Here is a 115,343-nt window from a genome sequence, read left to right as displayed (position 1 = left end):
AATCGATGAGCCCCACGCGGGCGCCCTGCCCCACGAACGCTTCCACGATCGCCGAACCGATACCACCCACTGCGCCGGTGACCACCACCGTCTGGCCTGCAAACGACGCATTCATCAGCGCACCTTCAACACGATCTTGCCGATGTGCGTGCTGCTTTCCATCAGCGCATGCGCTTTGGACGCCTCAGCCAACGGAAACTCGGCGTGGATCACCGGCCGGCATTTGCCTTGTTCAAGCAAGGGAATCACTTCATCGACCAGCGCCTGGGCGATCTTGCCTTTGTCCTCATCCGAACGTGGCCGCAATGTGGATCCGGTGAAGGTCAGCCGTTTGGTCATGATGGGCATGGCATCGATACTGGCCTTGCTGCCCTGCAAGAAGGCGATCTGCACCATGCGGCCATCGATGGCCAGGCTGCGGATGTTCTTGTTGATGTAGTCGCCGCCGACCATATCGAGAATCACATTCACGCCGCGGCCTTCCGTGGCCGACTTCACCACCGCTTCAAAATCTTCGTCCTTGTACAGAATCGTGCGCGTGGCGCCCGCTTGCTTGCAAGCCTCGGCCTTGTCGGCGTTGCCGACTGTGGTCCACACTTCAGCGCCGAATGCCGCCGCCAGTTGAATCGCCGTAAGTCCGATGCCGCTCGATCCGCCGTGCACCAGGAGTTTCTCGCCCGCCTTCAATGCACCGCGCTCGAACACATTGGTCCACACAGTGAAGTAGTTTTCGGGGATGCACGCGGCCGATTGCATGTCCACGCCTGCGGGCACGGGCAAACAATGACGTTCGTCGGCCAGACAATACTCGGCATAGCCGCCGCCCGGCGTGAGCGCGCAAACGGCGTCGCCCACTTTGCGGTTTTTCACCTCGGGGCCGACCGCCACGATGGTGCCCGACACTTCCAGGCCCAGATAAGGCGATGCGCCCGGTGGCGGTGCGTACGACCCGGCGCGCTGGAGCACTTCCGGACGATTGACGCCCGCGTACGCCACTTCGATTTCGACCTGGCGGCCGGTGGGCGCCGTGCGTTCGCGTTCGGCGATATGCAGGACTTCGGGTCCGCCACCTTCGCCATGATCGATGAATTTAAATGTTGCTGCCATCTGATAATCCTTCGAGACTGGGCTCAATGCCCGAGGTAAGCGCGCTTGACGTGGGGGTCGTTGAGCAATTCCTGACCCGTGCCGCTGCGCACGATGGCCCCATTCTCCAGCACATAGCCGCGATCGGCCAAACGCAAGGTACGAAACACGTTCTGCTCCACGAGCAGCACCGTCACACCATGCGACGTCACATTACGAATCACGTCGAACATCTGCTGCACCAGCAGTGGCGACAGCCCCAGCGACGGCTCATCGAACACCAGCATTTTCGGATTCGACATCATGCCGCGCGCGATCGCCACCATTTGCTGCTCGCCGCCCGACAATGAGCCGGCAAACTGGGTCAGCCGCTCCTTCACACGGGGGAAAATATGCAGTACTTCGTCGAGCTTCTGCTTGACGATCGGGCGCGCCGCCCGCTTGTACGAGCCCATCAGCAGATTGTCCTTCACCGTGAAACTCGGAAAGAGCTGCCGGCCCTCAGGAATCATCGTGATGCCCGCATCCACAATATCGGCAGCGCTGCGATTGGTGAGGTCCTGGCCTTCGAACTCCACGCGGCCTTGCGTGGCGGCGATCACCCCGCACAGGGCCTTGAGCGTGGTGGTTTTGCCTGCACCGTTGGCGCCGATCAGCGTGACGATCTCGCCGGCGTTGACTTCAAAATCCAGGCCGTTGAGCACCTGGGTCTTGCCATAGCCCGACACTAGTTTGGATACTTTAAGCATCGTTGTACTCCTTGCCCAAGTACGCTTCGATCACGGCCGGATTCTCGACCACTTCCTGCGGCAGGCCACTGACCAGTACCGCCCCTTCGTTGATGACGATGATGCGATCGGAAAGCGCCATGGTGGCCTGCATCATGTGTTCGATAAGCAGGATCGATACGCCCGAATCGCGAATGCGGCGGATCATCTGGATTGCCTTCTCGACATCGGTGGGGTTGAGCCCCGCCATCACTTCATCCAGCAGCAGCACCTTTGGTCCGGTGGCCAGCGCACGCGCGATCTCCAGCCGTTTCATGCCGCCCACGGTCAGGTTGCGCGCTTCGGTGTTCAGATACTTGACCAGATCCGTCTGCTCCGCCACCCGCAACGCGATGCGTTCGGCTTCATCGCGCTTGGACGTATCGATAAATGCGCCGAGCATGATGTTTTCCAACACCGTCAACCCGGTAAAGGGGCGCGCGATCTGGAAGGTACGGCCCATGCCCTTATGCGCCAGATCGTCGGGCGTGGTGCACTTCACCCACGTGCCATGGCGATCCAGCAGCGTGATGTTGCCCTTGTCCGGCGAGAGAAAGCCCGACAGCAGGTTGAACACTGTGGTCTTGCCGGCGCCGTTGGGCCCGATCATGCCCAGGATCTCGTTGCGATAGAGCGTGAGCGACACGTCGTTGGTGGCGCGCAAGCCGCCGAAGTTCTTGAACAGATGCTCGGCCTTGAGCACGGGCGACTCGCGGTCGATCACGTGCTTCTCAGTCGACGCCGGAGCGGCCGCCTGCTTGACCGGCCGGGTGCCAAGATACGGCAGGCGGTCGAGCAGGCGTTCGATCATCGGGCCGAAGGCGCCAGCCAGACCGCGTGGGATGGTGAGCACCACCGCGACCAGAATCACGCCGTACACCACGCCGTGCATGCCGTTGCCTAAAGCGCTCAACCAGCCGCGCGCCAGTTCCGCGATCGGCAGCACCAGGAACGTGCCGGCGATGGGACCGGCGACCGTACCCAACCCGCCGATCAACGCGAACATCGCGATCTGGATCGACAACTCGAGCGAAAACGCCGAGCCCGGATCGACGAACGTCAGATACGTGATGTGGAACGTGCCGATCACACTGGTCAGCATGGCCGAGACCACGGCAGCCAGGATCTTCATGTTGACGGTGTGAACGCCCACGGCGCGCGCCGCATCTTCGCGCTCGCGAATCGCGATCAGGTAATGCCCGGTGCGCGATTTGCGAATGAACCACGATGCCCACAACACCAGCAGGAAGATCACGAACGCGATGATCACGTAGTTGATCTTGTCCCGGAAGACGATCCAGGTCCAGCCGATATTCAGCGGCAGACTGATGCCGCTGGAGCCGCCGGTCCAGCTTTCTTCGTGAATGACCAGCAGACGCACCACTTCCAGGATCGCAATCGTGGAAAGCGCGAAAAACGGGCCCTTCAGGCGCAACGTGGGATAACTGATCACCACGGCCACCACGCCCGAAATCAAGGCGCCGGCAATCATGCCGATCCAGGGCGTGATGCCGAAGTTGGCCGTAAGCAAAGTGGCGGTATAGCCGCCGATCCCGTAAAACACAGCGTGGCCGAGCGAGAGTTGCCCCGCGTAGCCGCCCACGATATTCCAGGCGGTGGTCAGCGCGGCGAAAACGAACAGCAGAACGAAAAGGTTGGTCCAGAAGGCGGTGCCCATGACGACGGGCACGATGAACATGACGGCCAGCAGAATGAGGCTGACATAGGCTTTGGGGCTGCGAAAATCGGGAAACACGTCTCTCTCCTTATTATTCTGTGCTGGTGCCGAACAGACCGTTCGGACGCAAGACGAGGATCAGCAGAAAGATCCCGAAGTAGACGACTTCCTTCAAGTCGGGCGCGATGTAGTAACCCGCCAGGGTGTCGACGACGCCGATGATGAGCGAACCCGCCACCGCGCCATACAGACTGCCCATGCCGCCGAGCACCACGATGACGAACGCGGTCAGCACGAAGTAGGTGCCCACGGTGGGGAACACCGGATACTGCGGGGCCAGGAGGCCGGCCGCGATCCCCACGAAGGCCGTGCCCAGACCGAACGCGATGCAGTACACCGTGTTCACATTCACGCCCATGAGGAGCGCCGCATAACGATGCTGGGCCACGGCGCGCAATGCGCGACCGAGATAGGTGCGATGCATGAACACATGCAGCAGCACGGCAAGCACGATGGCGATGATGAAGGTGATGAGCTGCCCGGTCACGACCGTAAAGGTGCCGACCATGACGGCATGGGTGCCGAGATCTGCGGGCGCACGCAACACGTTTGCGCCGAAGACCACGAGCGCCAGGTTGAGCAGAATCGTCGAGACGCCCACCGTGGCGAAGATCTGGATATGTTCATCCGCGTTGAGCAACGGCTGGATGATGCACTTTTGCGTGAGCGCGCCCAACGCAAACAGGATCACGGCAACGGGAATCAACCCGAGGTAAGGATGTACGCCGAATTGCGTGGCGATCAGATAGACCAGATACATGCCCACCATCAGAAATTCGCCGTGCGCAAAGTTGACGACACGGACGACGCCGAAAATGAGCGTGAGCCCCAAACTGATGATGATGTAGGCGCCACCCAGCAACAGTCCGTTGATGAGCAACTGAATGAAGATATCCATTTATGCGACCTCGCGACCACGGCTCATCCGAGCGCCCGCGACTGGCGCCCGGATGGCCTTTCAGTGTCGTTGTTATTTATTGAAGACCGGCTTGCCCAGCGCGAGGTCTTTGGGTGCGATCGTCACGAGCTTGTTGTCCTGCCATTGCATGACATAGAACGTGGAGGCCTTGTTCTGGCCATCCTCACCGAAGTCGAACCCCCAACCGTTGGCGGTCTGGCCACCCGGCTTCTTGTAGGCCAGTACCGCGGCGCGAATTTTGTCCGCGTCGGTGGATTTGGCTTGGGCCATCGCTTCGAAGAAGGCCTTGGCGCCCACGTAGTTGGTCAGGCTGTGGCCCGATTGCGGGTCGCTCTTGTACGTGCTTTTGTAGGCTTCCAGGAACTTGTCCAGACCCGGTGCACCGGCCGGATTGATCGACGACTGCGGGAAGTCGAGATCGAACACGCCGTTCATGCCGGGACCTACTGCCTTGGCGGTATCGGCCAGCGAGTAGCCGCCGCCGGCGCCGATCACGACCTTGGGCGTGAAGCCCGCCGACTTGGCCTGGTTGAAGTACAGGATGGCGTCGTTCTGATACGCCGTCTGCAGCACCACGTTCACGCCGGCACCTTTCAGGCGCAGGATGAGCGAAGACAGATCCACCGTTTTCGCGGAGTACGGCAGCACCTCGGCAACGGTGTAGCCCAGTTCGGCCGCGCGTTGCTTCTCGGTCGCCGCCACATCGGTGCCGTAAGGGCCATCCTCGTGGATGATGCCGATCTTGATATCTTTGGGGCTCAGCCCCATGCCCGGCGCAATCATCTCATGCAAGGCATTCACCACCGATACGCCATAGAGCGCGGTGTTAGGGTTGCTGCGGAACAGGTATTTGTAGTTGCGTGTGGTGATCTTGTGTGCCGTGGCGCCGAGTTCGAAGTACGGCACGCCGGCCAGTTCGGTGACCGGGGTGGCCGCATACGAAATGCCGGACGCGTAGCTGCCGAATACGGCCGCCACATTGGACGAGGTCAACCGCTTCGTTTCCGATACGGCCTGTGTGGGATCGACGGCGTCCGCCTTGATGATCTGAATCTTCTCGCCATTCAAGCCGCCGGCGGCATTGATCTCATTGACCGCCAGCTCGAGGCCGCGATAGCTCTCCTGGCCCAGCAGCGCAAGCGCACCGCTGAACGGAAACAAGGCGCCAACTTTGACGTCCGCCCACGCCACGCTGCTGGCGAGCACGCCGCAAGCGCCCAGCACCACCGCCAATTTCTTGATTTTGAACATTGTCTCGCTCCTGTCTATACGAATAGAAAACCAGCCTAAACCCTTGGAACCTAAGGCTTTTTAGAATATATGATATATGTTATATGAGGCCAGATTGAAAGCCGCTCCAGTCTAGTAGACGCGCAGGGTTTAAGAATCGGGGATTTCCCTAGGACATCCATTTGGCTCATAACAAAATACGCACCGGGTGCTCGATCAGCTGTTTGAAGGCCGCCAGCCAGCGCGCGGCGACGGCGCCATCGATGGCACGATGATCGGCCGATAGCGTGACGGTCATCACGGTCGCCACAGCGACTGCGCCGGCGTCGTCCACGACCGCCCGCTTTTCCGCCGCACCCACCGCCAGGATGGCAGCCTGCGGCGGATTGATGATGGCGGCGAACTGGGCAACGCCATACATCCCCAGGTTGCTGACCGTCATCGATCCGCCGGTGTACTCCTGCGGCTTCAAACGTTGCGCCCGGCCGCGCGATGCAAGCTCGGCAATCTCGGTTGCGACCTGCCGCAATGTTTTGGTGTGTGCATGGCGCACGATGGGCGTCACCAGCCCCCCTTCGGTCGCTACCGCTACGGCGATGTCAGCCGAGTCGTGCTGGACCAGGGCATCGTCCTCCCACGCCACGTTGACTTCCGGCACGGCGACCAGTGCCAGTGCGGTTGCTCGAACGATGAAGTCGTTGACTGAAATACGCGCGTGGCCGTCGTCGCCAATCTGCCGGCGCAAGGCCAGCAGCGCATCCATGCGGCAATCGAGCGTGAGATAGAAATGGGGAATCGTGGTCTTGCTTTCGGTCAGGCGCCGGGCGATCGCGCGCCGCATCGTCGAGTGCGGCGTCCGGCTGGCGCCGCTCGATGCTGCAGCTGAATCGGGTTTGTGGTCGCCAGCGTTTGCTACGCCAGCAGCCGCGGGGGGTACCAGTGGCGCAGGCCGCATCGATGCGGCGTCACCGGCCCCTTGCCGGGCCTGTGACGCCGCCGATGCTTGTGCAGCTCGCGCCACATCCTGCTTCAGGATGCGCCCGTGCGGCCCGCTTCCCACGATTTGTCGTAGATCGATCTGATGATCCGCTGCGATGCGGCGCGCGGCCGGGCTGGAAAAAAGACGTTGCGTCGGGCCTGGCGTGGCGTCGCCGCGGCGCTCCGCATCATCCGTAGATTGCCCAGTCGGCGCAGGCGCAGGGCCATTGACGCCTTCGGCAGCCAGCGCACGGTCGACGGCATCGGCACCTTCACCGTCGGCAGTCAACACCGCCAAGACGGCGTTTACCGGCAGTTGTGCATCGCCCGCTGCTGCGACGATACGGGCCAGCACACCGGCATGCTCGGCGGCGATCTCGACGATCGCCTTATCGGTTTCGATCTCGGCGATCGCATCGCCCACCGCCACGCGATCGCCCTCTTTCTTCAACCACTGCGCGATCGACCCGGTGGCGCTATCGGCCGCAACGGCCGGCATCTTGATGAGTTGGGCCATTACGATGCCTCTCCCAGATCGGCCAGCACATCGCGCAAGCCGTCCATCACCTCTTCCACGCCGGCAAACGCGGCGCGCTCGAGCACCTTCGAAATGCTGGGCGAGGCTTCGCCGCCCGTGACGCGCTTGACCGGCTGATCCAGCCAATCAAACAAACGGCGCTGAATCTCGTCGGACAGCATCGCGCCGTACGAGGTGCCGCGCGCGCCTTGCTCCACGATCAGCACGTTGTTCGTCTTGCGCACGCTCGCGCCGATCGTGTCCCAATCCAGGCTGGCGCGATCCAGCGTGCGCAGGTCGATCACTTCGGCATCGACGCCCAGCGCCTCGACCGCCTGCAGCGTTTTGTCGACCATGGCGAGGTAGGTGAGCACGGTCACTTTGCTGCCTGCGCGGCGCACGCAGGCGCTGCCGAACGGAATGAAGTAATCGAGATCGTCTGCCGGAATCTCGCCGGATGAAGCGTAGAGATCCACATGTTCGATCACCAACACCGGGTCGCGCGACAGAAGCGCGGTGTTCATCAAGCCGATGTAGTCGTACGGCGTGGACGGCGCCACGATGCGCCAGCCGGGTGAGGTGGCCACGATGCCGGCCGGATCCATCGAGTGCTGCGAGCCATAGCCGGTGCCCATGGCCACTTTCGTGCGCAGCACGAGCGGCACATCGATATCGCCGCCGAACATATGACGCGCCTTGCCGATCTGATTGAAGATCTGGTCGGCCGCCACCCACATGAAGTCGGGGTACATGAACTCGACGATGGGCCTGTAACGTCCGTCCATGGCCAGTCCGCCGCCGAGGCCTGCAAATGCATTCTCGGAGATCGGCGTGCCGAGCACCCGATCGGGAAAACGGTCTTTCAACCCGCGTGTGGCGCCATTGGTGCCGCCTTTGAGACGATGCACGTCTTCGCCCATCACCACGATGCTCGCGTCGGTTTCCATGCGGCGCGTGACCACGTCGGCCACGGCATCCACAAGCTTGCGCGTCACCGTGGTGCCCGCATAGTCGGCGGCCTCTTGCACCCGCATGCCCACGAATTCCTGTTGATCGCTGCGCAATCCCACGTCGCGAAAATCTGCGCGCGGCCAGAGATCGACGCGCACTTGGCGCTTGGCACCCTCGCCCGCTTCGGTCAGGCGCTCGGCGATCTCCTGCATGGTCGCCTTGCAGCGCGCGCGCAGGCTATCGATTTCGTCGGCGGTGATGAGCTCGCGCGCAACCATTTCGGTGGCCACGCGCAACAGCGGATCGCGGGCTCGCCACGTGGCTTCCTCTTCCTTGGTGCGATAGCCGAACGCGCTTCCCGGGAACGGCCCATTCTGGTGAAAGAAGCGATACACATCGGCTTCGATGATCGTCGGCCCATGACCCGCCCGCATATGCGCGACCGCCTCGGCCATGGCCGTGTGGACGGCCAACGGATCCATGCCGTCGACCTTCCACGCGGGAATATTGAAGGCCTGACCGCGGGCAGACAGCCGCGGCTCAGCCGTGGCTTCTTCCACCGTGGTGGAGACGGCATAGCGATTGTTCTCCACGAAGAAGCACAGCGGCGTTTTCCACGCTGCGGTGAGATTCATCGTTTCGAGCACCGAACCGATATTGATCGCGCCGTCGCCGAAGTAGGTCACGGCCACGCGATCGGTACCCGCATGGCGATGCGCCCAGGCCGCGCCCGCTGCCAACGGCACACCGCCGCCCACGATGGCATTGGTGCCCAAGGCGCCCGCTTCCAGCCAGCGCAAGTGCATCGAACCGCCTCGCCCGCGGCAGAACCCTTGCGCCAGACCCATGATTTCGGCGAGCGTTTTCTGCAGCACGGCATCGATGGCGGCACCGTGAGCCGCGCGCGGATCGAGTCCGTCGGGCGCCACATGCTGCAAGGCCTTGGCCAGAAACTGATGGTGGCCGCGATGCGACCCGTTGATTTGATCGCCGGCACCCAACGCCAGTATCGACGCTACCGCGCCACCTTCCTGCCCGATCGAGGAATGGGCTGGCCCGTGCACCAGACCGGCTGCCGCCAGGTCGAGCACCGTTTCTTCAAAGGCGCGAATCCAGTGCAGTTGGGTCAGCATCGTGGCCAAAAGCGTCGGCGGCGCGGTGTGCCAATCTTGGGCGGTGACATGAACGGCGCGCCAGGGCGCCGTGGAAGTCAGCGTGTCATAAGTGGTCATCGGACGTGCTCCAGATACCGCATTGCAAATTAGAGATAGGCATAGCGGCTCCAGCCGCCATCCGCCACCAAGGTATGGCCGGTCATGAATGCCGACTGTGCACCGGCGAGAAACACCGCCATCGCAGCGACTTCGTCGGCCGTGCCAAGCCGACGCAACGGCGTGCGCGCCACCAGCCGGTCGATGCTCAAGCGGCCCCGGGCCTGCAGATCGCGCAACAGGTCGGTGTCGATATAGCCCGGCGCCAGCGCGTTGACGCGCACGTTGTGCGGGCCCCACTCCACCGCCAGCGATTCGGTGAGCATCACCACGCCGCCCTTGGTGGCGCAGTACGCTGCCCGGTCTGGCGCCGCCACCACGCCATACATCGAAGACAGATTGACGATGCTGCCCGCGCCGGCCGCGACCATGCGCCGCCCGGCGGCTTGCGCGCAATAGAACACGCCGTTCAGATTGATATCCACCGCGCGGCGCCATTCGTCAGGCGTGACGTCCAGCGTGGGCTTGTTGGCTGACACGCCTGCGTTATTGATCAGCACGTCCACCCGCCCATACGCCGCATCGATCGCCGAGAACGCGTGCGCTACCGCCGTCGCGTCCGTGACCGACGCTTGCACGGGCAGGCATGTCGCTCCCAGCGCTCGCACGGTGGCGCACGCTGCGTCGAGCGCGTCCAAATCGATATCGAGCAGCGCCAGGCGTGCACCTTCGCGCGCGAAGGCTTGCGCGCAGGCCAGACCGATACCGCGGGCGCCGCCCGTGATCACTACTGTTTGCCCGCGCAGGCCGGTTTCAGGCCCCGATGGGTGCATCACGCTTGTCTCCTGCCGCAATACTCCACTGGCTGCATCGCGATTCAGCAGGCTTGGCGCCTGCCGCCGGTGCGGCTCTTTCTGGAGGTTTTGCTACTTGTCTGATAAATTATCGTTGTTGTCTGACAAATTAAAATCGTCGGGCAAATAGTAGAGAGACGCCGATGGCATGTCAACCCTCTTCTCGATGGGCCGCACATCGCGCACAACGGCCGCTCTCACCAACAAGATGCCTGCACGAGCGGGTGCCGCAGAGGAGACTGCAGTGATTTCATTCGAACGAAAAGTGGCGTTGATTACCGGTGCCGGTACCGGCATTGGATTGGCGACTGCCGCGATGATGGCGGCGCATGGTGCGTCGGTCGTGCTGGTCGACATCGACCGGGCTGCGCTGGGGCGCGCCGTTGAGGTGATCGGTGTGCCGGCAGATCGCGTACTGAGTATCCCGGCCGATGTGTCCGACGCCGACGCGTGCGAACGCGCCCTGGCGGTCACGGCGGAGCGCTTCGGCGGGCTGGATTTTCTCGTGCATTGCGCCGGCATTTATCCCGAGGCCACCATCGCGAACACTACCGATGACGCGTGGCGGCGACTGATGAACATCAATCTGGACGGCACGTTTTTCTTGTGTCGCGCGGCGCAATCGCGGCTGCGCGAGGGTGGCGCGGTGGTGTTGCTGGCGTCGCTGGCGGCGCACCGCGGCAGTTATGCGCACGCCGCCTATGCGGCCACCAAAGGCGCCATCTTGTCGTTTTCGCGCAGCCTGGCTCTGGAACTGGCGCCTCGCGTGCGCGTAAACACCGTATCGCCCGGAATCATCGAGACGGCGATGACGCGCGACCTGATCGGCCAGAAAGGCGAACAACTGCTGGCCAGCACGCCATTGGGCCGCTACGGCACCGCGGAAGACATTGCCGGTACCATTGCATTTCTGTGTTCGCCGCTTGCGGCTTTCGTCACCGGCGAAACGCTGCAGGTCAACGGCGGGCTGTACCTTTCATGAGCGCCGGCCCGCCGAGCGGCGCCACTTTTCATTTTTGCGCATGACGACATTGCCGTCCTCCTCAGAATCGACAGCCACCGCCGCGGCCCGGCCGTCCCTGCCCGCCGATCTGGCGGCGTTGTTGGCCGAACAGATCCATCAAGGCGTGCTGGCGCCAGGCGCGCGCTTGCCGACTGAAAAGGTGCTGGTCGAAACGCATGGCGTAAGCCGCGCGGTGGTGCGCGAGGCGATCGCACGCTTGAAGTCTGAAGGTTTGGTGACGTCGCAACAAGGCAGCGGCGCGTTCGTGGATCCCAACGTGCGCAAGAACGCGTTTCGCATTGGCGCGATTACGGCGCAGGACAGCCAGGATCTCGAACACATCCTCGAATTGATGCTGTCGATCGAGGGCACGGCAGCACGCCTCGCCGCGGCCCGCCGTACGAGCGACGATCTGAAACGCATCCGTCAGGGTTTGGTGGGCATGGAGTACGCGATTCTGAATGATCAGTTGGGCGACGAAGAAGACTACGCGTTTCACCTGGCGATCGTGCAAGCCACGCACAATCCGCATCTGGTGTCGCTCAGCGAATATCTCGAAGCCAATGTGCGCCACGTGATTCGCAGCGCCCGGCGCAATACGGCGCGCCTTTACGCGCAGCGGATGGTGGCCGTGCAGGCCGAGCATCAGGCCATTTTCCAGGCGATCGAAGCCGGCGATCCCCAAGCCGCCGGTGCGGCTGCCGAGCAGCATCTGCGTCAGGCGGCGGAACGGTTGCGCTTGTATGCCGCCGATCCGCCGCTTGCGGCGACCGACGCCTCGGGTGCGGCGGATCCATAAGGGATGCGAACTTCAGAGGCGATGCTGGATCGATAAACGGCGCCACTTCCCGAAGGTGCGCCGAGACGATCAGCTGCGCCAAACGAGGCATCGGCGGCGATCTGCCCTCGACACTCGCGCATAATGCCAGGATCGTGGCCGCGTGCCACCCGCTCAGAAAGCCCAGGAGTATTCGATGTCGCGTGTTGTGCCCGATGGTTGGGAAACGCTGGAACACAGTGGCCCCCAGCAACGCGAGATCCAGACGCTCGCCGTGCTGGCTGCGGGTTTGCCCGACGACTACACCGTGTATCACGCCGTGCATTGGACCAACGTCGACCATGCGCATGCGATCTACGGCGAAATCGATTTCGTCATCGTCAATCGCGCTGGCCAACTGCTCATCATCGAGCAGAAAAGCGGGCTGCTGACCGAGACCGAAGACGGCCTGGCGAAGGTGCAAGGCAATACCCATCGCCTCGTGCAGGCGCAGATGGCGCGAACGGTGGATGGCTTGAGCGCGAAGTTGTCACGCAGCCTGAACCATCAGACGGTGACGATCGAGTATTTGCTGTATTGCCCCGATCACATCGTGCGCCATCCGCTTACCGCCGGCATTTCACCCGAGCGCATCGTCGACGGCAGCCGACGCGCCCAACTCGTGCCGATGATCGAGGCCCTGCTGGGGCCTGGCGAACCCGCTGCGATTGCGCCGCGCGTGCACCGTTTCCTGCAGGACATCATCCAGCTGGAAACCGACGTGAGCGCCCTGCTCGGCGAGGCGCGCACGTTGGTCACGCGCGTGGCCGGTGGGCTGGCGCACTGGGCGCGGCAACTGGACATGACGCCTTATCGATTGCGGGTCACGGGCACCGCCGGCTCCGGCAAAACGCAACTGGCGCTGGCCGAGTACCGCGATGCAGTAGAGGCCGGCAAACGGCCGCTGTACGTGTGCTACAACCGTCCGCTGGCAGATCATTTCGCCCGCATCGCACCCGCTGGCGGGCTGGTGTGCACGTTTCACATGCTGTGCGACATGGCGCTCCAGGACGCGGGGCACACCACTGATTTTGCCCAACCCGGCGCGTTCGACAAACTGATCGTGGATGCCGCCGCCACGCCCGTTTCGGAAGCGATGTCGTTCGACACCGTCATCGTGGACGAAGGCCAGGACTTCGCGCCCGCATGGCGCGATCTGGTGCTGCGCCATGCCAAACCCGGTGCGCGACAGTTGTGGCTCGAAGACCCGATGCAAAACCTGTACGGTCACCCGCCCGCCGAGCTGCCGGATTGGGTGCGGCTGCGGGCCAAGAGCAACTACCGTAGTCCGCGTCCGGTCGTGCGCTGGCTGCAGCCCCTGCTGCCCGCGGACCTGCGCATCGAAGCGGCCGCACCGATCGCCGGCAGCGATGTCGAACTGATCACCTATGCCGACGAGGCCAGCCTGCTCTTGGCCGTGAAGGAAGCCGTGCGCCGTTGCTACGCTGTGGGTTTTCGCGAGCATGACGTCGCCGTGCTGAGCTATCGCGGCCGCGAGCAGTCGCGGTTGCTGCATCTGGATCGCCTGGGGCCGCATGCCTTGCGCTCATTCACCGGCGAATACGATCTGCTGGGGCAGCCGGTGTACACCCCCGGCACGGTGCTGATGGAATCGGTGTATCGGTTCAAAGGACAATCGGCGGCGGCCGTGGTGTTTGCCGAGATCGACTTCGAGGCGTTGGATGAGCGCACCGTACGCAAGCTCTTCGTGGGCGCCACGCGCGCCACAATGAAACTGGTATTGGTCGTATCCGAACGGTCGGCTGCCCTGATCGAGGCCCAGTTGGCGCCCTGATTGACGCGGCGGCCCGCTGTGCGTGCGCTCATAGTGTGGCCATGAACGCCTTCACTTGCGCGGCGATCGTATTTGCCGGCTCGATACTGGGCAAGTGAGCCACGCCGTTCAAGGCCTGAAAGCGGGCGTTGGGCATGGCGGCGGCGATGTGACGGGCGCGGTCCTGAATGTGCGGAAAGTCGAGGTCGCCCGCCAGCACGAGGCTTGGTACGGCGATCTCGCCCAACCGGTCGTAGGCCGGTGCCGTATCGACGTTTCTGCCTACGGGTGGCGACCGCAGCGCGATGCCGTTCATGTCGAGAAACAACTGACGTGCCGCGCCGCTCACCCGGCCCTCCGCGCTACGTGGTCCATCCAGATAAAGATGTGCCTTGATGGCGTTGATCCGATCTTTGTCATCTGCTGCTTCCGCTTCCTGAAGCCGCGTCATCAACGGCGCGATGTCCACGGGATACACGGCCTCGGGCATGCCGGACACGGATGCCGATATCAGCACCAGGCCGCGCACGCGTTCGGGATGAGCGAGGGCAGCATCGAGCGCCACGCGGCCGCCTTGCGAACACCCGACCAGAACGGCCGGCTGCCCGGGCACCAGCCCATCGAGCACAGCGTTCAGGTCGGCGACGCACGAAAAGGTGTCTTCGCTCGCCAGGGTGTCGCCAAAGCCCCTGCGGTCGTACGCCATGGCCATATTGTGTTGCGCCAACGGTGCGAGTTGGCCGCGCCACATGCGCCGATCGCACACTGCCGCATGCAGGAACACGATCGGGCTGCCCTCGCCCTGCACATCCACGGCAAGCGTCGCGCGGCCGGAGGCGATCCGATGAGTGGTGTGCATGAGCCCGGTTCTCAGGTATGGAGGATGGCCGATAGTAGCAACCTCGCCCGCCGCATGTCGCGTCCGCTCGCTGACGACCTCATCCAAGGGTAAATCATGATAATGAATAGATCGGCATCCCCCTATGATCGCTCATCCGCCACATGAGGGGCCAAGCCGATGCCCCTGCGCGTTGTGTTGTTCTTGAAAGGGGTCACCATGTACGGCAATACACTTATTGCGCGTCTGAGCATCGCTACGGTGCTGGCGTGGTCATCGATGACGGCGTACGCGCAAGCGCCCGCATCGGCCGCACCGCAAGCGCCGGATGCGACAAGCGCGGCGCCGATCGCGCTGAAGATGAGCCACTTCCTGGGGCCCAAAAGCTTCTTCCAGGTCGATCTGGTCGAGCCTTGGGCGCGGGAACTCGAGCGTCGCAGCAACGGCAAGGTGGTGGTCGAGGTGTTGAACGGCAGTTCGCCATTGGGCAATGTGCGCAACCAGGGCACCCAGGTCAAGGACGGTGCGGTAGACATTGCGCTGGGCCTGCGCGGCGCCGAAGGCGATCGATTCATGCGCAGTTCGATCGTCGAACTGCCGTTCGTCGTATCCGACGCAAGACGCGGATCGCAGGCGCTGTGGTCGCTGTACAAAACCGGCGTCATTGCCGACGAATACCGCGATTTCAAGGTGCTGGCGCTCTTCGTGCAAAACCCTGGGCTGGTGCACACCAAGCAAACGCGCGTGGTCGAGCTGGACGATCTGAAAGGCCTGCGCTTGAGAGTGCCCAACGCCACCGTGGCTACCGCGCTGGAATCCGTGGGTGCCGTGCCGAAGCTGCTGCAACCTGACGAAATCATGCCGGCGCTGCGCGCCAATCAACTCGACGGGATCGTCACGAACTGGGGCACGCCGATTCCGGGTTTCAACGACGAGATGAAGCAGCACACGGCCGTGCCCTTCTATGCGTCGGCGTTTTTCATCGTGATGAACAAGGCCCGTTACGAGGGGCTGCCCGCTGAGATTCGCGATGTGATCGACAGCATGAGCGGCGATATGCTGGTGGCCCAGTTCGGGCCACTCTGGGACAAATGGGACAAGCCCTTTTTCGACGGCGCGCACGGCCCCGGGCAAGAAATCGTGCGCCCCGACGCTGCCACGCTGCAACGATGGAAATCGGGACTGCAGCCGGTGTCCGATGCCTACGTGAAGAGGCTGCAATCACAAGGGTTTACCGATGCGCGCGCGGTATACGACGGCCTGATCGCGGCATCGACGGCGCCGTAAACGAGCCATCAGCGAACCGCATCGGGCACAGGATCAACGCACCGGGTCCGCCGCCACGTAGTCTTCACTGGCCATGCGGTCCAGGGGATAGACCGGACGCACGGCGCGCTCAAACGGAAACAGCGCATAGTCCGAGCTGGTGACGCCCGGGCTGTCGCACTCCACCAGCGCCGCCGTGATCGGCACGAATACCGGGCGGCAGTACATCCGTGATTTGGCGAGGATGAAGCGCGCCTGCCGGGGGTCGATGCCCACGCTTTCGAACACCCCCAGATCCCAAGGCTCATGCGTGCGCTCGGTCACCACCAGCAATGCCGCGCCAATATCGAGCACTGCGGTGCGTCCCATGCACGCCGTCTGACCCGTGTAGGTGGGGCCCGAAATCACATACTCGCCATTCGTTACCGCGCGCACCGTGCCCGTGAGCGTAACCGGCGGCGTGTGCCGGCCGATCTGGGGAATCGGACGCTTGTTGCCCACCGGTAACGTGACAGTGGCGCCCTCGCCCGCTTGCGCCATGACGGCAACGGCTTGCGGGTCGCAGAACAAACCGGCCACGATCCCGGTCAGCCCGGCATCCACGGCTGCGGTCAGCACATCCATCGTGTCGCACGTGCCGCCCGACATGCAGTTATCGCCATGATCGAGCAGCAGAATGGGCTTGTCCGCCGTAGCCGCCAACGTATCGGCGCGCGCCAGCGACTGCGCCAGGGGCTCGCTGGCATAGAAGAAGCCATCGCGGTCGTTCCACATCCTGTCTGCGATCCGCGCCGCCACGGCATCGGCTGCATCCTGGTCGCCGTCCGCCACCACGATCACGGTCAAACACGGATGCGGAATATCGGCCAGGCCGAATCCTGCCAGGATCGATACGCCCAGCATGCCCGCGTCCTCCGCGTCACGCGCAGCCTGCACCGCATCGCGCATGGCGCCTTCGGCCGTATTGCTGCGCAGCGTATGCGTGATCAGCGGCAACCGCCGCCAAGCCATCACCGGTCGGGATTTGCCATCGAACGCATCGAAGAGCAAGCGCCCTGCATGCTCGCCGGTTTCATACATATCGATGTGCGGATACGTCTTGAAGCTGACGATCACGTCGGCGTTGGCCATGATGGCCGGCGTCACGTTGCCGTGCAGATCCAGCGCCACGCCGATCGGCGTGCCGGGCGCCGCCGCGCGCACGCGCGCCAGCAGATCGCCTTCCCCATCATCGGTCGATTCCACCGCCATCGCCCCATGCAGATCGAGCAGGATCGCGTCACAACCCGGGGCCGCCGCCACGATGCGATCGCAGATGTCGGCATAGGCACTTGCCGCCACGCGTCCGCTTGGATACGCCATAGCCGATACCGGCGTCACGATCTCGGCGCCGCGCGCATTCGCGAGATCGATGAAGGCGGACATGGCCGTGCGTTTGCCGACGTTGTCGTCATAGGCCGCCTGATCGTAGGCCGGGCCATCGTTGCCGAAGGCGGACAGCGGCGTGGGCACCGGCGAAAACGTATTCGTTTCGTGATTCATGCGCGCGATCAGGACTTTCATGCGGCGGCCTTGGCGGAGGCGGTTTCGACGCGGCCGCAACAGCGCAGCATCGCGTGCAGCAGCACATTGCACCCGGCCTCGAGGTGACCCGGCTGGGCATCCTCGATTTCGTTGTGGCTGATGCCGTCCTTGCAAGGCACGAAGATCATCGCGGTGGGCGTGACGCGGGCCATGTAGACGGCGTCGTGGCCGGCGCCGCTCACCACGGGCATGGTGTGTTCGCCCAGCGCCTGGGCGCCGTCGCGGATCGATTGAATCAAGGTGGCGTCGAACGGTTGCGGCGGAAAATACACAACCTGCTCCGATGTGACCGCCAGCCCGCCTTTCTGCCGCAGTTCGTCGCACGCCTGGGCAAACGCCTGCGTCATGCGGTCGAGTGTGGCGTCGTCGGCGGCACGCAGATCGACCGTAATTTTCACCTGGCCCGGAATCACATTGCGTGAATCAGGAAAAACCTCGACGCAGCCCACCGTGCCGCGCGCGTGCGGCGCGTGATCGAGCGCGATGCGGTTGACCGCACGAATCAGATCGGTCGCGCCGAGCAGCGCGTCGCGGCGCAGCGCCATCGGCGTCGGGCCGGCATGCGCTTCCTGCCCGGTCACCACCACGTCGAACCAGCGCTGGCCCAGAGCGCCTTCGACCACGCCGATCACAATATCGTTGGCTTCGAGAATCGGGCCCTGCTCGATATGCGCTTCGAAATAAGCACGCGCGGGACGCCCGCCGACGGGATCGGCGCCGTCATAGCCGATGCTCTTGAGCGCTTCGCCCACCGAAATGCCGTCGCGGTCGCATTGCGCCAGCGCATGTTCCAGCGTGAACGCACCGGCGAACACGCCCGACCCCATCATCACCGGCACAAAGCGCGAACCCTCTTCATTGGTCCACGCCACCACTTCCAGCGGCGCCTCGGTAATCAGGTTGTGGTCCTGCAAGGTACGCAGCACTTCCAGCCCGGCGAGCACGCCGTAGTTGCCGTCGAACTTGCCGCCGGTGGGTTGCGTATCGATGTGGCTGCCGGCCATCACCGGCGGCAGATCGTCGCGCAGGCCCGCGCGACGCATGAACATATTGCCGATCGCATCCACGCGCACGGTACAACCCAGCTCCGCGGCCCAGTCGGCCACCAGGTCGCGGCCTTGACGGTCCAGATCGGTCAGGGCAAGGCGGCACACGCCGCCCTTGGGCGTGCCCCCGATCTTGGCGAGCGTCATGATCGATTGCCAGAGGCGTGCGCCGTCGATGCGCAGCGCGGTCGGAACTTCAGATTCGGAAACGTGCATGATGTACTCCTTGTTCGGGGCCAGGCTCATACGCCCACGCCCAGATAACGGTCCTTGACGCCGTCGTCGGCCAGAAATTCGGCATTGCTGCCTTCGAAAACGACGCGCCCCTGTTCGATGACGATGTGCCGGTCGGCAAGTTGCGTGCACACCTCGAGATTTTGCTCCACCAGCACAATGGCCACGCCCGATTGCTTGATGAGCTTGAGCTGGGCCACGATCTCTTCCACGATCACCGGTGCCAGTCCTTCGACCGGCTCGTCGAGCATCAGCAGTCGCGGATGATTCATCAACGCCCGGCCGATCGCCAGCATCTGCTGCTCCCCGCCCGATAACTGGCCGCCGCCGTTGCGGCGCCGCTCTTTCAGGCGCGGAAAGATCCGGTAGATATCGTCCAACTGCCAAGGCGAGGCGCGCCGCAGTCCGAGCTTCAGGTTCTCTTCCACCGTGAGCAGCTTGAAAATGCCCCGGTGTTCGGGCACGAGGCACACACCCATGGCCGCGATACGGTGCGCCGGGAGACCGGCGATGTGCTGGCCATTGAAGCAAATGCTGCCGCTGCGCGGCGCGATCACACCGGCAATGGTTTTGAGCGTGGTCGATTTGCCGGCGCCGTTGCGTCCCAGCACCGTCACCAGCGCGCCATCGGCCACCTGAAGCTCGAGCCCCTGCAGAATGTGGCTCTTGCCGTAATAGCTGTGAATGCCGTCCACGTCCAGGATCATGCGCGGCCTCCGGTAATCATATTGCCGAGATAGGCGCGGCGCACGCGTTCGTCGTTGCGCACCGCGTCGGGTGTGCCTTCGACGAGCACCCGCCCAAGCTGCATCACGGTCACGGTGTCCGAGATATCCATCACGATATTCATGTTGTGTTCGATCAACACGACGGTGTAGTCATCGCGCAAGCCGCGGATCATGCGCTTCATCTCGTCCAGATCGTCCACGCCCATGCCAGAGGTGGGCTCGTCGAGAAAAATGGCGAGCGGTTGCGCGGCCAACGCCATGCCTACTTCCAGACGACGTTGCTGGCCATGCGAGAGTACGCCGGCCGTCTGGTTGGCAAAGCGCGTGAGCGCCATGCGTTCGAGCACGCCATCGACCACATCGTTGTGCGCGCGCGCGCCGCTGGGCGGGTGCCAGAGGTCGAAAGCGCCCGCCCGCTTCACGCCTTGCGCGGCCAAGCGCAGGTTTTCGCGCACCGATAGATTGGCAAACAGGCTCGTCACTTGAAACGAACGCGCAATACCCCGCTGCACGCGTTGATGATCGGCCTCGGCCGTGACGTCGTGGCCATTGAAGACGACGGTGCCCCCGCTCACGCCGGTGGTGCCGGTCAGGGTGTGGAAGAGCGTCGTCTTGCCCGCACCGTTTGGGCCGATCACCGAATGCACGGTGCGCGGCTGCACGGTGAGGTCCACGCCATGCAATGCCACGAACTTGCCGTAGCGTTTCACGACACCGTGCGCCTCGAGCAGTGGTGTGCCGGGATGCGCCAGGTGTGACGTGTGGGGCACCGGGTGTTGCGGGTTGAACGGAAGCGAAGCGTTATCGGCATGCGCAGTCATGGGCGGGACTCCCTGGCGGATGGTGCATCGATATCGCCGGCCGGCGGTTTGCGCCGCACCGCCAACCACAGGCGTTCGCCCAAGCCCCACAGGCCGCGTTGCATGAACAGACTTACGGCGATCAGCAGCATCCCCAACAACAGCAGCCAGCGCGGCCACAAGGTCGATAGCCAATCCGAGAACAGCACGTAAAATGCAGCACCCAGCACCGAGGCAAAAAGATTGCCGGTGCCGCCGATGACCGTCATCACCAGAATCATTTCGCTGGTGTGGTACTCGATGCTCGACAGCGGCGCGATGCCGGTCATGATGGCCAGAAAGGCACCCGCCAATCCCGTGACCGCACCGGAAATCGCGAACGCGGCAAGCTTGAACAGCCGCACGTTGTATCCCACGGCAGCGGCGCGCTCTTCGTTGTCGCGGATCGCCAGCAAGGTGCGGCCGAACACCGAGCGCGTCACGCGCAGCAGCAGCCAGAACACGATCACGAAGCACACCGCCACCAACGTATAGAACTGCCACGGTGTTTTCAATGCCATGAGTTCGAACCCGCCCACGGAAATCGGCGGGCGCGGCACATCCAGCAAGCCGTTGTCGCCGCCTGTGAGGGTGGGCAGGCTGTACGCCAGAAAGTAGAACATCTGCGCAAACGCCAGCGTGAGCATCACGAAATACGTGCCGCGTTGCCGGATGGCGAACCAGCCGACGAGCGTCGCGGCGAGTGCACCCACCACCACCGCCGCCAGCAAGGCAAGCGGCAGCGGCAGAGCCAATCGGGTGAGCAGAATGCCCGCCGTATAACTGCCCAACCCGAAGAAAATACCCTGCCCGAACGACAGCAAACCGGTAAATCCCAGCAGCAGGTTGCAGCCCGCGACCGCGATCGCGTAGATCAGTACTTCGGTCGCCAGCGATCCAGAGCGAATCACCAGCGGCAGGATGAGCGCCACGGCGATCACCAGCAGCAATTGAAAATGGGTACCGAGCCGCGTCATCATCCTCTCCCCAGCAAACCGTGAGGACGCAGCAGCAACACGGCGGCCATGGCCACATAGATCATCAGGCGTGCGCCCTCCGGCCACAGCGTGCTCATCACACTCTGCACGATACCGATCAGCAGGCCGCCAACCAACGCACCCGCGAAACTGCCCATGCCGCCCACCACCACGATCACGAACGCGATGCCCAACGCCTCGATGCCCATGAACGGTTCCACGCCGCGTATGGGTGCGGCAAGCACGCCTGCCAGCGCAGCGGTGCCGGCGCCCAACGCAAAGACGAGACTGAAAATGCGGAAGACGTTGATCCCCAGAAGCGAGACCATTTCGGTGGACTCGCTACCGGCGCGCACGGCGCTGCCCAGGCGCGTGCCTTCGAGCACCCACCACAACGCCAACGCAAACACGGCGGTAAAGCCGATGACGAACAGGCGGTACTTCGGATAGATGAAGTTGCCCCACATGACCACGCCTTGCAGCGCCTCCGGCGTGGCCACGTTGTCGCCCAACGGACCCCAGATCAGAATGACACCCTCCTGCAGCACCAGCGCGAGGCCCACGGTGACGAGAATATGAAACTCGTGTGCCTGGGCATATACATGCCGCAGCAGCACTTTCTCGACCACCCAGGCGCAGAAGGCCACCAGCAAGGGCACCACCACGAGTGCCAGCCAGAAGTTCATGCCCCACTGCATCGCCTGGAAGCAGAAGTAGGCCCCCAGCAGATAGAAGGCGCCGTGCGCGAAATTGACGAACCGCAAGAGCCCGAAGATGATGGACAGGCCGACCGCCAGAAGGAAGTACAGCATGCCGATCCCGATGCCATTGACGACCTGCAGCAGGTAGACATTCATGGGGAGGCGCGGTTTACAGCTTGCAGCCGGTCTGGGCGAGCGGCAGGAACGACTGGCCCGAACTCACGATGTCGGCGTAATCGTCCTTGTCTTTCATCTTCGACTTCGGCTTGCCTTTCAAGAGGTAGTAGTTCTTGAGCACCTGATGATCGCCCGCCCGGATTTCTTCGGCACCCGTGAGCCCGTCGTACTTCATGCCTTCCATCGCGGCCACAACCGCTTTCGGATCGGCACTGCCGCTTTTGATGATCGCGTCCAGCATGATCTTGGTGCAGATATAAGACCCGGCCAGGCTGTAATTGGGATTGACCTTCAATGTCTCCTGGCAGCGCTTGACGAGATCCTTGTTGAGCGGCGAATCGATCCCGTGCCAGTACTGGGCACCGAAGTACACATCCGCGCACAGATCGGCGCCCAACGCTTCGAACTGCTCCAGACCCGAGGCCCACGCCACCAGGATCGTCACGTTCTGCTTCATGCCGAAGCTCACTGCCTGGCGCAGCGTATCGGACGACTGCGAGCCGAAATTCAAGATCAGCAATGCATCGGGTTTGGCGGCCAGCGCGTTGGTCAGATAGCCGCTGAACTCTTTCTCGGTGAGCGAGTGATAGCTGTTGCCCACGTGCTCGAGGCCCTTCTCGGCGAAGATGTTTTTCGCCGCACTCAACAAACCATCGCCGAACACATACTGCGGCGTGATCGTGTACCAGCGTTTCGCCTTGGGCACGGCCTCGATCAAGGGCCGCACGGTTTGCTCGATGGCGCCGAAAGTGGGCACCGACCAGCGGAACGTGGCCTTGTTGCAATCCTTGCCGGTGATCTCGTCGGCACCGGCCGTGGTGATGAATACGCCGCCGCCCTTCTCCACTTCCTTGCCCATCGCCAACGACTCGGACGACAAAATTCCGCCGGCGAAGAACCGGGTGCCTTGCTCGGATTGCTCCTGCACCTTGCGCACGGCGGTCGCCGGTTTGCCTTCCGTATCGAGCACGGTATAGGCGAGCGGGCGACCGAGCGCGGTGCCGTATTGCTGGATGGCGAGCTTCATGCCGATATCGGCATACTTGCCATTGGCCGCAAACGCGCCCGACATCGGGACCGGACACCCGAAGCGAATCGCGTCGCTCTGCGCCAATGCCGAGCGTGCGGCCCACAACGAACCCGGCACGGCCGACAGTGCGGCCATCTTCAAAAGGTTACGGCGATTCAAGGTGCTCTCCCTGCCGCAGGTGTGGCCTGCGGCGAAAACGAATAAGGCCGGCGCCGGGGTGGCGCCAAGCGTAATGTTGGGTGCAAAAACTTGGAAAACGCGATGCCTATTTATGCGTATAAATAGGATGGTTATCATCATGGTGGCGCGACAAAATCATGTCAATATGCCAACCATCGGGTAAAACCCGCAGTGCCGATGAGGATCAGAACAGGTTATGGAATTCGATCGCGACGCGCGTGTGCCTTCCGCGCAAACCGCCCAGCCCAAGCGCAGCGACCTCATCGCCGAAGAGGTCAAGCGCCTCATCACGTCGAAGAATCTTCTGCCCGGCGACAAATTGCCGCGCGAAATCGAATTGCAGGAGATGTTCAGCGTCAGCAAAAGCACGATTCGCGAAGCATTGAAATCGCTCGAAGTGCAGGGGCTGATCAAGGTGAGTACGGGCCCGGGCGGTGGCGGCATGGTGGTGGAAGTCCCGCTGGATCGCACGTTTCAACTGATGCAGAACTACCTCTTTTTCAAGGAGGTGTCGATCGAGGATATTTATCAGATCCGGCATCTGCTCGAGCCGGAACTGGCCGCCAGCGCCGTGCCGTTTTTAACCGACGCGCAGTTCGATGCGCTCGAACACAACATCCACTGCTGTGATCCGCGCGCCGAAGATATGGAACAGTCGCTTGCGCAACGGCAGGAGGAAATGACCTTTCACGACATCTTCGCATCGGCCTGCCCCAATCCGTTCTTGCGCTTCAGTTGCGAAATGATCAATCAGATGATCCGTGCACTGACCGTGTACGACAACGACATGCCGCTCGCGGCGCAGCAACGCTTTGGCGCCACCAATACGAAGTACCACGAGAAGATTCTGACGGCGGCGCGGGCGCGCGATGCCGAAAAGGTGCGCGCCCTGATGACCGCGCACATGAACGACGCCATGAAATCGGTCAAGCGCATGCACGGCAGGCTCAAGGGCCGTCTGATCCTGGACTCGGAAATGTCACGTCGCCCGATCCCACGCAAAATGCGCCGACCGGGTTCGAGCAAGGCGTAGCGATAACGCCGCACGAACCGGGCGTGGCATCCCAACGCGATCTGGACTGCGCCAAGCATGAAGGCACCGAGATGCCTGGGATGCCTGAGCTGCTTGAGATGCCTGAGGGGTTTGGGACGCGTTGGATGCCTGGGATGGCCTAGAGACTCGCCGCGCCTTGCGCGTCCAGCCGGCAAATCGTCTCGAACAGCACGCGCGCCCCTGCCGCCGCCTGCTCCGGCTCCAGCCACTCCTCAGGGGTATGACTGCGTCCATCCAGACACGGCACGAAGATCATGCCGAACGGGCCGGCATGCGACGCAAACATGCCGTCGTGACCGGCGCCACTGGGCAGATGGCATTGCGTGAATCCCAGATCGGTGGCCGCCGCCGAGATCGTGTCTTGAATTGCCGCCGTGCACGGCGTGGCCGGCACATGGCTGATCACCTGGCGCTGGATCTCGAGTCCCATCGCGGTCAGTTCGGCGCTCAACCGCGCAAAAAGATCGTCGAACAAACCGATCACCTTTGCCTCATCCAGGCAACGGCATTCCATGATCAGTTCGGCCTGGCCCGGCACCGCATTGGCCGCATTGGGCTTGACGTTGCCGATATGCCCCACGGTGGCCACCAGCGGGCAGGCTGGCGTCGTACCGGCCAGGGCATCGCGATAGGCGCCGTCGATAATGCGTGCCGCACCGACGAGCGCATCGGCGCGCTCGCCCATGGGTGTCTGGCCGGCATGATCGGCACGGCCGATCACGGTGATACGCTCGCGCCGGATGGCCGCAATGCCGGTTACCACACCAATATCCAGTGCGTTCGATTCGAGAATACGCGCCTGCTCGATGTGCAGCTCCACATAGGCCGCAATGCTGCCCGGCGCGCGGTAGGCGCTGGCGAGCCGATCGGGATCGGCACCCACGTACTGCAAGCCTTCCCGCAGCGTCATGCCATCCGGCCGCGTGGTGGCCAGCATCGTGGCATCGAGCTTGCCCGCCCACGATCGGCTGCCCACGCAGGAGAGACCGAATTCGCTGGGTTCTTCGGCCAGGAAGTCGACCACCTCGACATCATGGGCCAACACCCGTCCCTGCTCGCGCAGCGACTGGGCAACTTCCAGAGCCGCGATCACGCCCAGCATGCCGTCGTAGCGCCCACCCGAGGGCACGCTGTCCGAGTGCGAACCCGTCACCAGCGGCGGCAAGTCGGGGTTGCTGCCTGCCAACCGACCGATCAAATTGCCACCGGCGTCCAACCTGACGTCGAGGCCGGCCGCCGCAAACTCGGCGGCCAGCCATGCGCGGCCGGCGAGGAAACGTCGTGTGAACGACCGCCGTGTCCAGGGCCGGTCGGGTTCGGTGATCTCGGCTAGCGCGTCGAGGCGCTGCCACAGGCGCTGGGCATCGATCGTCATGCTTAGAAGCCGACCGCTTGCCCATCGCGACGGGCATCCGATGCGGCGAAATAGCCGTCATCCATTTTGTAGATCAGCTGAGCCGAACCGAATTCCAGGCTGTCGGCCGGGGCCACCGCCACATCGTGACCTCGGCTGCGCAACGCATCCACCACGGCTTGCGGCAGATGCGCCTCGACGTTGACGACCGGGCCGTTTTCGACGCGGAAACGCGGCGCATCGCTCATGTCCTGCGGGTTCTGTCCGAACGCGGCCAGGCGCGCCACCATTTGCATGTGGCCCTGCGCCTGCATCGAGCCGCCCATCACGCCAAACGACATGACCGGCTGACCATTGCGGGTGACGAAACCCGGAATGATGGTGTGCATCGGCTTCTTGCCCGGCGCGACCTGATTGGCGTGACCGGGGGTGAGCACGAAATTGAGCCCGCGATTGTGCAGGCCGATGCCGGTATCCGGCACGACCACGCCCGAACCGAAGCCGTGATAATTGGACTGGATGAACGACACCATCGTGCCGTGCGCATCTGCCGCCGTGAGATACACCGTGCCGCCTACTGCCGGCGTACCCGCCACCGGCACGCTCGCCTGGTCCATCTTGATGAGCTTGGCGCGCGCAGCCAGATAGGCGGGATCGAGCAACGCTTCGGCGCTGGTCGTCATGTGCTTCGGATCGGCCACGTGATGATGCAAGTCGGCAAACGCCAGCTTCATCGCTTCGATCGACACATGGTAATAATCGGCGCTGTCGCGGCCCATCGTCTCGATATCGAAGTGCTCGAGAATGCCGAGCGCGATCAACGCGGCAATGCCCTGCCCGTTGGGCGGGATCTCATGCAGATCGTAGCCCTTGAACGATTGCGAAATCGGCTTGACCCATTCCACCTCGTGCGCGGCCAGATCTTCCATCGTCAATGCGCCACCGGTTGCGCGAGCGAAATCCGTGATCTTGCGCGCGAGGTCACCGCGATAGAAGCTCTCACCGCCGCTTTGGGCAATCGCCTCGAGCGTGCGTGCCTGGGCTTCAAAACGCCAGATTTCGCCGGCTTCAGGTGCGCGTCCCTCAGGCAGGAAGGCCTCTTTGAATCCAGGTTCGTGGGCCAGCTTGGGGCCTTGGGTGGCCCACTGACGCGCGATCGTCGGCGACACCGGGAAGCCATTGCGCGCATAGTCGATGGCAGGCTCGAAGAGCTTGGCGAAAGGCAGCTTGCCGAATTTGTCGGACAGTGCCTTCCAGCCGGCGATCTGACCCGGCACCGTAACGGTACCCCACCCTGACGGCGGCATGGTGGCTTGACCGGCAAAGAACTCAGGCGTCCACGCGGCGGGCGCGCGGCCACAGGCGTTCAATCCATACAGCTCGCCCTCATGCCAGATCAATGCAAAGAGATCCCCGCCAATGCCGTTCATGGTGGGTTCGACCACCGTCAACGTGATGGCGGTCGCCAGCGCGGCGTCGACCGCGTTGCCGCCGGCGAGCATCATGCGCAAGCCCGCCTGTGCGGCCAGCGGTTGGCTGGTGGCCACGGCGTTGCGCGCCAAAACGGGCATTTTGCGGGCGGGGTAATTCAGGGACCAGTTCGTAGGCATCGTCATGGGAGTTGAGCTTATCGTTATGAATTCTGGGAGCGACTATAGCCGAGCGCGCGACGGCCAGGGGCCGCCGCGCGCTCGGGGAAAGCAGATTACTGCGCCGTGATACCGGCTTGTTCGACCAGTTTTTGCGTACGCGGAATTTCGCTCTTGATGAATGCGGCAAATTCAGCGCGGCTGCCGCCACGCGGCTCCGCGCCGGCTTCGGCCAGCTTGTCGCGCAGGTCTTTGTCCTGCAGTACCTTGTTGATCGCGACGTTGAGCTTGTCGAGGATCGGCTCCGGCGTGCCGCCCGGCGCCACGATGCCGTACCACGGCGCGATGTCGTAACCGGCAAAGCCCTGCTCGGCAATCGTGGGAATTTCCGGGGCGAGATCCGAACGCTTGGCGTTGGACATGCCCAGCGGCACCAGCTTGCCCGCCTTCACTTGCGGCAGACCCGTCATGATCGTGTCGAAGTACATCGACACCTGACCGCTCAGCAAGGCGGGAATGGCTTCGCCAGCGCCCTTGAACGGAATATGCAGAATATCGATGCCGGCCACGTTCTTGAGCATTTCACCTGCCATGTGCGAGGTGGTGCCCGTGCCGAACGACGCATAGGTCAGCTTGCCGGGATTGGCTTTGGCATACGCCACCATCTCGGGAAGGTTCTTGAACGGCTGCGAGGGATTGGCGAGCAGGATGTTGGGCGTATAGGCCACCATCGAGACCAGGCCGAACTTGTCGGGGTCGTAGCTCAGATTCTTGTTCAGGAAGCGGTTGGTGACGTTGGCCGCCGGGCCGCCCATCAACAACGTGTAGCCATCGGGCTCGGCGCGGGCCACCATCGAGCTGCCGATTGCGGCAGCGGCCCCCGGCCGCGCTTCGATGATGAAGGGCTGGCCCAGTTCCTTGGCCAGCGCATTGCCGAGCTGACGCGAGATCAGGTCGGTGGCCGAACCGGCCTGGAACGGCACCACGATGCGCACTGGGCGCTCGGGCCAGGCATCCGCCGATTGTGCGGTCGCGCCTGCGGCAAAGGCCATCGCACTCGCCGCCAGTACCGTCTTGAGCATGTTTGCTTTCACTGCTTTTTCCCCTATGCAATTTTCAGAACATTCGTTGTAGACGCTAAAAGAGCGTATCATTTTTATGGATCTCTGGCTACGTGGATCCAGTCTTACAGCGATTATGATGCGTGTTGCATCAAGGAGAGCATCGATGGATGGCGCTGCGGTTTCCAATTTCGCCCTCACCGCCGAGGACGAGGCGTATCGCTATATACACCGGCAGATCCGCCTGGGCGCCTTCGGTGCGGGCGAGCGGCTCGTGCCGGATGTCATTGCGGCAGGGATCGGGACGAGCCGCATGCCGGTGCGCGGTGCGCTGCGCCGCCTGGCGTCCGAGGGGCTGGTCGACATTCGCGCCAATCGCGGCGCGGTCGTGCGCGGCCTCAATCGTCAGGAGATGCAGGAAGTGTTCGACATGCGTTCCGTGCTGGAAGGCCTGGCCATGCGCAATGCGGTGCAGAACATGAATGCCGAGCACCTGCGCCGGCTTACCAGCATGCTCGACCAGATCGAACTGGGCACGGGCGATTATCTCGACTGGACGACCTCGCACCGCGAGTTTCACGAGTATCTATGCGGTTTCTGCCGGCAACCGCGGCTGCTGCGCCAGATTGCAGATCTGCATTCGGTGGTCGAGCCGTACATGCGCATGTGGGCAAGCCAGCCCGGGCGCGTCTTTCGCATGCGGGAGGCGCATCAGGAGTTGGTCGCAGCGCTGCACACAAAAGATCCGGACGTGTGCGAGACGGCCATGCGGCAGCACGTGATGAATACCGTGACTGCGCTGCATCCCTATCTGGCGGACAAGGCGTAGCGGCTTACCGCCCCACCCGGCTCATGCATCAGTCCCACCATCGCTCAGACCCGCCATCGACAGGCGCGCGTGCAGAATTGCCGATGTCGCGCCGCTCGCTGAGCATTTGCATGAAGAGCGTTATGCTCACTCCCGGGCTCAGCCCATGTGGACGCCGCCATTCACCGGATAATCCGCGCCGGTGATGAATGCTGCGTCGTCCGACGCCAGCCACGCACACACGGCGGCCACTTCTTCAGGGCGCCCCAGCCGTTTGACCGGAATCGCCGTGCATAGACGATCCAGTCGATCGGGTGGAAACGAGCCCATCGCCGGGCTTTCGATATAGCCGGGCGATACGGTGTTGACCGTGACGCCACGGGCCGCGACTTCCAACGCCAGCGAACGCGAAAAGCCGAGCATCGCGCCCTTGGCGGTGGCGTAATTGAGTTGGCCGATCTGGCCTTTGCTCGCGCTCACCGAGGCGATGTTCACGATGCGGCCCCATCCGCGCGTGCTCATGCGTTCGACCACTTGCTTGGTCACGTTGTAGAGCACATCGAGATTGCCGTGCACGATCGCGGTCCAATCGTCGCGCGTCATATTGCGAAAGAGCACGTCGCGCGCGCCGCCGGCATTGTTGACGAGCACATCGATGTCGCCCATCTCACGGCGCACCTGCGCGAATGCCGCTTCGGTCGAGGCCCAGTCGCGCGCATCCCCTTCGGACGCCACGAAGTCGAAGCCCAGCGATTGCTGGTACTTGAGCCAGGCGGCCCGCCGCGGCGATGCGGGCCCGCACCCCGCCACCACACGATGGCCGCTGCGGGCCAGCGCCTGGCACACCGCGGTACCGATGCTGCCCATGCCGCCGGTCACGTAGGCAATGCGCAATGTCATGCCGCCTCCCTGTCGATAACGTTAACGGCGACCCCTGGCACCTCAGGGCGTACCGGTCACCGGAAACAGGCCCAGCGCCAACGCTGCAAGCATCAGCACCATGCAGATGAGCACGGCCCACTTGAGCGTGAAGCGCTGGTGATCGCCGAAATCGACGTGCGCCATGCCCACCAGCAGGTACGTCGACGGCACGAGCGGGCTCAGCAGGTGAACCGGTTGACCGATCAGCGACGCGCGCGCCATTTCAACGGCAGAGATGCCGTAGCCTTGCGCGGCCTCGCCCAGGATCGGCAGTACGCCGAAATAGAAAGCATCGTTGGACATGAAGAACGTGAACGGCATGCTGACGATCGCGGTGATCACGGCCAGATACGGGCCCATCGAATCGGGGATCACCGCCAACAAGCTGCGCGACATCGCTTCGACCATGCCGGTGCCACCCAGAATGCCGGTGAAGATACCTGCGGCGAAAATCAGCGAGACCACCGACAGCACGTTGCCGGCATAGTGATTGACGCGGCGGCGCTGCTCGGCGAGATTGGGGTAGTTGATCACCATCGCAATCGCGAAGCCGATCATGAACAACACCGACATCGGCAACAGGCCCATCACCAGCGTCACCATCAAGGCCAACGTCAACGCGGCGTTCACCCACAACAGTTTCGGACGGCGCAGGTCTTCATCATTCTCGACGTTTGGCGGATTTTGACCGCCGTCGTTCTGATCGTCGATATCGAAGGTGTCCACGTTGGGGCCCAGCGCTGCGCCGGCGCCCGGCAACGACAGCGTTCCCAGGCGGCGGCGCTCACGCAATCCCAGATAGAACGACAACCCCAGCAGTGCCACGATCGCCACGGCCATGGCGGGGATCATCGGGATGAACACCTCACCCGGATCCACGTGCAAGGCACTGGCGGCGCGCGCCGTGGGACCGCCCCAGGGCGTAAGGTTCATCAAGCCGCTCGCCAGCATCGCCAGACAGGTCATGTTGAGCGCGTTCATTTTCAGGCGTCGATACAGCGGCAGCATCGACGCCACCGTGATCATGTAGGTGGTGGAGCCATCGCCATCCAGCGAAATCAGCAAGGCGAGCACGGTGGTGCCCACCACGATCTTCAACGGGTCGCCTTTGACGATCTTGAGAATGCGGCCGACGATGGGGTCGAACAGCCCCGCGTCGATCATGATGCCGAAATACAGGATGGCGAACATCAGCATCACCCCCGTCGGCGCAATCTTGCGGATGCCGTCGAGCATCATCTCGCCCATGCCGGGTGCAAAGCCGCCGATCAATGCGAAGACGATGGGAACGAGGATCAGGGCAACGAGCGGCGATAGGCGTTTCATCATGATCAACGTCATGAACGTGATCACCATGCCAAAGCCGAGCAGTGTTAGAACCATGCTTGTTGTCTCCTGATCGTTATCTGATGCACCCCTCTGATTGGGGGAAGGCGCAGCGTAGGAGGAAAAGCTGTCGGCCACCTGTCATCCTGCAGAAAGTCCAAACGTGCCGCCATGTGCGACAATTTTCGACATGCGCATCCTGGTAATCGAAGACGATGACGATCTGGCCGACGCCCTGGTGCGTCGGTTGCGGCGTGTCGGCCATGCGGTGGACTGGCAAAGCGATGGCCTCACCGCGAGTGGCGTGCTCGAATATGAGCACTTCGATCTGATCGTGCTCGACGTGGGCCTGCCGCGCCTGAGCGGCCTCGACATCCTGATGCGCCTGCGCGAACGCGGCGACAAAACACCGGTATTGATGCTGACGGCGCGCGCCGATATCGAAGATCGCGTCAATGCGCTGGATGTGGGCGCCGACGATTACCTGGGCAAGCCATTCGACTTTCGTGAGCTCGAAGCGCGGTGTCGCGCCCTGCTGCGCCGGCCCACGGGCCACGCGTCGGAAATCACGCGTTTTGGCGGCCTCACCATCGATGGCGCGGCGCGCCAGGTCACCTTCGGCGAAGTGCGGCTCGATCTGCCCAAGCGGGAATACAGTCTGCTGGAAATCCTGCTGCGTGGCCTGGGTCGCGTGGTCAGCAAGGAAGAGATCTCGCACAAGCTGTTTGCCTTCGATGATGACGCGGGCCCCAATGCGATCGAGGTGTACATCGCGCGCCTGCGCAAGAAGCTCGACGGTACGCCACTGCGCATCGAAACCTCGCGCGGCGCCGGCTACATCCTGCACGCCGATCGCCCGCCGGCCAGTGACGATGCGTGAGTTTTCCGCGCTCGCCCGCTGGTCGATCCGGCGGCGGCTATTGGTGCCGTTGTGCGCCCTCTTCATTGCCGCCATGCTGGTGCTTTACGGGGCGGCACGTGGCTATGGCCGACAGGCCGCCGATACCTCGTACGACCATCTGTTGCAAGCTTCGGTGCTGTCGATGACCGACAGCCTGCAACTCGTGCAAGGCGCCTGGCACATGGACATGCCTTACGCGGCGTTGGAAGTGTTGTCGCTGGCCGCCAACGATCGCGTGTTCTATCGCGTGACGGACGGCGCCGGTCGCGTGCTCACAGGCTATCCCGACTTGCCCGCCCCGCCCCGCTTGACGAGCAAAGACCATCAGCCTGCGCTCTTCGATGCCCTTTACAGCGGCGAACTGGTGCGCTTCGCCGTGTTGCGGCATGAGATCGCCGCTCCCGAATCCAACGCCGTGGCGATCGTTCAGGTGGGTCAGACTCGGCTTGCGCGCGATGCACTCGCAAGCGACATCGTTTGGCGCGCCACGCTGATCATCGGTGTGCTGACGCTCGCGGTGCTGGCCCTCGTGTGGGTGGGCGTGCATCGCTCGTTGCGGCCCGTGGCTCGCGTCGAGAAAGAACTTTTGACGCGGCAAGCCTCGGAACTGCGCCCCATCGAGAGCCCGGTGCCACGCGAGCTGGTGCAGCTCGTGGCGGCGCTCAACGGCTTCATGGCGCGGCTATCGGGCAACCTCGATACCCTGCGCGTGTTCATTGCCGATGCCGCGCACCAGTTGCGTACGCCCCTGGCGGCGTTGCGCGCGCAAGTGCAGGTCGCGCTCGATGAAGATGATCCTGCAGAACAGCGCCGTAGTCTGGTGGCGGTGGACCGCAACGCCGCCCGCCTCACGCGGCTCGTCAATCAGCTGCTCAGCGATGCCAGTGTCAATCACCGCAGCAGTCTGCAACGTTTCGAGCGGCTGGACGCGGTCGAACTGGTGCGCGACGCGTTGCAGGACGTTGTGCCCCAAGCCGATCCGCATTCCGATGTGATCTGGCACAGCGCACTGGCGCAGGCGCCGCTGCTGGGCGATGCGTTGATGCTGCGCGAAGCCGTCAAGAACCTGATCGACAACGCGCTCAAGCACGGCTCGCCGGATCAAACGCCGGTGGTCGTCACGCTGGATCGGGACGGCGACGCCTGGCGATTGACCATCGACGATCAGGGCCCCGGCATCCCGCCCGCCCAGGCGCAGACGATCTTCGATCGCTTCGTGCGCGGCGCAGGCACGCGTGCGAGTGGCGCGGGCCTGGGGTTATCGATCGTACGCCGCGTCGTGGAAGGCCATCGCGGCACGATCGCAATGACCAATCGCGTCGAGGGCGGACTGCGCGTGAGCGTGAGGTTGCCGGCAGCATGAAAGCGCGCATCCTCCTGGCCTCGGCACTGGCCGCACTGTGGATGGCGACGCCCGTCCATGCTCTGGATGGTGAAACGCTGGACATCGGTCCCGCCGATGCGGCCGACGTACTGACGATCGACGCCTCGACCAATACGCAGGTGTTTCTGGGCATCCTGCAAGACTTCCAGGCGCTCTACCCCGGCATGCGCGTGGTGTATACGGAATTGCCGACGCAGACACTGTATGAGGACGCGCGGGCGAGGCGGACCGCGCCTGATCTCATCGTAAGCAGCAGCATGGACCTGCAAACCAAGCTGGTCAACGATGGCTACGCCCAGCCTCACGTGTCGCCGGAAACCGCGGCATTACCGGAGTGGGCACGCTGGCGCAATGAGGTGTTCAGCATCGGCGGCGAAGCCATGACCATCGTCTACAACACCCGTGCCATGACCGCCCGCGACGCCCCGAGATCGCGTCAGCAATTGCTTGCCATGCTGCGCGACCCTGCCCGGCCCTTGCAAGGCAGGATCGGTACGTACGACGTAGCGCACAGCGGCATCGGCTACATGGCCGCCACGCAGGACGCGCGCCGCGACAGCATGGCCGGCGCGCTGTGGGCCGCCATGGGCAACAGCGCCGCCGTGGTGGACGAGTACAGCGACGGTCTGCTGGACCGCATCGAACGCGGTGAGTTGACCTTGGGCTACAACGTGCTCGAATCGTATGCGCAACGGCGCATTGCAGCCGGCGCACCGCTGGCGATCGTGCGTCCCGACGACTACACTTTGGTGGTCTCGCGCGTGGGGTTGATTCCGCGCGACGCCCGTCGCCCGGAATTGGCGCGCCGCTTTCTGGACTATGTGCTGTCGGCACGCGGCCAGGAAACCATGCAGCGCGAATCGCGCATGTTGACCGTGCGGACCGACCTCGACGCGCAAGCGTTGACCGGCGCCATGCGGCCCGTGGCGCTGGGAACCGGACTGCTCGTGTATCTGGACGATCTGAAGCGCCAGAGCTTTCTGCAGGCGTGGCGCGGCGCGCTGTGCCATCGAGACTGCCGGCCGGCCGACGCCGGCCGGTAGGCCGACCGGTCAATCAAGCGGCAACGCGATCAGATCGGCCACGCGGCGGGCAAATACCTCCATCGCGAAGGGCTTGGTCAACACCTGCATGCCGGCGTCCAGATCGCCGTGGTTGAGGACCGCGTTTTCGGCATAGCCCGTAATGAAGAGCACTTTGAGCGCAGGCCGCAACACTTTGGCCGCATCGGCCACCTGGCGCCCGTTCATGCCGTTCGGCAAGCCCACATCCGTGATCAGCAGATCGATCGCAACCGGTGAGCGCAGCAACGCCAGCCCCGATGGACCATCTTCGGCCTGCAGGGTCGCGTAACCCAACTCTTCCAGCACTTCGGCGGCGAGCATGCGAATGGCGGGCTCGTCGTCGATGACCAGCACGGTGGCGGGGGCCGACGCCTCGCCGGCGCTCGGCACGCCCGACGTTGGCGGCACGCAACGTTCATCCTGATGCGGCGATTCGGTGTGGCCGGTGCGGTCTGCGTCACGACGTGGCAGATACATCTGCACCGTGGTGCCGTGGCCGACCTGCGAAACGATCCGCGCCACGCCGTCGGATTGCTGAGCGAACCCATACACCATCGATAGCCCCAAGCCTGTGCCCTGACCGATCGGCTTGGTCGTGAAGAAAGGATCGAAGGCCCGTGCGATATCTTCAGGTGTCATGCCGCACCCATCATCGGTCACCGCCAACGTCACATAGTCGCCGACGGGTACGCCAAGCGTACCCGCTGCCTTGTCGTCAAGGGTGTCGTTCGAGGTGGCGATCGTCAATCGGCCGCCGTCGGGCATGGCATCGCGCGCATTGATGCACAAATTCAGCAACGCACTTTCGAGCTGATTGCGGTCGACCAGGGTGGTCCAGAGCGCGGGTGCCACCTGCTGCAGGGTCGCGATCTGCGGCCCCACCGTACGCCGAATCAACTCATCCATGTCGGCCACCAGGCGGTTCACGTCGGTGTGGCGCGGGTCGAGGGTTTGCCGGCGCGAAAATGCCAGCAAACGATGCGTGAGCGATGCGGCACGTTTGGCCGCGCCCTGCGCCGTCTCGACATAGCGCTCGATTCCCTGCGTCTCGCCACGCGCCAGACGCAACTTCAACAGCTCGAGGCTGCCGGTAATGCCCGTCAGCAGGTTGTTGAAGTCGTGCGCGAGACCGCCCGTCAATTGGCCCACCGCCTCCATCTTCTGCGCCTGACGCAACGCGTCCTGGGCCGAAGCCAGCGCCAGTTGGCGTTCCTTCTCCACACTGATGTCGCGCCCCACGCCCGTCAGACGATCGCCACCCGGTTCGGGCGAAATCGTCCACGCAAACCAGCGCCACGTGCCGTCGCGGCGCAACAACCGATTCTCGATCCGGCGCGACTCGCCGGTAGCCCGCATGATGTCGAAGGCCTCCGACACCACATTCACGAAATCGTCGGGATGCAGGATGGTGCGATAGTGCATCGCGTACAGCTCGGATTCGCCGTAGCCCAGCACGCGCGTCCATGACGGGCTCACTCGTAGCAGACGACCTTCGTAATCGGCGACCACCAGCAGATCATCGCTCAGCTCCCAGAGCCGATCGCGCTCGGCCGTTCGCGTGGCCAGTTCGGCCGCTTGCATCTTGGCCTGGGTCACGTCGCGCGCACTGCAAAAGAAGCGATTGTTCTCGGTCACCCCGAACCACGACAACCAGCGATAGCTGCCATTGCGACACCGGTAGCGATTCTCGAATCGGTACAAGGGCAGCCCGCTCGCGAGCTGGCGAACGACCTCTTCGGTTTCCGCGCGATCGTCAGGATGGACAAACTCGGTGTAATGACGCCCGATGAGTTCGCTGTCCTCCCATCCCAGCGTGGCGGTCCACGCGGGATTGGCGCTTTCGAAGCAGCCCGACATGCCGAAAATCGAAAGCAGATCCGGACTGATGTGCCATGTGCGGCTGCGCTCGTGCGCACGCAAGGCAATCTGCCGCTCGAGATCGGCATTCAGATCGCGCAGGCGCTGCTGCGAGAGCACCGTTTCGGTAGTATCGGTGGCCACGCAATACATGCCACCCACATCGCCCGCATCGTCGAGCAGCGGCACCCAGGAAAAACTGAACCACGCCACATCGTCGGCGCCGCAGCCGGGCAGCACGATGGGCATATCCTTTACCCATTGCGCGTCGCCGCCGAGGGTTGCGGTGACCAGAGGACGAAGTTCTTCCCACACTTCCGACCACAGTTCGGCAAACGGCATCCCCAGACCGATCGGATGCTTCGCCGCGCAAAAGGGAATGTAGGCGTCGTTGTAGAACGAAATCAGGCGCGGGCCCCAAGCGATATAGACCGGTTGCTTGGACCGCAGCATCAGGCCGATCGCCGTGCGCAGACTTTGCGGCCACTGCGCGGTGGCGCCAAGCGGCGAGTCGCTCCAGGGATAGTCGCGTATCCGCGTTCCCATCTCGCCACCCGCATCGAGAAATCGCACATCCCTGCCCGGTTGCATCGCGCTCGCGCCATTTCCTTAATTATCGAGGCGGAAGTCTAGCCGGGTTGCGTCGATTGCGCACGCTTTCGTGCGGTACTACATGCCGTCCAATCGTGTCATCGTTTTGCCGGCCACATCGCTGACCCACGGCCGCTGCTCGCCGCGTGCGCGTGCAAACGCCTCAATCGCCGCAGCGTGCGCCAACGTGGCACCGATCATGTCGTGTCCCTCCAGGTACATCGCGCGTAGCCGTGGCGGAAGTTCGAACGACGCCTGCACGGTGGAAGACGTCACGGTTCCGGCGCGCACGTCGATAGCGATCGGCAAGGGTGCGGCGGCGGCTTGTGCTTCAGCCAGGAGCGCTGCGATCTCTCGTTCTGCCAACATCACCAGCATCAACCGGTTGTTCATGGCGTTGGAGTAAAAAATCTCGCCAAAGCTTGGCGCGACGATGGCGCGGATACCGAACTGCAGCAGGCCCCATACGGCATGTTCGCGGCTCGACCCGCAGCCGAAGTTGGCGCCGGCAATCAGGATATCGGCGCCCGCGTAGCTCGGCCGGTTCAGAACGAAATCCGGCTTGATGGCGCCCGCGTCGTCATGGCGTAGATCGTAGAAGACGCCTGGCGCCAATCCGGTCTTGTCGATGCCGCGCAAAAACTGCTTCGGCATGATCTGATCGGTGTCGACGTTATTGATCGGCAGCGGCGCGGCGCGGCCGATGATGCGGTCATGCGTAGACATGGTTGACCTCCAGCGTGCGGACATCGGTGATACAGCCTCGAATCGCGGCGGCGGCCGCCATCGCTGGACTCATCAGGTGCGTGATGGCGCCACGGCCCTGGCGGCCCTCGAAATTGCGGTTGGTGGTGGACGCGCAGCGCGTGCCGGGGGCCAGCACATCGTCGTTCATGGCCAGACACATCGAACAGCCCGGTTGACGCCATTCGAAGCCGGCCGCGCGCAGGATGGCGGCCAGGCCTTCTTCCTCGGCTTGCCGCCGCACAGCGCCCGATCCTGGCACCACCATGGCGCGTACCCCGTGGGCCACACGGCGGCCCCGCACCACGTCAGCCACGGCACGCAGATCTTCGATTCGCGCATTGGTGCAAGACCCGATGAAGACATGCTGCACGGCCAAGCCGCACAGCGATTGCCCGGGCGTCACTCCGGTGTAGCGCAGCGCCCGCTCGGCGCTGTCGCGTGCCACCCCTGCCGCCGCGGCGGCCGGCACGGGCACGGCGCCATCGATCGGTATCGCCTGATCGGGACTGGTGCCCCATGTCACGTACGGCGCAACCGTTGCGGCATCGAACGCATGCTCGACATCGAACACAGCCTGCGCATCACTGGCGCACTGGGCCCAGTCGGCCAATGCGGCGGCGCGCAGGGTGCCATCGATATCCGGCGCGCGTGCCAGCACATAATCGATCGCCTTCTGATCCGGCGCGATCAACGCGCCACGCGCGCCCGCCTCGACGGTCATATTGCAAACGGTGAAACGGGCCTCCACCGACAACGCGTCGATGGCGTCGCCACAGTACTCCACCACGAACCCGCGCGCGCCTTGTGCGCCGATACGGCTGATGATCATGAGCACCAGATCTTTCGCCGTCGTGCCCAACGGTAGCGCGCCGTCGATGCGGATCCGCATGGTGTCGGCCAGCCGATAGACCAGCGTCTGGGTGGCCAGCACGTGTTCGACTTCAGAGGTTCCGATGCCGAATCCGAGTGCGCCCAGCGCGCCATACGTCGTGGTGTGGCTATCGCCGCAGATCACCACCATGCCAGGGCGGATCATGCCGTGCTCAGGCGCCACCACATGCTCGATGCCCTGAAACGCATCATTGGTATCGAACAGGGGGATGCCGTGCCGATCGCAGTTACGTTTGAGATTGGACGCCTGCAATGCTGACGCCGGATCCTGGATCACGCGCGGTGCCACGGCATGCGTGGGAATGATATGGCTCACCACCGCCACATTCTGCTTCGGTTGCAGCACACCGCGGCCTTGCTCGTGCAGGCCCGCGAACGCCTGGGGACTGGTGTACTCGTTCATCAGGTGCAGATCGCAATACAGCAACACGTTCTGCGCGTCCAACGCGAGCACGGTGTGGTCAGCCACCAGTTTTTCGTAAAGCGTGCGGGCAGTCATGTCATTCACTCCACTGTGATGCCGCGTTCTTTCACCAGCTTGGCCCACACCGGCATTTCCTGTGCAAGACGCGTGCGGGCTTCGGCCGGGGTGCTCACCAAAGGATCGAAGCCCTGCTCCACCATGCGCTTGGCCAGCGCCGGCGATCCGAGTGCCGCGTTGAGCGTGGTGTTGAGTTTGTCGATCACCGGTTGCGGCGTGCCAGCCGGGGCAAAGGTCATGAACCACGTCTCGAAGGCATAGCCCGCGACACCCGCCTCGGCTATCGTCGGTACGTCTGGCATCAACGGCGACCGCTTGGGGCCCGTGACACCCAGCGCGCGCAACTTGCCGCCCTGCACCTGCTGCTGCGCGGCCGACAACACGGGAAAGCTCATATCCACCTGACCGGCCATCGTGTCGACCAACGCCGGGCCGCCGCCGCGATACGGCACATGCATGATGTCCACGCCCGCCATCGATTTGAATAGCTCGGCCGACATATGGAACGTGCTGCCGGCGCCGGCCGAACCGTAGCTCAGCTTGCCGGGATTGGCGCGCGCAGCGGCCACCAGCCCCTTGACGTCCTGCGCCGGTAGCGCAGGATTCACCACCAGCACATGTTGTGAGGTCGCGACCATGCCAATCGGCGCCAAATCCTTCTGCGTGTCGAAGTTCATGGTTTTGAAGATCGCGGGATTGATCGCCAGCGACACCGTCTGCAACCCGATCGTGTAGCCATCGGGTGCGGCCTTGGCCACCGCGTCCACACCGATATTGCCGCCGGCGCCGGCACGATTTTCGATGACCAGCGGCTGGCCGAGCGCTTTCGCCCACGCATCGGCCACCAACCGGGCGGCGATATCGGCACTGCCGCCCGGCGCATACGGCACGATCAGGCGCACCGGGCGCTCGGGAAATGCTGCTTGTGCCTGCGCGAACAGGGGCACGGCAAAAAGCACACTGGCCAGACAGGCGCGGCGCAAGGTTGAAATCGTCATTGTTGTCTCCTCGTTGTCATCGGCATTTTCTTGAGGCCTACCGCCCGAATGCCGTGGTGCAAACGATTCTATCTCTTGCGTTCAAGGAAACGATTGGCACAAGCCGAAGATATAATTTCCATCAAGGAAACAACCGAGCTTTCGCCATGCGTGTCGATCCGCTGTCAGACCTGGAATTTTTCGTGCAGCTGGCGCTTGCCGGGAGCCTGGCTGCGGCTGCCCGCGAGCAAGGCGTGGCGCCTTCCACGGTGACGAAACGGCTGGCGGGACTGGAGTTGCGCTTGAATGTTCGTCTGGTCAATCGCACCACCCGCCGCATGAGTCTCACCGACGAAGGCGAGGCTTTTCTTCGCGAAGGCTCGCGCGTCCTGGTGGATCTGAAAGAACTGGAACAGCGCCTGGCAGGCGCGACGCTTTCGCCCCGCGGCCTCTTGCGCGTCAATGCCACGCTTGGCTTCGGCCGCGAGCACATCGCGCCGCTGGTGTCGCAGTTTTCGCAGCGGTATCCGGATGTGGAGGTGCTGCTGCATCTGAGCGATCGGCCGCTCAATCTGATCGAGCAAGGTTTCGACGTGGCGGTACGCATCGGCGAACTCCCGGATCAACGGTTGACCGCGCGCAAGATTGCCAACAACGAACGCATTCTATGCGCCGCGCCGGCCTATCTCGTCCGCGCGGGAACGCCTGCCAAGCCGGCCGATTTGCAGGCGCATCGCTGCCTCATGATTCGAGAAAACGACGATACCGTCGGCGTCTGGCGTCTCACCCATGACGGCAAGCAGGAATCGGTCAAGCTGCGCAGCCCGTTGAGCACCAACGACGGCGCCGTGGCGTTGGGCTGGGCGCTCGAAGGCCAGGGCGTGCTGATGCGCTCCGAATGGGATGCCGCGCGCTATCTGCGTTCAGGTCGTCTGGTGCGGGTCTTGCCCGAATGGTCCGCACCGCGCGCCGACATCATGGCGGTCTTTCCCACCAAGCAACATCTTTCCGCCCGGACCCGCGCATTCGTCGATCATCTGGTCGAACGCTTCGACGATTTCGTCTTTTGACGCGCAATCTTTCACGCCTCTTTCCTCGCGCTGTCGAACCGCTTTCAAACCGGGTATTTACCCTTAAAAAGAGATTCCCAAGCGGAAAAACGAGGAGTAGACTCGCATCCGTTTTGACAACTGCGGAGACCCACGTGGGTACGTGTTCGAGTGAGAGTAGACGGCCGGTTCATGTGACCGGCACCCCTCAGGCGAGATAACGCGCAGGTCACTGCCGCTGTCTCGCTGAATGCGAGAAGCGGCTTATCGAAGCGTATTCATTCGAGTACGCGTCGCTCCCCTTCTCTTTGGACTCCCCGGTGCGCGATCGCGACGATCGCGCACCACGAATGTCGCGCGCCTGTTCGGCGAGCGAGCCGGAGCGCGCACGCCTTTTATCTTGGGCGTCAGCCGCTCGGCAGTACGCACGCGCAGCCTTCGCCCTTTTCGGCATGCAAGGAGGACGCCATGCGTTTTATCCAAATGAGAGCTTTCTTTGCGGGGTTTCTGAACTCCCGCCATATTTCCCGCCACTTCCGACGCGTGGCATTGCTGGATACGGTAACGCGCACCGGTGTGGATCGCGGCGTGCCCAATCCGCTCGAGGCCGCACTGAATCAGGCTGCGGCGAGCACCGCCGACGAGGTCCTGCAACGACTGGGAACGCGCCTGGACGGCATGACCACCGAGCAGGCGGATCTCACGCGTGCGAGCGTGGGCAGCAACGACGTCGAACACGAAAAGCCGCTGACCTGGTGGCGCCATCTGTGGCACTGCTACAAGAACCCGTTCAACATCTTGTTGACCGTGCTCGCGTTCGTCTCGTACGTGACCGAAGACGACAAGGCGACCCTCGTGATCGGCACGATGGTAGTGCTCTCGACGGTGCTGCGTTTCTGGCAGGAGGCCCGCTCGAACAAGGCTGCCGATGCGCTGAAGGCGATGGTCAGCAACACCGCTACGGTCTTGCGGCGCGCGGCCGACATGACCCATGGGGACGCCGCAACTGGGTCGCCCAATGGCGCATCCGCATCCATGCGGGACGCCATCGTCATGGCGAGCGGTGCGGCCACGCCGGCCCCACCCGGCGCGGCCGCGAGCCGACTGCGCGACGTAGCCGCCACGGAACTGCCGATCTCCGCCTTGGTGCCGGGCGACATCGTGCTGCTGTCGGCGGGCGACATGATTCCCGCCGACTGCCGGCTCCTCTCGGCCCGCGATCTGTTCGTCAGTCAGTCGGCCATGACTGGCGAATCGTTGCCGGTGGAGAAATTCGCCGTGCTGCGCGACGGCCGTGCGACCGCAAGTGCGCTCGATCTGGACAATATCGTTTTCATGGGGACGAACGTCATCTCGGGCGCTGCACGCGCCGTGGTGGTGGGCACGGGCAACCGCACCTATTTCGGTGCCCTGGCCACCCGCGTGACGGCGACCGACCGTGCGGCCACGGCATTTCAGACCGGCGTGAACAAGGTGAGCTGGCTCTTGATCCGGTTCATGTTCGTGATGGCGCCGCTGGTGCTGTTCATCAACGGCTTCACCAAGGGCGACTGGATGGAGGCATTGTTGTTTGCGCTCTCCATCGCCGTGGGCCTCACGCCTGAAATGCTGCCGATGATCGTCACCTCCACGTTGGCCAAGGGTGCCGTCGTGTTGTCGCGCAAGAAAGTCATCGTGAAACGGCTGGATGCCATCCAGAACTTCGGCGCGATGGATGTGCTGTGCACAGACAAAACCGGCACGTTGACGCAAGACAAGATTGCGCTTGCCCGCCACGTGGATGTATGGGGCATGCCATCGGACGCCGTGCTTGAGATGGCCTACCTGAACAGCTACTACCAGACCGGGCTGAAGAATCTGCTGGATGTGGCGGTGCTCGAACACGTCGAAGTCAATCAAACGCTGAATCCCGTGCGCAACTACCGCAAGGTGGACGAGATTCCCTTCGACTTCCAGCGCCGCCGGATGTCGGTCGTGGTCGCCGAGCAGGAGGATCATCATGAGCTCATCACCAAGGGCGCCGTGGAAGAGATTCTTGCCATCTGCACGCGTGTGCGCCATGGCGACGCCGTCGAAGCGTTGACGCCGGCGCTCTTTGAGCGGATTCGCGCGGTCACCGGGGCGCTCAATGCCGAAGGCCTGCGCGTGGTGGCCGTGGCTGCACGCGAATTGCCGCCCACGCAGCACACCTACGGCGTAGCGGACGAACGCGATCTTACGCTGCTGGGCTATGTGGCCTTTCTCGATCCCCCCAAAGAAACGACGGCGCCCGCGCTGCGCGCATTGGCAGACCATGGCGTGGCGGTCAAAGTGCTCACGGGCGACAACGAACTCGTCACCTTGAAAGTGTGCCGCGATGTGGGCATGAGCATCGATCGCGCCGCCATCCTGCTGGGCCCGGACATCGATGCCCTGGATGATGCAGCGCTGGCCGTGGCCGTCGAGCGCACCGCCGTCTTTGCCAAGCTCACGCCTGCACACAAGGAACGCATCGTGCAATCCTTGAAGCACAACGGACATGTCGTGGGCTTCATGGGCGACGGCATCAACGACGCCCCGGCGCTACGCACAGCCGACATCGGCATCTCGGTGGATACCGCCGTGGATATCGCCAAGGAGGCCGCCGATATCGTGTTGCTCGAGAAGAGCTTGATGATCCTGGAAGAAGGCGTGCTCGAAGGCCGGCGCACGTTTTCCAACATGCTCAAGTACATCAAAATGACGGCGAGTTCCAACTTCGGGAATGTGTTCTCGGTGTTGGTGGCCAGCGCGTTCATTCCGTTTCTGCCGATGCTGCCGATGCATCTTCTGGTGCAGAATCTGCTCTACGACGTGTCGCAGATTGCGATCCCGTTCGACAATGTCGACGAAGATCTACTCAAGAAACCCCAGCATTGGCAGCCTGCCGACGTGGGCAGATTCATGCTGTTCTTCGGTCCGATCAGTTCAGTCTTCGACATCCTGACCTACGCGATGATGTGGTTTGTGTTCGGGGCCAACTCGCCCGAGCATCAAACGCTTTTCCAGTCGGGCTGGTTCGTGGTGGGACTGCTCACGCAGACGCTCATCGTGCACATGATCCGCACGCCGAAGCTCCCGTTCATCCAAAGCCGTGCGTCGATGCCGTTGCTCCTGATGACCGGCTTGATCATGGCGGTGGGTATCTTCTTGCCGATGGGGCCGCTGGCGGGCTACTTCAAACTGGAGGCGTTGCCGCCGCTGTACTTCGTGTTCTTGCCGCTGATCCTGATCGCGTACATGGCCATGACGCAGGCCATGAAGGGGTTTTATCGCCGCCGCTACGGCTGGCAATAAGGGCGCGGATCGAGTCGCTGCGGCGAATGCCGCGTTGCGCGCGCCTCACGCCCGTTCCGGAACAGGCAGGGACAACCGTGGCGTTCAACCGCGCGGAAAGAATGGACGACCGCGCGGACGCGATGCGGAGGAAAGTACTGCGGCGCGGACGCGGCGCAATGAGCGCCCTGTGCGCGCTGCAAATTCCCGCTCCGGTCAGATGCGGGAAGCGACCTTCCAGATCGGCGCGCCGGGTTCACGCTTGATCAACCACGCTCGCGGCTTGACCGCGTTACCCGAATTGGTGGTGTGGGCGGCAATCCACAGCTTGATCTGCTGGGCATCGACCACCGTGCACTGTGCCGGCGCGTCGGTACCGTCGGAAAACGCCACCTCTACGGCCAAACTTTCCACTGCATCGGGTAAATCGCCGATGCGGACACCGCATCCGGGATAGGCGTGGGAATCGCGAAAACTGATCTGCATAATGCTCCTTGACGTGCCGCTACTCAATCGCTGAGGATATCGCATCCCGCCCGAAGCACGATTCTTACCCGCTGCAGCACGTCAGTCTTCACCCCAAAACGTCGCACCCACGCGACGTTTTGGAGATTCGAGTCGGGGATACGCCCATTTGCGCGGCTAGGCGATCCGCCCTTCCTCGATGGCGTGGCAGGTCACCACGCTCAAGCCCGCCGCCAACGCCTTCGGCTCTTCGGTTTTGCAGCGTGCGTTGGCATGCGGGCAACGCGGATGAAACGTGCAACCGGAGGGCGGATTGAGTGGATTGGGTACCTCACCGGCCACGCGCGTGCGCGCCTTGCCATTGCCATGCATGTCCGGAATCGCTTCCAGCAGCATACGGGTGTAAGGATGACGCGGTTGCGCGAACAAGGCATCGCGCGGCGCCACTTCAACGATGCGCCCCAGATACATCACCCCTACGCGATCGGCCACGTGATGCACCACCGCCAGGTTGTGCGAGATGAAAAGATACGTGAGTCCCAGCCGGCGCTGCAGATCCTTCATCAGATTGAGCACCTGCGCCTGGACCGAGACATCCAGCGCCGACGTGGGTTCATCGCACACCAGCAACTCGGGCTGCACGGCCAGCGCCCGCGCGATGGAAATGCGTTGCCGTTGTCCACCCGAAAATTGATGCGGGAAACGCTGCTGGTCCGCCGGGTCCAGACCCACTTGCGTCAGCAACTCGGAAACCCGGTCGATGCGCTCGCGCGGCGTCATCTGCGTATGCGTTTTGAGCGGCTCGGCAATGATGCGCCCTACCCGCCAACGCGGATTCAAACTTGCGTAGGGATCCTGGAAAATCATCTGCAGGCGGCTGCGCATGGCTTTGCCGCCCGGCTGCGCCATACGATCCAGCGGCTGACCTTCAAACAGGATGCGGCCGCGGGTCAGCCCATAGAGGCCAACCAGCATCCGCGCCACGGTTGATTTTCCGCAGCCGGATTCGCCCACCAACGCAAAGGTCTCACCGCGTCCGATATCGAAGGTCACACCGTCCACTGCGCGCAAGTCGACACGCGGCTTGCGGCTGATCATGCGTTCGAGCCAAGGGGGTGAGACGTCGAACCAGCGTGCAGCATCCTCGACGCGCACGAGCGGATCGGCCACCCGTGCCGTGTGCATGGGGGTCACGCCCGAGGGCGCGTCCGTGGATAGCGGTGCGCGCGTCACGGGCGTTTGGGACGGCGTCTCGGCGCCGGATGCGGCGTACATGGGCATCGTCATGCGGCCTCCGCTTTATCGTGTAGCCAGCACGCGGCGCGCGTGGCACCGGCCGGCATGAGTTCGGGCCGCGCTTGCGTACATCGGGGCATACGGTGCACACAGCGAGGATTGAAGGCACAGCCAGGCGGAATCGCGGTAAGTCGCGGCATGCTGCCGTCGATCTGCACCAGCCTGTCCACGTGGCCATCCAGCGTCGGAATCGATCCCATCAGCCCCGCCGTGTAGGGATGGCTGGGTTGATGAATGACTTCCGAGACCGGCCCCACCTCGACCACGCGCCCGGCATACATCACTGCAACGCGGTCGGCGGTTTCGGCGATCACGCCCATGTCGTGCGTGATCAGCATGACGGCTGCGCCGTGCTCGCGGCAGAGCTTTTTGAGCAGCTCGATGATCTGCGCCTGGATCGACACATCCAATGCCGTCGTCGGCTCATCGGCCACCACCAATTTGGGCTCTGCGGCGAGCGCCAGGGCGATCACCACGCGTTGCCGCATGCCGCCCGAGAACTGATGCGGATAGTGGTCGATGCGCTCGCGTGCGGCGGGAATGCCCGTCGACGCCAACAGATCGATCGCGCGCTGGCGGGCTTGCGTCCACGTCATCGGCAAGTGTGTGACGATCGTTTCGGCCAACTGGCGGCCCACGGTATAGAGCGGGTTGAGCGAAGTGAGCGGATCCTGAAACACCGCGCCGATCTCCCGGCCGCGGATGCGGCGCATGGCCTCATCGGGCAGGTTATCGATGCGGCGGCCCTCGAGCAGAATCTCGCCGCTGGCGATGCGCCCGGGTGGCTCGAGCAGGCCGATGATCGAGGCACCGGTAAGCGATTTGCCGGCCCCCGATTCCCCCACCACGCCCAGCACTTCGCCGGCGGAGATGGAAAACGACACGTCGTTCAGTGCCCTGAGTGTGCCGCGGCGCGAAGGAAACTCCACGCAAAGATTGCGGACTTCGAGAAGTTGAGCCATAGACATCAGGAAAGCCTGGGGTTGAGCGCGTCGCGCAGCCAGTCGCCCAGCAGGTTTACCGACAGCACCAGCAGCACCAGCGCCAGTCCAGGGAAAATGGTGATCCACCATTCGCCGGAGAACAGAAAGTCGTTGCCGATACGAATCAGCGTGCCCAATGAAGGCGACGTGGACGGCACACCCACTCCCAGAAATGACAAGGTAGCCTCGGTAATGATGGCGGTGGCCAGATGCACAGTGGCCAGCACCAACACGGGTCCGGTCACGTTGGGCAGCACGTGCTGGAACATGATCACCGGCGACGATACGCCGATCACCCGCGCAGCCTGCACGTACTCACGCCCTTTTTCGACCAGCGTCGAACCGCGCACGGTGCGTGCATATTGCGGCCAGCCGGCCAGCGAAATCGCGCCGATCAATACCGGAAACGCGATGTTCTCGTGCATTTCACGCGGAAATGCCGCACGCGCTACACCGTCGATCAGAAGCGCAATGAGGATCGCAGGAAACGACAACTGCACATCGGCGATCCGCATGATGAATGCATCGGTGCGTCCGCCGGCGTAGCCGGCCAGCAGTCCCAGGGCGATGCCCACCACCATCGAGATCACGACCGCAGCCAGACCGATCAACAACGACACACGGGAGCCGTAGAAAATGGCCGACAACAGATCGCGCCCCTGGCTATCCGTGCCCAGCGGGTAATTGGCGCTTCCCCCTTCGGACCAGGCCGGCGGCAAAAGCGCGTCGAGCAGCTCCACCGTGGTGAGGTCGAACGGGTTGTGCGGCGCCACCCAGCCGGCGCCGAACGAACAGACCAGAAACAGCAGCAGCATCAGGCTGGCGATGACCGCCACCGGCGAATGCCGCCATGCCCAGGCGAGATCGCTATCCCACCATCGTTTCAACGTTGCACTCATCAATGACCTCCCGTACCGCGCGAAACACTCATGCGAAGACGAGGATCGACTACGAAATACAACAAATCGACGATCAGATTGATCACCACGAACACCAATGCGATCAGGCAGAGATACGCCGCCATGACCGGGATATCGGCGAATTGCACCGCCTGGATGAACAGCAGTCCCATGCCCGGCCACTGGAACACCGTCTCGGTGACGATGGCGAAGGCAATGATGCCGCCCAACTGCAAGCCCGTAATCGTGATGACGGGCACCAGCGTGTTCTTCAAGGCGTGGCCGAAATGGATCGCGCGGCGCTTGAGCCCACGTGCGCGGGCAAACTTGATGTACTCGGAGCGCAGCACCTCAAGCATCTCCGAGCGCACCAGTCGCAGCACCAACGTCAGTTGGAACAACGACAGCGTGATCGCCGGCAGGATCAGGTGGGTCCACCCGCTCTTGGTGAGCAACCCCGTGCTCCACCAGCCGATCGCAACCGTTTCGCCTCGGCCATAACTCGGCAGCCAGCCCAATCCCACCGAAAAGATCAGGATCAGCAAGATGCCGATAAGGAACGTGGGTAACGAAACGCCCAGCAAGGAAACGGCCAGCACGAGTTGCGACAGCGCTCCGTGCCGCTTGAGCGCGGTATAGACGCCCAGGGGCACGCCGAGCACCAACGCGATCAGCGCTGCGGCGAAGGACAACTCGAGCGTGGCGGGTAGCCGCGACTTGAGCATGTCCGACACCTTCTCGCTCTGGCGCAACGACATACCGAAGTCGCCCTGCAGCGCGTTACCGACGAACTTCGCGAACTGCACGGGCGCAGAGGCATTGAGCCCCAATCGCTCGCGCAGCTCGGCCCGCTCGGCAGCGGTGCCGTCCTGGCCAAGCATGGTGGAGACGGGATCCCCGACGTACTGGAACAATACAAAGGCAAGCAAGGCGACCGTCAACATCACGGCCGCTGCCTGCATCAAACGACGCAGAATGAAGGCAAACACGTCAGTCGATCTTCACCCATTCCGCGACCAGACGGTTGTCGGCGCGGTGAACCACTTCCACATTGGGCCGCATGGCCCAGGGAATCACCTGGTCGTGCAGCGGGATGTGGCCGAACTCCTTGGCGTGGATCTCGAGCACTTTGTGGATGGCCGCATCGCGCTTGGGCACGTCGGTCTCCGTTTTGATGCTGTCGATCAACGCATCGACTTCCTTGTTCTGGTAGTTACCCAGGTTATAGGAGCCATCGGCGCCCTCACCCTTGCTGCGAATCAAACTTTGCAGCGAGTACATGGCATCGAACGTGGGCACGCCCCAGCCGAACAGGAAGGCGCTCGTGTCGCCGGATTGTGTTTTGGGGAAGTACGTTGCGCGCGGCATCGCGTTGAGTGCGGCCTTCACGCCGACCTTGGCCCACATGCCCACCACAGCTTGGCAGATGGCTTCGTCATTGATGTAGCGATTGTTCGGGCAGTCCAATGTGAACTGCAGCGTGCCGTCGTAGCCGGCCTGCTTCAGCAATTCGCGCGAACGCTCGGGGTTGTAGGCCACACGCTTATGCAGCGCCTCTGTCCACCCATGCACCTGCGGCGCGATCATCGTGCCGGTGGGTGCGGACAAGCCACGCATCACGGCGCGCTTGATCGCGTCGGTGTCGATGGCCAGATAAAGGGCTTCACGCACCTTGACGTCGGCGAACGGGTTCTTGCCCTTGATGGACGAGTACAGCAGTTCCGGGCGCTTTTGATCCAGCCCAATATAGATCGTGCGCGTTTCGTTGCCTTCCACCACCTTGGCCTGCTTGCGCAGGCGGTCCAGATCCTGGGCGGCCGGGTCGAGCACGAAGTCGATCTCACCCGACAGCAGCGCGGCGGTGCGCGTGGCGTTTTGCTTGATCGGGGTATACGTCATCTCGGTGACATTGCCGGTTTTCTCGGCCTTGTTCCACCAGTCGGCGTTCTCGACGAATACCGTGCGCACGTCGATTTCACGCGACTTCAGTTTGAAGGGTCCGGTGCCATTCGTATTGCGGGCAGCGAACGTCTCTTCTTTATTGACGAAGTCCTGCGGCTTGGTCACGTTGTTCTTTTCGGACCAAGCTTTGTTCATGATGAACACGAGCGGCAACTGGTTCAGCAACACCGGATTGGGCGCCGTCAATTCGATATCGATCGTGAAATCGTCGACGCGGCGAACTTCCTTGATGCCGGTCGTGTAGGCCTTGTAGTTCGATGTGGGCGCCATCGCGCGCTGCACCGAGAACACGGCATCGTCTGCGGTGAATGCGGCGCCGTCATGGAACTTCACTCCCTGGCGGAGCTTGAAACGCCATTGCGTGGGTGAGGTTTGCTCCCAGGATGTGGCCAGACGCGGCACGACCTTGAAGTTGCGATCGTAGGTGACCAACGGCTCATACACATAGCTGTTGGCCGCGATCGTCAGGCCTTCGTTTTGCGAATGCGGATCGAACGTCAGGATGTCGCCCTGGCTGGCCCATTTGAAGGGTTTGGCGTGAGCCATTGCGGGGATGGCGAGCGCCGTCGCGAGTGCGAGGCCCAGTACGGTATGGCGAAGTGACATGGCAGTCTCCTGACAGCTTGCTTAAACAGAGGCCGGATAATGCCGGAGCGCCACAAAGGCGGTCAATTAACGTAAACCCCGCTACGGTTCGAGGCAAAAACGTCAGTAACGCGTCAGCAAAACGTGAGAAAGCCGACCATCGGTCGGCTTTTTACGATAACTGAACGGTTATGGACGACGGGTGCGGATACGATCCTCAGTCGTGCGCCGGTCGTTTGACTGCCTTGCGTTCAACGCGCGGCGCCTGCCCGATTGTCGCGTGTATTGGACGGATGACTGCCCATGTGATGTTTGGCGACTTGCGACCGGCGATCGCGATGCGCGGGATGCTGCGGGTGAAGGCGTTCCTGCGCAGCGGCCAACAAGCTCTGCGCGTGACGAAGCTCATAGGCAGCCTGCGCATAAACGGCGTAATCACGCGAAGCAAGCGATCGAGACGCATAGGGCTCGACGGATCGAAAGCGTTCCAGCGCGGTGTGCAAATGGGCGATGGCGTCGTCCAAATTCATAACACTTCCCAGTTGACGTCCTACTTGATAGGACGGTGCTTCGCACGGCGCGTGCCAGTGTCGACGCCGCGCGTTAGCCGGGCATAGACCGAGGTGTAGTTATTTGTAGGCTAGCGCCGCACTAGGATCGGTCAGACTCAAGACCAACTGCGGTTAGGGAAATTACTACTAGGCAGTAGCAATTGTCAAAGAAAAAAAGCCGTACTAGTACACTTTTTAAGTATTTCGTAAGATTTTGATTAATTTGACTGGCTGCGCGTTCCCGCGCGCATGCCGTCCAAAATGAGCGTGCTGATGAATTCAACCAATTGCTCATCGTGCGGCGCTGGTGGACGATAGCGTGAAAATCGCTCCATCATGCCCATGAATGCCTGGGCGAACAGCTCCGGGGTGATCTCGGCCCGGAAGAATCCGGTTGCCTGCTCGGCACGCAGGTTGTGCGTGATTTGTGCACAGAGTGCCGTCTTGAGATCTTCGGCCGCGGCGGACTGCGTGAATCCGATTTGCGTCAGATCGGGGTCTGCCCACAGGATCGTCAACAACTTGTGGATGGTCAGCCTGACGCGGGCGTCGACCGCCGTCGGTGGAACGTCGGCACCGATCAGCGCCTCGCCCACCGCATCCTGAAGCCTGCGGCCAAACAGCGTGACCAATTCGTCATACGCCGCTTGTTTGCTGAAGAAATAGAGGTAAAAGACAGGCTGGCTGACGCCGGCACGCGCCACAATGTCGCTGATGCGCGTGGCAACGAAGCCGTTCTTGGCGAACTCCACGCTGCATGCGGCCAATAAGCGGCCCCGCGTTCGTTCTCCTTTGGTGGAGACGTCCGATTTTTTGCGCAATGGCGTTGCAGCAGAACGGGCGGGGCTCATACTGCCGAAAGTAGTCTTCCCCGTTAAAAATGTAAAGAAGACGGGAAGCGTCGGGGCGTCACGCGATGACGGGCGCGATTGCGCCCAGGACAGTTCCGGAGATTGCCCGCTACTTCAGCACCCTTCCCCGCCTTTCTCTCAGGCTTGCACGTCGCCGGCCGAGGTTGCCGGTACAAGAACGAAGTCCGGTGCCATGGCCCTGACTTGATCCACGCGCTGGCGGTCGCGCCGCGTGATCTCGAAGCGCCAACCGTTCCATGTCACGATCTCGCCAACGTCAGGAATCCGTCCCGCAATCCGCAGCAGGTAACCGGCCAATGTGGCATCGGGATGCGGCCGGGCCAACTCGGGCTCATTGAGTTCACGTCGCGCCTCATCGATCGATAGTCGGCCGTCCAGGAGCCAGGATCCGTCCACCATGCGCGTGGCCTGCACGCGATACTCAGTATCGTGCTCCGGCAGGTCGCCGCCCACCGCAGTAAGCACATCCATCGGTGTGACCAGACCTTCGCACTGCCCGTGCTCATCCACCACGATGAGCATGTGGTCACGCGACACGCGGATCTGTTCAAGCAGCTTGAGCACCGGCGTGGTTTCGGTAACGAAGCGCGGTTGGCGCGCGATCGCCACCAGATCGACCGGTCCCGGTTGCTGCAGCGCGATCAACGCATCCTTGAAATGCACCACGCCGACCACATTGCCCGGCTCGCCCTCGCACAGCGGCAAGCGGGAGTGACCCAGTGCGAATTTGCGAAGGACGTCCTCATGCGTATCGGCCACGTCCAGCCAGGTCATCCGCCCGCGCGGCACCATGATGGCGCGCACATCGCGGGTGCCGATGGCAAGCACGCGCTCGATCATCGTGCTCTCTTCCGGTGCGAAGGCCGCCTCATCGCCTGGATCGCCCACCAGCGCGATCATGTCATCCGCATTGGTGTCGGGTTGCTTGTCACGCCCTGCGGCCAGCAGACGCAATACCGCCTGGGCGGTGCGGTCGCGCCGCCCAGCGGCGCTCGCCGTCCGAATCCGATTGCGGCGCGCCAATTGATTGCATGCCTCAATCAGGATGGCGAAGCCAATGGCGGCATACAGATAGCCCTTGGGAATATGGAAATCCAGACCTTCGGCCACCAGACTGAAGCCGATCATCAACAGCAGTCCCAGGCACAGGATCACCACCGTCGGATGACGGCTCACAAATGCCATCAGGGGGCGGCTGGCCACCATCATCAGTGCCATCGCAAAGATCACGGCGGTCATCATGATGCTGATTTCCTCGACCATTCCCACCGCAGTAATGACCGAGTCGAGCGAGAACACGGCATCGAGCACCACGATCTGCGCGATCACGTGCCAGAACACCGCGTGCTGGGTGCGCTTGGTGCCCACATGGTCCGCCGCGCCTTCGAGACGCTCGTGCAGTTCCATCGTTCCCTTGAACAATAGAAACAGGCCACCGAAGATCAGGATGAGATCCCGACCGGAAAAGTCCATGCCGAATAGCGTGAAGAGCGGCGCAGTGAGCGTGACCACCCACGCGATGCTGGCCAGCAATCCCAGGCGCATGATCAACGCCAGCGAGAGGCCGATCATACGGGCGCGATTGCGTTGATGCTCCGGCAATTTATCCGCGAGAATGGCGATAAATACCAAGTTGTCGATACCCAGCACCACTTCAAGCACGATCAACGTCGCCAGGCCCAGCCAGGCGGTCGGATCGGCCATCCAGTCGAAAAACATCATCTTCCTTGGAAGTAAAAAAAACGGGCGCGCGCAGCCCTGTCGCTTGCTGGCGGCTTAGAGCGGCGCGCGCGGTGCGGCAGCCAACAGGCCGGCCACACGCATGAGATCGGTATCGGAAAGCGCGCCGGTCACGGCATACGCCCACTCGCCTTGTTGCCAATGGACGATGGTTTCATCGTCCTTGCGTGATGTCGTCAGCCCTTGGGCGATGGCGGGAGACGCGCCACGCGCCGCAAATACGGACACCGCGCCAAACGCATCGGCGTCCACGACGGTTTCGACGCCCGGCCCGCCGCGCGACGGAAACACCTGTACGTCGCGAATGCGCCACTGCTCGGGCAAGGCCGGCATCGGTATGCCGGTCAGGCGCAGGATTTCATCGGCGTCGAGATACGGCACTTCGGGTTGAGATTGCATGCCGGCACGCAAGAGCGACGTGCGGTGCGCCATCACGGCGTCGTCGACAAAAGCCGGTGACGCCTGTGCGACGCCATCCGTATTGAACGAGATCGCGGAGAATCCGACGTGGCCGGCCCACCCCACGCCAAACAGCGCCGCCGCAGCCGCCGTGCGCCGCAATCGCGCCAGCCACTGACGGCGCCCGAGCGCGCGCGAGAGACGCAGCGCCAGCGCATGCGTCTGGGCATCGTCGGCGGTCGTGCGTTCGCTCACGCTCAACCGCAGGGCGTCGCGAATGCGCAGATCGGCCATCACCCGCATCGCTTCACGCGAATGCTGCGACAGGTAGGCTTCGACATCGATGCGGCGTCGCGCGTCCAATTGATCGTCGACATATGCATCGAGGTCAATGTCGGATATCGGGTTATCGGTCTGCATCCAAGCCTCCCACGACTTTGAGGTGAACGGCGCGCGACGACCTGGCCGAGTCCGCGCCTGGTGCGCCATCTTCGAAGGCGCGCAATGCGGCACGCGCGCGCCCCAGACGCGACATCAGCGTACCGATGGGTACCGCCAACGTGCTGGCTGCGTCTTGATAGGACAAGCCTTCGATCGTGACCAGATGCAGCGCGGCGCGCTGGTCTTCCGGCAAGGCATCGAACGCGCGCTCGAGCTGGCGGAGTCGCACGACGGGGTCGTGCGCCGGATGTGTCGTGACTGCCGAGGTATGTTCGTCGAAGGCATCGGTGAGCGCGCCACTGGCGTTGTGCGCCCGCCGGTCGCTCACGAAGGTATTGTGCAAGATGGAGAAGAGCCAGCCGCGCAAGCTGGCACCGTCTTTCAGCGCGTGCCGCTTCTCAAAAGCGCGCGTGAGCGACTCCTGAACCAGGTCCTCTGCGTCGTGCACGTTGCGGGTGAGCGAACGCGCGTAACGGCGAAGCGCGCCAAGCTGGGCAACAACGTCAAAAGACGGCGAGTCGGAGGTCATAGTGGGATAGACGCCGGTCGCTGATAGTTAATCCCGCGCGTTACATCATTTACATGCTCCCCAAACATCGAGCGGTGACGAGGTGCCTCATACGCTCACGCATGCCATGGAAGAACCTGCCGCGGAATACAAAAGGCCGGTCACATCGTGGCCGGCCTCGTACGGCGCCATTAACTCATCACGGCGACGTTCTGTGCGTTGCCGATGCCCGCGTGCTGGCAGCGGCGACACACGCGCATCGCGCAATGCTTATTCTTTCTTGTTGCGTGCCTCATCGGCTTCGATCGTACGCTGCAGCGCCTCGTTTGATCCGGCGCCAGGCACAACGATGTCGGCAATCGCTTCACCGATGCCTTTCAAAATGCCCAGATGTTCATCGCCTTCCTGCGTGACCATGTAGTTGCCGTCACGGTGTTCGATCAGGCCGCGCTGATGCAGCGTGTCGCGGTGCGCATCATCCACCGGGGCTTCGCCTGACTTGATCCGGCGCAAGGCTTCGAGTTCGTTTGAATTCAGCATGTTTCTACTCCTTTTGAAAATCTGGCCGTAGAAAAGCAAGAAGCGCGCCCGATCGTCATGATCGAGCACGCTTTCGCATCGCTTAAATGTCGTCGAACCCGCCGTCGAATCCGCCGCCATCGTCGAAGCCGGGATCGTCGTACGACACCTGATCGGCGCCAGCATCCTGCCCGGCATCGGATGCCGCGGCATCGCCGCCGTCACCCGCGGCATCAGCCGGGGGCTCGGCCGCGTTGGCATGATTACCGCCGAGCATATTGCCCAGCAAACTACCGAGCATCATGCCCCCGGCCACGCCCATGGCCGTCTGCATGGCACCCGCCAGGAACCCGCCGCCGCCTGCGCCGCGGCCGAAGCCCGCACCGCTCAGCCCGCCTGCACCGGGTGCAGCGCCAGCGTTGGGGGCCGCACCGGTCGCCGCACCCGGCACCGCGCCCGCATTGGGCACACCACTTGGCACGCCACCCCGAACACCGACGGCAGCCGGTGCGGCGCCGCCCGGCACCGGGGCCGCGTCACGCTCAGGTGCACGTCCAAAGGAATAGCCCAGGTCCGCGTCGGCCGCAGCCGCTTTCGGTGCCGACTGTTGCTCCAGCTGATTGATCTTGTCTTGCGCCGCCTTCAGCGCCTGCTCCTGCACCACGACGGTTTGCGCGAGGTAGTATGCGGCGCCCGGTTGTTCGTTGACGCGCGAGGTAATGAATTTGTCGGCCTCGGCATCGCGCGGCACGCCCTGGCGTTCGAGTTCGCTCAACCGTCCAAATACACCGTCGATTGCAGCGCGGTCTTGTTGATTCATGATGACGTGCTCCCGTTAAAACGTAGGTACTTCGCTGGATCGCAAATCGTTTGATTGCGAATCGCGTACTCGGTTCCGGCGGCAGTGGCCGGCAACATGCGCCAAGGCGTAAAAAAACGAACGCTCAATGCTGGAAACCTGTGCCGGGGTGTGATGCCGCCGGTCGTCTCGCGCCATTCGGCGGACGCGTCGACGATATGTCGCCTCCGCAGGACGACACGTCACCCATAACTTGGGATCATCGCGCCAAACGCAAGCCCCATCGTTCAAACGTGCTGGCCGCCGTTGACATGGATCTCCGACCCATTGACGTACGACGCGCCGCTCGTGCACAGGAAATACACGAGGGAGGCGACCTCTTCGGGTTTGCCGAGGCGATGCATCGGAATGCTGTTTTCAACGATGGCCTCGGTACCCGCCGACAAAATCGCGGTGTCGATCTCACCCGGCGCGATGGCGTTGACGCGCACACCGTGCGGGCCGAAATCGTAAGCCATCTCACGAGTGAGCGCCGACAATGCCGCTTTCGAGGTTGCGTAGGCAACCCCTGCGAACGGATGGACTTTGCTGCCGGCGATCGACGTCACATTGATCACGCATCCCTGCGCCGCCTTGAGTTCGGCAAACAGGCCGCGGGCCAGCAACGCACTGGAAAACAGATTGACGTTGAACACTTTGAGCCACGTCGTGTAATCGGTTTCCAGCACCCCGAGGCGCGCGCCATCGGCGCCCTTCGGAGACATCCCGGCATTGTCGACCAACGCATGCAGCTTGCCGTCGCCGAGTTTCTGCTTGATCAGCGCCACGCTGTTTTCTACACCCGCAATGTCTTCGAGGTCGAGATGGATGTGATTGCTTTCGCCTTCGGACCACGGGCAGGCATCGGGCGCCCAGTTCTGACGCGAGGCCGTGAACACACGCCATCCGGCCGCCTGGAAATGCTTGACCGTGGCGTGTCCGATTCCCCGGCTCGCGCCGGTGAGCAGTAGGGTTTTGGTTTCTTGAGTCATGACGAATCTGGCGGCCCGCCCGAAGAGGCGCAGCATCGAGAGCCATCATACATGGCGCATCCGCCCCAATCCGCCGAATGCGGGATGACCCTCACGCGTCGCCAAGAGCGTGCAATTGCCGCGATGCGCGCGCAACCCTCTGCCGAGGCGGCAGATGATCCGCATCGGGCATCGCGGACTAGCCCTGCGGATGTTCCAGCAACGCTTTTGCTGCCTTCACTACAGCGGCCGCGTCCACGCCGAAGAACTCACGCAAAGCCGCACGGGTATCGCTACGGCCAAACCCATCGGTGCCCAGCGACACGAACGGGCGGCCGCCTGGGATGAACGCACGCACACTCTCGGGGACGGCACGCACATAGTCGCTGGCCGCCACAATAGGCCCCTCGCTTTGTGCAAGCAGCCGCCGCAGATATGGGATGGGCGCTGTGGCGGGGTCTTGCAGCCATTGCTCCTGACTGCGTGCGCCGTCGCGCGCGAGCTCGCTCCAACTGGTCACGCTGTAGACAAACGCTTCAATGCCTTGATCGGCCAAGGTCTCGGCGGCGGCTGCCATCACGTTCAGAATGGCGCCCGACCCCATCAAGGTCACACTGCGGCCCGGCGTGGCGCCTGCTTCCGGCACCCGATGCGACAGCAGATAGCCTCCCTGCAGGATCGCGGCTTCGGAACCTGCGATCAACGAGGGTTGCGCGTAGTTCTCGTTCATCAGCGTGATGTAGTAGAAAACGTCCTGTTGCTCGACGACCATGTCACGCATGCCCCGATCGACGATCACCGCCAGCTCTGCCGCATAGCACGGGTCGTAGGCCTTGCAGTTCGGGATCGTGGCCGCCGTGAGATGGCTGACGCCATCCTGATGCTGCAACCCTTCGCCACCCAAAGTGGTGCGGCCCGACGTCGCGCCGATGAGAAAGCCGCGCGGGCGCTGATCGGCGGCCGCCCAGATCTGGTCGCCCACCCGCTGAAACCCGAACATCGAGTAGTAGATATAGAACGGCAGCATGGCCAGGCCGTGCACGCTGTAGCTCGTCGCGGCTGCCGTCCAACTGGCGATCGCGCCGGCTTCGGTGATGCCCTCTTCCAGGATCTGTCCATCGCGCGCTTCGCGGTAGCTCAGAATCGATCCGATGTCCTCCGGCGCGTAACGTTGTCCAACGCTCGAATAAATGCCGAACTGCTTGAACAGATTGGCCATGCCGAACGTACGCGCTTCGTCAGCCACGATCGGCACAACCCGAGGCCCGAGCTCGGGATCCTTCATCAACGCACCCAGTATGCGAACGAACGCCATGGTCGTGCTCATCTCCTTGGCGTCGGCCGTCAAGGCAAAGCGGGCGTAGTCGCCGATATCCGGTGCATTCAAGATGTCGGCCGTCGTTTGGCGAGCCGGCAGAAAACCGCCCAGAGCCGCGCGGCGCGCATGCATGTAGCGCATCACCGGGCTGTCGTCGGCAGGTTTGTGAAACGCCAACGACTCGGCTTGCGCGTTGGTCAGCGGCAGGTTGAAGCGGTCGCGAAACGCCAGCAATGCCTGGGCATCGAGTTTCTTCTGCGAATGCGTGGTCATGCGACCTTCGCCGGCCGCACCCATGCCGAACCCCTTCTTCGTATGCGCCAGGATCACGGTCGGTTGGCCCTCGCTGCGGGCAGCTTCGGCGTATGCCGCATGGATCTTCCTGAGGTCATGCCCGCCGCGGGTGAGGCCGTCGATCTGCGCATCCGACAAATGCTCGACCAGCGCCGCGAGCTCAGGGGTCTGGCCAAAGAAGTGTTCGCGGTTATACGCGCCATCCTTGGCGGAGAACGTTTGCATCTGCCCATCGACCATGGTCGAAAACGCGCGCGCCAGCGCACCGTGACGATCGCGGGCGAACAAGGCGTCCCAATCGCTGCCCCACAGCACTTTGATGACATTCCAGCCTGCGCCCAGAAACAACGTTTCGAGCTCTTCGATAATGCTGGCATTACCGCGTACCGGGCCGTCGAGGCGCTGCAGATTGCAATTCACCACCCAGACAAGATTGTCGAGACCCTCGCGCGCGGCCAGCGTCAACGCGGCCATGCTTTCAGGCTCATCCATCTCGCCATCGCCGAATACCCCCCACACCTTGCGGCCCTGGCAATCGAGCAGATTGCGATGGGTGAGATACCGCATGAAGCGCGCGTGATAGATCGAACTGATCGGGCCGATGCCCATGGACCCGGTCGGAAACTGCCAGAAATCGGGCATCAGATAGGGATGCGGATAACTGCACAGGCCACGGGCACCCGCGCGCTCGCCACTCAGCTCACGCCGGAAGTACGTCAGATCCTCTTCAGTCAGACGACCTTCAAGGAACGCCCGGGCATACACGCCAGGCGCACTGTGCGGCTGAAAGAAAACCAGATCGCCCTGCCCGCGGTCGTCACGTGCCCTGAAGAAATGATTGAACCCGACTTCGAAGAGATCGGCGGCGCTGGCATAACTGGCAATGTGGCCACCCAATTCGCCATAGGCCTTGTTTGCCCGCACCACCATCGCCAGGGCATTCCAACGGATGAGCGACCCCAGATCCTTTTCCAGATCGAGATCGCCCGGATAGGCGGGTTCATCCGTGGCATGGATCGAATTCACATAGGGGGTGTTCAGCGCTCGGCGCCAGCCCACGCGCAACTCATCGGCCAGGCGGGCCAGGTTGTCGAGCAGGTACTGCGCCCGATGCGCGCCGTGGGTTTGCACCACTGCCTGCAGCGCCTCGCGCCATTCCGCTGTCTCTTGCGGGTCAATGTCGGTCCGACTGGATGATTGCAACATCGTGGCCACTCATTTTTTTTTAGTAGGGATAAGACGCTTATATGTCTGCGATAAGCGTCTGGCAATAGCGCAAGCGTATGCGAATGTGCCGGGGCAGGATCACGCGCGGGCCGCGCCCGGGCGCCGGCCGGCCAACCACAGCCGCGACAGGTCACGGGCGCGCTCAGTCAATAGCGCGCTTGCCCCCTCGCACGCTTCCTTCAACGTCATGGGGCCGGACGCGAGGCTCACGGCCGCGGTGAGGCCTGCGGCATAAAGGGCGTCATAGCCCGGACCCAGGGAACCGGCAATCGCAACCACCGGCACGCCCGCCTGTTGCGCCACACGCGCCACGCCGGCAGGCGTTTTACCGCGCAGCGTCTGGGCATCCATGCGGCCTTCTCCGGTGAAGACGAGATCGGCGTCGGCCACGGTGGCAGCCAGCCCGGTCAGTTCCGCCACGACCTCGATGCCGGGCCGAAAGTGCGCCTGGGCAAATGCCTGAAGGGCGAAACCCGTTCCGCCGGCGGCGCCCGTGCCTGGTTCGCCGCTCACATCGCGCCCCAGCGTATCGGCACACACGGCAGCGAAATGCGCCAACGCCGCATCCAGCGCCAGCACGTCTCGCGGGCTTGCGCCTTTCTGCGGCCCGAAGATCGCCGAAGCGCCCGACTCACCGCATAGGGGGTTATCGACGTCGGTGGCGGCCTCCACCCGCACATTCTTGAGGCGCGGGTCGATACCTGAGGTGTCGATCGTTGCCAGGCTGGCAAGCGCGGCGCCGCCGGGGACGAGATCAACGCCTGCCGCATCCCGAAGGGTGACGCCCAGCGCTTGCAACATGCCGGCGCCGCCGTCGTTGGTTGCCGATCCCCCCAGGCCGATCACGATGCGTTGCGCGCCGGCGTCGAGCGCGGCCAGAATGGTTTGGCCCACGCCGAAGGTCGAGGCGCGACCGATATCCCGGTCTTCAGGCGCCACATGCTCCAGCCCAGCAGCCGCCGCCATTTCAATGAACGCCGTGCCATCGGGCAACCAGCCCCAGCGTGCGGCAATGGGTCGCCCCAGCGCGTCGGTGGTCTGGGTGGTGCGCCATTCGCCGCGGGTCGCCTCGAGCACAGCGTCCACGGTGCCCTCCCCGCCGTCGCCCATGGGCACGCAGACAATCTCCGCGTCCGGCAAGGCTTGGCGCACCCCACGCGCCATGGCTTGAGCTGCTTCCATCGCGCTCAGGCTCTCCTTGAATGAATCCGGTGCGATCACGATCTTCATGAATCTTGTCTCCTGCGGGGTAAATGTTATGTGTGACGGCCTGATGATGAATGCAACGTGCATGTCCGTTCGACGATGACGCGATTGCGCATGATAGCGGCAGGCACGCGGCGCGGGGCGCGATGCGGACGGCCTCGCGGTGCGCCTCATGCCTGCAAGCGCCGCGCAGGGGCGTCTCCCTACCGCCAATGGACGATGGCGGGTGGATGACGTCTCGGTAAGATGCTGATCTTCGGCAAACGCATTTCTTGTCCGAATAACGATAGTCGAATCAAGTCGTTTGTTCTGTCACATGACAAACGTAGGATGGCGTCTATCGCTTCCACTGCATCCGATTCGAGACCGTTATGCCCACTTTCGCCTTAGCCTTGCCCAAATTTGCACGCTTTGTCACCGGCGCCCCAGCCAATCGCGACGTCGTCGCTCACGTGAAGGGCCCGCAGGGATACCGCGAGCGTCAGTCGCTGCGTGAGTCGGCACAGCGCATTCTCGCCACCAGCGCCCAGTATTTCCTGATGCCCCTGCCCACCAAGCGCGCCGAGGCTGAAGTAGCGGTGCCAACGCGTTCAAAGCGATTCAAGCGCGCCGGATAAGGCTGGGACGATCGGCCAAGCGTCCGACTCGGCATAACCTCATACCGCGTTGTTCTTTTTCATTGGCACGTATTGCTGACAGAATGAATCGTCATTTTCTGTCGGTCTTACAGAGGTAGCCATGAGCAGCAAGTCCATCAACGCGCGCAATCAGTTTCGCGGCAAAATCAGCGAGATCATCTTGGGACCCGTTGTATCCGAGGTTGATATCGACACGCCTGCCGGCATCGTCACCTCCGTCATCACGACCCGGTCGGTGCATGAACTCGAACTCAAGGTGGGCAGTGAAGTGCTCGCCTTCGTCAAGGCGACCGAGGTGTCGGTCGCCAAGCTGTAGGATGCCCATGCTTCGCCAACGATGCCAATAGTGGCGCGGTCGGGTCGGTAGCGGCGAATATCTGGGTATCGGATATCATCGCCCCTCCCGCCGCAACCACGGAGGCCCGCATGTGGCGCTGCCTGATCATTGAAGACGACATCGACAATGCGCGTTATATCGCCGATGGTTTCCGTCAGGCCGGCCATGCGCCGGTCGTTTGCCGCGATGGCGCTGAAGGATTGAAACGCGCGCTCGAAAACGATTGGGATGCCATCGTGCTCGACCGCCTCCTGCCCAACGACGTGGACGGCCTGTCCATCCTGTCCACCTTGCGCGGGCTGGGCAAGAAAACGCCGGTGCTGGTGCTGAGTGCGCTCAGTTCGCTGGACGAAAAAGTGCGCGGCCTGAAGGCCGGTGGTGACGATTACCTCACCAAACCGTTTGCCTTTCCGGAGCTTTCGGCGCGTATCGAGGCTTTGGTGCGACGTGCCACCGATTCCGACGATCGTCGGCAATTGCAGGTCGCCGATCTCAAGCTCGATCTGGTCACCCGCACGGTCGAACGTGCCGGCCAACCCATCGCCCTGCAGCCCCGCGAATTCAAGCTGCTGACCTACATGATGGCGCATTCGCCGCAGGTGCTGACCCGCACCATGCTGCTGGCCTCCGTGTGGGATTATCACTTCAATCCCCAGACCAACGTGATCGACGTGCATATCAGCCGATTGCGACAGAAAGTCGACGGCGGCTTCGATCATCCATTGATCCACACCGTGCGCGGGATCGGTTATGCCCTCACGCCGGGCCACATCGCGGCGTTGCCCGACATCGACGCATGAAGCGCTTCGGTTCCTTGTTGCGCGGGCTCGGGAGCTCAGTATCGTTTCGCCTCACGCTCAATTACAGCGTGCTGGCGGTGTCGACTGCCCTGCTCCTGCTGGCGTTCTTTCATGTACAGACTGTGGATGTGCTGACGGCACAGTTCTCGCGCCAGATCACCGTTACGGCGCAACGATTGAGCAGTCACTTCGATCGCGGCGGGCGGGTCAGCCTGATCGACGAGATCAATCTCGAGCTTGCTGACAACGTCGACTCCGATACCGAGATCTTCCTGTTGCTTGGCCCCCAGAATGCAATCCTGGCCGGCAACCTGGATCGCGTGCCTCCCTTCGATGTGACGGACGACGCCACGTTCGAACACGATGTGATGCGCGGCGGCGTACAGGTGCGCGGTCTGATGGCCGTGCGCCCGCTCTCCGACGGCACGATCCTGCTCGTGGGGTTGGACATTCGCGATATGCAGCACATGCAACGGCGCATTCTGAACGCCAGTCTGCTGGGGGCCGCCATAGCCCTGCTTATGGTGGTGGGCGGCACGTTCCTGTTTCGCCGGACCCTGCAACGACGCGTGGAGATCATCCGCCACACGGCCAAGCGTATCGGCGCAGGCGAACTGACCCGACGGGTGCCGTTGCAGCATCGCGAGGACGAGTTTGCGTTGCTGACCGAGGATATCAACGACATGCTCGATCGCATCGAGCGTCTCATGACCGGCGTGCGCAACGTCTCGGACTCTGCCGCACACAACCTGCGCACGCCGCTCGCTCGGGTGTTGTCGCGGCTGCGCACCGCCGCCAGCGAGCGGGCCAGTGCCGACGACCTGCGCGCCGCCAATACCTATGCGATCGCCGAACTCGACAATCTGATCGTCGTGTTCGAGAAGCTGCTCGAGATTGCCGAGGCCGAATCCGGCGCGCAGCGCAAGCGCTTCGAGCGGTGCCGTCTGGACACCATCGCGCGCGACGTGGTGGATCTTTACGAGGCCGTGGCCGAAGATCAGCGCATCACGCTGCGCTATGACGGGCATGTTGCGGTGCAGGTCATGGGCGATGCCGATCTGCTTGCCGGTGCGATCGCCAATCTGGTCGAAAACGCACTCAAGTACGCCGGCGTCGGTGCGGTGGTCACCCTCACTGCCGACGTCCGTCAGAATGTGGCCACGCTCGCCGTGTGCGACAACGGGCCCGGCGTGCCGGCCGCCAAACGCAGTCGCCTGGGTGAACGCTTCTATCGCGCCAGCGAAGGCGGCCACGGGTTCGGCCTCGGTCTGGCAAGTGTGACGGCAGTTGCCCGCCTGCACGGCGGTGCGTTGAAAATCGAGGATGCCGAGCCGGGTTTGCGTGTGGCGATCGCTCTGCCCGCACCGCCCATTACCGAACCGTAATGTTTTGGTAATGCGACAGGGAGCAGAATTCCCCTAGCATGACCTCTTTTCCAAGACGCCTGCATCGCGCGGGCGACTGACACGCGGCCGTAACGGCGCGCCAGAAAAGGGAGACGCGCCATGGCAAGCGTACAAATCGACCGCGCACTGAACCGCAAGCTCAAAATCAATCGATTTCTGAGCTTTCCCCAGTTTGCGGAGTTGATGGTGCAGCACCGGCTACAGCTCGACGCCTCCGAGGACCCGATCGTTTCGGGCAACGGGCAACGCTGGCAAACGGGTCCCACCGGGATGCTGTCAGCCAATGCGCCGGCGCTTGTGGGCGATCCCCACACGATTCAGATCGTCTCGGATGTCGGGGCATTGGCGGATTCATTGTTTGCCGATGCCCACACGGAGCTGTATCTGGAGCCCTCCCTGGGCGTGACGAGCCGCTCGGCGGACAGTGGCGTCAATCTGGTGGTGAAGTCGTTCGGTGGCGACGCCGGCAATAACGACGTCGATGCTCAGCCAACCGTTCCGGTGCTGGTGGATATCGCACGGTTGCTCAAGGGCGTGAGTGTGGCGTCGACCGCACCTGCGCACTTCGCGGATCTGATTGCAAAGATGGTGCGCGATCAGGTGTGGATCGACATCGCGCTTTATCCGGCTCGCGATGCAGGCGACCGCGACGACGAAAACCTCGAGAGTCTGCACATGCAGAACGATTCGCACGACCACGACCACGATCGCGATCGCGTAGCTCGCCCGCACGCGCGCACGAGCGTGACGACCGCGCCGCTCAGACCATGGCGAGTTTCGCGGCGGTTTGCAGCTGCTCCGGGCTCACGCCGGAAGACTGCAGCGCCTCGCTGAGCGCCTTCATCGCCGTGGCCAGCGCCGTAGTGATCACCCCGATCTCGGCCTGCAACTGCTGTACTTTTGCGGCGCGCTGCTTGGGCGCAAGCGTTTGATCGGACATCGTGCGCTGCAGTTCTTCCATCTTCTCTTTCAACTGCTGTTTCAACTCACGAATCTGCTTGAGCGCGTTCTTGATGCCCAACGGCAGATCGCTATCGTCGATATCGCTGTTGTCGCTGCGCTGCGCCGGCGCAGCACCCGAAATGCCACCGGACATCCGGGCCAGGGTCCGGCCCTCAGCGGAAAGCGTCACCGTTACCCCTTGATCGCCCTTATCGGGCGTGTCGGTTTCGCCGTCGGTTGCGCTTGACTGCGCGCCCGATACCGATGCATCGGGTACCGGAGCGTTGGCGTTGGCATTGGCGGCCAGCGCGGATGCGCCGGCAACAGCCGTCAGCGCCGATGTCGTCACGGGGTCGGTCATCAATAATCATCCTGCTCATCAGTGATCGGCGCTCGCGTCTGTGCGAAGCGAACGCCCGAGCTTTGATTACGGTTGTTTGCGGCCGAAGTTAAGCCGCATTCCACCGCGCACACACCTGGATTGCCGGCCGAGCGGCCGGACGGGCGCAAGGACTCAGGAACTTAGGGGCACGGGGACACAGGGACACATCGTAAAATCTGCCCTATCCCGCTTTTGGGTTCGTAAAAACCGCAGCTGGAGCCCGCCGTGCTGAATTACCGCCATCTTTATTATTTCTGGATCGTCGCCAAGGAAGGCGGATTTGCGAGAGCAGCCGATCGGCTGGACATGGCCATTCAAACGATCAGCGCCCAGGTGCGGGAACTCGAAAAAAGCCTGGGCCATCAATTGCTCAAACCGGCGGGACGCGGCGTCGCGCTGACGGAAGCCGGTCAAGTGGCGTTCGCACGCGCCGAACTGATCTTCCAGATCGGCCAGGCCCTGCCCCAGGACGTCAGCAGCGCGGCGACCAAACCGACGATCCGCCTGTCGGTGGGGCTATCCGATGGCATCTCCAAACTGGCTGCGCACAGCTTACTGGGCCCGGTGCTCGACACGCCGGATTTGCGCCTCACCTGCCACGAGGGAGAGTTCGACCAACTGCTGGGTGAGCTCGCACTGCATCGTCTGGACCTGGTGCTGGCGGGGCAAGGGGCGCCGGCAAACCCCAACCTGCGTTTGGTGAGCGATTTGCTCGTATCGTCCGCCGTGGACTGGTACGGGCCGGCGAAATGGGTGCGCCGCCTTCAGGCGCAGGCGTTCCCGGCTGTTTTGGCGACGCTTCCCGTGTTGCTGCCCACAGGGCATTCCGTATTGCGTACCACCCTGGATCGCTGGTTCGATGACCAGGGGCTGCGCCCGAACGTGGTAGGCGAATTTGAGGATAGCGCCCTGATGGCGGTGTTTGCGGCGGGTGGACTGGGCGTTTTTCCGATCAGCCGCCTGGGCGGCGAAAACACGAGCAGCCTGCGTAGACTGCGTTTGCTTGGACGCTGTGACGCCGTGCAGGAAGAAATCTACGCCATCCGAAATCGCCGTGGCGAACACCATCCGCTGGTGCAGCGCATCCTGTCGGCTGCGCTGCACCCGGCTACCCCATCGCAGTGAAACACCTCATTCGGACCATACTTCGACTTTTACGATGTTGAACGCCCTTTCTTTCTGGTTTTTCAGTTACCTCAGCTCGACTATCGTTCGAGACGTGCCATCCGCAGCCGTCGCTGCGCTGGCGTCGCTGGAACATCGAGCCCTCCTTGCACACACCGTGCATTGCGGATCCGAGACCGACCTCTAAGAATGGAGCAGTACATGAAGAAAATCATTTGGATCACGTTCGCGGCGCTCGCCGCGCTTTGGACAGGACTCGTGACGGTGGCATTGCAACTGATGCACTGGGTGCTGGCGGCCATCGGCGCCGTGCAACTACCGCCAGGATCGAGCGGCGTCGCAACCTCCCCCGAGCTGGCCTGGTTGGCACCCTGGCTCGGGCCGCAAGCCATGCAGTCACTTCAGGAGGGGGTGCTGGCCAGCGTCCAAGGACTTAACGCCATTCTTCCCGCCGCAGCCGGCTTGGGCAGCTGGATTGCCGTGTTGGTCGGGATCGTCTGGGGGTTAGGCGTGGCAGGCTTGCTGATTCTGGCGCTGGTGTTGCATAAGCTCGCGGGACGCCGTCAGCCCACACTGCCGTCGCACACGGTATCGCCCCATTGAGCCCGCAAACCGTGTTGCCCGATCAGGCGTTCAAGACCGTATCGCCCCATTGAGCCCGCACACTGTGCCGGCGTACTGGGGTCCGACCAGGCGCGTCATTTGATGATCCGATCACCCTCCCGGCCATAAGGATGAGATAGGGTTGAGAATACCCATCTCTCCCCTACGGCAGGCGACCTACGGTTACTTTTCGACGCTCGCTGCGTCGCAGCATATGTGAGAATAGAATCGATCAACCTATCTGGAACGCTCATCGTGAACCTGATTCCTACCCGGTCCCTCTTGGCTCCACCTCTAGCGGTCAGCAGTGCGCCAGGCCTCCTGAGCGGCGTGCGGTTGTTGATTGTCGACGATGCCGAGGACGTGCTTGATGCGGTAACGGCGTTATGCGAGATGGAAGGTGCCATCGTTGCAAGCGCATCCACCCCCAGTGATGCACTGCGTCAACTGGCGCAGCATGAATTCGATCTGCTGGTGTCCGATATCGGATTGCCTGAGATGGACGGCTACGCCTTGCTGGCCACGATTCGACGTGGCGGTCGCAATGCCGATATCCCGGCGCTGGCGCTGACCGGTTACAGCACGGCGCGGGGCCGCAACAGTCTGTTCACCGATGAACTCAGCAAACCTGTGCCGATGGCTGATCTATTGATCACGCTCCAAAAGATGTCCAAGGCGCTGGTGCCAGCTTAAGCCGGCGTTCGATCACGCAAATCACCCATCACGGCTCCGGAAGCGATCGATCGTCCGCACGCTGGGCGCTGCGGCTGACCGCGCGCCGGGGATCGCGAATGCCCTGCACGTGGGCCGGCCCCAGTAACGCTCTGAGTTGGTCGGCCACGCATCCCAAGGTAACAGCGTCGCGCAGATTGATCACTTCGATCAGCAAGCAGGCCGCCTCGCTATCCGTGGCGCCGCGTTCGGGCCGATCGGCAGACCAAAGCACCACCCGCCGCCCGTGCGCCGCGCCCGCTTGCACACATGCGATCGTCTGATAGGCCGTAAGCGAAATCAAGGGGAGATACGTCACGCCATGGGTGATCGTTACCGGAGCGTCGCGATGCTCGTCATCCGTATCGTCAAATGCAACGCCCTCACCCGGGCCACCCAGGCCGTAGTCGCGATCGAACACCTCGTCATGCGGCTCGGGCATCCCTCGCGTGGTGTTTGTTGAGAGGGTCATGGCAACCTCCCCAAGCGCGACGCCGACGGCGCATGCGCGGCGGCATATTGGATAGTCATGGTGTCTCCTCCAGAGCGGAGTGTGAGTCGTCTTTTCGATCTGCCGACTTCTGCACCTCTCACAGCATCCGTCGTGCCGAAATTCTGCGGCAGCGACGCAATCCAATCTTTGCTGGGACAGTTGTTACGCTACGATTGATCCGTGCATCGGCGGCATCGATGACAGCTCTATTTTGCGTGTGATTCAGAAATTTAGACCGGCAGAATCTACACTTCGTTCACATCCTTTCGCGTTTTTTTGGAGCGGCCATGCATCATGCCAACCTAGGTAACGATCGAGCGGACCGGTGCGCAGCGCCTGATGGCAAGTCGGTCGCAGTACGCTTGTCCACGCTGGCATGTGGCGTCTTCGTTCTTCTTGCCGCTTCGGGCGTCTTCGGCGCCTCACTCGCCGCCGGCCCCACTCAGGCGCCCTCGGCACCCGCCTTGGCGGCATCGCCACCCGTGCCCTCAACCGCCGCGACGCCGGCCCTTTCTCCCAGGGCAGCGCGCAGTGAAGGTTCGATCCTCGAATCCACCGCGGCGGCGCCTTCGACGCCGTCCGGCGTCGCGACGCTGGCGGATCTCGCCAAGCCCAATGTGCTGGTCATCATCCGCCACGCCAATGCTCCGGGCGTGGGCGATCCTGCCGGCTACAACCTCGACGATTGCGCCACGCAGCGCAATCTGGACGACAAGGGACGCGAACAAGCCGCGGCGATCGGCCGTGCATGGAAGCAAGCCGGCATATTCCCCACGCGCGTCTGGACCAGCGCGTGGTGCCGATGCATCGAAACGGCGCAGCGCATGGCGCTCGGCCCGGTGGCGCTGCTACCGCAATTGAACTCGTCGTTCGAAGATGCCGGGTCGCGGTCGCGCCAAACCGACGCGCTTTTTCAGTTCATCAGAAACCTGAAACCGAACGGCGGACCTTATTTGATGGTGACGCATCAGGTCAATATCAGCGCGATTTCAAACGACTGGGTGGAAACCGGCGCCGGCGTGGTGTTGGATCTCAAGAAAGATGGCACCTGGACCATGCGCAAACTGGCGCAATGAGCCGGCGGCTTTGCAATGCAGCGTATTGGCCAGACACGGCCGCGGCTGTTAAAAAGATGTTTAAAATATCGGCCCTTTGAGTAAGTTTCGACCCGTGATCGATCCCACCGATTCCTTTACGCTTTCGCTCCCGCTGGACGTGCCGACGCCCCGGCGGATGGAGTTCGCGTCTGAGGATCGCCGTTATATCGCGGCATTGCTGCCCGATTTATTTGGAGAGTGGTCGGTAATGCAATGCTGGGGTGGCGCAAGTACCCGCGGCGGCGGGAAAATCGACCGCGTCGCCAGCTTCCACGATGGCCTCGCACTTTTGCATGCCATCGCCAGCACACGCACACGGCGAGGTTATCGCCTGGTTGCGCATTCCCATCACTGAATAGGTGTCACTGAGCACACCTCTTCAAATGGAGGTCACTGAGTACATGTCAATAATCGCCCGTCACGGCCCCCGGGATTCAACCTGATCAACCGAGTGGGGATGAAAATGGGGGGCGGATTTGGGCAACTTCCATTTCCGTTTTGCAGGCCTACGGAATACGCCCTGGTAGTGAGCGGATAAGCCAGCGCGATTATGGAGCCGCTTATCTCCGCCAGGCGCTCAGTGCGGCTTCCACGCGATCGATTTCCTGTTGCGGCATCCTGGCTTGCGCGTAATAGTCGCGCCGCTGCGTCACCACCTTTTTGACGCGATCGACGATTGCCTGTGCAGCGGTCTCGGTGCGTAGACCGAATCGCCGGTATTCCGACAACGCATTTTCGAAGGTACTTTCCCTTCCGGATATGCCGAGATGAAGATAATGCTTTGACGACCCCTCCTGCGTCACCACGTCGAAGAGCGGTGAGAGCCGGTATGAGAAGCCCGTCTCGTCCTTGAGAAAGCCGACATTTTTGAGGTGATCGTCGGTGTTGTGCACGGCAACGTTCAGCACCATGCGGGCATAGAGTTCCTGCAGATCTTTGACGGGATGGGAAGAGATGCGACGCACCACATCGGCCAGGCGTGCGTAGGAGAAGGTGGCGCGGCCGCGGGCACTGTCGAGTTCGCGTTTGCCAATCCTCGGCGACGGACTGATCAATGCAGCGCCGCTGAGAAAGTGACGCCGGGCGACCACGGGCTCGTCGCCGGCGACCGAGGCCAACTGTACTCGATCGAACCGCCGCGTCATGAGCACCGCGCCCAGCGGGGTATCGATCAGGCGCACTTCGGGTACCGTCATGCCGATCTCGCGCGCCATGGTGAGGTTGGCAAACTCGACGCGCTGGCGGTCGTAGCTGTCGCGTGCGCGAGGAAACTTCGCGATCCACATTTCGCCTGCATCGTCGCGCACAATCGTTTTCGGGCGTGCGCCGCCGATATCCCACGAACTGCCGAGCAGATCGCGATAAAGCCCTTTGGGTTTGACACCGTTATCGATATCGGCCAGCAGTCCAGCGAGGGTATCGATCTCACTGGTCTCAGGTAGCCGATACACCCGGCGCATATTGGGCGTGAGTACCGATGCGCTGAAGAAAAGCGCGCCCACCCCCATGCCGCGGCCCTTGAGCAGTACCTCGTCCTCCCGCACGTCGGCGCCGTCACGGTCCACCCGCATGACGTTTCGGCCCCAGGCATCCGGGGCGGCATCGAAGATCGCACCCAGCGTTTCATACCGGCTTTCCGTCTGAAAGGTTCGCCTGGCATCGGTCAATGGCAGATTGAGGGGGTCGAGCGCGAAGGCGCGCGGATCATCGATGTAGGACTGGGCATACTGGAACTGGGCGAAGAACCCTTGCTCGCCCTCGTCATCCAGCGCCAGCATACCGGCCAGGACGGCCTCGCCCCGGATGTCGACGTACACATAGAGCTGGGGCTCCACGGCTTTGCTTGTGCGCGAGATCATTGCAATGCCCACGCGCGGGCGGTCACGATCATGTCACCGCTCCCTGCTTGCGGCCCACGCGCCGGCCTGTGCCCCTCACCGGCAATCTCAACGCATCGAGCCGCTTGCCGACGCCATCGGTGTCGGGGTCAGCTAGGGCAAACAGTTGATCGGCAAAGCCGTAGACCAGCAGCGCCTCCACTACCAATGCGATCGCCACGCCGCTGTCACCCGACTCCAGGCGATTGATGGTGGCGCGCGTCACACCCAGGCGTTCTGCCAACATCGATTCGGATTCATTGCGCCGCAGTCGGGCCGTGCGTAAGCGCATACCTAGCTGATGCAGCAGTTCCTCACCCTCGAAGCTCACCGCTATTTTTTTCTTCATGCGTTAAATATACGACAAAACCGGTATCTTTGGATGATAAATAGTACATTTAGTGCTTACGACTATATTTCATCTGTATTTTTTATAGATCATAGAACGCTATATTGCTTTATATATCGTACATTTTAAAACGACAATGTCGAAAGACGAACGGCGCGCCGCCAGGACATTCCAGGTGCAGTGCCAACCGCGCGGGTTGCCCCACAACGCCGACGCCAAAGCCAACTCCGGCGCGTTCGCCAACCGCAACGCAGCCGCAACGCAACCGCAATGCACCCGCAGCCGCAACGAAAAACGGCGCCCCAGGGGGCGCCGCGTCTACGTCGATTCGCGATCAGCCGATCGCAGCCTTGAAATCCTTGTTCCAGAACTCGAGCATGTCGGCCTTGCCTTCCGTCAGCGCCTTCAAGTCGTAGGCCTGCAGCAGCTTGACCTCGGCATCGGTGAAACCCACGCGGCTCTGCAAATCAGCCGGCAACGTCGAGTTGCTGACCGTCGGCGCATAGCCCATCTTCTGAGCAAAGCCTACTTGACCTTCAGGCTCGAGCATGGCGTTCAGATACGCCCATGCGGCATCCTTGTTGCGGCTGTTCTTGGCGACAGCTGCCTCGAACGACACCGGGATGGTGCCCTCTTCCGGAATGACGAAGCCTACGGGCAGGCCGCTGTCGCGCCATTGCAGCGCGCGTGCCTTCCACATGCACGCCATCCAGATCTCACCGGATTTCAGCGCTGTCGCGACCGCTTCATTGGACGGGTACACGCGCGGGCTGTTGTCCTTGAACTTCGACAGGAATTTCTTGCCGCCTTCGAAGCTCTTGGCATTGCCGCCGGCACCCAGGCCCACGAAAACGGCGTTGTAGAGATAAAGAATGTCCGACAATCCCACTCGGCCCTTGTTGGCCGGATCGAGCAAGGCCTGGAGCGACTTGGGACCTTGCGGGAATTTCTCGGTGTTGTAGACCAGCGTCATCGCGCTGAAGATGTGCGGAATGGAGTACGTCGTCTTCAACGTGTCCAGTGCATTGGGCAGGTTCGACAGCTTGCTGGCGTCGATCTTTTCCAGCGCGCCCGAGCTTTCGGCGTCGTACATGTCGACTTCACCCAGCAGCGCGACGTCCATGGAGCCGCGGCGCGAATTGCGCTCGGCACGCAGTTTCGTCACACGCGCCACGGCGCTGCCCGTGTCGAACACCACACCGATATTCTTCTTGGCCACGATCGGCGAAATGATCTGTTGAAGCAGGTTCTGATAATCACCGCCCCACGTTCCCACGACCACGTCGTTTTCGGCGGCGAAGGCAGCGCCCGGAATCAGCGGCAAGGCCGGCGCGAGCGCCAGGCCGGATGCCGTTTTGAGAAATCCCCGGCGGTTGACGAGTTTGTTCTGCATAGCGTCCTCGATATGAATGGCAGCTCTGAAGCGCTGCATGGAAAAATGGTCAAGCCGGATAGCGTGACGCATGAAAAAAGGGGTGATCAGGCATGGAGTTGCAGCAAGGCATCGGGCGTGTCGTCGAAATCCGCTGCGACCATATCGCGCACGATCACGATCACGATCGGCTGGGCATCGGGCTGGCGCGTCAATCGCTGCGGGCCGCTGAAGGTGGTCCCCACGCTCTGGATCAAAATCGGATCGGGGCAATCGGTTACGCGCACCACCGCCTTCACCCGCAGCATCCGATCGCCGCACAAGCCGGCGATATTATCCAGCCACTCGGCAAATTCGTCCCATACCAACGGCGCACCTGGGTGCGCGGTAAATACGTTGATCCGCGGATGGCGCAGTGCTGCCACGGCACCGCTTTGCAATGCCTTCAGCGCCAGATCGGCGCTGGACGCGCCCACACCGGCATCGTCGGCAAAAGCAGCTTGCACAGCGGTTGCCCGATCCTGCTCCGCCACCACGTCGGCCAGCGGATTGAACGCGCGCGCCCGGCCGAGCGCCGCGGCCAGCGACGATTCGGACACCTCATCGACCTTGGTCAGCACGATGCGGTGCGCCGCCGTGAGCTGTGCCGCCGCTTCTTCGAAAGCGTCGTCGATCGACGGCCCGCGCGTGCAGTCGTAGGTGCTGACCACCGTCAAGCGCAGACGGCGAGCGATCAGATCGGGGTCGGCCAACGAGGCGATGATCGGTCCAGGCCGCGACACGCCGCTGGTTTCGAGAATGATGCGGCGAATCGGCGGGCGGCCTTCGGGGCGCGGCGCATCGAGCAGCGTATTGATCGTATAGACCAGATCGCTGCGCAAGGAGCAGCACACGCAACCGTTGGCCAACAAGGTCATCGGCAGGCTTTCGCTGCCGTCGGCCACGATCACGCCATCCACACCCACTTCGCCCACTTCGTTGACGATGACACCAGTGGCACCCTCGGTATCGGCCCGCAGGTAATCGACGAGCAGCGTGGTTTTACCGCTGCCCAAAAACCCGCAAAGGATGATGAGTTCAACGGACATCGGCAGGCGCTTCCGGATCACCGGCCCAACTGTCTTTCACCAGCGCGCGCACGTCGGCGAGCAGCTCGGCGGTGTCGTACACCACCCCGCCCTTGATCGTGTAGCGCAGGCAGCGCTGCCATTCGACGCTGGCGGTTTCGTCATTCAGGCGCATCGCGCCGGTGCCGAACAGCAGCTTGAAATCCTCGAGCGGGCTTTGATCGTGAATCAGCAGGTCGGCGCATTTGCCCACATCGATCGATCCCGTGTCGTCCTCGATGCCCAGCAATGCTGCGCTTTGCGAGGTTGCCGCCCGCAGCACTTCGAGCGGATGAAAGCCCGCTTCCTGCAGCAATTCGAGTTCGCGAATGAAGCCGAAGCCGTAGATCTGAAAGATGAAACCCGAGTCGCTGCCGGCGCATACGCGGCCGCCGAGATTTTTGTACTCGTTGATGAACTGCATCCAGATGCGGTAGTTCTGCTTCCACTCGATCTCGTTGGTGGTGCTCCAGCGATACCAATAGGCGCCGTGGCCGCCACGTTGCGGTTGGAAGTACTTCCACACCGCCTTCCAGGTGTAGGCATCGTGCCAATCGGCCCGACGCGCACGCATCAAGTCGCGGTTGGCGTCGTAAATATTGAACGTGGGGACGAACGTGTGGCCGGATTCCAGGAATTGGTCCATCACATCGCGCCACTTCGCGCTCCCCGGCTCGGCGGCCTGGCGAAACGTCTGCCCTGCCAGCGAGAAGCGGTAGTACTCGTCGCTGTAGTTGTAGTCGGTGGGATAGGCTTGCACCACGCGGTTCTCGAACAAGGCTTCGGGCAGGCCGTAGTAATGCTCGGAACTCGTCAATCCCCACTTCGCCGACTTCAGCGCATTCACGCGCGTGACCTGCATCTGCGCATGGTGGCAACCCGAACGCAGGCCCACCTTGGCCGCCTCGTCCAAGGCCGCTTCCATGATCGCGGGGGGCGCGCCGAAAAACTTGATGCCGTCGGCGCCACGCGCCTTCAGCTTGCGCACCCACTCGCGCCCCTGCTCGGGCGTGTGGATCGTCTTGACCCGATCGTTGACCGCAGGGAACACCGAATGGACCAGCATGCGCGGCGCGGCGATGGCATTGGTTGCGGATAATTCCCGCTGTTCCATCGTCCAGCCCAGGCCACCCATGGCGCCCATTTCGCGAACGGTGGTCACGCCGTGCGCCAGCCAGAGTTTGTAGATGTAGTCGGCCGGCGGCACGATGCCGCTCATGGCGTGATACGGCGTGCCGATGTGCGCGTGCGCATCGACGAAACCCGGCGTGACGAATTTGCCGTGGCAATCGATCTCATGATCGCCCGCGCCCGGCCGGCGCGCGGGATCGATTTTCTTGTGCGGCGTGCCCACATTGGTCAACGCCACGATGCGGTCGTTCTCGACCACGATATCCACCGGCCCCCAGGGCGGCGCGCCGGTGCCGTCGATGATGGTGGCGCCGCGCAGGATCAAACGCTTGAACGGTCCCTCGCCGCGATCGCGGGGCGATGGCGCCGTGGGCGGATGCCAGCCTTTGGCGGCGTTGACGTCGCGCGACTCTTCGCCGACTTCGGCCTGGGCATAAGGATTGTCTTGTGACATGAAACGTATTCCTAATCGAGTAAGCGGCGATGCGACACGGACGGTGAACACCCGGCGACGCGCTGAACGGCGCGTCGCGGGATACCGGTGCGGACCTTACACGTGAGCGAGTTCGTTGTGCTCGATTTCGCCGGCTTTCATCACCAGCGGAATGTGCTCGCCCTGCCCCAGCAGGCATGACAGATCGCGGTACGGATCGCCGTCGACCAGAATCATGTCGGCATGCGCGCCCGCCACGAGGCGGCCGAGCTTGCCCGTTTGCTGCAGGATTTCCGCAGCGATCGTGGTGGCGCTCTGAATCACTTCCTGATTGCTGAGCACCTCGGCGCGAATACGGAACTCTTCGCTCTGCAAACGTTGCGAAGGTCCGAGCAGATCGGAGCCATAGCCCATTTTCACGCCGGCTTTCTTGTAGATCTCGAGCGATTCGAGGCCCGCGGTGCGTACCGTTGCGATCTTGACCACCGAGTCTTCCGGCAAGCCGTACGATGCGCCTTCGGTCGCCAAGGCTTCGTAGGTGACCAGCGTGGGCACCACATAGGCACCCATTTCGGCCATGATGCCCGCCACGCGCGCATCGATCAGGTTGCCGTGTTCGATGGTGCGCACGCCGCAACGCACTGCACGCTCGATCGCTTCGGCCGTGTAGGAGTGCGCCATCACATAGCTTTGGCGACCGGTCGCTTCGGCCACGATCGCGCGGATTTCGTCTTCCGAATAGCCATAGGCTGCAATGGGATCCGTGGGCGACGCCACGCCACCGGAGGCCATGATCTTGATCTGATCGGCACCCATCTGGAATTCCTGGCGCACTGCGCGGCGCAGATCGTCCACGCCATCGACCACGCGGCCGATATCGCCGGCACGGAAGCAGCAGCCGCAGTAGCTCATCGGATTCAAGTGATCCGAACGCGGCCGCGGATCGCCATGGCCGCCCGTCTGGCTCAAGGCACGGCCCGAGGTGAACAAGCGCGGGCCGCGTACGGCCCCTTCGTTGATGGCGCACTTCAGGCCCCAGCCGGCGCCGCCCGCATCGCGCACGCTGGTGAAACCGCGACGCAGCATCGCGGCCATGATGGGCACCGCGCGCATCATCACCAGCGCATCGGGCAGCACGCCCTGCGTGCTGAGATTGAGTTGTGTGGCCATCACGTGCACGTGCATGTCGATCAGGCCGGGCATCAATGTGCGGCCCGCCGCGTCGATCACATTGGCGCTCGCCGAGGTGATCGGACGGTCGGAAATTTCCTTGATCAGGCCGTCCTCGACCAGGACGCTGTAGCCGTCCTGAAGCGTATCGACAGTGGGATCCAGCAGCTTGGCGTTTTTAATCAGAACGGAGGTCATGGTTGCAATCTCTAGTGCGGCAAGAGGAAATCAAGACCCCATGGTCTTGACGTAGCGGCGATGAATGAGCCAGTTCGAGCAAAGGGCGATCAACAACGTGGCGACCACCAGAATCAACGCGAGCGCGGCGCCGAACGGCCAATTGGAGGCGCGGGTGATCTGCCCGTAGACGGCCGGCGCCATCATCGTAATCCCCGAACCGCCCAGAAGCACAGGCGTGGCGTAAGCGTTCATGCACAAAATGAAGACCAGCATCGTGCCGGCCGCCACACCGGGCGCGGCGATCGGCACCACGACGCGGCGAAACGTGGTGAAGAAGCTGGCGCCAAGATTTTGCGCAGCTTCTTCAACCGAAAAGTCGATCCCTTCGAGCACGCTTTGCAAGGTGAGAATGAGGTACGGCATGACGACTGCAGTCGTACCGATCACCACGGCGGTCGGCGTATACATCATGCGCAGCGGCTGATCGATGATGCCCAGGCCCAGCAGAATGCTGTTGACCACGCCGGCATTGCCCAGCGCCACCATCCAGCCGGCGGCACGCACCACGTTGCCCACCAGCAGCGGGAAAACGAGCAGGATGACGAAGAGACTCTTGTAGCGGCTTTGCGTTTTGGCCATGAAGTAGGCCACCGGAAAACCCAGCACCAATGCAAGCACGGTGCACACTGCCGCCACCCACAAGGTGGTGAAGAAGATGTTGCGGTAATACGGATCGGAGAAGAACTTGATGTAGTTCTCGAACGTAAACGCCGACTGCATCATTTCGGCCGGATCGAAGTGATTGAAGCTGTAGCGGAACAGCTGCACGATCGGGATCAGGATGATCAGGAAAACGACCAGGGACGCCGGAAACGCCAGGCCGGTGCCCAGCGCCTTGCCGCGCGAGGAGCTTTGGGAAATCGTGCTCATGCCCGCGCCCTCACTGATTGAAGGCGACGCAATCGGCCGCTTCGAACGATACGTGACACGGCGTGCCGGGCGCCCACTTGCCGCTGCCTTCGCCGATGTTCACGCATTGGCTGAGCACTTTTTCGCCCGACGGCAGTGCGACGCGCACGTCCACCAGCGAACCCAGATACACGGCCGATTCGATCGTGCCGGCGAAACTGTTGACCCGCGACGTCGGCTCAGCGGATAAGTACACCCGCTCCGGCCGTACGCCGACCTGAACGGCCGTGGTGGCACCGGGTACCACGATCGCGGTGCCCTGCTCGGAAACGAATTGCCCTTCCGCCTGCGTTTTGCCCTGAAAGAAATTCATCTTGCCCAGAAAGTCCGCCACGAAAAGATTGGCGGGCCGCTCGTACAAGGCGTCAGGCGTACCCACCTGCTGCACCTTGCCGTCGTGCATGATGGCCATGCGATCGGCGATGGCCAGCGCCTCTTCCTGATCGTGTGTGACGAAAATCGTGGTGAGGCCCAGGCGTTGCTGCAGCGCGCGAATCTCTTCGCGCACCTCGCCACGCAGTTTGGCGTCGAGGTTCGAAAGCGGCTCGTCGAGCAGAAACACCAACGGTTGAATCGCCAGTGCGCGCGCGATCGCCACCCGTTGCTGCTGACCGCCCGAGAGTTGACGTGGATAGCGGTCACGCAAGGCGGTCATGCGCACCATGTCGAGCGCGCGGCGGATGGCGTCGTCGCGATCGGCTTTGGGTACCTTGTGCATCTCCAATCCGAACGCCACGTTTTCGGCGACTGTCATGTGCGGGAACAACGCATAGCGCTGAAACACCATACCGGTATTGCGCTTGTGCACCGGGATGTTCGTCACATCCTTGTCGCCGATGAAGATGCTGCCGGCGGTCGGCTGAATGAAGCCCGCGATCATGCGCAGCGTGGTCGTCTTGCCGCAGCCGCTTGGGCCCAGGAACGCCACCAGTTCGCCTTCGGCGATGTCGAGCGAAAAGTCCGACACGGCCACCGATGACCCGAATTGCTTCTTGAGATTTTGGATCGATACTTGGGCCATGATTAGACTACCTGACTGAGTTTGACGTAGCGGTCGGTCACCAACATGATGATGCCCAACAGCAGGATCTGCACGGCCGACACGGCGGCAATGGTGGGGTCGAGATTGAATTCGAGGTACTGCATGATTGCGATCGGCAACGTGGTCATGCCGGGGCCGACCAGGGAGAGCGACAACTCCAGGTTCTCGAAGGACACCACAAAGCTGAACAGCGCTGCCGCGACGATCGAGGGCCGCAGCATCGGTAACGTGATGCGCATGAAGGCCACCCGGCCGCTCGCGCCGAGGTTGCGCGCCGCTTCTTCGATCGACCCGTCGAGCCCGGCCATCCCGGCTGTGACCAGTCGCACCGTCCATGGAATCGTCAGGCACACGTGTGCGAGGACCAACCCACCGAAGGTGCCGACGATGTCGCGATCCAGTGTGTTTTCAGCCTGAAGATAAAAAAGGTAGATCGCAATGCCGGCCACGATGCCCGGAATCAGGAGCGGCGACAGCAGCAACGTATTGACGCTGCGGCTGCCGGCAAAGCGGAAGCGCGCGATGCCCAAGGCCGCCAGCACGCCGAGCACGACGCCGATCACTGCCGACAGCGCCGCCAGTTGCAAGCTGAACAGGAAGCCGTTGGCGAACGCCGCGTTTTCCCACGCGCGGACGTACCACGACAGCGTGTAGCCGGATGGCGGAAAGTACAGGATGGCGTCTTTGAAAAAGCTGAGCCAGACGATCAAAATGAGCGGCGCCAACATGAACGCGAACATCAGGACCACGAAAATCCGATGGATCACGGTGTGCCATGGCATCTTGAAACGGCTTCGGCCCGCTGCCGGTCGGGACGCAGCGTCCGAATTAGAAGCTGGGTTGTACACAAAATCCCCTTAGGTACAACCTTGGGTATGGGAGGTAAATCGCCTCACCAGGCCGACCAAAAAAATTATCAAATCGGAAAAAATAATAATCCAGGTGTAACCTGCGCTCAATCATGGTTAACCCGGTTGAAAGCTTCGTGTAATTCTGCAGTGCAACATGATTTTAGGACGGGTGCCCGCAGAGCCCCGGCGTCATTGCGGATACGATACCGGCATCCCGTTTGCTTCCTCGCGGCGCTCACCCTCCAACGCATTGAAGAACACCCAATGAAAGAAGTCATGATCGTGACCGGCGCGAGCCGCGGTATCGGCGCCGCCATCGCCAGAATGGCCGCCGCGCGTGGTTATGCGGTATGCGTGAACTACAAATCGCGTCGGGATGCCGCCGAACAGGTCGTCAGTCAGATCCGCGCGGCGGGCGGCGAGGCGATCGCCGTCCGCGCCGATGTGTCACAGGAAGGCGATACGGTACGGCTGTTCGAGACGGTCGACCAGGAACTGGGTACGGTGACGGCGCTGGTCATCAACGCCGGCATCCTCGAAACGCAGATGCGTGTGGACCAAATGGACGCCGCGCGCGTGGCGCGCATCATGCAAGCCAACGTTGTGGGCCCCTTCATCTGCGCGCGCGAAGCCGTGCGCCGCATGTCGACCCGGTCGGGCGGCCAGGGCGGCGTGATCGTCAACATCTCGTCGGCCGCTGCTCGCCTGGGCTCGCCGGGTGAGTATGTGGACTACGCCGCCTCGAAAGGCGCGATGGACACGATGACGATCGGCCTGGCCAAGGAAGTGGCCGCCGAAGGCATCCGCGTCAATGGCGTGCGGCCTGGCGTGATCTATACCGAGATTCACGCGAGCGGCGGCGAGCCGGCACGCGTGGATCGTGTGGCGGCCAAGGTGCCGATGGGCCGTGGCGGCCAGGTCGATGAGGTGGCCGCCGCAGTCTTGTGGCTGTGCGCCGACGAGGCGAGTTACGCCACCGGCGCCATCATCGACGTGGCCGGCGGGATCTGAACGTCATGTGTCGTTAAAAGCGCGCAACGGGCGGCATTCATTTACACGCCGGCCCCCTTTTGACTACACTGCCGGGTTACTCCGCACGCGCCCTTCTGGCGCCACACTGCTTCCCAATGATCCGTTTTCAACACGTCTCGCTTGCCCGCGGGGTCAAACCCCTGCTGGAAAGCGTCGATCTGCTTCTCAATCCCGGCGACAAAATCGGCCTGATCGGCGCCAACGGCGCCGGCAAGTCCAGCCTCTTCGGCCTGTTGCGCGGCGAGCTGCACCCCGACCAGGGCGAGCTCAGCTACCCGCCCAACTGGCGCCTGGCCTATGTGGCGCAGGAAACGCCGGCCCTGGATCGTTCCGCCATCGATTACGCCATCGATGGCGACATCACGCTGCGCGCGCTCGAGCAAGAACTCGCGGCCCTCGAGGCGCAGCCCGAGTCGTCGGAAAACGGCATTGCGATCGGCAACCTGTACGGCGCACTGGCCGATGCCGACGCGTATACCGTGCAGTCGCGGGCCGAGCAGTTGCTCACCGGCCTGGGCTTCTCGATGGCGCAGATGAACCAGCCGTTGACGAGTTTCTCTGGCGGCTGGCGGATGCGGCTCAATCTGGCGCAGGCGCTGATGTGCCCGTCGGATCTGCTGCTGCTGGACGAGCCCACCAACCACCTGGATCTCGATGCCATCATCTGGCTCGAAGACTGGTTGAAGCGTTATCCCGGCACGCTCATCATCATTTCCCACGATCGCGACTTCCTCGATGAAGTGGTCAATGTGATCGTGCATATCGACGAGCGCAAGTTGAAGCGGTATTCGGGTCACTATTCGTCCTTCGAACGTCAGCGCGCCGCGCAGCTCGAACTGGCCGCCGGCCAGCAGGAAAAGCAGATGCGCCAGAAAGCGCATCTGGAGTCGTTCATCAACCGCTTCAAGGCGCAGGCCAGCAAGGCACGCCAGGCACAGAGCCGGATCAAGGCTCTGGCGCGCATGGAAGAACTGGCGCCATTGCGCGCCGCCGCCGAATTCTCATTTCAGTTTCGCGAGCCGGCGCGTGCGCCCGATCCATTGCTGGTGCTCGACGATGTGCGGGCGGGCTATCGCGATGCCGAGACCGGTCGGGAAAACGCCATCATCGGCGGCATCGGGTTTTCGCTGCAAAGCGGCCAGCGTATCGGTTTGCTGGGCGTGAACGGCGCCGGCAAATCCACGCTGATCAAAACGATTGCCGGGGAAATCGATCCGTTATCGGGCACGGCCACGCTGGGCAAGGGGCTGTCGATCGGCTACTTCGCACAGCATCAGGTCGAAATGCTGCGCCATGACGAATCGCCGCTCTGGCACATGAACAAGATCGCGCCCACGACGCGCGAGCAGGAACTGCGCAACTTTCTGGGCGGCTTCAACTTTGCGGGCCCGATGGCGACGGCATCGATCAAGCCGTTTTCCGGTGGCGAAAAAGCCCGCCTGGCGTTGGCCTTGATCGTGTGGCAAAAGCCGAATCTGCTGCTGCTCGACGAGCCCACCAACCACCTGGATCTCGAAACGCGCGAAGCGTTGACGGATGCCTTGGCGCAGTTCGAAGGCACACTGATTCTGGTGTCGCACGATCGGCATTTGCTGCGTGCCACCACCGACCAGTTCATCATCGTGGCCGACGGCCGCGTGCAGCCGTTCGATGGCGATCTGGAAGACTACAAGGCATGGTTGTTTGCGACCAAGCTCGACAGCAAGAAGGCGGCGAGCCTGGCCTGAATGGCGTCGACGGACGACACGCTGCCGGCCGCCAGCGAGTCACGTTCTTGCCGCATCGCCATCAGGTGAACCGATGCGGGTGTCGAACAGATCACGCAGCGCATCGACGCCACTCAATCCGGCCTGGATCGCCAGCATCAACAGAATGCGCGCTTTCCAGGCCGAGAGATCACCGCTCAGCACGGCCCCGGCATCCACCAGTTGCCGCGTCGATCCCGCAAACCCGTAACCGATGCGCGTGCCCCCGGTGGGAATGCGAGTGGCGATCACCACCGGCACCTCTCGCGTGCGCGCCCGTTCGATGGCCTCGAACATCGCCCCGTTGACGTGACCCGAGGCGACGGCCTGAATCACCAGGCCCCGCGCGCCCAGTTTGACGGCCGCATCCACCAGCCGGCCACTTGCGCCCGCATACATCGATACGATGTCGACCTCGGGCAGCGGCTCGCCGGTGAGCGGCACATACAACGACCGCATCGGCCGGCGATGGAACATCACCCGGTCGGCGGACACCGCGCCGATAAACCCCCACTCCCCGGACTGAAAGGTTTCCACATCCAGTGTGTGCGTCTTGCGCACCTCACGCGCCGCATTGATGTGGTCGTTCAACGCCACCATCACGCCCATGCCGCGAGCCTCCGGGCAACGGCAGATGCGGATGGCATTGAGCAGATTGCGTGGCCCGTCGAAGTCCGGCTCAGAGGCATTGCGTTGCGCACCCGTAAGCACAACGGGTTTACCGGTATCCAGCGTCACGTCGAGAAACCAGGCCGTTTCTTCGAGCGTGCTGGTGCCGTGCGTGACGACCACCCCGGCAATATCGCTGCGCGCGACCAGTTCGGCCACCGCGCGCTGCAACGCCAGCCAATGCTCGGGCGAGATGTGCGGCGACGCAACGCACATCAGATCGAGCACTTCGATCTCATCGGTATCGACCCGATCGGCGATGCATTCAATCAGTGCCGCGCCCGACATCACCGGCATGGCCAGCCCGGTCGCGGCATCGATACGCGAAACGATGGTGCCGCCCGTCGTCACCACCGCCACCCTGGTCGCTGCCGTGCGCATCAGTCGAGTGAAATGCCGGCGGTTTGCACCACGTCACGCCATTTGCGCGTTTCGGCCTGCACGTAGTCGGCGAATTGCTTGGGGGTGCCGCCTACCGCCTGCGCGCCCAAGCCTTGCAGCTGCTGCTTTACGTCGGGCATGGCAAGAATCTCGTTGATCTGCTTGTTCAGTTTGTCGACGATCGGCTGTGGCGTGCCCTTGGGCGCGGCGAGCCCGTTCCAGGAGTTGACCTCGAAGTCCTTGAGACCCGCCTCGGCCATGGTAGGCACATTGGGCAATTCCGGCAGGCGCTTCGCATAGGCCACGGCAATCGGACGCAACTGCCCGCTTTGCATGTGCCCCAAGGCGCCCAGCGACGTCATGAAGCCCATTGACACATTGCCGGCCAGCACATCCGTCATGGCAGGCGTGGCCCCCTTGTACGGAACATGCAGCATGCTCACACCCGTACGCAGCTTGAACATTTCGCCCGCCAGGTGGGGCGAGCCGCCAACGCCTGAAGACGCGAAAGTGAGCTTGCCCGGCTCGGCTTTGGCCAAGGCGATCAACGACGGCAGATCCTTTACCGGCAAGGCTGCATTCGTGACCAGTACGCTGGGCGACGACATGAACTGGATGATGGGTACCAGGTCGCGGTCGGTGTCATAGTTCAGGTTTTTGTAGACGGACATATTGGTGGCGTTGGCGATCGTCTCCACCAGCAACGTATAGCCATCAGGCTTCGCGCGCACCACTTGCTCGGTCGCGATATTCGACCCTGCGCCCGCCTTGTTTTCCACCACGACCGCGCGTCCCCACGCCTGCGTGAGCTTGCTGGCGACCAATCGTGCCACCACATCGGTAGCGCCGCCGGGGGGGTATCCCACAATGATGGAAATGGGACGAGACGGGTAATTTTCGATCGCTTCGGTTTGCGCGTGAACGACAGACCACGTACAAGACAATGCGGCCACCAGCGCAACGGCGCCAGCCCCTTTGATGTGCAGACTCTTCATTGCTCCTCCAGATATAGCGTGTTCGATGCGGGGACCGACGAACGAGGCGTATGCTCGCCTTCAACTGAACATGCGCCATGCATGCACGGCCGCTCGAGCCGTGCGGGCATGCCGATGGCCAGCCCCCTTGTTATAGCGCCAACCTGGGAATATGGGCGTGAATGCCCTAAAAGAAAACCGTAAAGCCCTGACGTCCTAGATCAATATTTTTGATGTGTGACGTGGCAGGATGCGGCGTGGTGCGGGCTCGCGCATGCTCTAGAGCAAGCGTTCAGCCGGTTCCCTGGGTATCCGCTCGGCCACGTCGGCGCTCGCCTCCACGGCATGCAAGGCACGCCGCAGTTGCAATCCCAAGGTATAGGATGCAGGCATCAAGGGACGCCGCACCTCCTCGTCGATCCATCCCAGGAGCGACAGCGCCCGTTTGACCGGCACCGGGTTGGGCTCGGCAAACAGCAGCCGCGTGAGCGGCCGCAAGCGCTTGAAGAGTGAGGCGGTGGCGTCGCGGTCGCCCGCGCGGGCGTGCCGGGCCAGGGCCACCACCCACTCCGGATACAGATTGGCGATCACCGGAATGGCACCGGTGCCACCGTCGAGCAGATGCGCCGCCAACGACGCATCGTCGCCGCACAGCGCAGGCAGCACCGGATTGTGCCGCAGCGCTTTCAGCACTGCAGGCTGGCATTCCTTGATGGCGGCAATGCCGGGCTGACGTGCAAGGATCTCCATCGTTTCCACGGCAATGGCCACACCCGTGCGCTTGGGCACGTTGTACAGCACGATCGGCTTATCGGTGGCGTCGGCCACCGCCCGAAAATGCCACACCAGTCCCGCCTGAGTCGGCGCCAGGTAGTACGGCGGCGGCACCAGATAACCCGCCGGCTCGAAGCCGTTGAGTCGCCGGACGCTTGCGGCAATCTGCTGCGTATCGACACCGCCCACGCCAATCATCAGCGGCAATGCCTGCGCCTCGCTTGCCAGCGTTTTCAGTACGGCGGTTTTCTCCGCGCCCGACAGCAGATTCCCCTCGCCGGTGGAACCGAACACCACCAGACCGTCGATTCCGGCCTGGCGATAATGGCGATGCAGCCGCCGGACGGCTTCGAGATCGACGCGGCCGTCGCGCAGCGGCGTCACCATCGGCAACCAGATCCCTGCGAACGGCGTGCCTTGCGCACATGTGGCCATCTCAGTGCACCGCCACGTTGGTGGCGACACGAATGGCGCCGAATTCAGCAGCGGGCACGCGCCGCATGATCCTGTCCATCACTTGAGGCATCTCGGCCACCGTGGTGCTGAGCTGCACGGTGGTGCGTCCGTGAGCGTGATCGACCGCCATTGCATAAACGCCGAGATCGTCACCCAACGCACCATGCAGCGCACGCCGCAACGCCAGCGCGTCGAGACTTTCGACACGAAGCGTCAACACCACGCAAGCGGGCGTCTCGTCTGCACGGGGCGGCATGGACTGCCCGAGCGGGGGAAGGGTCAAGCGAGAAAGCGTTGGGCGAATAGACATATCGGGGATAAGCAGGCGGCCTCAACGGCGGCGATAGCTCAGTGATTGATGACGTCTTCACTATAGAAATTCGCGCCTAAAAGGCGCGAATAAATGACGGGCGAATCCCGTAAAAAAGGTGTCAAGGTCTACACGGCGAAGCGATAGCCCACGCCGATCTCAGTAAGCAGGTACACCGGCTGCGCGGGATCGGCCTCGAGTTTGTGGCGCAGGTGCCCCATGTAGATCCGCAGATAATGGCTGTTCTCGATCTGTGTGGGCCCCCACACCTCGCGCAGCAATTCGCGATGCGTGACGACCTTGCCGCGGCGGGCAGCGAGTACCGCCAGCAGACGATATTCGAGCGTGGTGAGATGCACGTGCTGGCCTGCACGCGTGACGGCGCGCGTCGAGAAATCCACGGCCACGTCGCCGAAGGTGAGTGCCGATGCCTGGCCCGCCCCGGCGCGTGCATGCCGGCGCAGGAGCACGCGCAGCCGCGCCAGCAATTCGCCGATGCCGAAAGGCTTGGCCAGGTAGTCGTCGGCCCCGGCGTCAAGCGCTGCGATCTTGTCGCTTTCGGCGCTGCGTGCGGACAGCACCAGCACAGGCACCTGCGTCCAACTGCGCAACTCGGCGATCAAGCTCATGCCGTCGGCATCGGGCAATCCCAGATCGACGATCACGAGATCGGGATGACGCGTGCCCGCCTCGATCAGGCCCCGCTTGACCGTATCGGCTTCGAAGACTGCACAGCCTTCGCTTTCGAGCGCGGATCGAACGAAGCGCCGAATGCCGGGATCGTCCTCGATGACCAGAATATTGGGTTGATACTCGAACATGGCGATTACACCGCCTCCGGTTGTACGGCCGGCGCATCGCGCAGCGGCAGGGAGAAAACAAAACGCGCACCACTCGCCTGACCCGGGGTGGCATCGACCCAGATTCGGCCGCGATGGGCCGTCACGATGGCATCGCACACGGCAAGGCCCAAGCCCACACCCGGGGTAGCTGATTCACGCTCGCCGCGCGCAAATTTCTCGAAGATATGCCCCCGCGCGTCGGCCGGCACGCCCGGCCCGTTGTCGGCCACGCTGACCCATACTTCACGCTCGTGCACGGCCGCGTCGAGCCACACCTCGCTGCCGGGCGGGGTGTATTTGCCGGCATTCTCCAGCAGATTGCAGAGCACACGATCGATCAGCACCGGGTCGCATTCCACGAGCGGCACCGCCGAGAGATCGCCCACATGCACGGTATGCCGCGACATCGCGTCGCGCATCGCACTCAAAGCCGTGCCGGCGAGTTCTTCGATCGATTGCCAATCGCGCTTGATCGGCGTGTCGCGATCCTGCAGGCGCGCCATATCGAGCAGATTGGCCACCAGCGCATGCATGCGGCGCGCTTGGTCGCGAATATCAGCCACGGTGGCAAGCGCGGCGGCGTCGAGATCGCGACGTGTGTGCAGCAACGTTTCGGCGGTGCCGATCAAGCCCGTCAGCGGCGTGCGCAGATCGTGCGATACCGCCGCCAGCAACGCCCCGCGCAATTTCTCCGACGCCACGCTGATGAGCGCCGCTTGCGCGACCTCCACGTAGTGCAAGCGCTCCAAGGCGATTGCAATCAAGGTGGCGTAGGCCTCGATGCGCCGGCGCGCATCGGGATGATGCAGGCCGGCGGCAGCGGGATCGTCCACGACCAACACGCCGCGCGTGCGCATCGGCGCCTTCAAAGGCAGATACAGCATCGTCTGCGTGGCCAGCGTTGCCGTGCCTGCCCCGGCCGTCTGACCGTGATCGCACACCCACTGCGCCACGGCGACGTCGGGACGGGCGCCCTGCCCCGCATCGGACTGCGCCAGACGCAAGCGATCGTCCAGGCCCAAAATATAGACCGTGCAATGCGAGCCAAATCCAGCGGCCACGAAAGCCGTGACCGAACCGACGATCTGCTCTGGCACAAGCGCGGCGGATAGTTCGCGCGCGAACTCGTACAAGCCGCGTGCATCGGCTTCACGCTTCACGGACCGCTCGGCCTGCATGCGCAATCCTGCGGTCAGTTGTCCGACCAGAATGCCCACGCCCAGCAGCACCGCGAAGGTGACCAGGTACTGAACATCCGAAACGGCGAACGACGCGATGGGCTGGACGAAAAAGAAATCGAAGAGCGCTACGCTGACGACTGCGGAAAACGCGGCGGGTCCGCGACCCAGCCGCAGCCCAACCCCGACCACCGCAAGCAAAAACAGCATGACAATGTTGGTCTGGTGCAGCACGGGAAAGACCAGCGCCGATAGCCCGGCCGCCAGCGCACAATAGACGCTCGCCCACACGTAAGCGCCCGCCGCGCGCATCCCATTTGGAGAACCGCCTGCGCCACGCGCCGTGCGAGCCCTATCCGCTCGGCCATCTCCCTTGGCCTGGGCGGCCGCGATCGCCGGCGAGCTCGCCGGCATGGAAGGCGCCGCCACGCGCGCCGTACCCGGAGCCACCGCCGCCACGCGGATCAAGTCGATATCCGGGCAACGCGCGGCCAACTGATCGGCCAGGCGATGCCGGTGCCAGGACCAGGCTGGCGCAACAGCCCCCGCAAGCAGGCTCGATAACGACCAGCGCAATCCGCGCGGCCGTCGCTGCCTGCGGCCCAGCGCCACTTTGGTGATGTTGTGACGCTGAATGTACTGCGCCACGGCATCGACCAGATCGCCGCCACCCAGCGTTTCGCACCGTGCGCCCCACCCCGTGGCCATTGCCAGCACCGCCTGCAGGCGGTCGTGCGTCGCCGTGGGCAGCGGCGCCACACGCAAGGTTTCGACGGTGACCACATGCAGATCGCATTCGAGTTGCTGACTCAAACGATGCGCGCTGCGCACGATCGCTTCGGCATCGTCATCGCCACCCACGCAAGCCAGGACCGCTTCGCGCGTGCGCCACACCTCACCGATGGCGCGATCCTGCCGATAGGCTTGCATGTCGTCGTCGACATGGTCGGCCGTGCGGCGCAAGGCGAGTTCCCGCAACGCGAAAAGGTTGCCTTTGCGAAAGAAGTTGCGGGTGGCGTGCCGCGCCTGTTCGGGCACATATACCTTCCCTTGCTTCATGCGGGTCAACAGCTCATCGACCGGCAGATCCACCAGAATGACTTCATCGGCAGCGTCGAAAACGGCATCGGGCACGGTCTCCCACACAGGCACACCTGTGATGCCGCCCACGGCCTCATTCAAACTGTCGAGATGCTGCACGTTGACGGTGGTCCAAACGTGGATGCCCGCAGCCAGCAGTTCCTGCACGTCCTGCCAGCGCTTGGCGTGCCGCGATCCCGGTGCGTTGGTATGCGCAAGCTCATCCACCAACAGGAGGGCCGGCTTGCGCGCGAGTGCGCCGTCGAGATCGAATTCGCTGAGTTCGTGCCCGCGGTAGGCCACGCCGAGCCGCGGCAACACCGGCAGGCGATCGAGCAACGCCTGGGTGTCGCGCCGCGCATGCGTTTCGACCACACCCACGAGTACATCGCCACCCTGCGCCAGGAGCCCGAGCGCGGCCTGCAGCATCGCGTAGGTTTTGCCCACACCCGCCGAAGCCCCGAAGTAGATTCGCAACTTGCCGCGGGCGGCGTCCTGCTCGGCCACGTCGAGCGCCCGCAGCAGTCGATCGGGGTCGGGTCGCGCGTTATCGGATAAGGCCATCGGCGGCGTGCGTATCGATCAGTGTTAAAGCCATTACTTGGGCGGCGCCATTCGGTCCAACGCCAGATTCAGCGTCAACACATTTACAGCAGGCTCGCCCAATATAGCCAGCAATGGCGTATCGGTGTGCGCCGCGATGGCATTTTGCACGTCCGCGGTCGACAAACCCCGCGCGCGCGCGACGCGGGCGGCCTGAAACTGCGCTGCCGCCGGGCTGATATGCGGATCGAGACCGCTGGCCGACGCCGCAATCAAATCGACCGGAATCGGTGCAGGATTGCCCGGATCGGCGGCACGCAATGCGGCCACGCGAGCCTGCACCGCCTGCGCCAGTGCCGGGTTGCTGGGGCCGAGATTGGACCCGCCGGAGGCGGCAGCGTTGTACGCCATGGGCGCGGTGGCCGACGGCCGGCTCCAGAAGTACTCGGGCGTGCTGAACGCCTGCCCGATCAAGGACGACCCCACGACGACGCCGTTGCGCTCGATCAGCGAACCGCTGCTTTGCTGCGGAAATGCCAGCGAGGCCACGCCAGTGGTCGCCAGCGGATACAGCAGCCCCGTCAGCACGGAGAGCGCCACGAGGCAGACCAGCGCGGGCCGGAAAATGCCGGCGCGGGGGGGTGAATCAATAGCGGTCGAGATAGCCATGAAGAACTCCAGAATCGGTAGACCCGCCTGACGCATGCAGTGCCAAGCGGTGGAAGAGATTAACGAAAGAAAGGCGGGTTGATGGACGAGCCGCCCGGCATCACACCCACCCGCCTGCCACCAGAATCAGATCGATGATCTTGATGCCGGCAAACGGCACCAGCAGGCCACCCAGGCCGTAGACGAGCAGATTGCGGCGCAGCAGCACCGCAGCACCCAGCGGCCGATAGCGCACGCCTTTCAAAGCAAGCGGAATCAGCGCGACGATGATGAGCGCATTGAAGATCACGGCCGACAGGATCGCCGACGCCGGTGTGGCCAGGCCCATGATGTTGAGCAGGCCCAACTGCGGATAGACCGTGATGAAGGCGGCGGGAATGATCGCGAAGTATTTCGCGATATCGTTCGCCACGCTGAACGTGGTCAATGCGCCGCGGGTCATGAGCATCTGCTTGCCGATCTCGACGATCTCGATGAGCTTGGTGGGATTGGAGTCCAGGTCCACCATATTGCCTGCCTCCTTGGCCGCCTGCGTGCCGGAGTTCATCGCCACGGCCACGTCGGCCTGCGCCAACGCCGGTGCGTCGTTGGTACCGTCGCCCGTCATCGCCACCAGGCGGCCTTCTGCCTGATAGGTGCGGATCAGTTTGAGCTTGGCTTCGGGCGTGGCTTCGGCCAGAAAGTCGTCCACGCCCGCTTCCGCGGCAATCGACGCCGCGGTCAACCGGTTATCGCCCGTGATCATGACCGTCTTGATGCCCATGCGGCGCAACTCGCCGAAGCGCGCCTGGATATCGGGTTTGACGATGTCTTTCAATTCGATCACGCCCAGGACGCGATCGTCGTCGCTCACCATCAAGGGCGTGCTGCCCCGCCGAGCCACGTCGTCGGCGGCGCGGCGGCACGCCTCCGGCACCTTTGCACCCTGCGTGCTCACCCAGCCGTCGATCGCGTCGACCGAGCCTTTCCGAATGCGGCGGCCGTTCAGATCCACGCCGCTCATCCGCGTCTGCGCTGTGAAGGCGACGAAGACAGCATCAGGCGCCACGGCCCCACCGCCCTGTTGATCCACGCGATCGGCAAGCATCACGATACTGCGCCCTTCCGGCGTCTCGTCGGCTTGCGACGCCAATCTGGCCGCGTGCGCCAAAGCCTGCGCGCTGACGCCGGGCGCGGGTACGAACGTCGCCGCCTGGCGATTGCCGTAGGTGATGGTGCCGGTTTTGTCGAGCAACAGCACATCCACATCGCCTGCCGCCTCCACGGCACGGCCCGAGGTTGCGATCACGTTCGCCTGCATCATGCGGCTCATTCCGGCCACGCCGATAGCCGACAAAAGACCGCCGATCGTGGTGGGAATCAAACACACCAACAAGGCCACCAGAACGGTCACCGAGACGGCCTCCCCCGCGCCCGCACTGCCCACGGCGAAAATCGAGAATGGCAGCAGCGTGATCACGACGAGCAGAAACACCATCGTCAAACCCACCAGCAAAATCGTCAGTGCGATTTCGTTGGGCGTTTTATGGCGCTTGGCGCCTTCGACCATGCCGATCATGCGATCCAGAAAGCTCTCGCCCGGGTCGGCCGCAATCTGCACGAACAACCAGTCGGAAAGCACGCGTGTGCCGCCGGTGACGGATGAAAAATCGCCACCGGACTCGCGGATGACCGGCGCGGACTCACCGGTAATGGCGCTTTCATCGACGGATGCGACGCCCGCCAATACCAGGCCATCGCCGGGAATCGTGTCGCCGGCCTCCACCAGCACGACGTTGCCGCGACGCAGGTCGCCCGACGCGCGGGCCGCGCTGCGTTCGCGCCACGTGGCCGGTGTGGCAGCCCCCGCATCGCCGGGCTTGAAATCCTTCAGCACCCGCGCCACCACCGTGGTGCGCAAGCCGCGCAAGGCGGCCGCCTGCTGCTTGCCGCGCCCCTCGGCCAGCGCCTCGGCAAAGTTCGCGAACAACACGGTGAACCACAGCCAGACGGCAATGGCGAGGATAAAGCCCGCAGGCGCATCGGCAGTGCCGTTCAGCGCCATGATCCACAGCACCGTGGTCAGCAGACTGCCGATGTAGACCACGAACATGACGGGGTTCTTGATCTGCGCTGCGGGCGAGAGTTTGCGCAGGCTATCGATGAGCGCGGGTACCAGCAAAGCGCCGGATGAGGGACGCGGCGGCTTGACCGGAGACGGGGTCGCAGCGGCCGCAGCAGTGGCGGTGTCAAGCCGATCCGGCGCAGGCGCAAGCCCAGCCGCTGGCGTCAAAGACGTGCCGGACGCGGACGATGAAGACACTGATGATTCGAATTTGGCCATGATGGTCATTGCCCAGTATTTAAGGTTGCAGATGTTCGGCGACGGGACCCAGTGCCAGCGCGGGCACGTAGGTCAACGCGCCTACCAGCAGCACTGCACCGATCAGCAGCACGACGAAGAGCGGCCCGGTGGTGGGCATCGTGCCCGGACCCGGCGCTACGCGCGGTTTGGCGGCCAGCGAACCGGCCATGGCCAGCACCGCCACGATCACGGCGAAGCGGCCGAACCACATCGCTACGCCCAACAGCACGTTGTAGAACGGCGTATTGGCCGACAGACCGGCGAATGCGCTGCCGTTGTTGTTGGCCGCGGACGACACGGCGTACAGAATTTCGGAGAACCCATGCATGCCGGGATTGAGAATCCCCGCCTGGCCTGCGGCCAGCGATACGGCCAGCGCCGTACCGCTCAACACCAGCAGCGGCGTGACGAGAATCACGATGGCGATCATTTTCATGTCGAACGCTTCGATCTTCTTGCCCAGATACTCAGGCGTGCGCCCGATCATCAGGCCGGCAATGAAAACGCCCAGAATCGCGAAGGCCAGCATGCCGTAGAGGCCCGAGCCCACGCCGCCAAACACCACTTCGCCCAGTTGCATCAACAGCAATGGCGGCAGTCCGCCCATCGCCGTCAACGAATCGTGCATGCCGTTGACCGCACCGCATGACGCGGCGGTGGTGATGGCGACGAAAAGCGACGTGGCCGAGATGCCGAAGCGCGCCTCCTTGCCTTCCATATTGCCGCCGGGCGCGATGGCCGAATGGGCAGCGTCCACGCCGGCGTGCGCCAACATCGGATTGGCCTGCGATTCGAAATGTGCGGTGGCGATCGCAAACACGCAAAATAGGATCGCCATGGCGGCCAACACAGCAACGCCCTGCCGCCGATTGCCGACCATTTCCCCAAACGCAAAGCACAACGCGGCGGGAATGGCGAAGATCGCCAGCATTTCAAGGAAATTGGTCAGCGCCGTCGGATTTTCATAAGGGTGCGCCGAGTTCGCGTTGAAGAATCCGCCGCCGTTGGTGCCGAGCATTTTGATGGCTTCCTGCGAGGCTACCGGCCCCATCGCAATGGTTTGCGTTTGCGTGGTCGCCGCAATTGTCGTGGGTTTGCCTGCGGCATCCAGCACGGCGGCACCCGCGGCATCCATCACCGGCTTGTCATAGGTTTGCGCCTGAACCGTCTGCACGTCCTGATAGCCGGACAGATTCTGGATGACCCCCTGGCTGACCAGCGCCAGCGCCAGAACGAACGAGACCGGCAACAACACATACAGCGTGCTGCGCACCACATCCGTCCATACATTGCCGATGGTGGCGGCGCTGTGCCGCGACAGGCCGCGCACCAGCGCAAACAACACCGCAATGCCGGTGGCGGCAGAGAGAAAGTTCTGTACCGTCAACCCCAGCATCTGGGTGAGGTAGCTCATCGTGGCTTCACCGCTGTAGCCCTGCCAATTGGTGTTGGCCACGAAACTGATCGCGGTATTGAAGGCCGAATCCGGCGATACCGCGGTCATGCCCGCAGGATTGAACGGCAATCCGCCTTGCAAGCGCTGCAGGGCATAGAGCGCCACCGCACCCATGGCGTTCAACGCAATGACGCCCAGGGCATATCCCTTCCAACCCATCTCGGCACCGGGATCGACGCCGGCGAGCTTGTAAAGCCCGCGCTCCAGCGGCTGCCCCCAGCGGGTCAGCACACAACGTTCGCCGCTCATCACGATACGGATGTAGCGGCCGAGAAAAGGCGCGATCGCAAAGAGCACCAGCAGGTACACCGCCAGCAGCCCGATAAATTCGGCATTCATCAGAACTTCTCCGGCTTGAAGAGTGCGACACACAGATAGACCACCAGGCACCCGGCGACGACGGCACTCAACCAGTACAGGCCGCTCATGATTGGGCTCCCGAACGCAACGCGCCGCAAAAGTGCGCCAGTGCGACGGTTACGGCCACAATCGCCGCAAACGCGACGGCATAGATGACATCCACAATGCTTCTCCTCGCGGCAGGTTTGCCGCAGACAACGCAGGCCGATCGCGACAGAAATGCATGCGATGACCCGACACCGGAGAGCTTAGAAAAACCCGCATAAATGCCGCGTAAAGCTTCGCGGCGTGCGCGTAAAGAAGGTGTAAAAAAGCGCCACAAGGGCGCTTCGAATGTGCGAATCGACGCCCGGAGTGTGCGTCTGAGGGTGGCGTCTGGAAGACCCGCCTGGGAGCCACCTCCGGAAGTCGCTTGGGGATGTACGCCCTACCCTTCAGGTCCGTGATGTCCGCTAGCCGGCCGATGTGACCACCAGCGATGACGCGAGATAGCGCCCGCCGCGAGCGCCCGTGAGCGTGCCGTTCTCCACGGTAAGCCGGCCCCCCAGCAGCACGTGCCGCATGCCGATGGGCGGCTCGGCGGGCGACTCGAACGTGGCCGGACTGGCGACCGACGCCGCATCGAAGATCGCCAGGTCGGCCACCGCGCCTGCGCGCACGGCACCTCGATCCGTCAACCCGAATTTGAGCGCGGTCAGGCCGCTCATCTTGTGCACGGCCGTTTCCAGCGAGAACAATCCCACATCGCGCGCGTAGTGGCCCAGCACCCGCGGGAACGTGCCCCACAGGCGCGGATGCGGACGCGCGTCTTTCGATAAGCCGTCGGACCCCACCATGGTGTCGGGGAAGGCCAGAATGCGCTGAACGTCGTCTTCGGACATGATGAAGTACACCGCCCCGCCCGGCTGCAGCCGCACTGCCGCCTCGTGCGCCGTGCATCCCCATTCGCCGGCAATATCGTGCAGATCGCGGCCGCTGACCTCCGGATGCGGCGCCGACCAGGTGATCATGATCCGATCGCACAATGCGATGCGTTCCGGGCGCAGCATCGTGCTCGATGCCGCATAGGGGTAGCAGTCCAGGCACAGGTCCTGATGCTGCGCCGCCTGCGAGAGCAACGCCAAGGTCTCGACCGAGCGGCCGTGATTGGCCTGGCCGACCAGCTTGTGATGCGAAATGATCACGGGCGCTTCAAGCGCCGCACCGATGCGCAGCGACTCTTCGATGGCGGGCACGATCCGGTCGCCTTCGTCCCGCATGTGTGTGGCATATACGCCACCGCACTCGCGCATGGGCGCAGCCACGGCGATGATCTCCGCTTCGGATGCCGCAGCGGCCGGCGGATAGAACGTGCCTGTGGAGAGACCGATGGCACCTTCGTGCAGCGCTTGCGCGAAATCCGCACGCATCGCTTCGATTTCATCGGCGGTGGCAGCACGATCCAGAGTGCCCATGTGCCGCACCCGCAATGTGGAATGCCCCACCATCGCCACCACGTTCACCGCCGGATCCGCGGCCTCGATCGCGGCCCGGTAGGCCGCAAACGTGGGATAGCGGTAGGCGTCGCCCAATAGATTGAGCGGCGGCGGCACGGCTGCCTGCGTCACCAAGGGCGCCAGACTTAGGCCGCAGTTGCCGTTCACCACTGTCGTCACGCCCTGCAAGGCCTTGAACGCCATGGCCGGCGTTTCGAGCACGGCAAAATCGTCGTGCGCGTGGCTGTCGATAAAGCCGGGTGCCACGATCAAGCCCGCCACATCGAGGCTGCGTTGCGCCTGCGCGGCGCTCAGATCGCCCACTGCCGCGATGCGCCCGTCGATGATGCCGACATCAGCCCGCATGCGCGGCGCACCGCTGCCGTCGATCACCGTGCCGCCAAGGAGAAGTAGGTCGTAAAGCATGAGCGATCAGTGCCTGGTCATGAAGTGTGTTGGTCGATTAATCAATCCGCGCGCCGCTTTCTTTTACGACCACGGCCCACTTGCGGGTTTCGCGATCGATCAACGCGCGGAAATCCTGCTGCGAGCCTCCGATCGTCTCGAACGCCAATTCGCCGAGCTTCTTCTTCACGGCGTCGTCGGCCAGCATGGCATTGAATTCCTGATTGAGCCGCTGCACGACCGGTTCGGGTGTGCCCGCCGGCAAGACGAAGCCGCCCCAGGCTTGCATCTCGTAGCCGGCCACACCGGCTTCCTGCATGGTGGGCACGGTGGGCGACAACGGGCTGCGCGTGGTGGCAGTCACGGCCAGCGCCCGCACACTACCCGCGTTGACGCTGGGCAGAATCGACGGCAAGTTGTCGAACATCAGTTGCACGCTGCCGCCGATCACGTCCTGGATGGCTTGCGGGCTTCCCCGATAGGGCACGTGCAGCACGTCGATTTTCTCGGTGGTCTTGAACAGTTCGCCGCCCAGGTGGCTGGTGGTGCCGTTGCCCGCCGAGGCCATCGTCAGTTTGCCGGGATTGGCTTTCGCGTAGGCAATGAGCTCCGCCACATTCTTGACCGGCAGGTCGCGGTTGACCACGAGCAGGTTGGACGTGGTGGTGGCGGCCACGACCGGGATCAAATCGCGTTCGACGTTGTAGGGCAGATCCGCAAACAGCGCACGGTTGATCGCCAGTGTGGCGATATTGCCGTAACCCAGTGTGTAGCCGTCCGGCTCGGATCGTGCCACCGCCTGGATGCCGATATTGCCGGCGGCGCCGGGCCGATTCTCGACCACGACCGGTTGCCCCAGCCGCTTGGCCAGTTCCGACGCCAGGTAGCGGCACAGAATATCCGGCGACCCGCCTGCAGCGGACGGCACGATCAGGCGTACGGGGCGGTCGGGCCAAGCGGCATGGGCATGCGCGAATGGACTGGCGAGCAAACCGACTAAAACCAGAGTACGGACGAAGTTTCGGCGTAGCATGAGGTGTGTTTTCCCTTTGAATATCGCGCTCTTGAGCCCGTGGCCCGACGCATCGATCGATTATGCGGCGCGGGACGCCAATTGCGCAGCGACTTTTTTCGAAGAAAAAGATTCCAATTCGTCATGAAACGTCCGCACGGCAAATTCATTCCCTCCGTCAATCACCTCACCGCCTTCGATGCGGTGGCGCGCATGGGCAGCATTACGGCGGCGGCACGCGCGCTGTCGCTCACGCAAAGCGCCGTCAGCAAGCAGGTGGCGGATCTGCAGGCCTTCGTCGACGTTGCGTTGTTCGAGCGGCGCGACGGCAAGCTCGTGCTCACGCGTGCGGGCGAGCAGTATCTGAGCCGCGTGCAACCGGCGTTGGGCGAACTCGAAAGCGCCACGCTCGAAGTGATGGCCACGCGCGGTGCAGGCGGTCATCTCAACTTGTCGGTGCCTGCCACCTTCGGGGCGATGTGGCTGCTGCCGCGGCTCAATCAGTTCGCAGAAAGCGCGCCGCACATCGTCATCAACCTGTCCACCAAGATCGGCACGGTGGTCTTGCCGGCGCCCGATGTGGATGCCGCCATCATGTATGTGGATGGCCCGGTCGCCGACGATCTGTGGTGCCAACCCATCCTGCCGCTGACGGTATTGCCGGTGTGCAGCCCGGCATTGCTGCAGCGGCGGGCGCCGCCCGCAACGCTCCTCGCGACGTTGCCGTTGTTGCATCAGGGATCGATGCCCGACGCGTGGGCCAGCTATTGCGCGGCCCGCGGCCATGGCGCCCTCACCGCCCGCGCCGGTCCCCGTTACGCGTTGTTGAGCATGGGCCTGCACGCGGCACGGGCAGGTCTTGGCATCGCGCTGCTGCCGCCTTATGTGGTGGCCGACGCCGTCACGCGCGGCGAACTCGTCGTGCTCGACGATGCAGCGCACCCGCAACCGGGCGCCTACGCTTTCGTCTGCGGGCGTCAGCGTCGCGATGCGCCTGCCATCAGCGCGTTCAGTGCCTGGCTCCAGACCCAGGCTTAACGCCCAATCACCAGTTGATCCGCACGCCGATATTGCCGGCCACATCGCGCCGGTATTTGCCGTCGACATCGGTGGTGTAGTCGGCAGCGGCATACACACTGACCGTTTTGTTGACTTGTGCGACCAGGCCCGCGCCGAACTGCATGGCGGTCGAGCCGTAACGCGTGCCCACCGCATCGCGGCGGTCATAGACCGTCTTGTCGGTGCCGGCAAACTCGTGCCACAGGTTGGCGCGCAAGTAAGGCTCGAGTCGCGCGGCGCGCGTTTCGTATGTGCCTTTGAGGCGCAGGCCCAAACGGCCGGTGTACGTGTCGGAATCTTTGAAGTCGACGCGCGACACACTATCGCGCAGGCTGTCGACCGACAGGAATTGCGCAATGAACTGCGCCTGCGGCTCAAGCACCACGCGGTCCGTAAGCTGCAACGGATAGCCCCCTTCGAGCGACAAGGTGGTCGCCGTACCGTCGGTTTTTTCGCGCATGCCGGCAGTCGATCGCAGACGGGCATCGAGCCGCGTCACCATCGCCACGGCATCGGTATAGCCACCCGAAGGGCCTACGTGCGTCCAATAAGCGCCGCCGCTGTAGCCATCGAGTTTGAGCGAACCCACTCTGGTGTGCGGTGTGGCCAGGGCCAGCCCCCGCACGTCGCCACTCGCATGCGAGTAGCCGATGAAGGCGCCTACACGATCCTGGTGTCCGTTGGCATGCCGCACGCTGTAGAGATCCTGGCCGACCTGCACGCCACCCATGCTGCCATCGAATTCCGATCGGGCGCCGCCCGAATAGTGGCGTTCGGTATGCTGGCCGAACACGCGCGACCATGTGGCCGGTACCCCACCCTCGCCACCGAGGATGGACTGTTCGCCTTGGCGGTCATGAAAGGTGCCCAGCGAGAACAGCGCCAACTGGCGTGCAGTGGCCGTGACCGCGCCATACACCGGTACTTCCTCGCGGTAGATCGGAACGGCATCGGCGACGGCAGCCGGCAACGGTGCGGACTGTCCCGGCGCGGGCGCCGGCGTGACGATGGCCGGCCCAGGCGCGGGCGCCGCGGACTCGGGCGGCAAGACGGGATTGGTCGGATCGTTGGGATCGCTCGGCACGGCCGGTGGCGTGGGCGCGCTCGGATCGGCAGGATCCAAGGGCGGCACGGTGGGATCGATCGGCGGCGTCACTGGCGGCACGACCGGTGGCACGACGGGCGGCGTGACGGGCGGCGCAGTCGGAGCGGGTGCCGCGGCCGGCACGCTCGACCGCAGATACCAGCTGTTTTCCGATCCGGCCGTGACACCGCCTTTGAAAAGAAAGTACTGATAAGCGCCGGCGCGCAGTTCCGTCGGCATCGCAAAGGCATTACCGGTGCTGGTGGCACCGTTGATAGCCTGCACGACTTGAATCCCGTTGGCCGTGGTGAGACCGCCCGAACCGCCCAGATTGTTGACCGCGACGGTGGTGTTGCCGCTGATCTGGCCGCCGCTCACGATGAGGCGGTCGGCGGGTGCGCCGTCGGCGCCCAGAATTGAGTCGATCTTCAGCGTGCCGCCTGCACCCACGTAATTGCCCACGATCGTCATGCGATTGGCGGCATTGCCGCCGGTGAGGTCGATGGTGCCGGCGTTATTGACGGTGGGCAGGTTGGTGGCGACCGACGACGACACCGAACCATTGATGCCGGCCACCGCGGTGAGCCGGCTCGTCGCGTCGATATTGAGCACACTGGGCAAGCCTTCGGCGTCGCCGAGAATCAAGCGATTGTCCATCGTGAGCGCCGAGCCGCGTTGAAGATTGATGGTCTCGAAACTGGTGAACCGATTGACACCCGCCGCCTGGGTATTGTCGAAGACCAGCGTATCGCTGCCTGCGGTGACGCCGCCGCTGATGCCCACTGTTGTGCCCACTTGTGCGGCAGAAAGATTGCGCAGCGTTGCCAGATCGGCACCCGTGCCCATATCGATAAAGCCCCGCACGATGCCGCCGTCGGACCACGTAAACACATCGTCGCCGGTACTCATGCGCACTTCGCCCACGACCTCGCCGCCGGTGATCGTGACGATATCCGTGCCGCCGCTCACACTGATATTGCCGCCGATGAATCCGTTGGACACGGTAATGGTGTCGTTGCCGAAGCCTGCCACCAGGTTGCCGTTGATGCGCCCGCCGGACATGTCGAAAATGTTGTTGTCGAGCTTCATGTCGACGCGGCCGATGGTGCCGCCCGTCATCGTAGCCACATCGCCATCTTCGAATGCACCGACGATCGTGCCGCCCGACATGAAGAAGGTGTCGCGGTTATCGCCTTGTTGCAACGCGCCGATCTGGCCACCTGTCATGCGAAAGTCGTCGATACCGCTGCCCTGCTGAACGACCCCGTTGACCGTGCCGCCCGAAATGACGAACTGGTCGACGCCGTCGCCCTGATCGATATTGCCGTTGACCGTGCCTCCTCGCATCTCGAACGTATCGGTGCCGGCGCCGGTGACCACGGCCACGCCGCCGGTGCCTGTGAGCGTGCCGCTATTGATGATGTTCACCGCACCGCCCGAGAGGGACACGGCGGGGCCGGCAGTGCCGACGATCGTGCCGGTGCTGTTATTGGTGAGCGTATTCGCCCCGCCCGCGCCAGTGATGCCCGCCGACCCTGAAATCGTGCCGTTGTTGACCACCTGATTGCCGCCGCCCGTGAGGACCACCGCCGCGAAGCCGGCGCCGGTTGCCGCGAGGTTGCCGTCATTGGTAAGCGTGCTCAGGCTGCGCAGCAGCACGCCGTTGTTGGCGGTAATCGCCTGCTGCGCCCCTGCGCCGATCACGACCGACACATTATTGGCACCGGCCTGCGCAGCAATGGCCTGCGGATCGGGATTGGGTGCCGTTGCCGTACACGACACGCTTTGACCCGCGGCCGGATTGTAGGGATCGCCGCCCGGCGAGCCATTGATACAGGCTGCACTGGCGATGCTGCCGCCCAAGGATGCGATCGCCGCACAGAGGGGCAAGAGCGTGTGACGCCGGTAGGACGCGGACATAAGTGCAACCCAAGAAAGGCATCAGCCACCAAGCGACCGCAAGATCGCAATCCGCTGTCATGCCAAATGTGGAAGAAATACGGAGAGATTGAAAAATAAATATCATTCCCCGCCTGCTTACACAATGGCACAGAGTTGTACGTCTACAACGCCCTCCTAAGTGTGACCGTCGATGTCATTACGTTCGTTACCGTTCGGTAACTATTTAGCGACCGTTGCGCTTGCTGCGGCGCGTGACACGCATCCAGCACGCGATGGGAGCGACACTCGAACCGCTTGCCGACGACGACGATCCGCGCGCCCGGCATGCCTAGATCGCGCACGTGAACGCGAAATCGATAAATCAACATGGTGCGCGAGGCACGGCATCACGCACCATTACAAAGAAATCAGTCGCGTTCGCGGTCCACGAGACGATAGCGCGCCTGACCCAGATGGAATTGCATGGCGATGCGTGCGCGGTCGGCATCTTGCTCCCGAATCGCGGCCAACACGGCGGCGTGTTCGTCGACGACGCGTTGACCGCGGGCCCGCGATCCCGTGCGCGTAAGGCTCAGCGTCAACCGCATGAAGCCGCTGATCGATTCGTGGATGGTCTCGAGCACGCCCAGATAGAAGTCGTTGCCGCTGGCCTGTGCCACGGCGGTGTGAAACGCCAGATCGGCTTCGAGCACCACCTGCCCGTTCGCAATACCGTCTGCAAACACGGCATGTGCGTGCGCGATGTCCGCCAATTGTTCATCAGTGCGACGCATCGCCGCGAGCCGCGCGGCATCGCCTTCGAGCGCGATCCGCACCTCTTGCGCGCGCAGATACGCCCCGATGTTTTGCACATCGCTGAACGTTTTGATGCGCGGCGCAGGCTGATGGCTCACGAACGTACCCAGCCCCTGATGCGCCGTGATCAATCCGTCGGCACGCAGGCGCAGCAAGGCTTCGCGCACCACCGGACGCGATACGCCGAACTCGTCGCAGATCTCATGTTCGGACGGCAACTTGTCGCCCACGTTCAAATCGCCCGAGGCGATACGGTCGAAAATCTGGCCGTACAACCGATCCCCCAGACGCACCCGCTGCCCACGCTCATTGACTGGACTGGTGCCGACCCGGCCATCGGCCGATACTGCTTTACGCGCCACGTGCTACTCCTGAGATCCTGCCGCCTGCGCGGCGGCAGGCGCCATCGTAACGCTATCGCGCGTGGGAGGGATGCCGCCAGGCCGACGATCGACGCCCCTGCTGCGTCCAGCCCACGCGCGTGCGCTTATGCCGCGACGGCGGCGCCATCCCATTCATACAAGGCGCGCGCCACGGGCTGCACCCGTGCGCGCTCGGCCGCGGACAATCCCGTCAGCAGCGGCAGCATCGGTCCCATATCGGCCACGCCCGCCAGGGTGACGGCATCGTGCAACACACGGATCGGGCTGATCTCATCGCGGCAATCTTCCAGGCCGATGTAATGCGCCCGCACTGCTTCCGCTTCTTCGAAGCGTTGGCCATGCAGCAACTCGAGCAAGCGCATCGAGCCGTTAGGGGCCACGCATACGGAGCCGGACGTGAAGCTCGCCAAGCCGAACTTGCGGTAGTGCACGATCGCCGGACGCTCGCCGATACCGCTCACGATCAAGCCGGGATCCACCACCCGCAGCAACGCGTCGAGATAGGCATCCTGCGCGGGATCGGGCACCACCACGGCATATTTCAGTGCAGCGATGCGTCCTTCGCCTACGAGGGTCGCCACGGTATCCGGCGCCAGATAGTTGGCGGTCTTGATGTAGACCACCACCGGTTTGCCGAGGATGTCGCTGAAGCGGCGGATGCCGTCCGCCAGTCCGGCATCCGTGTAGGGAAACGACATCGGCAGCAGCATGGCAGTCGGGAACGCGCGCGATTTGAGAATCGCTGCCTGGTCGACGAACTTGCCGTAGTCGGGGCCCGCCGACGGCAACACCCAGGTGTCGGGCCCGGCCGCCTCGGCCAGAAAGTCCACGATGCGCGCGTATTCGCTCACGCCGACGTTATAGAAATTCGCATTGCCGCCATACATCACACTGCGCACGCCGCCGCTTTCGAGGTGCCGCAAGAGCGCCCGGTTCGCCGCTTCGTTGAGCGATAGATCAGCGTGGCGTGCCAGCGGGGGCACGGCGACCACGGAACGTTGCAGGTCGGCAGTCGTGACGGGGGTGTTTTTCATGGGACGAAGTCTCCGATCGAGGTGGGTCGTGAAATGGGCAAGACGGTCGCGTCTGAACTTGTGAACCAAGTCGCGTTGAACAAGTATACTTGGTTGACAAGCTAACAATCAATTCATATAGTTGTTTTACAAGCACACCCAACGATTGCCCCTAGACCAAGAGCCGATATCGGCCACAGGAGACTATCCATGTTCAACATCTCGAACCTGCATGCGCGTTCGCGCCGCACCCTTCCCCTAGTCGCTGCGCTTGCCGTGATTGCTGGCGTGATCGGCGCGTCGACCGTGCACGCCGCCGAAAACTATCCCACGCGCGATGTGCGTATCGTCGTGCCCTTCCCTGCCGGCGGCACCGCCGATATCGCCGCGCGCCTGGTCGCCGCCGAACTCGGCAAGACCTGGGGCAAACCGGTGGTGGTGGACAACAAGGCCGGTGCGGGCGGCAACGTGGGCACCGCCGACGCGGCGCGAGCGCCCAACGATGGCTACACCCTGTTGATGGGCACCGTCAGCACCCACGCCATCAATCAATCCGTGTATGCCCAGCTTCCCTATGATCCCGTGGCCGACTTCGTGCCGGTAACGCTGGTGATCCCGGTACCCAACGTACTGGAGTTGAATCCTGCATTTGCCGCCAGGCACAACATCAATACCACCGCCGATCTGATCGCCTACCTGAAGGCCCATCCCGGCAAGGTCAATATGGCATCGACCGGCAACGGTACCTCCACCCATTTATCCGGCGAACTGTTCCAGTCGATGACCGGCACCAGCATGACGCACGTGCCCTACAAAGGCAGTTCTCCCGCACTTACCGATCTGATGGCGGGTTCGACCGATCTGCTCTTCGATAACCTGCCCTCGTCCATTGGGTTCATCAAGGCTGGCAAGCTCAAGCCGCTGGCGGTGACCACCTCCACCCGTTCACCGGCGCTGCCCGGCGTGCCCACGCTCGCCGAATCCGGCGTCACGGGCTACGACGCGGCGAGCTGGTTTGGGTTGCTGGCCCCGGCCGGCACGCCGGAAGCCATCGTGAACAAGATTCAGCAGGATGTGGCGCAAGCCCTGCAAAAGGAATCGATCCGCACGCAGTTGCAGGCCCAGGGCGCCGAGCCGTCGGGCAACACGCCGGCACAGTTCAAGCAATTCATGGCGCAGGAAACCGCGAAATGGGCGCAAGTTGTCAAACAATCCGGCGCCCGAGTCGATTAAGCTCACGATAACAAGGGCGGTTTGCGACGCGCCGCGGCACGCCTCTCCTATAGCGCGTAACCCGAGGAGATCGACGTGAGAGTATTGACGCATCTGTTTGCTGCGGCGAGTGTGGCCGCCTGCCTGGGACTGCCTGCGGTGCATGCCGCGAGTTATCCCGACAAGCCGGTTACCGTGCTGGTGCCCTTCGTGCCCGGTGGCTCCTCGGATATCACCGCCCGCGCCATGACGCCCGGTCTGGCCAAGCTGCTGGGGCAAACCTTCGTGGTCGAAAACAAACCCGGTGCCAACGGCGGCATCGCCGCGCAGGCCCTGGCCCGTGCGCCGGCCGATGGCTACACCATGATGGTGGGATCGATCGGCACATTCGCCATCAATGAAGCGCTGTACAAGAACCTGTCGTACAACCCCAGCCGCGACTTTACCTACCTCACGCAAGCTGTGCGCAATCCCAATGTGCTTGTGGCTGCGCCCGCCTTTCCTGCGGCCAACGTGAAGGAATTGATCGCCTACTCGCGCGCCAATCCGGACAAGGTGTCGTTCGCCTCATCCGGCACCGGCTCATCCGATCACCTGTCGGCCGTGATGTTCCGTCAGAAAACCGGGGCCACCGGCATGGACGTGCCGTATCGCGGCGGCGCGGCGGCCATTGCCGATCTGTTGGGCAATCAGGTCAACGTGTCCTTTCAGAATCTGGGCGCAGTGCTCACGCACATCAAGGCGGGCAAGCTGAAAGCACTGGCCATTACGGGCGATAGCCGAATCGCCGATCTGCCCGATACGCCCACCATGGCCGAAGCCGGCATCCCGGATATGGTGGTGTACTCCTGGCAAGGCTTTGCCGTGCCACGCGGCACGCCGCCGGCGGTGGTCGAACAGCTGTCCAAGGCCCTTCGCACCACCTTGCAGGAGCCTCAAGTGAAAACCGCGTTGGCCGGACTGGGCTTTGAAGTGGTGGGCAGCACGCCGCAAGCGTTTGCCGACTTCCAGCGCGCAGAAGTGCAACGCTGGAACGAGGTGATCGCCAAGAGCGGCATTCAGCTGGAGCAGTAAGCGCGGTAAACCCGCCATCCGGCTATTTGTGCAGGATGGCGGTGATCACCCCTTGCGCGCGCTGGAGCTTCTTGAGTTCGAGAGGCCCCAAATCGCTCTGGCGGCGGCACATCCAGCGGATCGCCAGCCAGTCGAGCCGCACATAAAGTCGCGGATTGGCCGCCTGCTTGACCTGGGTGTACGCCCGCAAATCCATCCACGTGCCAACCACGTAGGAACCGTAGGCGTTGTAAAGGATGTCCTCGTCGTACACATCAGACTGGATGGCGATGGCCACTTTTTCCCAGGCGTTGAGCACTTCACGAATGCTGATCACGACCTCGTCGTTGAAGTGCGCAGGCGCGGCAAGCGCCGCCGTCTCGTCCCAAGACAGCGTACGCGTGGACTCACGCACGATTCGATTGTGGTGCTGCGCCTCTTTCGAGGCGTGATAGTCGCTTTGGAAATCGATCGCGTGCTTGGCGCGCGCCAGATGCCGCTGCGAACGCAGGCTTTTATAGGCGATCACGGCCGAGATCGCGATCACCGGCACCGTGGGGTTATGCACAAGAAACGCTAGAACGTCATTCATGGCAAAAAATAAAGCGCCCTGGCGGGCGCTTGGCTTTGAATCGACGGGATGCGGCTGATGGCCACATGGGGCGTCGGGGCCGGGAGCGCTGCGGCTGCCGGGCCGGTCGGTTTAGTAACCGTAATCCTGTTCGCGTGAGGTCATGATCGTTCTCCTGCTTGGGATATCACTGTGCATCCAAGATAACCGTTTAGCCGGTTGGCGTCAAGACGCGGCGCCCTGCTTGAGCTTGGCGATCGCCTGCGCCAGCGCGGCGGCCATGGCCTCGATGCGCTCGATCTCCTGGCGCCGGTCTGCCTGAGCCGCGACGCGCTTTTTTGCGCCGGCCGCAGCGGGCAAGCGGTTCGATTCCACGCGGCGCGCCAGGCTTTCGCCGTCACGCGACACATCCACTTCAAACGCCAGCTTATCTGGATGGTGCCAGGTCGTAAACCACTCCAACGGCGCGTCATCGGTATCGCGGCCCTCGCCTTGCAGCATCAGGAGCGGACTGTTCACGCCCACCTGCAAGGCCTTCGCCAAGGCCTCATCGGCGGCTACGGCGCGAATATGGTGCCGGCCGCCCCCCGGGTGAATACCGAAGCGCTCGGCCAGCACACGATGCAATGACGCATTTTCCAGTTCGGCTGCGGTCAACCCCGGCAAACGCACGCGTGGCAACCAGGTATGCACGTAAGCGATACGCGCGCCACCCACCGATCGCACGCGTTCGAGGAACAACACGTCGTCGGTGTTGAAGAACGTGGCCACATCCGGCGGCGCCTGACGCGGCTCGAACGCTACGATTTGCGTCTGCAAGGCCAGACCGATATGCTCGAACTGCTCGTACAGCCCGGTCGATCGTTGCACCATGCGCCGATGCGGACGCGGCGCGCACACCACGGCCGGACGACCCACGTCGCGCTGAATCAGGCCGGCCGCTGCCATCTGCGCCAGGGCCTGGCGCACGACGCTGCGGGCCACGCCGAATTGCTCGCACAGCCCCGCCTCGCTGGGAAGTGCCGTACCCACGGGCCACATGCCCGACGTCACGCGCTGCATGAGATCGGCGGCGACCTGCGCATGCAGCGGCTCCGCACGATTGCGGTCCACTGCCCGCGCACCTGACGCCGCTGCCCCTTGCTGCTTCCTGCTAACCACCCGTCGTCGCCTTTGCGGTTTCCCACACATGTCGCCAGCCCGGCGCGAGATGCGCTGCGCGTTCGGCGGCCAGAATCAGGCTTGCCTCGCGGGCAATGCCCTGGCCCGCGATATCGAATGCCGTGCCGTGATCGACAGACACCCGCACCACAGGCAGCCCAACCGTAATGTTAACGCCGTCGTCGCCATACACCGACTTGAACGGCGCGTGACCCTGATCGTGATAGCACGCAATCACGAACTTCCATTTGCCGCGCACGGCCTGCGGAAACAACGCATCGGCCGGAATCGGGCCGACAGCATTGATGCCTTCTGCGACCGCCTCGGCCACGGCCGGCGCGATGATCTCGGCGTCTTCCGTGCCGAAAATCCCGTTCTCACCGGCGTGCGGGTTCAAGCCTGCCACCGCAATGGCATCCTCGGTGCGTCCAAGCGCCTTGGCGAACGCGCCCGACAGGCGAAAGACGGCGCGCAGCCGCTCGCGTGTGACCAGATCGATTGCATCGCGCAACGACACGTGCGTGGTGGCATGGAAGATGTACAGATCGCCGGCCGACAGCACCAGCGAGAACGTCTTCACGCCAAACTCATGGGCGAGCAGTTCGGTGTGCCCGGGCCACTTGTGGCCGGCCGCATGCATGGCCGCTTTATTCAGGGGCGCGGTCACGATGCCGTCGATCTCGCCCGCGCGCGCCAAGGCACACGCCGTCGTCACGAACCGCACCGATCCATCGCCCGCGTCGGCATGAATCTCGCCCAGGGGCACATGCGTCAGATCGGGCCCGGCCTGAAACACCTCGATGGTGCCGGGCGCATTGGTCGCATCGCGCGGGGATTGCACCACGCGCACCGTTTGCGGATCGCGTCCGAGACGGCTGACGGCCGCGCGCATCACGCCGGCATCGCCCACCACCACCAGACGCGCCCGCTCGCGCAGCGCGGGATGATCCAGCAGCATCTTTGCCGTGATTTCGGGGCCGACTCCGGCCACATCGCCCAACGTGACCGCCAAAAGCGGTTGGCTATTCGTCATACAGAAAATCTCCTTTCCCGGATCGCGCGCACGGCGCGTACCAGAACATCGTCACCACCAAAACCACCCGCCTTCGTGACCACCGGCAGGCCTGCGCTGGCACCGCCCGTCAACGTGCCGATCGGCATACCGCCGGTCACCTCGTCGATCAGTGCGACGCCATTTGCGCCCAATTCGTTTACGACCTGACGCGCCCCATCGCCACCCGTGGCGACCACGCCGGCGGCATGCGCACGGCGTACCACGGCGGCTGTCAGCGCGCCTAATTTCTCGGCAACACGATCCGAATGCAAACCTTCGAGTCGGCCGTCCGGTGCAAGCACGAGTGCCGTGTCGGCGGCCGCGAGATCGTCCAGCGCGGCCAACGTGCTTTCCTTGAATTCGAGCCAGGCGTCGGTATCGGCCAACTGCGCCAGCGTCGGCATGAAGACGCGTGCGCCGTCCGCCCGCAGGGCCTCAGCCTGCGCGCGCGCGGCCGAATGTTGCGACGTCACTAGCACCACGATCACGCCGCGGCTGGCTTCGCCCGCCCACAGACGCGCCAGCGGAATCGCCAGTCCGCCGGCACCGACCGGCAACGCGCGATCGCCCAGGCAAACAATGGCCTGGGCCAGGAGATCGAGATCTTCCGCCGTGACGGCGTCCACCACGACCACCGGTCCGGCTTGTGCAATGCGGTCGGCCAGCGCCTGTGGCGTATCGCCCGGCACCGCGGCAATGCCCACGCCGCCGAGCAAGGTTGGAATATGTGCCTCGGTCACCGGCGTCACCGGGTCGGACGCGGCCGACGTCTGCGTGACGGGCACTTCGCCCACCATCAATACACCATCCTTGACGGTGCGGCCCGTGGCGGGAAACGCCGGGCACACCACCGCGATTGCGTCGCGCCCCCACGCGGCACGCGCGCTTTCGATCTCGGCGCGAAAGGGGCCGCGCAGGGTGGAATCGACCTTCTTGTACACCCGGCTCACGCCTGCCGCCTTCAAGCGCTGCATTTCCTGCGCGATCACGGCCGACGCGTCCTCGGCGTTCATGGCCCGCGTGTGCGTCGTGACGGCAATCGCTTCCACATCCGTGGTCTTGGCGTGCGCCAGCGCCGCCGCGGCATCGCCCATCGCCAGGTGGGTCCGCCAGCCGGCACGCACGAACTGCACGGCGGAGTCGCCGGCACCGGTCAAATCATCTGCAACGATTGCGATTCTTACTGTCATAGCCGTGCCTCCGCCGGATTGCTCAGATCCTCGGTCACCGGCTTCAACTCACCCGCACGCTTAAGGAAGTACGACGCCAGAATCGGTGCCAGGATGCTGGAAATCAACACGCACGCGGCCACCTGTGCCGTCGCCGTGCCTACGTACTGCTGGAACGTGGGATCGGCCGCGGCCACGACCGCAGGGGTCGCAATCGCGTTGCCGGCCGTTGTGCCTGCCGCGAACCCCAGTCCGCTCTTGCCGCCGCGGCGCAAGATATAGCGGTAGCCGAGGTAGACGAAACCGCCGGTGATGGGGCTGATGATCAAACCCAGGATCAGGCCTGTGATGCCGCCCGAAACGATCGAACTCAGGTTGATCCCGGTGCCCAGCGCAAATGCAAAAAACGGGATGACGATATTCGGCACAGGCTTGAGCACATTGCGCCATTGCACATCCAGATTGCCCACGGCCACGCCCAACAGAAATGGCACGAGCGCCGCAACGAACGCGATCAGCGGAATATCGGCCATGCCCGATGCACCCAGGAACAACAGGCTGAAAAATGGCCCGTCATTCACGGCACTCGCCACGTACGCGCCGCGGTCGCGCGCTTCGCCGTACTGACCGGTATAAGCGAGCCACAGGCCGCCATTGCTGTTGTCGAAGGCGGCGAGCATCGCCAGAATCGATACGCCCCAGATGCCGTCCAACCCCACGAAACGAGCCAGGATGATGATCAGCGTGGCGGGCACGATGGTCTTCATCAGCAGGATGGTGCCGGCCGTTGCCAGCACGGGACCGCCGGTGCGCATATTGACCTGGGTGCCGGTGGCGAAAATCAGCAATGCGATCAGCGGCAGCGCGCTGTTCTTGAAGAGCGCCGTGGTAAATCCGCCGATACCCAGCGCGTCGGGTGCGAAGGTGCCGATGATGGCGCCCAGGATGAGCGGCAACAGCATCAGGCCACCCGGAATGCGTTGCATGGTGGCGTAAATCGGCAACCGTGATCGTTCTTGCGTCATGTGATGTCTCCACACTGCCGGGGCGAGTGCCCGGCTTCCATTTGAAAGTAGCCGCGATTGTACATGCTGTACGTACAACATGTACGTACAGCATGCTTGTGCCCTCGCCGCCTTCATGTCCGCACCGCATGCCGATGTCGCTGCCTGCCCTCGCATTGACATCGAACTGTCATCGTTTCGACACGGCGATGTCATACCGGACCCCTACGATGAAAACGTTTTCAGCTCATTGATCCGGGATCTTGCCTTGACCTCGCCGCGTGCCTCCATTCTCGACATTGCCCGCACCGCCCAGGTGTCGCCGGCGACGGTGTCGCGCGCGTTCAATCAGCCGCAACTGGTCAACCCGCAAACGCTTGCCCGCATCCTCTCGGTCGCACATGACGCGGGCTTTCGCCCCAATCGCGTCGGCAGCAGTTTGCGCTCGGGCAGCACCCGAACCTTGGGACTGGTGCTGCCCACGCTGATCAATCCGGTGTTTGCCGAGTGCTTCGAAGGCGCCGAGGCGCGGGCGCGTAGCGATGGCTACAGCGTGATGGTGACCACCACCGGATACGACCGCCAGCGCGAGCGCGATGCGGTGAGCCTGCTGCTCGACCATCGCGTGGAGGGCATCGTCGTCACGGTGACGCACACCGTGCGCAACCCGGTGCTCGAGCAGATTGCGGCAGGCGGCGTGCCGTACGTGCTGGCCTACAACGAGTCCGCCATCCATCCTTGTGTATCGGTCGACAACGCACGCGCCGCCGAGGATGTGATCGCGGCCCTCGCCGCGCTCGGGCACCACACCATCGCCGTGGTAACCGGCCCGCTGGCCGCGTCCGACCGAGCCGGCCTGCGGCTCGACGGCGCGCGGCGCGCCGCGCGCCGCCTGGGATTGCCGGCACCGTGCCATATTGAATTGCCGTCGCATACCGAAGCGTGCAGCACCACGCTGGCCGATGCGCTCGAGGGTCCCTCGGCACCCACCGCGATGTTCTGTTCCAACGACCTGCTGGCCGCTGCGGTCATCGCCGCCGTCAGCGCATTGGGACAGCACGTGCCCCGCGATTTATCGGTATGCGGCTTCGACGGCGTGCCGTTCGGCGCCCACATGGTGCCGCCGCTTGCCAGCCTGGCGCAACCCAGCCGCGATATCGGTGCCTTGGCCTGCGATCTGTTGCTCGGCGCCTTGCTGGGCGCCCCCCTTGTTTCCCGGTGCTTGCCGCACCGTTTCATTGCCGGCGGCACCGTTGCCGCCGCCCCCATCCGCCCTGCTCACCTTGTGGAATGACTCCCATCATGACTTCGATCTCATCGACACTGCTGCGCGCCTCGATGCTGGCCGCCACGCTCTTCGCGTTGCATGCGCCGGTACAGGCTCAGGAAAACGCCATTTGCTACAACTGCCCGCCCGAATGGGCCGATTGGAGCACACAACTGAAGGCCATCAAGGCCAAGACCGGCATCAACGTGCCGGCCGACAACAAGAACTCGGGCCAATCCCTGGCCTCCATGGCCGCGGAAAAGGCCAACCCGGTCGCCGACGTCGTGTATTACGGCGTGACCTTCGGCATTCAGGCCGATCGCGACGGCCTCACTCAAGCCTATAAGCCGGCGCTCTGGGATCAGATCCCGACGGGCATGAAGGATCCGGATGGCAAATGGTTCGCCATCCATTCGGGCACGCTGGGCTTCATGGTCAATGTGGACGCCTTGAACGGCAAGCCCGTGCCGCAATCCTGGGCCGATCTGCTCAAGCCGGAATACAAGGGCATGGTGGGTTATCTGGATCCGGCTTCGGCATTCGTCGGCTACGTGGGCGCGGTGGCCGTCAATCGCGCGATGGGCGGCACGCTGGACAACTTCGGCCCGGGCTTCGAGTGGTTCAAGAAGATGCGTGCCAATCAGCCGATCGTGCCCAAGCAAACAGCGTATGCCCGTAATCTGTCGGGCGAAATCCCGATCCTGATCGATTACGACTTCAACGCCTACCGCGCCAAGTACAAGGACAGCGCCAACGTGGCCTTTGTGATCCCGAGCGAAGGCACCATCGCCGTGCCTTACGTGATGAGCCTCGTGGCCAACGCACCGCATGCCGAGAACGGCAAGAAGGTACTGGACTTCACGTTGTCCGATGAAGGCCAGGCCATCTGGGCCAATGCCTTCCTGCGGCCGGTACGTGCCGGCACGGTGTCGCCCGAAGCCGAGAAGAAATTCCTGCCCGCCGCCGACTATGCGCGCGCCGGCACGGTCGATTACGCCCAGATGGCGGCGGCGCAGCGCGGCTTCTCAGAGCGTTATGCCAAGGAAATCAACTGATATGCGACTGCGTGGCTGGCGATGGTTTGCGGCGCCTGCGGCCGCACTTTTCACTGCGTTCTGGCTGCTGCCGATGGTCAAGCTGGCCACGCTCGGCGCGCACGAGATCGATGGGCGCGCTGCCTATATGCACGTGCTGACGGACCTGCGCTACTGGCGCAGCCTGTTCAACACTGTCGGCCTCTCGTTGGGCGCAAGTCTGCTCACGGTGATCCTGGCGGTGCCGGTCGGACGTTTTCTTGCCCGGCATCCCCATTTCCCGGGACGTCGTCTCGTCATGGGACTGATCGCCTTTCCCCTGGCATTCCCAGGGGTGGTGGTGGGCTTTCTCATCATCCTTCTGGGCGGGCGCCAAGGCGTGGTGGGCCAGGCGGCACGGGCGGTGGGCGCGGAGCCCATCGTCTTCGCCTACGGCATGGCGGGCTTGTTTCTCGGCTATCTCTATTTCTCGTTGCCGCGTGCCGTGGGCGTGCTGACGGCGGCGGCCGAAGGCATCGATACCAGCCTGCTCGAGGCCGGCCAGACATTGGGTGCCGGACCGTGGCGGCGCTTCATGGATATCGAACTGCCCGCGCTTGCACCCGCGGTCACGGCAGCTGGCGCAATGTGCTTCGCCACCAGCATGGGCGCATTCGGCACCGTGTTTACCTTAGGCACCCAAATCGATGTGCTACCGATGACCATCTACAACGAATTCACCAACTACGCCAACATCCCGGTGGCGGCTGCGCTCTCGATCGTACTGGGTGCCGTCACCTGGGCAGTGTTGTATGGCGCGCAAGCGATCGCCGGGCGCGGTGCCCGTGCGGGGGGTGGAGCATGAGCGCCCCGCGTGCCGCCACCCAATCGCGTTGGGACTCCCGCCTCGGGCTTGTCATCACGCTGCTCGTGGTCGCCTTCCTCATCGTGCCCGTGATTTTTTCGCTCCTGGCAGGCGTGACGCAAAACTATTTCGTCGGCTTGAAAAGCGGGCT

The 115,343-nt window shown here is 63.2% G+C and carries 103 protein-coding genes (2 of these 103 cut by a window edge); 30 read left to right on the top strand and 73 right to left on the bottom strand.

Going from position 1 to position 115,343, the window contains the following annotated elements:
• The 9 genes from EYW45_RS16920 to EYW45_RS16880 all read right to left on the bottom strand — a co-directional run.
• Window positions 1-115, bottom strand: partial view of an SDR family oxidoreductase gene (locus EYW45_RS16920; protein WP_161136603.1) — the 5' end (the start) only. Its footprint begins 653 nt before the window's first position; 115 of the gene's 768 nt are visible here — the first part of the coding sequence; the start codon lies at window positions 113-115; its stop codon lies beyond the left edge, outside the window.
• The gene (locus EYW45_RS16915) at window positions 115-1,107 is read right to left on the bottom strand and encodes an NAD(P)H-quinone oxidoreductase (RefSeq protein ID WP_161136602.1); all 993 of its coding nucleotides are present in this window, start codon (window positions 1,105-1,107) and stop codon (window positions 115-117) included. Before EYW45_RS16915 ends, EYW45_RS16920 begins: the two co-directional genes overlap by 1 nt.
• Before the next feature lie 23 nt (window positions 1,108-1,130).
• Window positions 1,131-1,835 carry an ABC transporter ATP-binding protein gene (locus EYW45_RS16910; RefSeq protein WP_161136601.1) on the bottom strand — a complete coding sequence of 235 codons (705 nt, stop codon included), beginning with the start codon at window positions 1,833-1,835 and terminating at the stop codon, window positions 1,131-1,133.
• Entirely contained in the window at window positions 1,828-3,609 is a 1,782-nt protein-coding gene (locus tag EYW45_RS16905; protein ID WP_161136600.1) for a branched-chain amino acid ABC transporter ATP-binding protein/permease, read from the bottom strand. Before EYW45_RS16905 ends, EYW45_RS16910 begins: the two co-directional genes overlap by 8 nt.
• A 13-nt stretch (window positions 3,610-3,622) precedes the next feature.
• Window positions 3,623-4,489 (bottom strand): branched-chain amino acid ABC transporter permease, encoded by an 867-nt coding sequence (locus EYW45_RS16900; RefSeq protein ID WP_161136599.1) that lies wholly within the window; start codon window positions 4,487-4,489, stop codon window positions 3,623-3,625.
• A gap of 72 nt (window positions 4,490-4,561) precedes the next feature.
• Window positions 4,562-5,761: an ABC transporter substrate-binding protein gene (locus EYW45_RS16895; RefSeq protein ID WP_161136598.1), complete on the bottom strand. Its 1,200-nt coding sequence runs from the start codon at window positions 5,759-5,761 to the stop codon at window positions 4,562-4,564.
• Between the two features lie 166 nt (window positions 5,762-5,927).
• A complete protein-coding gene (locus EYW45_RS16890) occupies window positions 5,928-7,235 on the bottom strand; it encodes a pyruvate dehydrogenase complex dihydrolipoamide acetyltransferase (RefSeq protein ID WP_161136597.1) in 1,308 nt (435 codons plus the stop codon).
• Window positions 7,235-9,418 carry an alpha-ketoacid dehydrogenase subunit alpha/beta gene (locus tag EYW45_RS16885; protein ID WP_161136596.1) on the bottom strand — a complete coding sequence of 728 codons (2,184 nt, stop codon included), beginning with the start codon at window positions 9,416-9,418 and terminating at the stop codon, window positions 7,235-7,237. The genes EYW45_RS16890 and EYW45_RS16885 overlap by 1 nt, the downstream gene beginning before the upstream one ends.
• Window positions 9,419-9,447: 29 nt before the next feature.
• Entirely contained in the window at window positions 9,448-10,230 is a 783-nt protein-coding gene (locus EYW45_RS16880; RefSeq protein WP_161137077.1) for an SDR family NAD(P)-dependent oxidoreductase, read from the bottom strand.
• A 265-nt stretch (window positions 10,231-10,495) separates the two neighbouring features.
• Between EYW45_RS16880 and EYW45_RS16875 the strand changes: the two genes are divergently transcribed.
• The 3 genes from EYW45_RS16875 (at window position 10,496) to EYW45_RS16865 (ending at window position 13,866) form a co-directional block, all read left to right on the top strand.
• Complete coding sequence (locus EYW45_RS16875; RefSeq protein ID WP_161136595.1) at window positions 10,496-11,233, top strand: SDR family NAD(P)-dependent oxidoreductase; 738 nt, start codon at window positions 10,496-10,498, stop codon at window positions 11,231-11,233.
• 40 nt (window positions 11,234-11,273) lie between these two features.
• Window positions 11,274-12,053, top strand: a complete 780-nt coding sequence (locus tag EYW45_RS16870; protein WP_161136594.1) for a FadR/GntR family transcriptional regulator — start codon at window positions 11,274-11,276, stop codon at window positions 12,051-12,053.
• Between the two features lie 175 nt (window positions 12,054-12,228).
• A complete protein-coding gene (locus EYW45_RS16865; RefSeq protein ID WP_161136593.1) occupies window positions 12,229-13,866 on the top strand; it encodes an ATP-binding domain-containing protein in 1,638 nt (545 codons plus the stop codon).
• A gap of 28 nt (window positions 13,867-13,894) precedes the next feature.
• On the opposite strand, the gene EYW45_RS16860 is transcribed toward EYW45_RS16865, so the two are convergent.
• Entirely contained in the window at window positions 13,895-14,704 is an 810-nt protein-coding gene (locus EYW45_RS16860; protein WP_161136592.1) for an alpha/beta fold hydrolase, read from the bottom strand.
• A gap of 159 nt (window positions 14,705-14,863) precedes the next feature.
• Between EYW45_RS16860 and EYW45_RS16855 the strand changes: the two genes are divergently transcribed.
• Window positions 14,864-15,970 (top strand): TRAP transporter substrate-binding protein, encoded by a 1,107-nt coding sequence (locus EYW45_RS16855; RefSeq protein ID WP_161136591.1) that lies wholly within the window; start codon window positions 14,864-14,866, stop codon window positions 15,968-15,970.
• Between the two features lie 33 nt (window positions 15,971-16,003).
• Here the strand turns inward: EYW45_RS16855 and EYW45_RS16850 are convergent, their stop codons facing one another.
• Genes EYW45_RS16850 through EYW45_RS16820 form a run of 7 tightly spaced genes read right to left on the bottom strand, consistent with a single transcriptional unit; the run spans window position 16,004 to window position 23,424 of the window.
• A complete protein-coding gene (locus tag EYW45_RS16850) occupies window positions 16,004-17,512 on the bottom strand; it encodes a M81 family metallopeptidase (protein ID WP_161136590.1) in 1,509 nt (502 codons plus the stop codon).
• Window positions 17,509-18,795 (bottom strand): Zn-dependent hydrolase, encoded by a 1,287-nt coding sequence (locus tag EYW45_RS16845; RefSeq protein ID WP_161136589.1) that lies wholly within the window; start codon window positions 18,793-18,795, stop codon window positions 17,509-17,511. Before EYW45_RS16845 ends, EYW45_RS16850 begins: the two co-directional genes overlap by 4 nt.
• Before the next feature lie 26 nt (window positions 18,796-18,821).
• The gene (locus EYW45_RS16840) at window positions 18,822-19,520 is read right to left on the bottom strand and encodes an ABC transporter ATP-binding protein (protein WP_161136588.1); all 699 of its coding nucleotides are present in this window, start codon (window positions 19,518-19,520) and stop codon (window positions 18,822-18,824) included.
• Window positions 19,517-20,362, bottom strand: coding sequence for an ABC transporter ATP-binding protein (locus EYW45_RS16835; protein WP_161136587.1), 846 nt, complete (start codon window positions 20,360-20,362; stop codon window positions 19,517-19,519). Before EYW45_RS16835 ends, EYW45_RS16840 begins: the two co-directional genes overlap by 4 nt.
• Window positions 20,359-21,357, bottom strand: a complete 999-nt coding sequence (locus EYW45_RS16830) for a branched-chain amino acid ABC transporter permease (RefSeq protein WP_161137076.1) — start codon at window positions 21,355-21,357, stop codon at window positions 20,359-20,361. Before EYW45_RS16830 ends, EYW45_RS16835 begins: the two co-directional genes overlap by 4 nt.
• Window positions 21,357-22,214 (bottom strand): branched-chain amino acid ABC transporter permease, encoded by an 858-nt coding sequence (locus tag EYW45_RS16825; protein WP_161136586.1) that lies wholly within the window; start codon window positions 22,212-22,214, stop codon window positions 21,357-21,359. The genes EYW45_RS16830 and EYW45_RS16825 overlap by 1 nt, the downstream gene beginning before the upstream one ends.
• A 13-nt stretch (window positions 22,215-22,227) precedes the next feature.
• A complete protein-coding gene (locus tag EYW45_RS16820; protein WP_161136585.1) occupies window positions 22,228-23,424 on the bottom strand; it encodes an ABC transporter substrate-binding protein in 1,197 nt (398 codons plus the stop codon).
• A 217-nt stretch (window positions 23,425-23,641) separates the two neighbouring features.
• Between EYW45_RS16820 and EYW45_RS16815 the strand changes: the two genes are divergently transcribed.
• Window positions 23,642-24,478: a FadR/GntR family transcriptional regulator gene (locus EYW45_RS16815; protein WP_161136584.1), complete on the top strand. Its 837-nt coding sequence runs from the start codon at window positions 23,642-23,644 to the stop codon at window positions 24,476-24,478.
• Between the two features lie 139 nt (window positions 24,479-24,617).
• Here EYW45_RS16815 and EYW45_RS16810 read toward each other — a convergent pair whose 3' ends face one another.
• The 3 genes from EYW45_RS16810 to EYW45_RS16800 all read right to left on the bottom strand — a co-directional run bounded on the left by EYW45_RS16810 (window position 24,618) and on the right by EYW45_RS16800 (window position 28,524).
• Entirely contained in the window at window positions 24,618-25,874 is a 1,257-nt protein-coding gene (locus EYW45_RS16810) for a Zn-dependent hydrolase (protein ID WP_161136583.1), read from the bottom strand.
• 2 nt (window positions 25,875-25,876) lie between these two features.
• Window positions 25,877-27,469: a gamma-glutamyltransferase gene (gene ggt / locus EYW45_RS16805; protein ID WP_202444766.1), complete on the bottom strand. Its 1,593-nt coding sequence runs from the start codon at window positions 27,467-27,469 to the stop codon at window positions 25,877-25,879.
• Window positions 27,470-27,558: 89 nt separating this feature from the next.
• Complete coding sequence (locus EYW45_RS16800) at window positions 27,559-28,524, bottom strand: Bug family tripartite tricarboxylate transporter substrate binding protein (protein WP_407924939.1); 966 nt, start codon at window positions 28,522-28,524, stop codon at window positions 27,559-27,561.
• Between the two features lie 145 nt (window positions 28,525-28,669).
• Here EYW45_RS16800 and EYW45_RS16795 point away from each other — a divergent pair, with 145 nt between their 5' ends.
• Window positions 28,670-29,332, top strand: coding sequence for a GntR family transcriptional regulator (locus tag EYW45_RS16795; protein ID WP_161136581.1), 663 nt, complete (start codon window positions 28,670-28,672; stop codon window positions 29,330-29,332).
• A gap of 138 nt (window positions 29,333-29,470) precedes the next feature.
• Here the strand turns inward: EYW45_RS16795 and phbB are convergent, their stop codons facing one another.
• Both phbB and EYW45_RS16785 read right to left on the bottom strand, forming a co-directional pair.
• Window positions 29,471-30,211 (bottom strand): acetoacetyl-CoA reductase, encoded by a 741-nt coding sequence (gene phbB / locus EYW45_RS16790; protein WP_161136580.1) that lies wholly within the window; start codon window positions 30,209-30,211, stop codon window positions 29,471-29,473.
• A gap of 42 nt (window positions 30,212-30,253) precedes the next feature.
• Window positions 30,254-31,615 (bottom strand): CitMHS family transporter, encoded by a 1,362-nt coding sequence (locus tag EYW45_RS16785; protein ID WP_161136579.1) that lies wholly within the window; start codon window positions 31,613-31,615, stop codon window positions 30,254-30,256.
• Window positions 31,616-31,748: 133 nt separating this feature from the next.
• Between EYW45_RS16785 and EYW45_RS16780 the strand changes: the two genes are divergently transcribed.
• From EYW45_RS16780 to EYW45_RS16770, 3 genes are read left to right on the top strand one after another with little or no spacing between them, the layout of a single operon-like run.
• The gene (locus EYW45_RS16780) at window positions 31,749-32,438 is read left to right on the top strand and encodes a response regulator transcription factor (RefSeq protein WP_161136578.1); all 690 of its coding nucleotides are present in this window, start codon (window positions 31,749-31,751) and stop codon (window positions 32,436-32,438) included.
• On the top strand, window positions 32,431-33,822 hold the full coding sequence (locus tag EYW45_RS16775; RefSeq protein WP_161136577.1) for a sensor histidine kinase: 1,392 nt from the start codon (window positions 32,431-32,433) through the stop codon (window positions 33,820-33,822). The genes EYW45_RS16780 and EYW45_RS16775 overlap by 8 nt, the downstream gene beginning before the upstream one ends.
• Window positions 33,819-34,886, top strand: coding sequence for an ABC transporter substrate-binding protein (locus tag EYW45_RS16770; protein ID WP_161136576.1), 1,068 nt, complete (start codon window positions 33,819-33,821; stop codon window positions 34,884-34,886). Before EYW45_RS16775 ends, EYW45_RS16770 begins: the two co-directional genes overlap by 4 nt.
• A 9-nt stretch (window positions 34,887-34,895) precedes the next feature.
• Here the strand turns inward: EYW45_RS16770 and EYW45_RS16765 are convergent, their stop codons facing one another.
• From EYW45_RS16765 to EYW45_RS16750, 4 genes are all read right to left on the bottom strand, one after another.
• Window positions 34,896-37,355, bottom strand: a complete 2,460-nt coding sequence (locus EYW45_RS16765; protein ID WP_202444764.1) for a PAS domain S-box protein — start codon at window positions 37,353-37,355, stop codon at window positions 34,896-34,898.
• Between the two features lie 78 nt (window positions 37,356-37,433).
• A complete protein-coding gene (leuD, locus tag EYW45_RS16760; protein WP_161136575.1) occupies window positions 37,434-38,081 on the bottom strand; it encodes a 3-isopropylmalate dehydratase small subunit in 648 nt (215 codons plus the stop codon).
• Window positions 38,068-39,492: a 3-isopropylmalate dehydratase large subunit gene (gene leuC / locus EYW45_RS16755; RefSeq protein ID WP_161136574.1), complete on the bottom strand. Its 1,425-nt coding sequence runs from the start codon at window positions 39,490-39,492 to the stop codon at window positions 38,068-38,070. Before leuC ends, leuD begins: the two co-directional genes overlap by 14 nt.
• A gap of 5 nt (window positions 39,493-39,497) precedes the next feature.
• Window positions 39,498-40,472, bottom strand: coding sequence for a tripartite tricarboxylate transporter substrate binding protein (locus EYW45_RS16750; RefSeq protein ID WP_161136573.1), 975 nt, complete (start codon window positions 40,470-40,472; stop codon window positions 39,498-39,500).
• Window positions 40,473-40,618: 146 nt separating this feature from the next.
• Between EYW45_RS16750 and EYW45_RS16745 the strand changes: the two genes are divergently transcribed.
• Both EYW45_RS16745 and mgtA read left to right on the top strand, forming a co-directional pair.
• Window positions 40,619-41,521 carry a LysR substrate-binding domain-containing protein gene (locus EYW45_RS16745; protein WP_161136572.1) on the top strand — a complete coding sequence of 301 codons (903 nt, stop codon included), beginning with the start codon at window positions 40,619-40,621 and terminating at the stop codon, window positions 41,519-41,521.
• A 447-nt stretch (window positions 41,522-41,968) separates the two neighbouring features.
• Window positions 41,969-44,815, top strand: coding sequence for a magnesium-translocating P-type ATPase (mgtA, locus tag EYW45_RS16740; protein WP_161136571.1), 2,847 nt, complete (start codon window positions 41,969-41,971; stop codon window positions 44,813-44,815).
• Between the two features lie 195 nt (window positions 44,816-45,010).
• Here the strand turns inward: mgtA and EYW45_RS16735 are convergent, their stop codons facing one another.
• The 16 genes from EYW45_RS16735 to EYW45_RS16660 form a co-directional block, all read right to left on the bottom strand.
• Window positions 45,011-45,280 carry a hypothetical protein gene (locus EYW45_RS16735; RefSeq protein ID WP_161136570.1) on the bottom strand — a complete coding sequence of 90 codons (270 nt, stop codon included), beginning with the start codon at window positions 45,278-45,280 and terminating at the stop codon, window positions 45,011-45,013.
• A 156-nt stretch (window positions 45,281-45,436) separates the two neighbouring features.
• A complete protein-coding gene (locus EYW45_RS16730) occupies window positions 45,437-46,429 on the bottom strand; it encodes an ABC transporter ATP-binding protein (RefSeq protein WP_161137073.1) in 993 nt (330 codons plus the stop codon).
• Window positions 46,430-46,542: 113 nt separating this feature from the next.
• A complete protein-coding gene (locus tag EYW45_RS16725; RefSeq protein ID WP_161137072.1) occupies window positions 46,543-47,517 on the bottom strand; it encodes an ABC transporter ATP-binding protein in 975 nt (324 codons plus the stop codon).
• 5 nt (window positions 47,518-47,522) lie between these two features.
• Entirely contained in the window at window positions 47,523-48,437 is a 915-nt protein-coding gene (locus tag EYW45_RS16720; protein WP_161136569.1) for an ABC transporter permease, read from the bottom strand.
• The gene (locus tag EYW45_RS16715) at window positions 48,437-49,426 is read right to left on the bottom strand and encodes an ABC transporter permease (protein ID WP_161136568.1); all 990 of its coding nucleotides are present in this window, start codon (window positions 49,424-49,426) and stop codon (window positions 48,437-48,439) included. The genes EYW45_RS16720 and EYW45_RS16715 overlap by 1 nt, the downstream gene beginning before the upstream one ends.
• Before the next feature lies 1 nt (window position 49,427).
• Complete coding sequence (locus EYW45_RS16710; RefSeq protein ID WP_161136567.1) at window positions 49,428-51,005, bottom strand: ABC transporter substrate-binding protein; 1,578 nt, start codon at window positions 51,003-51,005, stop codon at window positions 49,428-49,430.
• A 230-nt stretch (window positions 51,006-51,235) separates the two neighbouring features.
• Window positions 51,236-51,514, bottom strand: a complete 279-nt coding sequence (locus EYW45_RS16705; RefSeq protein ID WP_161136566.1) for a hypothetical protein — start codon at window positions 51,512-51,514, stop codon at window positions 51,236-51,238.
• Between the two features lie 239 nt (window positions 51,515-51,753).
• Window positions 51,754-52,386 carry a TetR/AcrR family transcriptional regulator gene (locus tag EYW45_RS16700; protein WP_161136565.1) on the bottom strand — a complete coding sequence of 211 codons (633 nt, stop codon included), beginning with the start codon at window positions 52,384-52,386 and terminating at the stop codon, window positions 51,754-51,756.
• Between the two features lie 138 nt (window positions 52,387-52,524).
• On the bottom strand, window positions 52,525-54,126 hold the full coding sequence (locus EYW45_RS16695) for a TerC family protein (RefSeq protein WP_161137071.1): 1,602 nt from the start codon (window positions 54,124-54,126) through the stop codon (window positions 52,525-52,527).
• Between the two features lie 57 nt (window positions 54,127-54,183).
• Complete coding sequence (locus tag EYW45_RS16690) at window positions 54,184-54,966, bottom strand: anti-sigma factor family protein (RefSeq protein ID WP_202444763.1); 783 nt, start codon at window positions 54,964-54,966, stop codon at window positions 54,184-54,186.
• Window positions 54,953-55,516: a sigma-70 family RNA polymerase sigma factor gene (locus tag EYW45_RS16685; protein ID WP_161136564.1), complete on the bottom strand. Its 564-nt coding sequence runs from the start codon at window positions 55,514-55,516 to the stop codon at window positions 54,953-54,955. Before EYW45_RS16685 ends, EYW45_RS16690 begins: the two co-directional genes overlap by 14 nt.
• Window positions 55,517-55,765: 249 nt before the next feature.
• Window positions 55,766-56,035, bottom strand: a complete 270-nt coding sequence (locus EYW45_RS16680; RefSeq protein ID WP_161136563.1) for a hypothetical protein — start codon at window positions 56,033-56,035, stop codon at window positions 55,766-55,768.
• A gap of 82 nt (window positions 56,036-56,117) precedes the next feature.
• Complete coding sequence (locus EYW45_RS16675; RefSeq protein WP_161136562.1) at window positions 56,118-56,834, bottom strand: DUF2076 domain-containing protein; 717 nt, start codon at window positions 56,832-56,834, stop codon at window positions 56,118-56,120.
• A gap of 266 nt (window positions 56,835-57,100) precedes the next feature.
• Entirely contained in the window at window positions 57,101-57,844 is a 744-nt protein-coding gene (locus EYW45_RS16670; RefSeq protein ID WP_161136561.1) for an SDR family NAD(P)-dependent oxidoreductase, read from the bottom strand.
• A 178-nt stretch (window positions 57,845-58,022) separates the two neighbouring features.
• Window positions 58,023-60,641 carry an alpha-ketoglutarate dehydrogenase gene (gene mdeB / locus EYW45_RS16665; protein ID WP_161136560.1) on the bottom strand — a complete coding sequence of 873 codons (2,619 nt, stop codon included), beginning with the start codon at window positions 60,639-60,641 and terminating at the stop codon, window positions 58,023-58,025.
• A 99-nt stretch (window positions 60,642-60,740) separates the two neighbouring features.
• On the bottom strand, window positions 60,741-61,892 hold the full coding sequence (locus EYW45_RS16660) for a glycerate kinase (protein WP_161136559.1): 1,152 nt from the start codon (window positions 61,890-61,892) through the stop codon (window positions 60,741-60,743).
• Between the two features lie 347 nt (window positions 61,893-62,239).
• Here EYW45_RS16660 and EYW45_RS16655 point away from each other — a divergent pair, with 347 nt between their 5' ends.
• The 5 genes from EYW45_RS16655 (at window position 62,240) to EYW45_RS16635 (ending at window position 65,883) form a co-directional block, all read left to right on the top strand.
• Complete coding sequence (locus EYW45_RS16655; protein ID WP_161136558.1) at window positions 62,240-62,485, top strand: hypothetical protein; 246 nt, start codon at window positions 62,240-62,242, stop codon at window positions 62,483-62,485.
• Window positions 62,486-62,606: 121 nt separating this feature from the next.
• Complete coding sequence (locus EYW45_RS16650) at window positions 62,607-62,822, top strand: TOBE domain-containing protein (RefSeq protein WP_161136557.1); 216 nt, start codon at window positions 62,607-62,609, stop codon at window positions 62,820-62,822.
• A 110-nt stretch (window positions 62,823-62,932) separates the two neighbouring features.
• Window positions 62,933-63,643 (top strand): response regulator transcription factor, encoded by a 711-nt coding sequence (locus EYW45_RS16645; protein ID WP_161136556.1) that lies wholly within the window; start codon window positions 62,933-62,935, stop codon window positions 63,641-63,643.
• A complete protein-coding gene (locus EYW45_RS16640) occupies window positions 63,640-65,028 on the top strand; it encodes a sensor histidine kinase (RefSeq protein ID WP_161136555.1) in 1,389 nt (462 codons plus the stop codon). Before EYW45_RS16645 ends, EYW45_RS16640 begins: the two co-directional genes overlap by 4 nt.
• Before the next feature lie 120 nt (window positions 65,029-65,148).
• Window positions 65,149-65,883: a hypothetical protein gene (locus EYW45_RS16635; RefSeq protein WP_161136554.1), complete on the top strand. Its 735-nt coding sequence runs from the start codon at window positions 65,149-65,151 to the stop codon at window positions 65,881-65,883.
• On the opposite strand, the gene EYW45_RS16630 is transcribed toward EYW45_RS16635, so the two are convergent.
• Window positions 65,810-66,352 (bottom strand): hypothetical protein, encoded by a 543-nt coding sequence (locus EYW45_RS16630; RefSeq protein ID WP_161136553.1) that lies wholly within the window; start codon window positions 66,350-66,352, stop codon window positions 65,810-65,812. The genes EYW45_RS16635 and EYW45_RS16630 overlap by 74 nt on opposite strands.
• Window positions 66,353-66,598: 246 nt before the next feature.
• Between EYW45_RS16630 and EYW45_RS16625 the strand changes: the two genes are divergently transcribed.
• The 3 genes from EYW45_RS16625 to EYW45_RS16615 all read left to right on the top strand — a co-directional run bounded on the left by EYW45_RS16625 (window position 66,599) and on the right by EYW45_RS16615 (window position 68,794).
• The gene (locus EYW45_RS16625) at window positions 66,599-67,498 is read left to right on the top strand and encodes a LysR family transcriptional regulator (protein ID WP_161136552.1); all 900 of its coding nucleotides are present in this window, start codon (window positions 66,599-66,601) and stop codon (window positions 67,496-67,498) included.
• A 201-nt stretch (window positions 67,499-67,699) separates the two neighbouring features.
• Window positions 67,700-68,101 (top strand): hypothetical protein, encoded by a 402-nt coding sequence (locus EYW45_RS16620; RefSeq protein WP_161136551.1) that lies wholly within the window; start codon window positions 67,700-67,702, stop codon window positions 68,099-68,101.
• 330 nt (window positions 68,102-68,431) lie between these two features.
• Entirely contained in the window at window positions 68,432-68,794 is a 363-nt protein-coding gene (locus EYW45_RS16615; RefSeq protein WP_161136550.1) for a response regulator, read from the top strand.
• Window positions 68,795-68,822: 28 nt separating this feature from the next.
• Here EYW45_RS16615 and EYW45_RS16610 read toward each other — a convergent pair whose 3' ends face one another.
• Entirely contained in the window at window positions 68,823-69,284 is a 462-nt protein-coding gene (locus EYW45_RS16610) for a hypothetical protein (RefSeq protein WP_161136549.1), read from the bottom strand.
• 308 nt (window positions 69,285-69,592) lie between these two features.
• Here EYW45_RS16610 and EYW45_RS16605 point away from each other — a divergent pair, with 308 nt between their 5' ends.
• Both EYW45_RS16605 and EYW45_RS16600 read left to right on the top strand, forming a co-directional pair.
• A complete protein-coding gene (locus EYW45_RS16605) occupies window positions 69,593-70,381 on the top strand; it encodes a histidine phosphatase family protein (RefSeq protein WP_161136548.1) in 789 nt (262 codons plus the stop codon).
• A 94-nt stretch (window positions 70,382-70,475) separates the two neighbouring features.
• On the top strand, window positions 70,476-70,757 hold the full coding sequence (locus EYW45_RS16600) for a WGR domain-containing protein (RefSeq protein ID WP_161136547.1): 282 nt from the start codon (window positions 70,476-70,478) through the stop codon (window positions 70,755-70,757).
• Window positions 70,758-70,962: 205 nt separating this feature from the next.
• Here EYW45_RS16600 and EYW45_RS16595 read toward each other — a convergent pair whose 3' ends face one another.
• The 9 genes from EYW45_RS16595 to EYW45_RS16555 form a co-directional block, all read right to left on the bottom strand.
• Window positions 70,963-72,261 (bottom strand): type II toxin-antitoxin system HipA family toxin, encoded by a 1,299-nt coding sequence (locus tag EYW45_RS16595; RefSeq protein ID WP_161136546.1) that lies wholly within the window; start codon window positions 72,259-72,261, stop codon window positions 70,963-70,965.
• Window positions 72,262-72,289: 28 nt separating this feature from the next.
• Complete coding sequence (locus EYW45_RS16590; RefSeq protein WP_161136545.1) at window positions 72,290-72,628, bottom strand: helix-turn-helix domain-containing protein; 339 nt, start codon at window positions 72,626-72,628, stop codon at window positions 72,290-72,292.
• A 334-nt stretch (window positions 72,629-72,962) separates the two neighbouring features.
• Complete coding sequence (locus tag EYW45_RS16585) at window positions 72,963-74,021, bottom strand: ABC transporter substrate-binding protein (protein WP_161136544.1); 1,059 nt, start codon at window positions 74,019-74,021, stop codon at window positions 72,963-72,965.
• 86 nt (window positions 74,022-74,107) lie between these two features.
• Complete coding sequence (locus tag EYW45_RS16580; RefSeq protein ID WP_161136543.1) at window positions 74,108-75,088, bottom strand: CobW family GTP-binding protein; 981 nt, start codon at window positions 75,086-75,088, stop codon at window positions 74,108-74,110.
• On the bottom strand, window positions 75,078-76,691 hold the full coding sequence (locus EYW45_RS16575; RefSeq protein ID WP_161136542.1) for an amidohydrolase family protein: 1,614 nt from the start codon (window positions 76,689-76,691) through the stop codon (window positions 75,078-75,080). The genes EYW45_RS16580 and EYW45_RS16575 overlap by 11 nt, the downstream gene beginning before the upstream one ends.
• 96 nt (window positions 76,692-76,787) lie before the next feature.
• Window positions 76,788-78,038, bottom strand: coding sequence for a metal-dependent hydrolase family protein (locus tag EYW45_RS16570; protein WP_161136541.1), 1,251 nt, complete (start codon window positions 78,036-78,038; stop codon window positions 76,788-76,790).
• A gap of 30 nt (window positions 78,039-78,068) precedes the next feature.
• Window positions 78,069-78,950: an ABC transporter permease gene (locus EYW45_RS16565; RefSeq protein WP_161136540.1), complete on the bottom strand. Its 882-nt coding sequence runs from the start codon at window positions 78,948-78,950 to the stop codon at window positions 78,069-78,071.
• A gap of 10 nt (window positions 78,951-78,960) precedes the next feature.
• Entirely contained in the window at window positions 78,961-80,010 is a 1,050-nt protein-coding gene (locus EYW45_RS16560; protein WP_161136539.1) for an ABC transporter ATP-binding protein, read from the bottom strand.
• A gap of 2 nt (window positions 80,011-80,012) precedes the next feature.
• Window positions 80,013-80,813: an ABC transporter permease gene (locus tag EYW45_RS16555; RefSeq protein WP_161136538.1), complete on the bottom strand. Its 801-nt coding sequence runs from the start codon at window positions 80,811-80,813 to the stop codon at window positions 80,013-80,015.
• Window positions 80,814-81,146: 333 nt separating this feature from the next.
• On the opposite strand from EYW45_RS16555, the gene EYW45_RS16550 reads away from it, so the two are divergent.
• Together EYW45_RS16550 and EYW45_RS16545 are read left to right on the top strand one after the other, a co-directional pair.
• Window positions 81,147-81,893, top strand: coding sequence for an SDR family oxidoreductase (locus EYW45_RS16550; RefSeq protein WP_161136537.1), 747 nt, complete (start codon window positions 81,147-81,149; stop codon window positions 81,891-81,893).
• Window positions 81,894-82,009: 116 nt separating this feature from the next.
• Window positions 82,010-83,641 (top strand): ABC-F family ATP-binding cassette domain-containing protein, encoded by a 1,632-nt coding sequence (locus EYW45_RS16545; RefSeq protein ID WP_161136536.1) that lies wholly within the window; start codon window positions 82,010-82,012, stop codon window positions 83,639-83,641.
• 39 nt (window positions 83,642-83,680) lie between these two features.
• Here EYW45_RS16545 and EYW45_RS16540 read toward each other — a convergent pair whose 3' ends face one another.
• The 12 genes from EYW45_RS16540 to EYW45_RS16485 all read right to left on the bottom strand — a co-directional run bounded on the left by EYW45_RS16540 (window position 83,681) and on the right by EYW45_RS16485 (window position 98,566).
• A complete protein-coding gene (locus EYW45_RS16540) occupies window positions 83,681-84,709 on the bottom strand; it encodes an asparaginase (RefSeq protein WP_161136535.1) in 1,029 nt (342 codons plus the stop codon).
• Window positions 84,709-85,704, bottom strand: a complete 996-nt coding sequence (locus EYW45_RS16535; protein WP_161136534.1) for a tripartite tricarboxylate transporter substrate binding protein — start codon at window positions 85,702-85,704, stop codon at window positions 84,709-84,711. The genes EYW45_RS16540 and EYW45_RS16535 overlap by 1 nt, the downstream gene beginning before the upstream one ends.
• Before the next feature lie 258 nt (window positions 85,705-85,962).
• Window positions 85,963-86,892: a 4-hydroxy-tetrahydrodipicolinate synthase gene (gene dapA, locus EYW45_RS16530; RefSeq protein WP_161136533.1), complete on the bottom strand. Its 930-nt coding sequence runs from the start codon at window positions 86,890-86,892 to the stop codon at window positions 85,963-85,965.
• Window position 86,893: 1 nt separating this feature from the next.
• Window positions 86,894-87,169, bottom strand: a complete 276-nt coding sequence (locus tag EYW45_RS16525) for a hypothetical protein (RefSeq protein ID WP_161136532.1) — start codon at window positions 87,167-87,169, stop codon at window positions 86,894-86,896.
• 182 nt (window positions 87,170-87,351) lie between these two features.
• Window positions 87,352-88,044: a two-component system response regulator KdpE gene (gene kdpE / locus EYW45_RS16520; protein ID WP_161136531.1), complete on the bottom strand. Its 693-nt coding sequence runs from the start codon at window positions 88,042-88,044 to the stop codon at window positions 87,352-87,354.
• 5 nt (window positions 88,045-88,049) lie between these two features.
• Window positions 88,050-90,887, bottom strand: a complete 2,838-nt coding sequence (locus EYW45_RS16515) for a sensor histidine kinase (RefSeq protein ID WP_161136530.1) — start codon at window positions 90,885-90,887, stop codon at window positions 88,050-88,052.
• Window positions 90,888-90,920: 33 nt separating this feature from the next.
• Window positions 90,921-91,535 (bottom strand): potassium-transporting ATPase subunit KdpC, encoded by a 615-nt coding sequence (gene kdpC, locus EYW45_RS16510; protein WP_161136529.1) that lies wholly within the window; start codon window positions 91,533-91,535, stop codon window positions 90,921-90,923.
• A gap of 100 nt (window positions 91,536-91,635) precedes the next feature.
• Complete coding sequence (gene kdpB, locus EYW45_RS16505; RefSeq protein ID WP_161136528.1) at window positions 91,636-93,858, bottom strand: potassium-transporting ATPase subunit KdpB; 2,223 nt, start codon at window positions 93,856-93,858, stop codon at window positions 91,636-91,638.
• Between the two features lie 19 nt (window positions 93,859-93,877).
• Window positions 93,878-95,674: a potassium-transporting ATPase subunit KdpA gene (kdpA, locus tag EYW45_RS16500; RefSeq protein ID WP_161136527.1), complete on the bottom strand. Its 1,797-nt coding sequence runs from the start codon at window positions 95,672-95,674 to the stop codon at window positions 93,878-93,880.
• The gene (gene kdpF / locus EYW45_RS16495) at window positions 95,674-95,763 is read right to left on the bottom strand and encodes a K(+)-transporting ATPase subunit F (protein WP_161136526.1); all 90 of its coding nucleotides are present in this window, start codon (window positions 95,761-95,763) and stop codon (window positions 95,674-95,676) included. The genes kdpA and kdpF overlap by 1 nt, the downstream gene beginning before the upstream one ends.
• Window positions 95,764-96,147: 384 nt before the next feature.
• Window positions 96,148-97,596, bottom strand: coding sequence for an N-acyl-D-amino-acid deacylase family protein (locus EYW45_RS16490; RefSeq protein ID WP_161136525.1), 1,449 nt, complete (start codon window positions 97,594-97,596; stop codon window positions 96,148-96,150).
• 37 nt (window positions 97,597-97,633) lie between these two features.
• Complete coding sequence (locus EYW45_RS16485) at window positions 97,634-98,566, bottom strand: Bug family tripartite tricarboxylate transporter substrate binding protein (protein WP_235939098.1); 933 nt, start codon at window positions 98,564-98,566, stop codon at window positions 97,634-97,636.
• A 165-nt stretch (window positions 98,567-98,731) separates the two neighbouring features.
• Between EYW45_RS16485 and EYW45_RS16480 the strand changes: the two genes are divergently transcribed.
• On the top strand, window positions 98,732-99,625 hold the full coding sequence (locus EYW45_RS16480) for a LysR substrate-binding domain-containing protein (protein WP_161136523.1): 894 nt from the start codon (window positions 98,732-98,734) through the stop codon (window positions 99,623-99,625).
• Between the two features lie 7 nt (window positions 99,626-99,632).
• Here EYW45_RS16480 and EYW45_RS16475 read toward each other — a convergent pair whose 3' ends face one another.
• The 3 genes from EYW45_RS16475 to EYW45_RS16465 form a co-directional block, all read right to left on the bottom strand.
• Window positions 99,633-102,650 (bottom strand): autotransporter family protein, encoded by a 3,018-nt coding sequence (locus tag EYW45_RS16475; protein ID WP_161136522.1) that lies wholly within the window; start codon window positions 102,648-102,650, stop codon window positions 99,633-99,635.
• 389 nt (window positions 102,651-103,039) lie between these two features.
• Entirely contained in the window at window positions 103,040-103,789 is a 750-nt protein-coding gene (locus tag EYW45_RS16470) for a FadR/GntR family transcriptional regulator (RefSeq protein WP_161136521.1), read from the bottom strand.
• A gap of 125 nt (window positions 103,790-103,914) precedes the next feature.
• Entirely contained in the window at window positions 103,915-104,844 is a 930-nt protein-coding gene (locus EYW45_RS16465; protein WP_161136520.1) for a dihydrodipicolinate synthase family protein, read from the bottom strand.
• A gap of 189 nt (window positions 104,845-105,033) precedes the next feature.
• On the opposite strand from EYW45_RS16465, the gene EYW45_RS16460 reads away from it, so the two are divergent.
• Together EYW45_RS16460 and EYW45_RS16455 are read left to right on the top strand one after the other, a co-directional pair.
• Window positions 105,034-106,056 carry a Bug family tripartite tricarboxylate transporter substrate binding protein gene (locus EYW45_RS16460; RefSeq protein ID WP_161136519.1) on the top strand — a complete coding sequence of 341 codons (1,023 nt, stop codon included), beginning with the start codon at window positions 105,034-105,036 and terminating at the stop codon, window positions 106,054-106,056.
• A 75-nt stretch (window positions 106,057-106,131) separates the two neighbouring features.
• Window positions 106,132-107,109, top strand: coding sequence for a Bug family tripartite tricarboxylate transporter substrate binding protein (locus tag EYW45_RS16455; RefSeq protein WP_407924931.1), 978 nt, complete (start codon window positions 106,132-106,134; stop codon window positions 107,107-107,109).
• Window positions 107,110-107,131: 22 nt separating this feature from the next.
• Here EYW45_RS16455 and EYW45_RS16450 read toward each other — a convergent pair whose 3' ends face one another.
• The 5 genes from EYW45_RS16450 to EYW45_RS16430 form a co-directional block, all read right to left on the bottom strand.
• Complete coding sequence (locus tag EYW45_RS16450; RefSeq protein ID WP_161136518.1) at window positions 107,132-107,680, bottom strand: DUF4760 domain-containing protein; 549 nt, start codon at window positions 107,678-107,680, stop codon at window positions 107,132-107,134.
• Between the two features lie 204 nt (window positions 107,681-107,884).
• The gene (locus tag EYW45_RS16445) at window positions 107,885-108,850 is read right to left on the bottom strand and encodes a GntR family transcriptional regulator (protein ID WP_161136517.1); all 966 of its coding nucleotides are present in this window, start codon (window positions 108,848-108,850) and stop codon (window positions 107,885-107,887) included.
• Window positions 108,813-109,853, bottom strand: a complete 1,041-nt coding sequence (gene pdxA, locus EYW45_RS16440) for a 4-hydroxythreonine-4-phosphate dehydrogenase PdxA (RefSeq protein ID WP_161136516.1) — start codon at window positions 109,851-109,853, stop codon at window positions 108,813-108,815. Before pdxA ends, EYW45_RS16445 begins: the two co-directional genes overlap by 38 nt.
• Window positions 109,850-111,064, bottom strand: a complete 1,215-nt coding sequence (locus tag EYW45_RS16435) for a four-carbon acid sugar kinase family protein (protein WP_161136515.1) — start codon at window positions 111,062-111,064, stop codon at window positions 109,850-109,852. Before EYW45_RS16435 ends, pdxA begins: the two co-directional genes overlap by 4 nt.
• Entirely contained in the window at window positions 111,061-112,068 is a 1,008-nt protein-coding gene (locus EYW45_RS16430) for a 2-keto-3-deoxygluconate permease (protein ID WP_161136514.1), read from the bottom strand. The genes EYW45_RS16435 and EYW45_RS16430 overlap by 4 nt, the downstream gene beginning before the upstream one ends.
• A gap of 247 nt (window positions 112,069-112,315) precedes the next feature.
• Between EYW45_RS16430 and EYW45_RS16425 the strand changes: the two genes are divergently transcribed.
• The 4 genes in view from EYW45_RS16425 to EYW45_RS16410 are tightly spaced (at most 8 nt apart) and all read left to right on the top strand, a layout consistent with a single transcriptional unit that may run on beyond the window.
• Window positions 112,316-113,341 (top strand): substrate-binding domain-containing protein, encoded by a 1,026-nt coding sequence (locus EYW45_RS16425; protein WP_235939097.1) that lies wholly within the window; start codon window positions 112,316-112,318, stop codon window positions 113,339-113,341.
• An 8-nt stretch (window positions 113,342-113,349) separates the two neighbouring features.
• Complete coding sequence (locus EYW45_RS16420) at window positions 113,350-114,369, top strand: ABC transporter substrate-binding protein (RefSeq protein WP_161136512.1); 1,020 nt, start codon at window positions 113,350-113,352, stop codon at window positions 114,367-114,369.
• 1 nt (window position 114,370) lies between these two features.
• Window positions 114,371-115,192 carry an ABC transporter permease gene (locus EYW45_RS16415; RefSeq protein ID WP_161136511.1) on the top strand — a complete coding sequence of 274 codons (822 nt, stop codon included), beginning with the start codon at window positions 114,371-114,373 and terminating at the stop codon, window positions 115,190-115,192.
• Window positions 115,189-115,343, top strand: the 5' portion of a protein-coding gene (locus EYW45_RS16410) for an ABC transporter permease (RefSeq protein ID WP_161136510.1). It continues 688 nt past the right edge of the window; only the first 155 of its 843 coding nucleotides appear in the window; its start codon is at window positions 115,189-115,191; its stop codon lies beyond the right edge, outside the window. Before EYW45_RS16415 ends, EYW45_RS16410 begins: the two co-directional genes overlap by 4 nt.

The sequence above is a fragment of the Schauerella aestuarii genome, from assembly GCF_009866805.1.
GTDB classification, from domain to species: domain Bacteria; phylum Pseudomonadota; class Gammaproteobacteria; order Burkholderiales; family Burkholderiaceae_B; genus Schauerella; species Schauerella aestuarii.
This window is presented reverse-complemented; position numbering and strand designations above follow the sequence as displayed.

Bases quoted from the DNA above. Each gene is read 5' to 3' on its own strand.
- EYW45_RS16420 (WP_161136512.1), top strand. From the start codon at position 113,350: ATGACTTCGATCTCATCGACACTGCTGCGCGCCTCGATGCTGGCCGCC.
- EYW45_RS16610 (WP_161136549.1), bottom strand. From the start codon at position 69,284: ATGACCCTCTCAACAAACACCACGCGAGGGATGCCCGAGCCGCATGAC.
- EYW45_RS16475 (WP_161136522.1), bottom strand. From the start codon at position 102,650: ATGTCCGCGTCCTACCGGCGTCACACGCTCTTGCCCCTCTGTGCGGCG.
- EYW45_RS16885 (WP_161136596.1), bottom strand. From the start codon at position 9,418: ATGACCACTTATGACACGCTGACTTCCACGGCGCCCTGGCGCGCCGTT.
- leuD (WP_161136575.1), bottom strand. From the start codon at position 38,081: ATGTCTACGCATGACCGCATCATCGGCCGCGCCGCGCCGCTGCCGATC.
- EYW45_RS16700 (WP_161136565.1), bottom strand. From the start codon at position 52,386: ATGAGCCCCGCCCGTTCTGCTGCAACGCCATTGCGCAAAAAATCGGAC.
- EYW45_RS16450 (WP_161136518.1), bottom strand. From the start codon at position 107,680: ATGAATGACGTTCTAGCGTTTCTTGTGCATAACCCCACGGTGCCGGTG.
- EYW45_RS16900 (WP_161136599.1), bottom strand. From the start codon at position 4,489: ATGGATATCTTCATTCAGTTGCTCATCAACGGACTGTTGCTGGGTGGC.
- kdpB (WP_161136528.1), bottom strand. From the start codon at position 93,858: ATGGCCAAATTCGAATCATCAGTGTCTTCATCGTCCGCGTCCGGCACG.
- EYW45_RS16860 (WP_161136592.1), bottom strand. From the start codon at position 14,704: ATGCACACCACTCATCGGATCGCCTCCGGCCGCGCGACGCTTGCCGTG.
- EYW45_RS16435 (WP_161136515.1), bottom strand. From the start codon at position 111,064: ATGACAGTAAGAATCGCAATCGTTGCAGATGATTTGACCGGTGCCGGC.
- EYW45_RS16895 (WP_161136598.1), bottom strand. From the start codon at position 5,761: ATGTTCAAAATCAAGAAATTGGCGGTGGTGCTGGGCGCTTGCGGCGTG.
- EYW45_RS16640 (WP_161136555.1), top strand. From the start codon at position 63,640: ATGAAGCGCTTCGGTTCCTTGTTGCGCGGGCTCGGGAGCTCAGTATCG.
- EYW45_RS16540 (WP_161136535.1), bottom strand. From the start codon at position 84,709: ATGCGCACGGCAGCGACCAGGGTGGCGGTGGTGACGACGGGCGGCACC.
- EYW45_RS16685 (WP_161136564.1), bottom strand. From the start codon at position 55,516: ATGACCTCCGACTCGCCGTCTTTTGACGTTGTTGCCCAGCTTGGCGCG.
- EYW45_RS16430 (WP_161136514.1), bottom strand. From the start codon at position 112,068: ATGACGCAAGAACGATCACGGTTGCCGATTTACGCCACCATGCAACGC.
- EYW45_RS16575 (WP_161136542.1), bottom strand. From the start codon at position 76,691: ATGTCACAAGACAATCCTTATGCCCAGGCCGAAGTCGGCGAAGAGTCG.
- EYW45_RS16865 (WP_161136593.1), top strand. From the start codon at position 12,229: ATGTCGCGTGTTGTGCCCGATGGTTGGGAAACGCTGGAACACAGTGGC.
- EYW45_RS16550 (WP_161136537.1), top strand. From the start codon at position 81,147: ATGAAAGAAGTCATGATCGTGACCGGCGCGAGCCGCGGTATCGGCGCC.
- EYW45_RS16555 (WP_161136538.1), bottom strand. From the start codon at position 80,813: ATGCCATGGCACACCGTGATCCATCGGATTTTCGTGGTCCTGATGTTC.
- EYW45_RS16535 (WP_161136534.1), bottom strand. From the start codon at position 85,704: ATGAAGAGTCTGCACATCAAAGGGGCTGGCGCCGTTGCGCTGGTGGCC.
- EYW45_RS16815 (WP_161136584.1), top strand. From the start codon at position 23,642: ATGGAATTCGATCGCGACGCGCGTGTGCCTTCCGCGCAAACCGCCCAG.
- EYW45_RS16565 (WP_161136540.1), bottom strand. From the start codon at position 78,950: ATGAGCACGATTTCCCAAAGCTCCTCGCGCGGCAAGGCGCTGGGCACC.
- phbB (WP_161136580.1), bottom strand. From the start codon at position 30,211: ATGACATTGCGCATTGCCTACGTGACCGGCGGCATGGGCAGCATCGGT.
- EYW45_RS16635 (WP_161136554.1), top strand. From the start codon at position 65,149: ATGGCAAGCGTACAAATCGACCGCGCACTGAACCGCAAGCTCAAAATC.
- pdxA (WP_161136516.1), bottom strand. From the start codon at position 109,853: ATGACGAATAGCCAACCGCTTTTGGCGGTCACGTTGGGCGATGTGGCC.
- EYW45_RS16765 (WP_202444764.1), bottom strand. From the start codon at position 37,355: ATGCAACCGGGCAGGGATGTGCGATTTCTCGATGCGGGTGGCGAGATG.
- kdpC (WP_161136529.1), bottom strand. From the start codon at position 91,535: ATGGCTATCTCGACCGCTATTGATTCACCCCCCCGCGCCGGCATTTTC.
- EYW45_RS16515 (WP_161136530.1), bottom strand. From the start codon at position 90,887: ATGGCCTTATCCGATAACGCGCGACCCGACCCCGATCGACTGCTGCGG.
- EYW45_RS16825 (WP_161136586.1), bottom strand. From the start codon at position 22,214: ATGAATGTCTACCTGCTGCAGGTCGTCAATGGCATCGGGATCGGCATG.
- EYW45_RS16720 (WP_161136569.1), bottom strand. From the start codon at position 48,437: ATGAGTGCAACGTTGAAACGATGGTGGGATAGCGATCTCGCCTGGGCA.
- EYW45_RS16480 (WP_161136523.1), top strand. From the start codon at position 98,732: ATGAAACGTCCGCACGGCAAATTCATTCCCTCCGTCAATCACCTCACC.
- EYW45_RS16620 (WP_161136551.1), top strand. From the start codon at position 67,700: ATGAAGAAAATCATTTGGATCACGTTCGCGGCGCTCGCCGCGCTTTGG.
- kdpA (WP_161136527.1), bottom strand. From the start codon at position 95,674: ATGAATGCCGAATTTATCGGGCTGCTGGCGGTGTACCTGCTGGTGCTC.
- EYW45_RS16490 (WP_161136525.1), bottom strand. From the start codon at position 97,596: ATGCTTTACGACCTACTTCTCCTTGGCGGCACGGTGATCGACGGCAGC.
- ggt (WP_202444766.1), bottom strand. From the start codon at position 27,469: ATGACGATGCCTACGAACTGGTCCCTGAATTACCCCGCCCGCAAAATG.
- EYW45_RS16570 (WP_161136541.1), bottom strand. From the start codon at position 78,038: ATGACCTCCGTTCTGATTAAAAACGCCAAGCTGCTGGATCCCACTGTC.
- mgtA (WP_161136571.1), top strand. From the start codon at position 41,969: ATGCGTTTTATCCAAATGAGAGCTTTCTTTGCGGGGTTTCTGAACTCC.
- EYW45_RS16695 (WP_161137071.1), bottom strand. From the start codon at position 54,126: ATGTTTTTCGACTGGATGGCCGATCCGACCGCCTGGCTGGGCCTGGCG.
- EYW45_RS16810 (WP_161136583.1), bottom strand. From the start codon at position 25,874: ATGACGATCGATGCCCAGCGCCTGTGGCAGCGCCTCGACGCGCTAGCC.
- EYW45_RS16560 (WP_161136539.1), bottom strand. From the start codon at position 80,010: ATGGCCCAAGTATCGATCCAAAATCTCAAGAAGCAATTCGGGTCATCG.
- EYW45_RS16690 (WP_202444763.1), bottom strand. From the start codon at position 54,966: ATGCAGACCGATAACCCGATATCCGACATTGACCTCGATGCATATGTC.
- EYW45_RS16605 (WP_161136548.1), top strand. From the start codon at position 69,593: ATGCATCATGCCAACCTAGGTAACGATCGAGCGGACCGGTGCGCAGCG.
- EYW45_RS16680 (WP_161136563.1), bottom strand. From the start codon at position 56,035: ATGCTGAATTCAAACGAACTCGAAGCCTTGCGCCGGATCAAGTCAGGC.
- EYW45_RS16835 (WP_161136587.1), bottom strand. From the start codon at position 20,362: ATGACTGCGCATGCCGATAACGCTTCGCTTCCGTTCAACCCGCAACAC.
- EYW45_RS16910 (WP_161136601.1), bottom strand. From the start codon at position 1,835: ATGCTTAAAGTATCCAAACTAGTGTCGGGCTATGGCAAGACCCAGGTG.
- EYW45_RS16460 (WP_161136519.1), top strand. From the start codon at position 105,034: ATGTTCAACATCTCGAACCTGCATGCGCGTTCGCGCCGCACCCTTCCC.
- EYW45_RS16870 (WP_161136594.1), top strand. From the start codon at position 11,274: ATGACGACATTGCCGTCCTCCTCAGAATCGACAGCCACCGCCGCGGCC.
- EYW45_RS16890 (WP_161136597.1), bottom strand. From the start codon at position 7,235: ATGGCCCAACTCATCAAGATGCCGGCCGTTGCGGCCGATAGCGCCACC.
- EYW45_RS16415 (WP_161136511.1), top strand. From the start codon at position 114,371: ATGCGACTGCGTGGCTGGCGATGGTTTGCGGCGCCTGCGGCCGCACTT.
- EYW45_RS16595 (WP_161136546.1), bottom strand. From the start codon at position 72,261: ATGATCTCGCGCACAAGCAAAGCCGTGGAGCCCCAGCTCTATGTGTAC.
- dapA (WP_161136533.1), bottom strand. From the start codon at position 86,892: ATGGCCACATGTGCGCAAGGCACGCCGTTCGCAGGGATCTGGTTGCCG.
- EYW45_RS16445 (WP_161136517.1), bottom strand. From the start codon at position 108,850: ATGTGTGGGAAACCGCAAAGGCGACGACGGGTGGTTAGCAGGAAGCAG.
- EYW45_RS16675 (WP_161136562.1), bottom strand. From the start codon at position 56,834: ATGAATCAACAAGACCGCGCTGCAATCGACGGTGTATTTGGACGGTTG.
- EYW45_RS16590 (WP_161136545.1), bottom strand. From the start codon at position 72,628: ATGAAGAAAAAAATAGCGGTGAGCTTCGAGGGTGAGGAACTGCTGCAT.
- EYW45_RS16830 (WP_161137076.1), bottom strand. From the start codon at position 21,357: ATGACGCGGCTCGGTACCCATTTTCAATTGCTGCTGGTGATCGCCGTG.
- EYW45_RS16710 (WP_161136567.1), bottom strand. From the start codon at position 51,005: ATGTCACTTCGCCATACCGTACTGGGCCTCGCACTCGCGACGGCGCTC.
- EYW45_RS16775 (WP_161136577.1), top strand. From the start codon at position 32,431: ATGCGTGAGTTTTCCGCGCTCGCCCGCTGGTCGATCCGGCGGCGGCTA.
- mdeB (WP_161136560.1), bottom strand. From the start codon at position 60,641: ATGTTGCAATCATCCAGTCGGACCGACATTGACCCGCAAGAGACAGCG.
- EYW45_RS16725 (WP_161137072.1), bottom strand. From the start codon at position 47,517: ATGGCTCAACTTCTCGAAGTCCGCAATCTTTGCGTGGAGTTTCCTTCG.
- EYW45_RS16780 (WP_161136578.1), top strand. From the start codon at position 31,749: ATGCGCATCCTGGTAATCGAAGACGATGACGATCTGGCCGACGCCCTG.
- EYW45_RS16850 (WP_161136590.1), bottom strand. From the start codon at position 17,512: ATGAAAGTCCTGATCGCGCGCATGAATCACGAAACGAATACGTTTTCG.
- EYW45_RS16750 (WP_161136573.1), bottom strand. From the start codon at position 40,472: ATGACGATTTCAACCTTGCGCCGCGCCTGTCTGGCCAGTGTGCTTTTT.
- EYW45_RS16645 (WP_161136556.1), top strand. From the start codon at position 62,933: ATGTGGCGCTGCCTGATCATTGAAGACGACATCGACAATGCGCGTTAT.
- EYW45_RS16465 (WP_161136520.1), bottom strand. From the start codon at position 104,844: ATGAAAAACACCCCCGTCACGACTGCCGACCTGCAACGTTCCGTGGTC.
- kdpF (WP_161136526.1), bottom strand. From the start codon at position 95,763: ATGAGCGGCCTGTACTGGTTGAGTGCCGTCGTCGCCGGGTGCCTGGTG.
- EYW45_RS16880 (WP_161137077.1), bottom strand. From the start codon at position 10,230: ATGCACCCATCGGGGCCTGAAACCGGCCTGCGCGGGCAAACAGTAGTG.
- EYW45_RS16650 (WP_161136557.1), top strand. From the start codon at position 62,607: ATGAGCAGCAAGTCCATCAACGCGCGCAATCAGTTTCGCGGCAAAATC.
- EYW45_RS16630 (WP_161136553.1), bottom strand. From the start codon at position 66,352: ATGACCGACCCCGTGACGACATCGGCGCTGACGGCTGTTGCCGGCGCA.
- EYW45_RS16735 (WP_161136570.1), bottom strand. From the start codon at position 45,280: ATGCAGATCAGTTTTCGCGATTCCCACGCCTATCCCGGATGCGGTGTC.
- leuC (WP_161136574.1), bottom strand. From the start codon at position 39,492: ATGACTGCCCGCACGCTTTACGAAAAACTGGTGGCTGACCACACCGTG.
- EYW45_RS16660 (WP_161136559.1), bottom strand. From the start codon at position 61,892: ATGAAGATCGTGATCGCACCGGATTCATTCAAGGAGAGCCTGAGCGCG.
- EYW45_RS16845 (WP_161136589.1), bottom strand. From the start codon at position 18,795: ATGCACGTTTCCGAATCTGAAGTTCCGACCGCGCTGCGCATCGACGGC.
- kdpE (WP_161136531.1), bottom strand. From the start codon at position 88,044: ATGTTCGAGTATCAACCCAATATTCTGGTCATCGAGGACGATCCCGGC.
- EYW45_RS16545 (WP_161136536.1), top strand. From the start codon at position 82,010: ATGATCCGTTTTCAACACGTCTCGCTTGCCCGCGGGGTCAAACCCCTG.
- EYW45_RS16855 (WP_161136591.1), top strand. From the start codon at position 14,864: ATGCCCCTGCGCGTTGTGTTGTTCTTGAAAGGGGTCACCATGTACGGC.
- EYW45_RS16525 (WP_161136532.1), bottom strand. From the start codon at position 87,169: ATGCCGCCCCGTGCAGACGAGACGCCCGCTTGCGTGGTGTTGACGCTT.
- EYW45_RS16585 (WP_161136544.1), bottom strand. From the start codon at position 74,021: ATGCAGAACAAACTCGTCAACCGCCGGGGATTTCTCAAAACGGCATCC.
- EYW45_RS16785 (WP_161136579.1), bottom strand. From the start codon at position 31,615: ATGGTTCTAACACTGCTCGGCTTTGGCATGGTGATCACGTTCATGACG.
- EYW45_RS16795 (WP_161136581.1), top strand. From the start codon at position 28,670: ATGGATGGCGCTGCGGTTTCCAATTTCGCCCTCACCGCCGAGGACGAG.
- EYW45_RS16800 (WP_407924939.1), bottom strand. From the start codon at position 28,524: ATGCTCAAGACGGTACTGGCGGCGAGTGCGATGGCCTTTGCCGCAGGC.
- EYW45_RS16655 (WP_161136558.1), top strand. From the start codon at position 62,240: ATGCCCACTTTCGCCTTAGCCTTGCCCAAATTTGCACGCTTTGTCACC.
- EYW45_RS16915 (WP_161136602.1), bottom strand. From the start codon at position 1,107: ATGGCAGCAACATTTAAATTCATCGATCATGGCGAAGGTGGCGGACCC.
- EYW45_RS16705 (WP_161136566.1), bottom strand. From the start codon at position 51,514: ATGAATTTGGACGACGCCATCGCCCATTTGCACACCGCGCTGGAACGC.
- EYW45_RS16670 (WP_161136561.1), bottom strand. From the start codon at position 57,844: ATGACTCAAGAAACCAAAACCCTACTGCTCACCGGCGCGAGCCGGGGA.
- EYW45_RS16580 (WP_161136543.1), bottom strand. From the start codon at position 75,088: ATGTCCGTTGAACTCATCATCCTTTGCGGGTTTTTGGGCAGCGGTAAA.
- EYW45_RS16840 (WP_161136588.1), bottom strand. From the start codon at position 19,520: ATGATCCTGGACGTGGACGGCATTCACAGCTATTACGGCAAGAGCCAC.
- EYW45_RS16770 (WP_161136576.1), top strand. From the start codon at position 33,819: ATGAAAGCGCGCATCCTCCTGGCCTCGGCACTGGCCGCACTGTGGATG.
- EYW45_RS16745 (WP_161136572.1), top strand. From the start codon at position 40,619: ATGCGTGTCGATCCGCTGTCAGACCTGGAATTTTTCGTGCAGCTGGCG.